Source organism: Flavobacterium sp. M31R6 (assembly GCF_013284035.1).
Lineage (GTDB): Bacteria > Bacteroidota > Bacteroidia > Flavobacteriales > Flavobacteriaceae > Flavobacterium.
Window position 1 is genome coordinate 1,672,473 of sequence record NZ_CP054141.1, and the last position, 115,343, is coordinate 1,787,815.

The following is a 115,343-nucleotide window of genomic DNA, read 5'->3' on the forward strand; positions in this document are numbered from 1 at the left end:
GGTTTCTTCGCCTTTCTTGCGAGGGTATTGTTGATATCGCTTGATTTCTTCCAGTAATTCTTTTTTAAACTTTTCAAGGTCATCTCTTGTAATAAGATCTACATTCATAATACTCAGTTTTACATTATTATGTCATCACCATAATAGTATTGGCTTCAGATCGAAACAAAATAAAACTATAGTAGCATTAGAAAGCACAAATGTGTTCTGTTTGGCAGGCATTTGCTCTTTTTTTCTGCTAAAAAAAATCATGACCAAATCAAATTAGATTAAACCAATAAAAAAGGCAGTCATTAATTTTAAACTGCCTTTGTCAAAATATCCATGCTTTCAATCGTCTAATAAATGAGTAAACATCCGCTGTTCAAGTTTGCGCATATCCTCACTGAGTTTTTGTTCAACCACCTTAGCATAGATTTGAGTGGTGCGAATGCTTGTATGTCCCAGCATTTTAGATACACTCTCAATAGGTACGCCGTTACTCAGAGTAACGGTCGTTGCAAAAGTATGGCGAGCGATATGAAAGGTTAGTGTTTTAGTTATACCACTAATGTCAGCGATCTCTTTAAGGTATCCGTTCATTCGCTGGTTTGAAATTACGGGAAATACCGTGCCGTTATTCAGTGCCCTGGGATCATCACGGTATTTTTCCATTAAATCTGTCGCCTGAGGAAGTAAAGGCACACGTACTCCTGTGTCTGTCTTTGCCCTGCTTGTAGATATCCATAGACCACCGTCTATACCTGTAACAATCTTGTTTGGAGTTAGTTCAGCGAGTTCAATATACGAAAGACCCGTATAACAGCTGAACAGAAACATATCCCGAACATTTCTCAACCTTTCGATAGTAAATTCTTTATCTACCAGCGATGCAAGTTCTTTACCGTTCAATGAATGCCGTTCTACTTTGTCAAAATGTTTTTTGAAGCTGGCAAAAGGATCTTTAGCAAGCCAATCCAGCTTGACAGCCATATTTATCATTTTTCGCAGCCTTTCGATATGCTTCATGATGCCGTTGTTATTAAGCGGCTTCTGGTGATCCTTGGGAACATAATTAAATAGATAGCGTTCAAAATCCAGAATAAATTTGTATTTAAGCTGCGAAAGGACAATATCATTTCTGTAGAGTTTCTCCCTCAGGAATGTTTTTACATACCGTTGCGTGGTATGGTAATTCTTCATGGTTCCCGGAGCAAGTTTATTCATCTGCTGTTCATTATGATATTCAATCAGTGCCATTAGTGTTGGAGTTGTGTTGTCCGTGCCCATTACCCGGTCGCGTATCGCAGGGCCGTCTATAGCAGCATCATTCAGTAGCATCTGCTGATAGGTATTTATGATTTTTGCCTTGAATTGGTTAAGAAAAATGTTGAGTTCAGTAATTTCTTTGCGGTTTCCCTTAGCCATGCCTTTTCTTTCATCCCATTCGGCTGCCTTAACGGAACGCTTGACAGAAATCTCAGTCCGTTTTCCATTTACGGTTACTCGGGCACAGATAGGAGCCGAACCTTGGATCGTGGTTTTTTGGGTCTTTAGGTAAAAGAGGACCCCGAATGTAATTCCTGCTGTTTTCATATCTCAAAAATTTAATGTTACAGATCAATTGCACATTAAATGGGTCCCAAGAAAGCTGAATTTTCTTTTGAAAAACTGCATAATTTGAGAAGCATCAAATGTCAAAATTTGAGTACAACTGACTGATTTTTAAAATATTAAAATGATTTTTGGGGCCTAAAGGTAAAAAAAGAAAATGGGTAGCCGAATAGGTCCCATTTTCTTTGATATAACTTGAATATTTTGGAGTTGAATAAAAAGAAAAACCCCTTAAATCATACGATTTAAGGGGTTTTGACTGCCTTTGAAAGGCTCTTTAGTCGGGGTGGCAGGATTCGAACCTGCGGCCTCCTGCTCCCAAAGCAGGCGCGATAACCGAGCTACGCTACACCCCGTAATTCGAGTGCAAATATAAGGTTTATTTCTGCTTTTCAAAGTGATTTTGTAAAATAATTAAAATTTATTTCGGCATCAGTTTTTTGAATTTATTTGAGTGTGTATTTTTTAGAATAAAGATTACATTTGCAATTCAAAAATCAAAAATATGTCGGATACAATAGAAAAAATTAAATGCCTTATTATAGGTTCTGGGCCAGCAGGTTATACTGCAGCGATATATGCAGCAAGAGCCAACATGAATCCTGTGTTATACCAAGGAATGCAACCAGGAGGTCAATTGACCACGACTAATGAAGTAGAAAACTTTCCTGGGTATGTTGATGGTGTTACAGGCCCAGAAATGATGGTCCAGTTGCAAAGTCAAGCACAACGTTTTGGTGCTGATATCCGTGATGGTTGGGCCACCAAAGTAGATTTCTCTGGAGATATCCACAAAGTTTGGATCAATGATAAAATTGAATTGCATTGTGAAACTGTGATTATTTCTACAGGAGCTTCTGCTAAATATTTGAATATTGCATCAGAGCAACATTACTTGAAAATGGGTGGTGGAGTTTCGGCTTGTGCAGTATGTGACGGATTCTTTTATAGAAATCAAGAAGTTGTGATTGTTGGAGCAGGAGATTCAGCTTGCGAAGAGGCTCATTATTTGTCTAAATTATGTTCTAAAGTAACAATGTTAGTTCGTAGCGAAAAGTTTAGAGCTTCTAAAATTATGGAAGCACGTGTTCGTAAAACGGAAAATATTACCATCTTAATGAATCACGATACAGTAGATGTATTGGGAGACGAACAAGTGGTAACTGCTGTGAAAGCAAGAAACAAAACTACTGGAGAAGTGTTTGATATTCCAGCTACAGGTTTCTTCGTAGCGATTGGACACCAACCGAATACTGAAATCTTCAAAGACTATTTAACTTTAGATGAGACTGGTTATATTGTAAATACACCAGGAACTTCAAAAACTAATGTAAATGGTGTATTTGTAGCGGGAGATGCAGCAGATCATGTGTACCGTCAAGCAATAACAGCTGCAGGTACTGGTTGTATGGCGGCTCTTGATGCTGAAAGATATTTGGCTTCTAAAGATTAAATTTTTTCTTTATAAAATGAAAAGTCCCAATTTTTTAAGTTGGGACTTTTTTTATGGACTGAAAACTGTGACTAAAACCCAACTTTGGGATTACTTCGCTTTTTTTATCAATTGAGCTTCGCCCAGAAACTTTCTTACCTCTATTTTTGGAGTGCCAAGCAAGTAGATTTTGGATGTATGATTTGCGTCAATTATTAGTGAAGTATCGGCCATTAGATTGCATATGGCACTGCCTTCGGTAGTAACATCAGTATTTTTTACAGTGAAGTTGAAACCAGTAAATACAGTATTATTATCTTGTCGAATAACTGCGTTGGTGGCTTCTCCTTCTATTGTTGCTGTGGCTTTTTGGTACAAATCAAATGCAATATCCGTAGTGGTAGCCAGAGCTTTGATTTGTGCATTTTTACTTAGTTGAATTTTAGCTTTTTCAGCTTTTAAATTCAATTCTATCTTAGATTTATCATCGGATATTAACGTAAAATTTTTCGAATTGACATTCAAGTATAATTTTGCAAAATCCAATGAGCTAAAGGTAATGTCATCTAGTATTACGGCTTCAAGTGCATTTACAATAGTCGCGTTTTTGGCAACGACCGATTTTAAATCATTGGTGTATGTAATTTTTACGACCAATCTTTTGAAACTAGTGATTTCTTTAGAAGTGTAAATACGAAGTGTTTTTTCTTTAATGTCAAAAGAAATATTATCGTGAAGATTGTCGTCAGCATCAATTTTAATTTCATTTTTTGCTCCTTTTTCCAAGAAAACTGTTAGGTTGTCTTCAATTTCCAATGCGGTAAAATCTCCAATTTCTTTTGGTTTTTCGACAACGATTTTGGAACCTTTTATTTTTTCTTTATTCTGACCAATGGTCATTGTTGTTGTAAGTAAGAAAAATACAATTAAGCAGGAATATTTCATTTTATACAATTTGGGTTTGGTACAAATATAAAAAAATCACTCACTTTTTGGTGAATGATTTTTTGAATTTTAATATAATTCTAACAGGTTATATAAGTATTGGCAATGTTAGATTCATAAACAATCCTGTTTTTAACTTTTTGTGATATAAAAGCAGAATTTACATGAGTAACACTAGATATTTTGATTAGATTACACTGTTGAACTTAGTTTTATGCCTTTGTAAATAAGAAATTTTGACTTTCTATTTTTAATGTAAATTCATTTTTAGCTTCGTTAAATTGAATTTCAATACCACCTTCTCTTTCAGAGCCAAATTTATCTTTACCAATACTTTCAAAAGAAATGGCTGAACCCTGACCTTCTTCAGGTGTTCCTGTAAGAGTTCCGTTTTCTTCAGTGAAACTTAGCTTTACAGGAAGTTGTTTACTTGTGTAGTTACCTAAATAACTATCTAAAATTACTGCTTTCTCTAACTCACTTTTGTCAGCACTCCAAACATTATTTGCTGTATTTATATCAGGAAAAACGTGATCAGGGTCTATGGTAATGGTATCAATTTCTTCGGTAGAGGCGTTCTTAAATGCCCATGTTGTATTGCGTTGCCAAATTTCTACAGGAAGTTGTACGCGACTAATGGCACCACTTTTGGTTTTAATTTCCAAAACAACTGGCATAGCCATTTTTTCTAAATTTTCGATTGAAATAATTGCGCCTAACTTAGGATCGTTTTTAAAATATTTGATTTTTGTAATTCCTTGATCCAATTGCCAATTATTTACGAACCAAGATCTCCAAAACCAATTAAGATCTTCTCCGGAAACGTTCTCCATTGTTCGAAAAAAGTCATCTGGTGTTGGGTGTTTAAAGGCCCAACGCTCTGTGTAAGTTCTAAAAGCCTTGTCGAAACGGTCTTCCCCTAATACCTGTTCGCGTAAGACAGTTAATCCCGAAGCCGGTTTTTCGTATGCCAATATTCCCATATTTCCTTCCTTCATTCCGTCTGGTGCAGTCATAATAGGCTCTAATTCGGGTTTGAATAGTACTTTAGCCTTTTTTTGCAAGTTCCTCGGACGGGATTTGTATTCTCCGTTATTGAAATCATCAGAGCTTAGTGTGTTGATAAAGGTGTTGAATCCTTCGTCCATCCAGGCAAATAAACGTTCGTTAGAACCTACAATCATAGGGAACCAGCCATGACCAAATTCATGATCGGTTACGCTCCATAAATCTTCACCTTTTGATTTCCAATCGCAAAAAATGATTCCGGGATATTCCATTCCAGCCTCGTTGCCGGCTACATTAACAGCTGTAGGGTAAGGATATTCAAACCAGCGTTTAGAGTAATTTTCTATTGATGATTTTGTGTATTCAGTGGCACGACTCCAAGCTTCCTGTCCTGAGCTTTCAATGGGGTATGCAGAAATGGCTAATGATTTTTTACCGCTTGGCAAATTGATTTTTGCAGCATCAATAATAAATGCCGATGAAGAGGCCCATGAAACATCACGTGCGTTTTTAATTTTAAAATGCCAGTTCAATGTAGATTTTCCGGTAGGTCTTGAAGTTGTATTGGAAACTTCTTCTGTCGAACGGATGATTACTGTTTTGTCACTTTGTGATGCAGTAGCCCAACGTTTTTGTTGTTCAGGGGTATATACTTCGGAAGGGTTTGTCAATTCACCAGAGCAAACAACGATGTGATTTGAGGGAGCTGTAATTGTAACATCAAAATCGCCATACTCAAGATAAAATTCACCAGAACCAAGATAGGGTAAGCTGTTCCATCCCTTAACATCATCATAAACGCACATTCTCGGATACCATTGCGCCATAGTGAAGATTTTTCCGTTTTTTGTTTCCAACACACCCATTCTGTTTGAGCCAAAATCTGGAGAAATAAATGAAAACTCCATTTTAAGTTTTATAGTTCCTCCATTTGGATTTAGATCCTGTGGAAGAAAAACCTGCATTCGGGTATCGATTATCTCAAATTGTACTACTTTCTCAACGGTTTTGCCATTTTGAAGCGTAACTACTTTTATTGATTTTATTTTATGTCCCCCGTCAAATATTTGTCCTTTGTCTCCATTACGGTTACCAATTACAGGAATTACTGCTTTTCCTCGTGAGTTGTTTTTATACAAATTTTGATCAACGTTCATCCATAAAAAAGAAATTTTGTCAGGACTATTGTTAGTATAGGTTAAAATTTCCGTGGCAATAATTTCGTTATTTTTCTCATTCAAGGTAGCAGTTAATTGATAATCGGCTTTATTTTGCCAATATTTTGCTCCAGGCTGTCCGCTGGCTGAATGTGTGTCAGTACCATTTTTAGTGTAAAAGTTGGGAGCAAAAGCATCGTGATAGTTATACTTTGATGTTGGCTTAACACTCGCTCCCGCTGTGGTGGACTGTTCCTGTGCCTGAAGACACATGCCTCCTAAAACTAAAGCTAAAAAACTAGCTTTGAATTGATTTTTTCTCATGATGTGATTGATTTGATTGATGATTTTATGTGTGAACGTCTGTATTATTAGTAGTAAATTAATGGTTAATAATTATGATTTTTAATTAAAAAAAAACATTCGTTGTTAGTGAATGTTTTTAAGATTGAGTTACTTATTCTTGACGGATACTTCCTCCTGAATTCTCTTCTTTTTGAATCGATTTTGGTGTTCCGTTATAGGTAATGTTTCCACCGCTGGAAGCCTCAGCTTTTAGGTTTACAATAGGATGAGCCGTTATCGATCCACCACTGGATGAATTGGCGACCACTTCGTTTGCCATTAAATCAGTTGTGTTGATTACACTTGCGCTCGAAGCTGATACTTCAATATGTAATGCCTTTCCTTTGATGGTTTGATTACTTGCACTACTACCTGTCAATTGAACACTTTCATATTCGGCTGTGAGGTTAATATTGGCAGCACTTGATGACTCCAAAGTAAGGTTGCTTCCTTTTAGTATAGTATTAGAATTAACAGATGAGGCAGATGAGGCTTCAATTCCTTCAATAACAGGCATTTTTACTGTGATTTTTTTAGAAGAAACATTGATGTAGTTACCAAATTTACAAGAAATAACCAGTACTCCATTTTCTACTTTTGTGGTGATTTCTTTCTGTAAATTATCATCAGCTTCGACAATGATTTCTGTTTTGTCTGATTGTTCTATAACAAGGTCTAAAGCATTGCTTACTTCTACGTTTTTAAAATCGCCAGTAACTGTTCTTTTTTCTGTAGTTACATGACCGCTTCCTGTAATGGCATTTATTTCTCCAAGTTGATTGCATGACCCAAAAAGCAAAGCTGTTAATGCAACAATAATAAATTGGGTGATTAATGTGATGACTTTTATCATGGCTATTGATTTTATTTTGATTGAATAATATCACCGGTTGTAATGGTGTGTGTTGTTGCCTCTTTTTTGTTTGAACCAAGAATTAAATAATAATTTTTAAAATAGGATGGAAGTCCTTCCGCCTGATGATTGATAGAATTTCGAACTTCAAAATGCAGATGAGGAAAGAATGAACTACCAGAAGTTCCAATAGAAGCAATTTTCTGTCCTTTCTTTATTTTATTCCCCACTTTCATTCCGATTGCACTTTGACTTTTTAGATGTCCGTATATACTGTACAAATTATCATTGTGTTTTATAACAATATAATTTCCATATAAAGTTAATGGATTATCTTTTAATGATGGAATGTCAAAAGTTTTATCGTCTTTTTTATTCGTTTCGATAGCTGCAATTTCACCATCGGCAACAGCCAAAACATCAGTTCCAAAACCAAACCAGTCTGTGTCGTTTTCTCCCTTTGAAAGAAACTTTTTTCCTTCAGAATCAACTACTACAAAATCATAAGCGTATCTCATGAAGTTTCCAGTAAAACCTAATTGTTTAATAGGAGCAAATTCGTAGTCAAAACGCCTGTGATGCGAATAAAAATCATGCCCGTCATACACAAGTATTTTGTTTTTTAGAGGCAGATTAAAATCCGACTTTTGTTCATAATCTGTAGGAATAACTACTTTTTTAATCTCAATACTATCATTGAAAACAAATGTATATTCCAGTTTATTAGTCATACTATTTAAATCTGGAAAAGGATTAAAAAGCATTTTTCTTGAAACACTATTCCATTCAATGTTTGGAATAGTGTTTATACTTGGGGCTGTACCATTATTATCCAAAAATTTTTGTTGGATAAGCTTGTTTTGTTTGTCAAAAACAGATATCTCTAGCCTGGTTAATTTAAGGCTATCCGTTGATTGGTTTTCTATAACAAAATCAAAATTCAAACTGTATTGTTGTTCATTGATTTTCTCTTTCAGCGGATGCTGCGGTTTACATTCAATTGTAAGTTTGTTTTGAGCATTAACAGCCAAGGCAGATAATCCAAAAATAAGTACTGCAAAAGATTGAATGGTTTTCATTTTTACTTATTCAGTTTTAATGATTATACCGTCTTTGTTGATTTTCAATTCTTTAAATTCTTTTTTTGTTTTAACAACAGAATCACTTTCAATAGTAACACCGTTTTTAGTGATGGTTACATTAGTTTCATTGTCATTGTCATTATCATCGCTATCATCATTGTCATCTTCAGGACAATTGATACATTTTATTTTGTTGTCCTCTACTCTGAAAATTTCATTAGTTGAATCAGCATGCCACAAAAAGGAATCACCATCTGTACGGTCATAATTTGACATAGATTCGTCAGGTTTCAATAAGGTGCCTTTTGGTAGAAACACAGTGATTTCGATTTCCTGATCGCGAAATTTGTTTTTCAAATCGGTGATTAAATAGTTGTCAAATATCAATTGATTACCCACAATTTTATAGCTGTATCTAATAGCATCAGCTCTTTTCTTAGCTTCAGACAATGATTTTCCTTTGGCTTCTTTTTCGATTTGAAGATAAGCATACTTTTCATCCGATTTTTCAATTCTGATACTCACTTGATTTGAGTAAATAATATCATTATTCGATGAATCTTTTGTAATCATAAAATCATTTCGATCATTTACATTCTTTGCAAAATAATCATTGTGTTTGAATTTAATTAGAAGTGTATCTGTTGGTTTTAGATTAAGTGTCTCTTTTTGAACCGATCTACCGTTTACGGCAAATGCAGTGGCTTGTTTTATTCCTATTGAAATTGCAATTGAAACAGCGATTAACCAAAGGGCTAATAGTGTGTATTTTGCAATATTTCCAATAGAATTCATATTAGGGGCCAATAATTTAAAGCCTAATAAAGTCATGAAAAAGAAAGGAATACCAACAGCAAGGAACATTAATAGACCAAAAGACCAGATTGGATAATCGGTAAAATTACCAGCTTCCACAAAACTTTGCCAAGGAAAATTCATAGAGACGCTAGTCCCCAATGTGAAAACCCCAATGAAAAGCATAACTAATACGGCTAAACCAGACATTATTAAAATCACTCCTAAGAATTTGGCAAAAATTTTAAAAACTGTCATGATGAAATCTCCTAGACCGCTTCCTATTTTTTCAGCTCCTGACTTAACTTGATTTCCAAATTTATCGTAATCAGCATTTTTTATTTTCCCTGAAACATTTTCGAACTCCTCACGAACCTTCTTTTCAATATTTGAAATTGTAACAGGCTCTCCTGTCATTTCTAGTTTTTCAGATGTTGTTATCGCTTCTGGAGTTACGATCCAAAGGATAATGTATGCTAAAATTCCAGTTCCAAATCCAGCAAAAACAAATATTAAGAACATGATTTTTAACCAAACGGCATCAATTCCAAAATAATGTCCTAAACCTGTGGCAACACCACCAATCATTCCGTTTTCTTTGTCACGGTATAATTTTTTAGTATGTCTAGGAGCTGAAAAGTCTCTGTTGTCATTTGAAGTTGGACCATCTTCTTCGATAATGTAATCCTCAGGTTGTCCCATAACGGAAATAACTTCGTCTACTTCTCTAATTGTAACTACGTGTTTTTCTGTTTTTTGTTTTTCTGTCAATAATTCCGAAACTCTCATTTCGATATCTTTGATGATTTCTTCCTGTCCAGATGATTTTGACAACGATCGTTTTATGGCGTCAAAATAACGGGTTAATTTTTGGTATGCATCTTCATCAATATGGAAGAACATTCCGCCTAGATTTATATTTACAGTTTTGTTCATGACTATTATTTTTGGTTGGTTATTAGGTTTACGGCATCGGACAATTCCGTCCATGTGCCATCTAGTTCTCTTAAAAAGGTTTGTCCAATTTCTGTCAAACCATAATATTTTCTAGGTGGTCCCGATGTGGATTCTTCCCAACGATAGTTGAGCAATCCGTCATTTTTTAATCGAGTTAAGAGCGGATAAATGGTTCCCTCCACGACCAACAATTTAGCGTTTTTCAAAGTGTCTAATATTTCTGAGGTATAAGCGTCTTTCTCTTTTAATACGGATAAGATACAAAACTCAAGAACACCTTTACGCATCTGGGCTTTTGTGTTTTCAATGTTCATAATTTTTTAATTTGAGTTGATTAGATTTGTTGATGAAACTGTTCATTTTTGATTGATGATTGAATGATTAATTTATTTTGTGATATTATGTTTCTATATTTAATTCAATGCTGATTTGAGCATGATGCTTTATTATTTAAGGAAAGATATTGTCAAAGGATAGCTATATTCCTCTCCATTAGATGCTTTGATTGAAGCATAAATGACTAAAAAGAATTCGGCTATTTTCATACAGGCAAATACAAAAAGTGCTAAAACACCCACTGTCAAAATTCCGATGCTGTTACCATAATCAAAATTTTCAAAAATAATATCGTTGTTGTTTACCAAATCATTGAATGAAATGTTTTTCAAAACGGTATATAAAAATACCGGAATGGCAATCATGGCTAATACCAAAGAGTAAATTAAAATACTCAATTGAAAATTCAAAGCTTGTTTACCATTGTGGTCAACAAATTCCGATTGCTCTTTTTTGGATGTCCAAAGGATAATTGGAAATATATAATTTCCAAACGGAATAATATATTGGCTAAAAGTGCTCAAGTGTGTAAATGCGGCAATGTTTCTTTCGGTTGAAGTTTCCATTTTTTTTGATTTTTTGATTACGTTTTTTGATTTTTTCCGCTACGCTCCAAACAATTCGGCTACGCCTCGGGTGATGATTGATGACAGAAATTGATTAAATGACTTACCTAGTAATTTCTTATACAAATATATGTCCAAAAGAGAGTATCTTGTATCGCATAGTAGTGTATATTAACATAGTATTAACAAAAAATGATTATTTTGAAAGAAAATTACATCATTTAAGAGTGATTTATTGACTTGGGTTACTCTATGACGTTGATAGCAGTGAGCGTGAAGGATAAGAGCTAGCTACCGAAGTAGCGCGGATAGCCTGACAGCGCTAGAGAAAGGGGCTCTATATGTGTTCCTATTGTTTAGCCCCTTTTTCTAGTGGTGGCACGCCCAAAGATTTGAGAAAGTAATAATTTAATTGAAAGTAGAATTATTTTGGATTGGATGAAAAGAGGTAGAATAAACTAATTGTGGTTTTTTATATGTACGCATAGTATTTTTTGTATTTTAGCAAAAAAATGTATCCCATGGAATTAACAGTATCTAAATTAAATCGATTCATATTTTTCAAATTGCCTTCTGCTTTTATTTGCGGGGTTAGAGTTAAATCTATAGATAAAGATAAATGTGTGGTAACCGTAAAGCACAGATGGATTAATCAAAATCCTTTTAATTCTATGTATTTTGCCGTACAAGCGATGGCTGCCGAGTTGACAACAGGAGCAATGGTAATTGATAAAATTCAGCAAAGCGGAAAGAAAATATCGATGCTTGTGGCTAATAATAAATCTAATTTTTCCAAGAAAGCGACGGGCCGAATCACTTTTGAGTGCCAAGATGGCCATTTAATAGAAGAAGCAATTCAAAAGGCAATTGCCACTGGTGAAGGTCAAACGTTTTGGATGAAATCTATTGGAACTAATGAAGAAGGTGTTCAGGTTTCCGAAATGGATTTTGAATGGAGTATTCGATTAAAATAAGGTTGTCTTTTTAAAATAAAAAAAAGCTTCGTTAACTAGAAACGAAGCTTTTTTTGATATAAGGCAATAGTGAATTAATAATTATATAGAAAACAACCTTACTTTCAATATTTGAGAGTTGTATCCTTGGGGGAGTGAATAAAAATCTGTTCCAAAATTAAACAAAACTATAACGTAATAGTCTTAAAATTATATTAAAGTTTTGTCTAAGATTAGATGATATTTTCTTTGGAAAAATTTTATTCTTAAAAAAAGATGACAATTTGACATTTTATAAGTTTTGGCAGTACTTTTGCAATCGAATCTAATGAATAAAACTATGTTTAAGAATTTTTTTAAAAATAAAAGTAATATGACTACAGAAAATACAGAATTCGATCAAGAAATAGATGATGTGACATTAGAGAATAATGCAAATGGTGAGCAACTTATTATTGAAGAATTAAGTGTTGAAGAGCAATTAGCACAAGACTTAGCCAAAGAAAAAGATAAGTTTTTGAGATTATTTGCTGAATTTGAAAATTACAAAAGACGTACTACAAAAGAAAGAATTGAGCTGTTTAAAACAGCTAATCAAGAAGTTTTGCTTGCTATGTTACCTGTACTGGATGATTTTGACAGAGCAATGGTTGAAATCAACAAATCGGAAGATGAATTGTTAGCCAAAGGCGTAGAATTGATTCATGAAAAACTGAAAGGAACGTTGGTGGCCAAAGGATTAGAGCAAGTTGATGTTAAAGCGGGTGATGCATTTGATGCTGATTTTGCTGAAGCAATTACTCAAATTCCAGCGGCATCAGACAAAATGAAAGGGAAAATTGTGGATGTTCTTGAAAAAGGATACAAACTAGGCGATAAAATTATTCGTTTCCCAAAAGTGGTAATTGGTAACTAAAAAATCAAATTGCAAATCCTAAATTCTAATGTGTTGAACGGTTGGAATTTGATCCTGAAACCTTCGGGATTAAAATTTGGAATTTACTTTAAATTATTATGAAAAAAGATTTTTACGAAATATTAGGCATTTCAAAAGGTGCAGATGCTGCTGAAATTAAAAAGGCATACAGAAAAAGTGCATTGAAATACCATCCTGACAAGAATCCTGGCGACAAAGAGGCAGAGGAAAAGTTCAAATTAGCTGCCGAAGCTTATGAAGTATTGAGTGATCCTGCCAAAAAAGCAAAATACGATCAATATGGTCATCAAGCATTTGACGGTTCCGGAGGATTTGGCGGAGGTCATGGCGGAATGAATATGGATGATATCTTTAGTCAATTTGGAGATATTTTCGGTGGTGGATTTGGTGGATTTGGCGGAGGCGGAGGCGGAGGTCCTCGTCGCGTAAAAGGAAGTAATTTGCGTATTAAAGTAAAATTAACTCTGGAAGAAATCGCCAATGGTGTTGAGAAAAAAGTAAAAGTTAAACGTAAAGTTCAAGCTCAGGGTGTAAGCTATAAAACGTGTTCAACGTGCAATGGTCAAGGTCAGGTAATGAGAGTTACCAACACGATTTTGGGTAGAATGCAATCGGCTTCAACTTGTCCTACTTGTGGTGGTTCTGGTCAAATTTTGGACAAAAAACCAAGCAATGCCGATTCTCAAGGAATGGTTGTAGAAGACGAAACCGTTTCTATAAAAATTCCAGCAGGTGTTGTGGACGGAATGCAATTAAAAGTTTCCGGTAAAGGAAATGATGCTCCAGGAAACAGTGTTCCGGGAGATTTGATTGTTGTTATTGAAGAAATTGAGCATGAATTCTTGAAACGTGAAGGTGAAAACCTGCACTACGATTTATATATTAGTTTCGCAGAAGCCGTTCTTGGAATTTCAAAAGATATTGATGCCGTAAACGGAAAAGTAAGAATCAAACTGGAAGAAGGAATTCAATCTGGAAAAATCTTGAGATTAAAAGGAAAAGGTATTCCAAGTATCAATGGTTACGGAAGTGGAGATTTACTTGTACATGTAAATGTTTGGACTCCAAAAACTTTAAACAAAGAGCAAAAACAGTTTTTTGAAAAAGCGCTAACAGATGATAACTTTACTCCAAACCCGGAGAAATCGGAAAAATCATTTTTCGAAAAAGTGAAAGATATGTTTTCATAACTTTTAGAAACAATAAAATACAAACCCATCCTTTATTCGTTAAGGATGGGTTTTTTAATGTATAATTAAGAGAATTTAGGCTCGAAATTATTTACTTTTACGCCAATTAAAAAAACAGCATGAGTAATATACTTGAAGTAAATAAAGTCGTAAAGCAATATGGTGATTATGTAGCGCTTAACGAAGTTTCATTGACCGTTCCTAAAGGAAGTATATATGGGCTTTTAGGCCCAAATGGAGCAGGAAAAACTTCACTAATTCGAATTATCAACCAAATTACGATGCCAGACAGTGGCGAAATCATCCTTGATGGTGAAAAGCTTCAACCCAAACACATACAACACATTGGATATCTTCCTGAAGAAAGAGGTTTGTACAGCACTATGAAAGTAGGCGAGCAATGTTTGTATTTGGCACAAATGAAAGGATTGTCCAAAGCCGAAGCCAAAAAACAACTCGAATATTGGTTTGATCGCTTGGGGATTCAAGGGTGGTGGAATAAAAAAATTCAAGAATTGTCGAAAGGAATGGCGCAAAAAATCCAGTTTGTGGTTTGTGTTTTGCACAAACCAAAATTATTGATTTTTGACGAGCCTTTTTCCGGATTCGATCCTGTAAATGCCAATGTTATCAAAGACGAAATTTTGGCATTGAGAGATGAAGGTGCCACGATTATTTTTTCTACCCATAGAATGGAAAGTGTGGAAGAGCTGTGTGACCATATTGCACTCATCCACAAATCGAATAAGCTAATAGAAGGCAAGCTGATTGATGTAAAAAGAAAATTCAAGACCAATAGTTTTGAAGTTGGTATCCTGTCTGACAATGTAGAAGGCTTGATGTTTGACATTACCCAAAAATTTAAAGTAGGCCAAGCCAATTTTAAATCCTTGAATGATGAAATAAAATTGGAAATCCAACTTGGGAATGCCACACCAAACGAATTGCTGAATGTCTTGTCTCAACGCGGTCAGGTTATGCATTTTGTCGAAAAAATTCCAAGCGTGAATGATATTTTTATTCAAACAGTAACAGGATAGATTAATTGGATTTTTATACTTTTCGATTAAAAATCAACAATCCAACAATCCATCTATCGAATGATCAAATAATCTAAAAATCGAATAATCTATATAAATGAGCATTATTTCATTAATCATAAAAAGAGAGTTTATTGCCAAAGTTCGCAATAAGTCATTTGTTGTCATGACTTTTTTAAGTCCGTTGCTGTTTGTTGCGATTGCTGGTTTTGTTGCGTATTTAAGCTCTATGAAAGCCGAAACAAAACGTATTGCAATTCATGATGAATCGGGTTTGTTTGTCAACGAGTTTGTAGCTCAGAATAATAAAGACAGTGAATACAGATACTTGGATTTGTCGGCAATTGATGTTCAGGCTCTTAAAGACAGTATTGCTAAAGAAGATTTTGAAGCCTTACTTTATATTCCAAAGACGACAAGTAACAAAGATTTGGAAAATAAAATTCAATTGATTTCCAATAATAGTCCTAGTATTATTTTTATCGAGAAAGCCCAAGGAATTATTGCCGATAAGTTGACCAAAAATAATCTCGAAATGGCGCATTTGGACACTTTGGCAATAAAAGGAGCCAAGGCCGAAGTGGTTTTAAATCTTTCTAAAGCATCTGGTGAAGAAAGTATCAAGGGGCTTAACGAAATAAAAATTGCAATAGGTGGTGCTTTTGGTTATCTTATCATGATGTTCATAATCATTTATGGGAATATGGTAATGCGCTCTGTAATCGAAGAAAAAACGAATCGTATTGTAGAAATTATCATTTCCTCGGTGAAACCCTTTCAACTTATGATGGGAAAAATTATCGGAACTTCATTGGCAGGTTTACTGCAATTTTTAATTTGGACTGTTATCGGTTTGTCATTGATGTTTGCTGCCTCTGCATTTTTTGGTGTCAATATCGGTCCAACGTCTAGAGTTTCTCCAGAAATGATGCATGTTGCTCAGCAAGAATTTTCAGGAACTGCCCAAATGTATATCAAAGAATTATGGAATCTGCCTATCGCCAGTATTTTGATCAGTTTTGTGGTTTATTTTATTGGAGGATATTTTCTCTATAGCTCTTTTTATGCCGCAATTGGGGCTGCTGTAGACAATCAAACTGATTCGCAACAATTTCTTTTGCCTATTATAATGCCATTGATGCTTAGTGTTTATATTGGTTTTTTTACGGTTATTAACGATCCCCATGGAACTATAGCAGTAGTTTTTTCAATGATACCATTAACATCACCAATAGTAATGTTAATGCGTATTCCTTTTGGAGTACCGTGGTGGCAAATTGCAATTTCCGTATCTTTGTTGTTCGCCACGTTTTTTGGTGTAGTTTGGTTTGCTGCCAAAATTTACCGTGTTGGAATTTTGATGTATGGAAAAAAGCCGAGTTGGAAAGAGTTGTATAAATGGTTAAAATATTAAAGGTTATTTGAATAGTTAAGTTATAAAGCCAAAATAAAAAAGTTATTTATGTCGAAAATTCTAATTATCGAAGACGAAGAAGCCATCAGGAGAGTATTAGCCAAAATACTTTGCGAAGAAAATGAGTCTTATGAAGTTGATGTAGCCGAAGATGGTGTTATAGGACTTGAAAAAATAAAAGAAAACGACTATGATTTGGTTTTATGTGACATAAAAATGCCAAAAATGGATGGCGTTGAATTGCTTGAAGCCGTAAAAAAGATCGATACCGAAATTCCCATCGTAATGATATCAGGGCATGGTGATATGGAAACGGCAATCAATACCATGCGTCTTGGGGCTTTTGATTATATTTCAAAACCACCTGATTTAAACCGATTGCTAAATACTGTCCGAAATGCATTGGACAAGAAAAAACTGGTTGTTGAGAATAAAATTCTGAAGAAGAAAGTCAGTAAAAAATATGAAATAGTTGGAGATAGCGAACCAATCAATCTGGTGAAAGTCATGATTGATAAAGTAGCTAAAACCGATGCAAGAGTTTTGATTACCGGACCAAATGGAACCGGAAAAGAATTGGTTGCCCATCAGTTGCATGACAAAAGCGATCGTTCCAGCGCTCCAATGGTAGAAGTGAATTGTGCCGCAATACCAAGTGAATTGATAGAGAGTGAATTGTTTGGCCATACAAAAGGCGCTTTTACATCGGCGGTAAAAGATCGCGCAGGAAAATTTGAAGCAGCCAATAAAGGGACAATTTTTCTGGATGAAATTGGGGATATGAGTTTGTCAGCCCAAGCCAAAGTTTTGAGAGCTTTACAAGAAGGAATCATAACAAGAGTAGGAGCAGACAGTGATATAAAAATTGATGTGCGTGTTATAGCTGCCACCAATAAAGATTTAAAAACTGAAATTGCAGAAGGCCGTTTTAGAGAAGATTTATACCATCGTTTGGCTGTAATTCTCATAAAAGTTCCTTCCTTAAATGATAGGAGGGAAGATATTCCTTCTTTGATTGAGCATTTTACAAATAAAATTGCAATCGAACAAGGTAATGCGGTAAAGCATTTTTCAGTAGAAGCCATTCGTTTATTGCAAGAATACGATTGGACGGGTAATATTCGTGAATTAAGAAACGTGGTAGAACGCTTAATTATCCTTGGTGGAAACGAAATTTCCGAAAGTGATGTTAAAGCTTTTGCCAGTAAATAAAGTAGAATAAAAAAACAAGAATATTTTATGTAATAATTCATTAGCTTTTGGCTTATGTCTTATGCCTAATTACTAAAAAAAAATGAAACTAAAGAAAATAAATCAAGTATTGCAAGAAGCCTTAATTGATAGCGGGTTGACTGAAGCTAATGAGATGCAAAAAGAAACTTTTTCGACTATAAAAAGTGGTGCAGATGCAATTATTGTTTCGCCAAAAGGTTCGGGAAAATCAACAACTATTGTGATGAATGTAATTCAGCAATTGGTTTGTGAAGGAGAAGAATCACCTCGTGCCTTAATTATCGTCGAAGACAAAACTAAGGTTCTTGAAATGGAAGAACTTTTTGAGAAGTTTGGAAAATTTACCAATTTGAGAGTATATGGTGTTCATGATAAAGGCGATATGGAATATGATAAGAACTATATTTCGACAGGTATTGATGTTCTTATAGGTACTCCAAATAAATTGAGTGATATGTTTACCACAGCGGGATATAATGTAAATCGATTGAGAATGTTCATTCTTGATGATGCAGACCCGATTTTGAAATTGCGTCATGAAACAAAAATCATGCGAATCTCAAATAGTATTGCCAAAACGCAACGTATTATTTTTACTGACCAATTGACCGAACGAATTGAAATCTTGGCCGATAAAATGTTGTTGGAGCCTTATGTTTTTGATTTTGAGGAAGAGTATGACGAAGACGAGGAGGATTTGGAAGAAGAAGAATCAGTAAATCCAGACGTAGATGATTTTGAAGAAGAAGACGAAGAAATTGATGATGACGAGGAGGAGTAAAAAATTAACAATAAATCAGAAGGCAGGAAGCAGAACTCCGAACGGACAGGTTTTAAGGTGCTTTTAGTTTAATGATTTGATATAATAATAATTTAAAAAAATAAAAGCATCATGGGATTAATGAAAGTATTTTCGGGAAGTGAAATTTTGGCATTGGCTTTACAAGAAAAAATTGAAGCCGTTGGAGTGGAAACTACAGTTAAAAATAATGTTCAATCGGCTAGAATGTCAGGTTTTCCAAACTTAGACGCAGCTGTTGAGGTTTTTATCCAAGAAACTGATTTTGCAAAAGCAAATCCGGTTATCGAAGAATTTAGGTTGAATATCTAATTGAATAGAATGATTTTTTTTAAACCTTGAGACTTATTAGTGTCAGGGTTTTTTAATGGCATAATAATTGTAATTTATTAATTTATAATTTATTAGCCGAAAATTTATATAATGAAAGAAGTGAAATACAAAATGCTTGTTTTGGATATGGATGACACGTTGTTGACCGACGACCATACCATATCAGATGAGAATAAAGAAATGATTTTTAAAGCCCAGGAATTGGGAGTATATGTGGTTTTGGCATCAGGAAGGCCCACTTCTGCGATGACAGCTTATGCTAAAGAATTGAAAATGGACTATTATAATTCATTTATGCTATCCTACAATGGAGCTGTAATTACAGATCTGAAAGAAGATAAAGTTCTTTTTGAGCAAACCTTGACCAAGGAACAAATCCATGAATTGTATGACTATAGTTTAAAAAGCAAAACACATATCATTACTTATGTAAATGATGAAATTGTCAGTGAAACCGATTCGGAATATATAGATATTGAAAAACATATTACAGGTTTGGCACATAATAAAGTAGTGAGCTTTAAGGGCGCTGTACAATCGAATGCTGTGAAATGTATTCTGCTTGAAGAACCATCCTATCTAAAAACGGTTGAAGATGATTTGAAACTGGCCATGCCACATTTAAGTGTGTCGATGTCAAAGCCTTTCTTTCTTGAAGTCGCCCAACAGGGAATAGATAAAGCCTACAGTCTGAAAAAATTGGCTGAGAAATTAGATATTCATCAAAGTGAAATTATTGCTGTTGGAAATGCAGGAAATGATTTGACAATGGTTGAATATGCTGGTTTAGGTGTTTGGGTGGACAATGTGACTCCAGAATTAAGAGATAAAGCCGATTTAATTGTCGCTTCCAATAATGATCATGGAGTTGCGGAGGTAATCAAACGTTATATTTTAAATTTAAATTAATGAAATCCTATATAGAAACCGAAAGGTTGATATTAAGGGAAATGATTGCTTCAGATGATGAAGGAATGTTCGAATTGGATTCGAATCCTGAAGTGCATCGTTTTTTAGGAAATAAGCCTGTAAAGCATATTGATGAAAGTAGGCTAATGATCGAAAATATAAGAAAGCAATATGTAGATAACGGTATTGGTCGTTGGGCTGTAATCCTTAAGAAAACCAATGAATTTATTGGCTGGTCCGGTATAAAATTGATTAAAGAGACTATCAATAATCATCAAAATTTTTATGAGATAGGGTATCGTTTTATACAAAAGCATTGGGGGAAAGGGTATGCTACCGAAGCTGGATTGGCTTTTGTTGATTTTGCCTTTAATGAAATGAAAGTGGAAGTTCTTTATGCTTACGCAGATGCAGGAAATAAAGGTTCAAGACATATACTGGGAAAACTGGGAATGCATTATGTCAATTCCTTTGAATACGATGGAGAAGAAGAAGTTTGGTATGAAATCACCATGATTCCAAATCGTAAATTTGAATGAAGAATGGCGATACCATATTCCAATAAAAAACAAATATTAACTTCATATGAAATGAAAAATCCAAATTTATAAAAAAACCTTTTTTACAAAATTAAAAATCCGTCTCGTTGTTGAATGAGACGGATTTTTTATGGGTTTTTTGTAGTTGTATGGAAACGTACCTACCACATTGTTTTTTTATTTTTTAGCAACCGAAATAAAATAATTATTTCCGTCACCCATCGTAAGTTTTACCCTTTCGTCACATACATCGATGTTGAATTTACCATTGTCATAACAAGTACAAGTTGTTTTCTTGTCTTTTGACATTTCGTTGTCACATTTTCCTGTTTTATAACCTGTCAATTGTGGAGTGTAAAAAGAAACTAAATCGGTAGAAGCGGTAACCAATGAAATTATGCTTGCTGAGTTATCGTTAGCGATTCTGTAAACGATTCTGTCCGTATAGTTGATGTTGTCCACCGAAACTTTCCTGATATAAGTATAGGCAGTTGATGCCGTTTCAACTGATTTTTCTTCAAATTTAAAACCAAGACTTCTGATGTCAAGATTGAATTTTTCTTGTGAATTATAACTAGCCCATGCAGTCAAAGTACTGATTGTTGGGAAAGGGTTTTTAGTTGCTATTGATGGGGCATTTTGAGCTTGTGAGCAAAGTGTAATGAATAGTAGGGAGATTGTGAGGCAGAACGATTTCATTTTGTTTTTGTTTATTTAATATTGACCTACTCTTTATGGTTTTCGGCGATCCCATTTATTGTTGTTAATAGTATGTTTTTTGTTTCTTAAGTATGATTCCTCTAAAGATTAAGGTAAATTCAATTACAAGAAATGTAATGTCACTAATAATTTAATCCATGTTTTAAACAGATAAAATCATATATTATTACTTTCCTACTAAATTATTTTTTTTAAATAATTAGTTTTTGAAATTTCGAATAACGGAACACAGGAGCTTTATTTGGTATAAGATAAAGTTAGTGCCGTTGAATTGTTTTTGGAATTGTGAAATTAGTATTTAATTAAATAAGAACAAAACCTTGAAGAGAAAAATAAAGCTTTTTTAAAGTGCATAACATCATTAGTTTAAATGACAATATCATGTTATTGTGCCTAACGGTTGGAAATGATATGAATATAAATAATCATCGGCTTTACAGTGTAAATTTTTGTTCGTAAATTTGCGCACTTAAATTTTTTGACAACGATTTCATTAATTTAAGGTTAATTATGGAGAATAGAAAAAAAGTTGCTTTTTACACGCTTGGTTGCAAACTGAATTTTTCGGAAACATCAACCATTGCACGTAATTTGGAAGATGAAGGTTTTGATCGAGTTGATTTTGAGGAAGTGGCTGATATGTATGTAATCAATACTTGTTCGGTTACAGAAAATGCCGATAAGCAATTCAAACAAGTGGTGCGCAAGGCAATGAAGTTGAACGATAAGGCTTTTGTCGCTGCGGTAGGTTGTTATGCACAGTTGAAACCAGAAGAATTGGCCAATGTTGATGGAGTTGATTTGGTTCTTGGAGCGACTGAAAAATTCAAACTAGCAGATTATATCAATGATTTGTCAAAGAATGATTTTGGTGAAGTGCATTCGTGTGAGATAGCCGAAGCCGATTTTTATGTAGGCAGTTATTCGATTGGGGACAGAACACGTGCTTTTTTAAAAGTTCAGGATGGTTGTGATTATAAATGTACCTATTGCACAATTCCTTTGGCGCGTGGAATTTCGAGAAGTGATGAATTGGAGAATGTATTGAAGAATGCTTTCGAAATTTCGAAGCAAAATATCAAAGAAATTGTCCTGACAGGTGTCAATATTGGGGATTATGGAAAAGGGGAATTCGGTAATAAAAAACACGAACATACTTTTCTGGAATTAGTTAAGGCATTAGACGAAGTTGAAGGGATTGAAAGATTGCGTATTTCTTCGATTGAGCCTAATCTCTTGAAAAATGAGACGATTGAATTTGTTTCTAAAAGCAGAACTTTTGTACCTCATTTTCACATTCCGCTGCAATCGGGAAGCAATGATATTTTGAAGTTAATGAAACGCCGTTATTTGCGTGAAGTCTATACCGAAAGAGTGAACAAAATTAGGGAAGTGATGCCACATGCTTGTATAGGTGTGGATGTGATTGTTGGATTTCCGGGAGAAACTGACGAGCATTTCTTGGAAACCTATCATTTTCTGAATGAAATGGATATTTCGTATTTGCATGTTTTTACTTATTCGGAGCGTGATAATACAGAAGCTGCCGAAATGGAAGGAGTTGTTCCTGGAAACGTTCGTGCCAAACGAAGCAAAATGCTAAGAGGTTTATCAGTTAAAAAACGTCGTGCTTTTTATGAAAGCCAGTTGGGAACCAATAGAACTGTTCTTTTTGAAAGTGAAAATAAAGAAGGTTATATTCATGGTTTTACCGAGAACTACGTAAAAGTGAAAACGCCTTGGAACCCGGAATTGGTTAACACTTTGCACGAAATCAATTTGACAAAAATTGATGAAGACGGAAGCGTTCGAATGGAATTTTTGAATGTTGAGGTTTAAAATTTAAGATAAAAACGATTTTTGAACATAAAAAAAAGCATCATTATACTTTTATAATGGTGCTTTTTTATTTGGTAAACTTTATACCTGCCCTAATTTAGCTACTTGTTGTTTTACTATTATTAATTCATTCCAACAAAAGTTTTTGTATTCAAGTTGTTTTGCAAAAACGTGTTTTTATTAATTTCTTTAAAGTTCAAAGGACTAACTTCATCAGAGACAGAACTTTCAATAATCATTTCAAGTTGCGTTATTTCAGATTCAATAGTGTTTTCAATAGAAAGTGGATAAGCTTCATTTGAAACTGTATTCTCAATTATTAAGTCAGATTGAGCTATAATATCTTTCATGGAATCTTCGAAAACTATAAATTCTATTTCATCCGAAGTTGTGTTTTCTGTTAGTTTATCGTTTTCAGAAATAATTTCGTTAACCGTTTTAGAATTGGACCCAATTACAGTTTCTGGATTAAAAGTTTCAGAATCCATAATTACTTCGGGTTTTACTATTGCTGTTTTTTCATTTGATGTTATTGTGTCATTTTCGCTCAAAGAAACTATTGCTTGATACGTAGCAACTTGACTGTTTATTGTGTTTGAAGCTTTACAAATATTAGATAGAGATACTAATGTGATTCCTAAGATTAAAATTGAATTTTTCATGATACTTGATTTTTGATTGTTTTTTTTTTTGATGGTTGTTTTTTGTAGATATTAAAATCATATAATAATATCCTATGCAAATATATATCTTAAAAAAGGTATTGTGTATCGCATAGTACTTAAAATTAACTTTATTTTAACATTTACATCAAATTTGTTATTGTCATTGAGTTAATATGAAATCCATTTCTCAATCAATTTATACAAGCATTCTAATTAAGTTTAAAAAAAATGCAAGTATTAGGAGTTATGCAAAAGATTGTACAACACATCAAATTATACAATAATGCAGTAATTATATTTAAAAAAATGAGCCCGATACAATATCGAGCTCATCATTGTCAAAATAAATTAAATACTTGTCTATATTTTTAGAAGTAATCTGTTTTTTATTGTTTTTTTAGATTTATAAATATTTGATATCTATACATTTATTTATTACTGAATATTTCCCCCATAGCTATTATCTCAAAATTCTATACCATTTACTTTGTAAACTAATGCATTTTGGCAAATTTAAAAGAAGCAGTTTTTAGTTGACGTTTTTTAGTTTACGTTGTTATTGGCTAAGGATTTGTTGACCAAATACTGCTGTTTTTAATAAATACGCGTCGGTTTAATTTTAGCTGGGCAATGATTAATTCAGCCATATCTTCAGATTGCATTACTTTTTCAGGATTTCCATCAGTAAGGTTTAATTCCTTTGCCATATCGGTTGCAACAGTACTTGGCGTTAAAGCGGTAACGCGAATGTTGTGTTTACGTACTTCTTGCATCAAAGAGTCTGTCAATCCCAAAACAGCAAACTTAGAAGCACTATACGCACTAGTTAATGCATTTCCGTTTAATCCTGCTGTTGAGGAAATATTGATAATATCTCCTGTTTTTCTTTCAATCATGTTGGGCAAAATAGCACGGGTTACATAATACGTTCCCATTAAATTAACCTGAATAATGCGTTCCCAATCGGCTGGCTCTAATTCTAAAAAATTACCAAAAGCAGCAATTCCGGCGTTATTGATTAAAATGTCAATGGTTTTAAATTCAGCTAAGGCTTTTTCTACAGCTGAATTTACGGAGTTGATATTGGCAACATCGGCGGTTATGGCTAATGATTTTACGCCGAACGTGCTTGATTCTTTTGCTACTTCATCAATTTCTGATTGTGTTCGAGCCAATAAAATTACGTTTACACCTTCTTTTGCCAAAGCAAGGGCAACTGCCTTACCAATTCCTTTTCCAGCACCCGTAATTAGGGCATTTTTATTTTTTAAGTCGTTCATTATTTTACTTTTAATGTTTTTTGTTTAATGTTAATTTATAAATATTGGCTTCCAATACTTCGGTGTCATTATCTTCACAAAGTAGAAACTCAATTGCGTCTGGAGAATTTTTATAAACCGTTAGTCCTTCAAATTTATGGGTGTCACTGATTTTTTTGGTGAAATCGATTTTCATGGTTTTGATGTCGATGCACCCAATAAAACTACCTAATATTTCTCCATCATGGTATGTGGAATCAGTGTCTTCGGCAGTTGATAAAAAGTAAATTTTATTGTCGATCGTAGCGGCATCGGTAAAACTGCTTCGCACTCCTTTTATTTTGGGTAATTTATAATTGTTGGAAAGGATGTTGAATTCATTAATCAAATTTTTTCCTTGGATGGTAAACAATACATTTTTGGCTGATTTTCCGTTGCCTCGGTTGAATAAGTACCATTCTTCTCCTGTATAAACAGCGCCCTCTATATTGAAATCTTCGGGTTTTATTTCGCCAAAACTTTGCATTACCGAATATAAATCAGTGAGGTCATTAGTGCTTATTTCTTTTTCAAGCGTGTTGATTTGGATCATTTTATTCCTTTTTGCAGTTGACCCAGAACCAAAAACATAGAGATTGTCTCCATAATGGGTGATGGCCTCAAAATCGGGTTTTTCACTTTTGGCAATATTTTCGGTGGCGTTTTCTATGATTTCGTGGCGTTGCAGATTTTTGGATTCTATGCTGTATTCGTATAGAAATCCGCTGTTGTCGCCTATGATGAATAAATTGTTGTCTTTGTAAATGAGTCCCGATGCTGAACCAATTCCGATAATGTGAAAAAGGATTTCAAGTGTGAATTTTTCCATGAAAAGTTGTTTTGAAAATGAATGCCCTAGCCCAGATGGAAGTGGAAATCCTTTTGAAAAGAACAGCTATTTTTTTCTTGTACTGGCAAAGCGACCGGAGGAAGCTGTTGCAAGGACTTAGAAAAAAAGCAGTTCTTGAAAAAGATTATAGCGAACAGCTGGATTAGCTCCCCAAAAGTAGTCTTTTTTGTTGGGAGAGGGAAATTGAACCTTTGTTTTGAAAGGGATTACGGAGAAAATAGGTGGTTTTTTGAATCTTTGTTTTCTTTGATGTTTTGCAGGTTTGTGTAAAATAATTGATATTTTACTTGTTTTAGTTAGATTTTGTTGAAGTTTTGTTAATATTCAGTTCATTTTCAGTTAAAAATATGGAGGTTTCTTTGTGTCGAATTTAAACAAACAACCAAATGAAAAAAATTATTCTATCGATGCTTGCAGTTGCATCATTAGTATCATGTAACGATGATAAAAATGCAGAAGAGAATCCAATTAACAGCACTGTTTTGGCAGCCAATCAATCAGTAACACCAGTTTTATTGAAAAAACAAGCTGGTTTTGAGAAACTGGAATTGTTTTCTGTTATTAGTTCTGACGATGTTTTGGCGGGAAGTCCAAATTATGTTTTTGGAGGCTCTGCAGATGGTTCCGGATTATTGAAAAATGAAGATGGGACTTTTACATTTTTAGTAAATCAGGAAGATAACTTTTCGGTATCCAGAATAACATTGGACAAAACATTTAAGCCGGTAAAAGGAGAGTATTTATTGAATTCAAAAGGAGGTACTTGGAGATTATGCGGTGCTACAATGGCTACTCCTGCAGAACATGGTTTTGGACCAACTTACCTAACTTGTGGTGAATCTGGAGAAGAGTCTCGTACACATGCCTTGAATCCTTATGGGGATGTAGGATCGGCAAGTGTTTCTAAAGAGTTGCCTGGTTTTGGACGCCTAAGCGCCGAAAATGCTTTGCCTTTAAGAAAAACTGCTTTTGCAGGTAAAACGGTGGTAGTCATTGGTGATGATGATTCTGGAACTTATGGAGGTCAATTGTTTATGTATGTGGCGAATACAGTTGGGGATCTTACAAACGGTTCATTGTACATGATGAAAAGAACGGATGGTAACCAAAGAGAGAAAGATATGGTTACGGGGAAAGATTATCCAGTTTCTTTTGTGAAAATTGAAAATCATACTACTTTGACTGGGGCACAAATCAATGCTGCGGTAAATACATTATCTGCCATCAAATTTGGTAGAGTGGAAGACCTTGATTATAGAAAAGGTGGCGATGCTGCCGATCGTGAAATTTACTTTAATGTTACGGGTCAAGATTACGTTAAAACAAATGCTGATGCGTCCAGAACCAAATATGGTAGAGTTTATAAATTGAACTTGGATGCCGCAAATCCATTGTCAGGAACTTTGCAGGTGTTACTTGACGGAGACGATCGTACTGGGATTGCCGGAAAATTTCAAAATCCAGATAATATTTGTGTAACTAAAAACTATGTTTATGTAGAAGAAGATGCAAATGGTTATGGTGATGAAACACATGACGCCTATATTTATCAGTACAATATTGCGACAAAACAACTAAAAGTGGTAGTTGAATTAGATCACCGTCGTACAGCAACAGATGCAGCCAAATATAATGTTGGTGGAACTTCTAAGTTTGGAGATTGGGAATATGGTGCTTTAATCGATGTATCTGAGCAATTGGGAATAGATGATACTTTTTTATTAAGTGTTCAACCGCATACTTGGACTGGAGATAAGTATAAAAATATTGATGGAGGAAATGGCCGTCCAAATGAAAATCAAGCAAGCCAAATTGTATTGATTAAAGGGTTAGCTAGATAATTTACTTTTTTTATTTTTTTCAGAAGTCCACGATTTTGTCTTGAAATCGTGGTTTCTGTTTTTTACATTTTTAATCATTTATATGAAAAATATTGTTTTCCTTTTTATCTCTTTTTTACTGTTTTCTTGTTCCGAATCTAAGCCCAAAGCCGAGCAAATTAATGATTTGTACAAATCGGATTTGGTTTTTTTGCAAAAAAATGTTGTTCAACTACAACATTTAGTCGAAAATGGAGCAACTCAAAAGCAATTGCAAAACCAATTTTTAAAAGCACATCAGAGTTATAAAAGAGTTGAATCTATTAGTGAATATTTTTTTCCGTCAGTTTCCAAAGCGATAAACGGTCCAGCTCTTGATGAATATGAAGATGACGAAGGGATTACAGTTCCTCCAGCAGGACTTCAGGTTATTGAGGAATTTTTTTTTCCGGTATATGATAAGAATGCCAAAAATGAAATTCTAAAAGAAATAGGTATTCTCACCGCTAATGTGTACCGTTTGGAAATGATTTCGAAAACCAATGAGTTAACAGATGCTTCTGTTTTTGATGCGATGCGTTTGGAGGTTTTTAGAATAATTACATTGGGGATAACGGGATTTGATTCTCCGATTGCCCTGAATTCTTTACCAGAAGCGATAACTTCATTGGAATGTATCGAAAAACAGTTAGCTATTTATGATGAGAATGGACAAAATTCGACGACTTTAAAAATATTAAAAGAAGGAAAAGATTATTTGAATAAAAATTTGAAGTTTAATGAATTTGACCGCGCCTATTTTATTAAAAATTATTTGAATCCTTTGAGTAAAGCAATTTATGAATTGCAATCGGATTTGAAAATTCCTTTTTTTAAGGAAAGTCGAGGATTGAAAGTTGGAGCTCAGACATTATTCGATAAAAATGCTTTTGATGCAGAAGCTTTTTCAGGATTTCCGGATTATAAAACGACAAAGGAGAAAATAGAATTGGGTAAATTGTTGTTTAATGATCCTGTTTTATCAGGCAACAATACTCGTTCTTGTGCTTCTTGTCATTATGCTGACAAAGCTTTTACCGATGGTATGGAAAAAGCAGTTACATTGGATGGAAAACAAATGGTAAAAAGGAATACGCCAACGCTCTCCAATATTGCTTTTCAGCGTAGCTTTTTTTATGATTCGAGAGTGAATTATCTAGAAGATCAGGCAATTGCCGTGATTACAAATGAGAACGAAATGCACGGGTCTTTGGAGAAATCAGCTTTGGATTTAAAAAAGAGTGAAAAATATGCTGCCAATTTTGAGAAAGCATTTCCAAACAAAGAAATTACTGCTTTTGCAATCAAAAATGCATTGGCATCATACATTCGGTCTTTAAGTAATTATGATTCAAGATTTGATGGTTATATGAGAGGGGAAGAAAAATTTAATCTTGATGAAATAGCTGGTTTTAATCTTTTTGCAGGTAAAGCCAAATGTGCAACCTGCCATTTTATCCCTTTGACAAATGGGACTGTTCCCCCTAATTTTGATAGGTCTGAGAGTGAAGTTCTAGGTGTTCCTGGAAAAGACAAAAAGATAGATGAAGATTTGGGTAAATTTGATTTGACAAAAGCAGAAGTGAATCGCTATTCGTTTAAAACACCAACGATTCGAAATATTGCATTAACTGCTCCTTATATGCACAATGGTGTTTTCAAAACGTTGGAAGAAGTAATTGATTTCTATGATGGAGGCGGTGGAAATGGTTTGGGTTTTAATTTATCCAATCAAACGTTGCCAATCGATAAATTAAATTTAACGCCATTAGAAAAGAAACAGCTAATTGCTTTTATGAAGACCCTGACGGATAAGAAGCTAGAATATAAATAAATAAAATGCCCCCAAATAGTTTCTAACTTTTCGGGGGCATTGCAATTATTAGGCCTTTTTTTGGCGAATTATTTTTTTACAAATCAAATCCGTATGCTACACGTAATGCAATTTGATCAGTATCATAATCTGTATAAGCTTCATAACGTAAACTTAAATCAATATTTTTAGTAGCATATCCAACTCCAGGTGACCAGATATAAGTGTTTTGGTCATAACCGTTGGTTACTGCAAAACCACCACCTACTTCTCCTAAAAGATAAAATTGATTTCCACCGATGAAAGCTTTAAAACCAGCTTTTACTGGAATGAAGCCTAAATCTTTTACATTTGGGTCAACGAATAAATTAGTAAAACCTGTTGTAAGTGTTAGAGATGCTCTTGGTGCTAAATCATATTGAAGGCGAACATCTCCACCCAAAGACCAGTCGTAATCATCATTGTCTGTTGGTATTCCTCCGTTAAGACCAATTCCTAAACGGAATCCCTGATTGAAGCTTTTTGTATCTTGAGCTTGTGAATTGTTTGCAAAGAATAGTGCGATTGCGAATGTAAATAATGCTTTAATTTTTACTGTAGTTTTCATAATTGAAATTTTGGGTATTTTTTTAATTGGTTCTGTTTATTTGTATCAGAACTACCCTGCAAATGTAAGGTTAGGATTTGCCTGGAATGTTATAGAATTATTGCTTACTGTTATAGAATTACTTGATTTACGCAAAAAATATCTAAAAAACGGATGTTATATTTTTAATACTGTTGATGCAATTGAAAGCTTCTATTTATCTTTGCTGACTTAATAAATTAAAATGAACGTTGAACAATACACTAAAGAATTCTCATATAATATAAAATTGGCTTATCCCGTGATTCTAGGAATGCTTGGGCATACTTTGATCGGAATTGTGGATAATTATATGGTTGGAAATTTAGGGTCAACTGAGTTGGCCGCAGTTTCTTTGGGGAATAGTTTTATCTTTTTGGCTTTGTCTATAGGGATAGGTTTCTCTACAGCTATAACACCATTAACTGCTGAAGCCGATGCTGAGAAAAACGATAAGAAAATCAGAACTACATTTCACCATGGTTTGTTGTTGTGCACGATTCTTGGTGTGTCGTTGTTTATATTGACTGTGTTGTCGAAGCACTTGATGTATTTTATGAATCAGCCTCCAGCTGTGGTTGCACTAGCGGCACCTTATATTGATTGGGTTGCTTTTTCTCTAATTCCGGTTGTGATGTATCAAGGATATAAGCAATTTGCCGATGGATTGTCTTTGACTAAATATTCGATGTATTCTATTATTTTGGCCAATGTGGTGCACGTGTTTTTTAACTACGTATTGATTTATGGTTTTTGGATTTTTCCAAAATTGGGAGTTGTAGGGGCTGCTTTAGGAACTGTGATTTCCAGAATTATGATGGTGGTTTTTATGCATTATCTAATGAAACACAATGCCATTATGAAACAGTATTTTAAAAATTTCACTTTTAAAGAAATAAAAAAATCAATTATTAAAAAAATTATTGGACTAGGTTTTCCTTCGGCTATGCAAATGTTATTTGAGGTGACTTTGTTTACGGCGGCAATTTGGCTTTCGGGCACATTGGGAAAAAATAGTCAGGCAGCAAATCAAATTGCTTTGATACTTGCTTCGTCAACATTTATGGTGGCAATGGGTTTGAGTGTTACGGCCATGATTCGGGTGAGTCATTCCAAAGGGTTGGCGGACTATAAAGGCCTGATTATCGTTGCGCGATCTATCTTTTTATTGGCGGTAATGATTGAAGCTTTTTTTGCTTGTATTTTTGTTGTTTTTCATAATTTCTTGCCGCATTTGTTTTTGAATATGAATGATCCTGCTCAGGTTTTGGATAATAAGGAAATCATTTTCATCACTTCGAAATTATTATTGATAGCTGCTATTTTTCAAATTTCTGATGGAATTCAAGTAGTTGTTTTGGGTGCTTTGAGAGGTTTGCAAGATGTGAAAGTTCCAATGTACATTACTTTTGTGGCCTATTGGATTGTAGGTTTCCCAATTTCTTTTTATTTGGGAAAATATACCGACTTAAAAGCGGTTGGTGTTTGGATTGGCCTTTTGGCAGGTTTGACTGCGGCGGCTCTGTTTTTGTATATTCGTTTTGCTCGTTTGACAAAAAAGCTGGTTCTTGAAAATTCAGGAAAATAAGTGTTTGTAAGAATGTAACTTATAATTGGTTTTAACGTATAATCAACGTACCAATTAAAAACTATAAAATGATACTATTTATTATTCTTGGAATAATTTTACTGATTGTTGGATTTGCATTAAGCCACAATGTTAATCCGTTTTCTAAATTTACTGGTCTATTAAGGATTATTGGATTTATCCTAATCGTTTTAGGAATTTTTTCTTCAATGTTTAAGCAAATTGACGCTGGGCAAGTAGGAGTGAAGTCTCTTTATGGAAGTGTGGATTCTGATGTATTGGAAAGCGGTTTACATGTTATCAATCCGCTTTTGGATATTACCACATTTGATATTCAAACACAAAATTACACGATGTCTGCTGTTCACGGCGAAGGTGCACAAGCAGGAGATGATGCCATTCGTGTTTTGTCTAACGACGGACTTGAAGTAGTTATTGATTTGACTGTTCTGTATCGTGTGGTTCCTACCGATGCACCAAAGATTTTTAAGACTATTGGTGTGGATTATACCGATAAAATAGTAAGACCAATCACTAGAACCAGAATACGTGACAACGCTGTTTTTTATGATGCTGTGGCATTGTATTCGACCAAAAGAAATGAGTTTCAGGCGCGAATTTTTAAGACTATTGAATCTGATTTTAAAAGCAGAGGTTTAGTTTTGGAACAATTGTTAATTCGAAATATTGATCTTCCAATTTCGGTTAAAAAATCGATAGAAAGTAAAATTAATGCCGAACAAGATGCTCAAAAAATGACTTTTGTACTTCAAAAAGAAAAACAAGAAGCCGAGCGAAAAAGAGTGGAAGCACAAGGTATCGCTGATTATCAAAGAATTATTTCTCTGGGATTAACCGATAAACAATTGCAATACGAACAAATTAAAGCACAAAAAGAGCTGGCAGCTTCACCAAATTCTAAAATTATTTTTATGAATGGAAAGGGAAGTGCACCGGTTATTTTGTCTGATAAATAAAATTTTTGGTTAATCGGTTATTTGTTTAACCGTTTAACCGAATAAACAAATAAACGATTAAACTTAAAAACATGGAATTACCAAAATTTTTACTGGGAGATAATACTGATTTTCCAGATGATATTTTTATCATTCACTTGGATTACCCAAGATTCATCATCAATTTGAAAGACGATGAGGTTGAATTTATGGAAGAAGCAGAAGACCTTGATGAAGCCGAATTAAACGCCGAAATGGAAGGACTGATTGTTCTTGCCAATGAATTTTATGATAGAGAAATGGAACGTTACGAAAAAGAATAATTATTTCTTCGTAACGATATAGTATATTCTAACCAATCTGTCATTGTGCTTTTTGGAGTCTTTCGGAACATGATTCAAATCGATATACGAAACTCTTTTTAGATTGTAATTCTGAAATTCTTTTTTGGAGGCAATACTGTCCGCTTGCAAAGCCAATAAACCAAATTTACTCTCTTTGGGTAAGTTTAGTTTATTGGTTTCATCATTTAGTAATATAGGTATGCTGAAGCCATAATCCCAAATAATTTCGGGTGTAAAAGAATTTAATTCATAGGTTCTAACACCCAAATTCTTTTCTTTCTCTCTGATTGCTTTTGCACTGGCGTAATCCGGATTTTTTAAAATTAGTTCCGTGAATGGTATTCCAAAAACAATAACGGCTATCTGAACGGCAATTACTGCGTAGAATACTTTTGCAAAGTTTTTGTTTCTAAGGTTTGTAACTAATACATAACCTATTGCTAATAAAGATAAGCTCAGGCCAATTAGCCAAATTTCGAATCCTGCTAAATCATTTTTTACTTTGATGAAAATTCCAACTGGAATAGCAATACAAATGATTCCGATAAGCCCAAAAGCAAAATAAACAATTCCTTTTTCCTTTTTTAGACTGATATTTTTGAAATTGTTAATCAAGTATTCAATATAAAATCCTGTGTTCAAAGCCATCGGAATTAAAACAGGCAATAAATATCTTGATTTTTTTTCGGGTACTATCGAAAGTAAAACCACAGAAGCCAACGTCCAGATTAATGTAAATTGATAAGCTTTTAAATTGCTGACTCTGCTTTTTAAATACGGATAAATTAAAGCAATAAATGCAGGGACTGTCCAAATACCGCTTTGGGTAAAAAAGCTCCAATAATAATAAAAAGGTCTGGTGTTGTAATTTCCCCATCGGCTGCTTTCTATTTTGGTCACTTTTAAATAGGTTGCAGGATCTGCCCATTTGACATACAATGGCCATGATAAACCGATGATTATACCCAATAGAAGAATAAGTATAAGGTACATTTTTTTGTCTTTCAAGTGAAACTTGTAAGTAAAACCATAAGCAATTAAAAAAGGCAATAATAAGGCATAAACTGAAATTGGTCCTTTGCTTAAAAAAGAAAATCCAAAAAATAATCCTGCCATGACAGCATTAAAAAGAGGTTTCTTTGAACCATTCAATAAATCCCAAATGAACAATATGCAAACCACCATGAAACTGTGGGTGTACATGTCCCATTGATTGTCTCTTCCGGCGAAATAAATGTAAAAAGAAGTAATCAAAATAAGTCCGTTGTGGAAACTTTGCTGTTTGGATAAACCTAATTTTTCAGAAAATTTATAAACTCCAAATACAAGTAATAATGTAATTAACGCAACAGGGATTCGCATTCCATAAATACTGTCAAATCCAAAAATAATTCCGGAAACAGCCGTTAGCCAGGTTGGTAATGGTGGTTTTTCATAACGTGGTAAATCATTGAGGGTTGTCAGTATCCAATGATTATGGGTTGCCATTTCTCTTGCAGTAATAAAGTTTCGAGCTTCCATGATGTTCACTTCGATAACATCTAAATGCGGGAAAAGCATCAAGCAGGCTACTACAAAAAGCCAAAAAGTGTAATTATGAATTAATTTTGACATCCTTCTTTATGATTATTATATTTCTAGTATAAATGACTAATCCTATGGCGTGACCTGCTAATAATACTGGATCTTTTCTGATTATGGCATAAATGAATATGATAAGGGATCCAGTCAAACTAATGATCCAAAAGCCTAATGGCAATACGGAATCTTTTTTCTTTTCAGAATAAAGCCATTGATAGACAAAACGCAATGTAAACAGTACTTGGCCTATGATCCCTGTCCAAAGCAACCATTTAGGAATTGCTTCATTTCTTAATAAATTGTCTAAATCATAGACATTATTGTTATAGGAATACCAAACTATAAAAGCGGGGAATAAAAGAATGAACCACCGGAGTGCCACATGTATTTTCTTCCAGTCATTTTGCAGTTGAATGTTTCTGATGTAAATGTAATAAGTGATTGTCTGTCCTAACATAATTGAGAAATCATGTCTAAAATAACCGTAAACAAACAATAAAAAAGAAGCAAATAAACTGATTTCCCAAAACAAAACAGGAGTCAATACCTTTTTGTTTTTTTCGGAAATAATCCATTGCAATATCATTCTGCTCGAAAATAAAATTTGAGCAATGAATCCTATGGAATAAATGATGATGTTGTTCATTATCCTTGTTTTGCTACACTATAATTGATGTATTTTTTCTTCATCCACAAATAAGCAAAACAATCTTGCAATGGTCCCAATAGTCGATTCCAAAGATTGAATTTTGAAACCCCTGCCACTCTAGGGAAATGTCTAACTGGAGTTTGCTTGATTTTACCATTTTGCAACAAAATCATGGCTGGTAAAAAACGGTGTAATCCATTGAACATTGGGATTCTTTTGGCCATATCCGTGCGGATTATTTTTAAGGGACAACCTGTGTCGTCCATGCCGTCATCCGTAAAAGCTCTTCGGATGCCGTTGGCTATGGTGGATGACATATTTTTGGTAAAGGAATCTTTTCTGTTGGAGCGTACCCCAGTTACAAGGTCATATTCTCCAGTATATTCCATTAGAATGTTAAAATCTTCTGGGGCTGTTTGTAAGTCGGCATCAATATAACCAACCCAAGGAGTGTCTGTATAATCAAAACCGGCTTTGATGGCGGCACTTAAACCAGCGTTTTTTTCGAAAGAAATAAAAGTGAATTCTTCGTTGTCTTTGCAGATTTTTTCAATTAATGCTTGACTGTTGTCTTTGGAGCCATCATTGACAAATAGGATTTTTGTCTTTTTCTTCGAAATGGACAGAAACTGTTTCATTTCTTGATGCACACGATCTAGGTTATCCTCTTCGTTATAAACAGGTATAATGATTGTTAATTCAAAATTCATATTTAGGATAGTTTTTACAAAAGTATTTAATTTTATGAAGATTCAGGTTGTTATTTCATTAAAAATACAATAGTTAACGTTTAGATTTAAAGTTTTTTATCTCTAATGGGCAACCTTTTTTTTGGCAATTCGCAAGTATATAAGTTTGACTGTGAAATTTATTTGGACAGTTCATGTAGTTTTTAAAGTATTGTAACTTAAAATTTGAATCAATTCCAAATTTTATTCTTCAAATAACTCTTTCGAGCGGTTTTTATTTTGATCAATAATTGAAATATTTGAAAGTGTTTCGTTTTTGTTAAGCTCGTTTACTAATGCAGTACAACATAGTAAGGCTGGTTTGTTTAGTGTAAGTAATAGTTGTTTAATTAGTTATGATAAAAAGCATTGTAGGAATGATTGTTTTTTGAATTTTCAAGGCTGTTTTACAGCTTTATTCCTCGCTATGATTTTAATAAATTTTGAACGAATTATTAGATAAACAAAGCTATATTTGCCCTCCAAAAATAAGGGGTTAAGACGTGTAGTTCAATACTTACTAGTCCTTCAAAATTCAACCGCTTTTTTATAATTTTATTAATCGTTTAAGATTCAATTGCTCTTAAATTTTAAATTTTTGTTAATGAGAAAATTCAATTTTCTAAAACCTATTTTGAATTTCATTTTATTTGGGTTACTCATAATGACGTTAAGTCGCTTGTTCTTGTTTTTTCTTTTTGAGGACAGAGTTGTAGAAACTCATAATTATTGGTATATTTTCCCTATTGGTTTACGAATGGATTTGATACTGTTGTGTTATATTTCGTTTCTTCCAGCGCTTTTAATTACTTTTTTGCCAAATAAATGGATCAGATTCACCAATAAATTTTTGGTTTGTTATAGTTTTTTATTTCTTTTTCTAATTCTTTTTATCGAATTGGCAACTCCAGATTTTGTTAAACAATATGATACAAGACCAAACAAAATATTTTTGGATTATCTGATTTATCCACGAGAAGTTGTTGGAATGCTTTTGAAAAGTTATTTGATTTCGATAATTGTTACTTTTTCAATTTTAGGAATTGCGTTGTATTTTGCTATCAAAAAAGGTAAAGAGTTTTTTTACACCAAGGATTCAGATTATAAAAGCAAATTGACAATATTTCCTTTGGTTGCTTTTTTATTGTTTTTTGGTGCACGTTCAAGCCTTGCTTCCAAGCGACCGATTAATGGAAGTAATGCTGTTTTTTCGACGGATCAGTTGACAAATTCTTTAGGCATAAATTCATTTTATACCGTTGCATTTGCTGCTTATTCTCTCAAAAACGAAGCAAATACGGAGATGTATGGCAAAATGGAGAAAGCAGAAGCTATTGCTCGTGTAAAAAAATATATGACGGTTGGCGAGAATGAATTTAGTACTCCCGAAATTCCTTTTCTTCACGTTCAGAACCCGAAAGTACTTTTGAAGAGGCCTTATAATTTAGTGGTTTTTTTACAAGAGAGTCTGGGTGCAGAATATGTGGGAAGTTTAGGGGGAAAACCTTTAACTCCAGAATTTGACCGTCTTTCAAAAGAAGGACTTCTTTTTACAAATTTATATTGTACAGGAACCCGCAGTGTTCGTGGAATTGAAGCAGTAATTACAGGATTTCTTCCATCACCATCAGAGAGCGTTGTGAAATTAGGAGGGTCTCAGCAAGGATTTTTTACTTTGGCAGATGCTTTTAAAAGAAAAGGTTACGAGACTAGTTTTATTTACGGAGGAATGTCAAATTTTGACAATATGGCTTCGTTTTTTAACGGTAATAGTTTTCAGGATATTGTAGATCAGGATGATTTTGATTCTGATGGGAATAAATATGCTTTCAAAGGTACTTGGGGGTATTCTGATGAGGATTTGGCAGTAAAGGCTAATAATTATTTCAAAAGTAAAGGAGATAAACCTTTCTTTTCTCTAATGTTTTCAACTTCAAACCATGAACCGTTTGAATATCCTGCTGGAAGAATCAAACCTTATGATAAAAAAGCGGCAACGGTTAACAATGCTATGAAATATGCTGATTTTTCAATTGGTAAATTCTTTGAAATGGCTAAAAAGGAGGCATATTTTAAAAACACTATTTTTATTGTTATTGCGGATCATAATACACGAACATACGGCAAGAATTTAGTTCCAATAAATAAATTCCATATTCCGGCATTGATATTGGGACCTGGTGTGCCAAAGGGTAAAGTGTACAGTCAATTGGCAAGTCAGATCGATATTCCACCTACTTTGTTAAGTTATGTTGGAGGTCAGTTTGAAACGCCTATGGTTGGTAGAAATCTAAACGGTAATCAGCCTGTAAAAAAAGGAAGAAGCCTAATGCAGTTTAATGATATCAACGCTTTCCGAGTTGAAAATAATGTGGTAATCATGCAACCCAATTTGAAGCCGCTACAATTTAAAATCAAAAATGATACTACTTTCATTCCGGTTAAATTGAATGAAGAATTTGCAAAAGATGCTTTGGCGCATGTGATAGTGGCGGGAGATTTGTATAAAGAGAAAGAATATAAGTCGAGGGATGTGAAAAAATAATTTTTCATTTCTGTTGAAAACAAAAAGTCACTAAAGAAGAAGTTTCGTCTTTAGTGACTTTTTGTTTTTAATTGTAATAAAGTATCCATTTGTTAAAATATTTTTTGTTTCTAAAAGGAGTAATTGCTGTTTTGATGTATTTGGGTAATGTTTCTTTTTTTCTCACCAAGAAAACTGTGTTTTGTGTTTTGAAATCGGTTTTGAATCGCTTGATTTCTTTGTTTTCCTCCAAGTTGTAATAGGTTTTTCTATAGTTTAAATTTTGTTCGAATTGGATTTCTCTTTTGCAAGTGTAATTTCCATCATTAAGTGTTATTATGTTTTTATCGGTATAAAAAGACATGGACGGAAGCAGATAATTATATACATACACTTTTTTTGTTTTCAATGCCGTCACAAAAGTAGCGATAGGTTTTACGGAGTTGATGAGCAATTCGTTTGACCTCATTAAACAAGTTGAGAAAATCAGTAAAGAGATCGTGTTTATTAGAAGTGTATATAGGTTTTTGTTGAACCAGTTATCATTCTTTATACCAAAAATGCTAACTAACATTCCGGATAGCAAGATCAAAACATAAGGAAGTTCAAGTTCGACTTTGTGAATTAGGATAGCTACAAAAATGGCACTAAACAATAGAGTAAAATAGCCGTATAGATAAATCGTGAATTTTTTCCAATGGATTTCATCTAATCGAACCAAATGAGTTGAAGCAAACATTATCAGAAAAGGCAGAGAGGGTAAAACATAGAAAATCAGTTTGGTTTTGAATAGTGAAAAAATTAAAATAATTATGAAAAAGGAAGTCAATAAAATTTTTCCTTTTACAACTGTGGTGCCTGCTTTTTTTACAGACAGAAAAATATATATAACCCAAGGGAACAGAGACAAAGGAAGAAAAACGATATAATACCAAAAGGGCTTTCCTCTATTGAAAGCATCGTTTGAAGCAATTCTTTGGTAAAGTTGATTGCTGGTAAAGTAATCCAAAACCATTGGGTTTTCTTTTATAACGGCCAAATACCACCAACCGCAGGAAATAAAAAACACTACGATTCCCCAAAAATCATATACTGAAAATTTGATTCTTTTTTTGTTGTAATAAAGCCAAGTTAATTGAAAGACAAAAACTGGAATAAGCACCAATGGACCTTTTGTGAAGAAACCCAGTGAAAGTGATAAATAAAATAGGAAAAAGAATTTTTTTTCATCTAAATAGCGAAGCCAAAAATAGACCGACATCATGACAAAGGTGTTCAGGTAGGCATCGGTGGTTAAATTACGGATAGATGCTAAAAACAAAGGAGTTGAAAAATATAAAACGACAGATAGTAAGGATGTTTTTTTGTCATTAAACAAAAGTTGAGAGGTTTTGTAAATCAGAATCAATTGGACCAAAAGCGCAATTGATAAAAAGAAGCGCGCACCAAATTCATTAATTCCAAAGATGGCGTAGCCTAAGGCGGTTATGTAATATGTAAGTGGCGGTTTGTGATAATGTGAAATTCCCATTTTTCTGGGATGAATATAGTCGCCAGATTCAAACATTTCTTTGGCGATTTCTGCATAACGGGCTTCACTTGTTTCAGTAAGCCCCCATGCTCCGAGCTGAAATAGAGTAACGAGAAAAATAGCTATCAGGATTAAATTGACGGGCTCTCTTGAAATTAAGATTAAAAATTTATTATTCATTATAAAATGAAATTTTGGGTTAATAAAAATTTAAGTGTTGAATCGTTTTTTTAGTATTGTTGATAATTTATTAAAGCGGTAGTGCTATTTGTTGGCTTTTTTTTAATGTTATTTTAAGAAATCTTATTGTCTCTGAATAAAATAACTAAATACATGATAATGACCAAGTTACGTATATTTTTTATTAATACGGATTGTTTTACAAATATTTTTTATCACGTACTATTGTATTTGTTTATCTTTGTTTTGATTGAATAACTGAAAAGTTTTTTGGTTGAAAATAGAATTGAGATTTAAATTATTTGCTACCAATATTAATCATTAAAGCTTAGTTTATGAGAATTTTAATTACTGGTGCTGCTGGATACATTGCTTCACACACAGCCGAGCGACTGCAATCTCTAGGTCATGAAGTAGTTGGTTTGGATAATTTTTCCGATTATTATGATGTGTCTTTGAAGCAGTTGAATGCTAGTGTATTGAATGCTAAAGGAATTGAAATTGAGGAGATAGATTTGAGGTTTGCAGAACAGCTTCAAGAATTGCCAACTGATTTTGATTATGTTTTTCATTTTGCTGCTCAACCTGGGATTTCTGCTACTTCCAGTTTTGAAGATTATTTGGGAAACAATGTAATTGGAACCAAAAACTTACTCGATTTTGCCTTAAAAAATAAAAACTTAGTTCTTTTTGTAAATATTGCCACATCTTCCATTTATGGAATTCATGCCACTTTTGATGAAACTGTAGCACCATCGCCTGCTTCTTTTTATGGGGTGACTAAACTGGCGGCTGAGCAATTGGTTTTGGCAAGCAGTAGACTTGGGCAATTGAAGGCATGTTCTTTGCGTCTGTATTCAGTTTATGGACCACGTGAAAGGCCAGAGAAGTTATATACAAAATTAATTGCGAATGCTTTCAATAACGTTCCGTTTCCTTTGTTTAAGGGGAGTGAGCATCATTTGCGAAGCTTTACTTATGTTCAGGATATTGTCGATGGCGTAGTGAGTGTAATTGGAAAGGAAGAGGTGGTCAATAATGAAATTATCAATTTAGGTACCGAGGAAGAAAATACAACTCAACAAGGAATTGAAATTGTTGAGCAAATATTAAATAAAAAAATTGATTTGCAAATTGTTGAAGCCAGGACAGGGGATCAATTGAGAACCAAAGCTGTAATAGACAAAGCCAGAAGATTATTGGACTATAATCCTAAAACCAGTTTGTACGATGGTTTGAAAGCACAAGTACAATGGTATCAGGATAATTTTTTATAGCATATCGTTTTATAAACAAAAAACTGCAAAAGCTTTCAATTAGCTTTTGCAGTTTTTTGTTTGATGAAATATAATTGATTACTATTTCTTAAAATAACTGTCCAATAAAATTTGAGCTGCTGCAAAAGGTGATATTTCATTATTTTGAACCGCTTTTTTAGTGGAATCCAATAACTGTATAATGGCTGGTTGAATATAAAAATGATTTTTTAATTGTTCGTCAATGGTTTCCATCATCCAAAATTGATTTTGTTCCTTGCGTTTTTCTACAAAATAATGATTAGAATTTACCAAGTCAAGATAATTTAAAATAGTTTGCCAAACGCCACTAATTCCTTCTTGGGTCAAAGCACTACAAGTTGCAGTAGTTGGGATCCATCCTGATTTTTTTGCCGGAAAAAGATGTAAGGCCCTGTTGAATTCTACTTTTGCCAATTGTGCCTTTTTAATATTATCACCATCGGCTTTGTTGATAATAATGGCGTCGGCCATTTCCATAATCCCCCTTTTGATTCCTTGAAGTTCATCTCCTGCTCCTGCAATTTTTAGCAATAAAAAGAAATCGACCATACTATGAACAGCCGTTTCGCTTTGGCCTACACCTACCGTTTCAATGAGAATAACGTCAAAACCGCAAGCTTCGCAAAGTGTTATAGTTTCTCTTGTTTTTCTTGCAACACCGCCTAAAGTTTCTCCGGATGCCGAAGGGCGAATGAATGCATTTTTGTCTTTTACCAATTCTTCCATTCGGGTTTTATCACCTAGTATGCTACCGTGAGAAATAGTGCTGCTTGGATCAACCGCAAGTACGGCTACTTTTTTGCCCAAACTCGTTAAGTATTTTCCAAAAGCTTCAATAAAAGTGCTTTTTCCAACTCCTGGTACTCCTGTGATTCCTATTCGAATTGATTTGTTGGCATGAGGCAAACATCCGTTTATTACTTTGCTTGCTTTCTCCAGATGCGCAATATTAGTACTTTCAATTAATGTGATAGCACGGCTGAGTGCCGTTATATTTCCTGCCAAAATCCCATCAATTAATTCTTTTGCGGAAGGTTGTTGCTTTCTGGATATTTTGATTTGGTGTATAGCACTGGAACTGATGATTTCTGGAGGCGAAATACCAGCTTTTTCATTTAAAGCGCTTGGATTATTTTTTTTGGTTGACAAAATAATTAATTTTGATAGTAAAAGTAATCAAAACAAAAACAGTTTCAAAAGACGAATCCTTGAAACTGTTTTATTGTTGAACTATTTGACTTCTTAATACGCTGCGGTAAAACGAACTTGATGGTGTTTTGGATTTTCTGCTTCATCAGCGATGACAACTGCTAAATCTTCTACTGAAAGTATGCTTCGTTGCTCTTCGTTAAAAACTGGATTTTCTAATCCCAATCGATATTTACCTGTTCTTCCTGTAGTTATTCCTTGGTGCATTTCGAAAGCAGGACTGAAAAAAGCCCAATCCAGCTCTTTTTCTTCTTTGAGAATATTTAAATAATCTCTGGCTGCGGTTGCTCCTGCATGATACTCTTTTGGGAAGTCAGGAGTGTCAACGGCTTGTAAATTTGGCGCAACAAATAAACTTCCGGCGCCACCAATAGTGATAAATCTTTTTACGCCAGATTTTTTTACAGCTTCTTGAATTGATTTGGATCCATTGATGAAATCATCATAGATGTTAGGGTTAGTCCAGCCAGGATTGTAAGCATTTATTATAACATCATTCCCTTTTAAAGTTTCTGCTAATGCGTCTGTGTTAAAGATATCTTCTGAAACCCAATTTGCTTCGGTATCTGTTTTTGGGTTTCTTGCAATAGCAGTAAGTTGATGGTTTCTGCTTGCTAATTCATCTAAAATTGCTGAGCCTACAAATCCTGTGGCTCCAATAATTGCGATCTTCATAGTTATATGTATTTAAAAGTAATAAAAAAAGTTACAGTTTAATTTAAAAAAATAGTATTAAAACTTATTGGCAAAATCTTCCAATGTAATTTCGTTCAATTGTATATTGATTGTCTTGTTAATATCGTCATATAAGTTTTCTAAATTTTTTTTGATTTGTTTCCCAACAGGGCAATCAGGATTTGGTTCATTTTTGGAAAAACCTAATGTAACGGTATCAAAAGTCATTTTGAATATGGCATTCAAACTAATTTTTGATGCTGATTTTAATAATCTTGTGCCACCATTTTTTCCTTCCTTACTTTCTACAATATGATTTTTTTTAAGGTTCGCTATCTCTTTTCTAACCAAAACAGGATGTACGTTCATACTGCCAGCTATAAAGTCTGATGATAAATATTCATCAGGGAATTTAGAAAGCAATGTTAGAATATGTATTGTGATGGCAAATTTACCTGAAATCATACTGTAATAAAATATATTGCAAATATATGATTTATATTTGATTTGGAGTTGTTTGATTTGTTAAATAAATTTTTAGGTTTATTTTCTTTTAATTTATTCCTTTTGGGTTTAGAATTTTTTAGTGGTATTTTTGTCTTCCATTTCATGCGATGAATAACTTTATACTCATTTTTGTTTTCTTATTTTTAGGCATTGTTTTACAGAGGATAAAGCAAATACCTAAAAATGCGCACAAGGTTCTAAATTGGATTGTCGTCTATATTTGTCTTCCCGCATTAGCATTATATTATATCCCGAAAATTAAATGGGACAATCAATTATTGTTTCCCATTGGGGTGGCTTGGATAGGATTTGTGATCTCGTATTTCTTTTTTAGTTACTTAGGAAAAAAAAGAGGTTGGCCAAGAAAACTCATCGGTTGTTTGATTATTTGTGCGGGACTTAGTAATACCTCTTTTTTAGGTTTTCCGATAATTGAGGCTTTGTATGGAGAAGAAGGCTTGAAAACTGCTATTATAGTGGATCAGCCAGGATCTTTTGTGGTACTTTCTACTTTGGGTGTTTTAGTTGCAACGGTCTATTCTAAAGGGAATTTGAGTAGTGTGCAAATTGCCAAAAAGATTGCTTTTTTCCCTCCCTTCGTTACTTTTTGTATAGCCTGTTTGATGAATGTCTTTCAATTCGATTTTCAGGAGTGGGGGCAGTTGTTGTTAAAATCGGTGGGGAGTGCTGTGACACCTTTGGCATTACTTTCGGTGGGATTGCAATTGCGTTTTGAAAAACGCAGTATGCATTGGGATTTCTTAGGATTGGGATTATTTTATAAACTAATTTTGACTCCCGCCATTATCTATTTTTTATATGTGATAATACTGCATCAACATTCTAAACAGATTGAAGTTGCGATATTGGAATCGGCAATGGCGCCGATGATAACTGGCTGTATTTTGGCTTCTACGTATGGTTTGAAACCTAGACTGAGTAGCATGATGATTGGTTTTGGTATCCCCATTTCATTTATAACCTTGATATTTTGGGTTATTATGATGCGTTTTATATAAGAATGCTTTGAAATATATTCTTTGTTGAAGTAGTTGTTTTTTTATTTAATTTTAAGGAACTAAATATATTAAAACTATAGAATTATGGCAACATTACGATTAGGAGATACAGCTCCAGATTTTACAGCAGAAACCTCAATGGGGACTATAAAATTTCATGAATGGTTAGGCGATTCGTGGGGAGTATTGTTTTCTCATCCTGCTGATTTTACACCTGTTTGCACAACTGAATTAGGTACGGTGGCGAATTATTATCCTGAATTTGTAAAGAGAAATGTAAAAGTCATCGCCTTAAGTGTTGATGGTTTAGAATCTCATAAGGAATGGATAAAAGATATAAATGAAACTCAAAATACAACAGTTAATTTTCCAATTATTGCTGATGAAAATAGGGAAGTGGCTATGCTTTATGATATGATTCATCCCAATGCAAGTGAAAAATTTACGGTACGTTCAGTTTTTATTATTGGATCTGACAAGAAAATAAAATTGACACTTACTTATCCAGCCTCTACAGGGCGAAATTTTGAAGAACTGCTTAGGGTTATTGACAGTTTACAATTGACGGCCAACTATAGTGTTGCTACTCCAGCTAACTGGAAAAACGGGGAAGATGTAGTTATCGTTCCTGCCATTCCAGACAGTGACATTGCAGCTAAGTTTCCCAAAGGACATACTCGCATAAAACCGTATTTGAGAATGACACCACAACCTAATTTATAAGTCTTGAATTAAAAACAAAAAGAGTACTATTTTAAAACATAGTACTCTTTTTTTGTGCTGTTTATTTCCTTTGTATTAAACCTAGAATCCGCAATAGAAAAAATGTCACGAAGATGCGCAATCCCGATAACTATCGGGACGCAAAGATGCGCAAAGGAAGAACGAATTCTTTGAATGGAGCTTAAAAAACTTTGCGAACCTTTGCGAATTCTTCGTGTGCCTCTGCGTAATAAAGTCTAATGCTGAATCTGGGTTAAACTAAATTATGAATTTTTGCATATTGCAATAGCATAATGGTTTTGGCATCTTTTATTTCGCCAGATTCTATCATAACGTAAGCTTGGACAAAAGGGATTTCGATAACTTCGATCTCTTCATGTTCGTGTTCTAAACCACCACCAGAACTTACTTTCATACTGGAATCGTATTCGCCTACAAAGTAATATAGAATTTCGGTTACTGCTCCAGGAGACATATAGGCTTCAAAAACTTTTTTAACGGAATGTAATCGATATCCTGTTTCTTCTTCGGTTTCACGGATAATACAGGCTTCTGGATTGTCTTCATCCAATAACCCGGCGCAGACTTCAATTAATAAACCACTTTTGTTTCCGTTTAAATAGCTTGGTAGTCTAAATTGTCGAGTTAAAATAACGGTTCCTTTAGATTTGTTGTACAATAAAATGGCGGCTCCATTACCTCTGTCATAGACTTCGCGAACTTGTGTGTCCCAAGAATTATCTTTTTTTTGGTAGTCTACTGTAACTCTATTAAGAATATACCAGTTATCCGACAGCAATTCTGTTTTCTGTATTTTGTATTTAGGATTGTTCATGAGTTTTTAATTTAAGTGCTAAAAAAAACGTCCCGATTTATCGGGACGTTAGTTTATTATTTAAGAATTGTTTGCTTTCTATCCGGTCCAACAGAAACAATTTTTATTGGAACTTCTACTTCCTTTTCTATAAATTCGATGTACTCTTTTAACTCAATAGGCAATTGATCGTAAGTGGTCATGCCTGTTAAGTCTTGGTGCCATCCTTTGAATTCTTTGAAGATAGGGGTTACATTTTCAGGTTCAATGTTGTAAGGGAAATGTGAAATAGTTTTTCCTTTGTAGTTGTACTCCGTACAAACTTTCAAAGTTTCAAAACCGGAAAGTACATCACCTTTCATCATCATTAATTGAGTTACTCCGTTGATTTGAACAGCATATTTTAACGCCACTAAATCCAACCATCCACAACGTCTTTGTCTTCCCGTAACCGATCCAAATTCGTTTCCTACTTTGGCCATTGTAGCACCATCTTCGTCAAAAAGTTCAGTTGGGAATGGGCCACTTCCTACACGTGTTACGTAAGCTTTGAAAATTCCGTAAACTTCTTTGATTTTGTTAGGGGCGATTCCTAAACCTGTACAAGCACCAGCAGCTGTAGTGTTTGATGAAGTTACAAATGGATAAGTTCCAAAATCAACGTCTAACAATGAACCTTGTGCACCTTCGCAAAGAATTGATTTTCCTGCTCTTTGGGCCTGATTTAAGTATTCTTCACTGTCAATAAAATCTAATGTTTTTAAAACTTCGATAGATTCGAAAAATTCTTTTTCCATTTCAGCCAAATTGTACTGAATGTTAACATCGTAGAATTTAATCATTTCTTCGTGTTTGTCAGCCAATGCTCTGTAACGTTCTTTGAAATCTTCTAATTCGGTATCTCCAACACGCAATCCATTTCTACCGGTTTTGTCCATGTAAGTTGGACCAATTCCTTTAAGCGTAGAACCAATTTTTGCTTTTCCTTTTGAAGCTTCAGAAGCTGCATCCAATAAGCGGTGTGTTGGTAAAATTAAATGTGCTTTTCTGGAAATGATTAATTTGCTTTTGATATCTAAATTAAATTTTTCAAGACCTTCAATTTCTTTTTGAAAAACTACTGGGTCAATTACCACTCCGTTTCCGATAATGTTTATTGCAGTTTTATGAAAAATTCCAGAAGGAATAGTTCTAAGAACGTGTTTTATTCCATCAAATTCTAAAGTGTGTCCGGCGTTTGGACCTCCTTGAAAACGAGCAATTATATCATAATTTGATGTAAGAACGTCAACAATTTTTCCTTTTCCTTCATCTCCCCATTGTAATCCTAATAATAAATCTACAGTCATTCTATGTTTTATTTGTAGTTAATTTTCTATTGTATTTTCTGCGTTTGTTTTTTTTCTGTTTCCGTATAAGTATAGGGAATGATTGGTGATTTCGATATCAAAAATTTCTTCAATTGTTTTTTTGATGGTTTGAATTCGTGGGTCACAAAATTCGATTACTTCACCAGTATCGGTCATAATGATATGATCGTGCTGTTTGTCGAAATAGGACTTCTCGTAGTGTGCCTGATTTTGTCCAAACTGATGTTTGCGAACCAATGCGCAGTCCAGTAATAATTCGATTGTATTGTAAAGGGTGGCTCTACTGACACGGTAGTTTTTGTTTTTCATTTTGAGGTATAGATTTTCTATATCAAAATGTTCCTCACTGTCGTATATTTCTTGAAGGATAGCATACCGTTCTGGGGTTTTGCGGTGTCCTTTGTTTTCGAGATACATTGTAAAAACATTTTTTACAATCTCCTGATTTTTGTTGTTATCTGTGGAAATGAGTGTCATATCTTGCAAAGATAAATTATTATTTTAAAAGTATAAAAATTTAGAGTTTTAATTCTAAATCCAGTGTTTTATTTTTTAGGCTTTAATAATGGATAGTAGAAAATGTTTTTTATGAAAACTAACAGATCTGGCTTAGTGCGTGAGGGATAGGAGCAAGCTACCGAAGTAGCGCGTATAGCCCGACAGCATTAGGAAAAGAGGCTATATCGACAGTTAGCTAAGTTGGCCTCTTTTCCTAATGGTGGCACGCCCAAATGATTTTTAAAACTATTTGTTTTTATCTTTTGGTTGCGATTATCACAATTTTGACTTTTAAAGTTTGTTTTTGTATTGGGTACTTTTGTTAGTTTTTATAGACTCGGGTCACTTTGTCGATTCCGTCGATTTTTTTGATGTTATCCATTAATTTTTTCAGAATGGTGATGTTGGGTACGATTACGGATACTTGACCCTTGAAAATACCGGCTTCACCGTTTAGAGAAATGCTCTGGATGTTGACATTCATGTTGTTTGAAATCACTTTTGTCAATTCATTTGTAAGTCCCAAAGTGTCCATTCCCATGATATTGATGGTTGCTTTGAAGTCTTGCTGGGTGGAGTCGATCCATTTGGCCTGCATGATTCGATATGCGTAATTAGACTGCAATGAAATAGCATTCGGACAGTCTTTTTTATGAATTTTGATACCGTCGTTTATGGTCACAAAACCAAAAACTTCATCTCCGGGTATGGGATTGCAACAGCTGGATAATTTGTAGTCGAGTTTGTCATGTGTTTTTCCAAAAACGAGCATATCATAATTGCTGCTGATGACTTGTTTGTGAATGTCTTCATCGGCAGTGCTGTGTGAACGCTTGATTTTGTTTTTGAAAAAGTTGATTAAAGTGTTGCTTTTTTGGGCAGCGTAATCTTTTAATTGTTGGTTGTCAATCGAGCCTACACCGACTCTGTAAAATAAATCCAAACTTGTTTTTAGCCTAAAAAAGTTAACTAATTCGTTGATAGTTTGCTCGTTTAGTGTGACTTTTAGGTGTTTTAATTTACGGGTAAGGAGTTCTTTTCCGTCTTCGGCAATTTTCTTAGTGTTCTCGTTAAGGACATTTCTAATTTTGTTTTTTGCTCTTGAAGTGGTTACGTAATCCAACCAGTTGATGGTTGGTTTTTGGTTTGGAGAGGTGATAATTTCTACCTGATCACCGCTTTTTAATTCGTAATTTAAAGGGACTAATTTTCCGTTGACTCTTGTTCCTCTTGTTTTTATTCCAATTTCGGAGTGGATGCTAAAAGCAAAATCAAGTGATGTGGCGCCTTTTGGCAGGGATTTGATTTCTCCTTTTGGGGTAAAAATATAAATCTCTTTAGAATACAGATTCATTTTGAAATCTTCAACAAAATCGACTGCACTTGTTTCGGAGTTCTCGAGAGCTTCTTTCAAAAGATTTAACCAAACATCAAGACCATTTTCTTCGGTGGCTCCGTTTTTGTATTTGTAATGTGCGGCATATCCTTTTTCGGCAATTTCATCCATACGTTCGCTTCGTACCTGCACTTCTACCCAACGGCCTTTTGGTCCCATTACGGTGATGTGTAATGCTTCGTAACCAGTTGATTTTGGTGAGGAAATCCAGTCACGCAGACGACTTGGGCTGGGTCTGTAATGATCTGTTACGATGGAGTAAATTTTCCAGGCTAGGAATTTTTCATCGTGTGGATTGGATTTATAAACAATACGCAAAGCAAATTTGTCATAGACTTCGTCAAAAGTCACATTTTGTGCCAACATTTTTCTGTTGATGGAATAAATGGATTTTGGTCGGCCCTTGATGATGTAATCTACATTTTCTTCATCTAATGCTTTTTGGAGTACTTCGGAAATGTCTTTGATATACAAATCTTGTTCTTCCTTGGTTTCTCGTATTTTGCTTACAATGGAGTTGTATCTTTCAGGTTCAGTGTATTTTAAGCCTAAATCTTCTAGTTTGTTTTTTATTTTATAGAGTCCTAATCGATGTGCTAATGGAGCGTAAATGTATAAGGTTTCGGACGCTAATTTGACTTGTTTGTGATCTTCCATCGAGTCCATAGTCAGCATATTATGCAATCTATCGGCTATTTTTATGAGGATTACCCGAACATCGTCATTAAGGGTCAGTAACATTTTACGGAAATTCTCTGCTTGCATCGATACGTTTAAATCTTTTTGTACCAATGATATTTTGGTTAATCCTTCAACCAGTTGGGCGATTTTGGGATTAAACATTTTTTCAATGTCTTTGACGGTGATTGGCGTGTCTTCAACAACATCATGCATTAAGGCTGCGGCAATGGAAGTTGCTCCCAAACCAATATCGGAAGCTACAATTTTGGCGACCGCAATAGGATGGAAAATATAGGCTTCTCCTGATTTACGGCGTTGGTCTTTATGGGCATCAACAGCCACGTCAAATGCCTTGCGTATCAGTTTTTTATCCTCAGCGGTCAAGGTTTGGTAACTGATACGTAATAACTCTTTATATTCTTGAGCAATTGCTTTGTTTTCTTTTTCTATATCGATTTCTATCATAACGGCATGGTTCAATTCTTAAAAATAAGAAATTTTTAGAGAATATACAAGGGAGGGAGGAGGGATTTTTGGAATTTAAATTGCAGATTTTAGATTTAAGAAGGCAGAATTTAGTAATCTGAATTCTGCCTTCTGCCTTGCAGTCTAAAATACTTTTTTAAAGTCCAAATCTTGAAAATCATAACTGAAATCTGTAAGCTCGGAAATCGGTTTCATTTTGATTCCAACTGCTTTTCCAGATGAATCAAATTCAAAAAACAAATGCGCATCTGCATGGAAATAAGCATTGTTCCATTTTACAACCAAGTTTTTGTCTTTGTAAAGAAATAGCTCCCCTGAAAGCTGTGGAGATCGTTTTGATGCAAAATATAATTTTCCTTTCTTTTCACTAATTACAATTTCGCCCAACCAATTGTCTTTGTATGTGCCAACGTAATTATTGAGGTTAATTTTGTTATTTTCTTTTTTGTTTTTGGCAACCAATGCCCAAACTTCGTCAGTTACTTTATCAGCCGATTCTTCGGTGGCTTTTACTCTATTACTGTAAATAGTGACATAATCATCCGATTTGATTTCCAAATAACTGTCTTTTATGGTATTGGTTATCGCATTAAAAGCAGCGCCTGATTGCTGATTGGTCAATACTATAATTCCTAAATTCAGTTCAGGAATTAAAGTAACCTGAGTCACGATTCCTTCTAAGCCTCCCGTGTGAGTTACTTGCTTGTATCCTTTGACATCACTCAAAAACCAACCCAATCCATATGAGCTAAAATGAGTGTTGTAAGGTGGTTTTGTCACCGCATGAATTATAGTTTGTGGAGTCCACATTTCGGTATGTTCTTTTTCGGAGAATAATTGTTTGTTTTCAGTACCGTATTTTCCATTGTTCAATTGCATGATTACCCATTTGCTCATATCGTTTACACTAGAATAAATTCCAGCAGCAGAATCAAATAATTGATTTTTATATCTTGAAATCACTTTTAGTTTTCCGTCAATAGGTACGTGGGGTGCGATAACATTAGTGGTGTCTTTCAGGCGAACAAATGAAGCAGCACTTTTATTCATTTCCAATGGCTTCATGATTCGGCTTTCAATAAAATCACACCAATTCATACCACTTATTTTGTGAACTACTTCTCCTGCAACGATATATAATAAATTGTCATAATCGTATTGCGTTCTAAAGGCAGAAACCGGTTTCAAATACTGTAAATTTTGAGTGATATCCTGCGCCGTAAAATTGCTTCCATCAGGCCAAATCATCAAATCACCTGCGCCAAGTCCTAGTCCGCTTCTGTGAGTCAGCAAGTCCCGAATCGTAAATTCATTGGTTACATAATCATTGTACATTTTGAAATTCGGCAGGTAAGTAATGACTTTATCATCCCATTTTAGTTTTCCTTCGTCTATTAACATTGCCAAAGCTGCACTTGTAAAAGCTTTGCTGTTGGAAGCAATTCCAAAAAGTGAATTTGCATCTACCTTTTCATTTGTTTGGATTGATTTTACACCGTAGCCTTTTGCCAATAAGACTTTTCCATCTTTTACAATCGCTACTGCAATTCCAGGGACATTAAAGGCAGTTAAAGTTCGATTGACTACATTGTCCACTTCTTGTTCGGTAATTTGAGCGAAAGAATTGATGCTAAAGGCAAGAAGGGCTAAAAAGGAAATGCTAATTTTTTTCATATTTTTCTATGTAATTATAGGTTGTGAATCAAAAAAATAAATTCCAAAACTGGAATTTTTCAAAAGAGTTATCTAGTTATATATTTAAAAAACATATTTATTTATAATTTTTTTAACCGCAAAGTTCGCAAAGTGAAAGCGCTATGAACGCAAAGCTTTGCGAACTTTGCGGTATTCTTTGTGTGCTTTGCGGTTAATTTATAGAATTGTTTTTTTCTAAAATCCGCAATCTGCAATCTAAAATTTAAAACCCTCTCTGTCTCTTGGCCTCAAATATCAAAATCGCTGCAGCAACCGAAACATTCATACTGTCAATTTCGCCTTGCATTGGGATAATGATATTTTGAGTCGCGTCGTCACGCCATTCCTGTGTCAGTCCCGTGGCTTCTGTTCCAACAACCAAAGCTGTCGGCGAAGTGTAATCTTGGGTATGATAGGAAGTAGAATTTTGCAGCGTGGCACAATAAAAATTGATATTTCGTTCTTTCAAAAAAGCAATAATCTCAGTAGTGGTACCCGTTGCAATTTGATTGGTAAACAAACAACCAACACTTGACCGAACCACGTTTGGATTGTATAAATCACTTTTTGGGTTGGCGATAATCACAGCATCAAGATTTGCGGCATCGGCGGTGCGCAATAAAGCGCCAATGTTTCCTGGTTTTTCTGGGGCTTCGGCAATAATAATTAATGGGTTTTCGGATAATTGTAAATCGGATAACTGCATCGATTTGGCTTTGGCTATAGCCAAAATCCCTTCGGTAGTGTCTCGATACGCCAGTTTTTGATAGACATCTTTATTAATTTCTATCAATTCGGCGTTATTCGATAATTTGCGGGTTTCCGTTTCCGAACAAACTTCGGGTAAAAACAAAATCGTTTCTATTTCATATCCTCCTTTTAAGGCAAGTGAAATTTCGCGTTTTCCTTCAATCAAGAACGTTCCCGACTGTTTGCGAGCTTTTGCTTTTTCCTGCAATAGTACCAAGGATTTAATAAAAGGATTTTGGATGGAAGTGATTTGTTTCAAAGGTAAAATTGCTAAGTTACTATGGTGCTAAGGTACTACCATTTTTTAAATTCTTAAAATAATCAATAGTAAGTCCTTTTTTATTTAATTTTGAAATCTTAAGCATAATCTGCTCCCGATAGTTATCGGGAGTAAAATCTGCAATCTGCGATCTAAAATTTAACTATGTTTCACCTACTTGACATCATCGGAACCATGGCATTTGCCATGTCAGGTGCTTTAACGGCGATGAGCAAAAAACTAGACCCGTTTGGCGTTTTCATCATTGCATTTGTGACCGCAGTCGGAGGGGGAACTTTGCGAGATGTTATGATAGGACGCATGCCTGTTGGTTGGATGCAGGATTTGACCTATGTGTATGTAATTACGTTAGGTTTTATTTTGACAATATTGTTCCGAAAAAGATTAGATAAGCTCCGCACTTCATTAGCCTTATTCGATACCATTGGATTGGGTGTTTTTACCCTAATCGGAATTCAAAAAGGAATAGAATACCAACTTCATCCAACTATTTGTATCGCATTAGGAACCATGACGGCCTGTTTTGGAGGCGTTATTCGGGATATTTTATGTAACGAGATTCCGGTTATTTTTCGAGAGGAAGTTTATGCAACTATCTGTATTTTGGGTGGAATCGTATTTTTTATACTCCGAAAAATGAATTTGGAGAATGAAATTTTATACCTCATTACCTCATTGGTTATTATTGTCGTTCGTTTACTGGCCGTAAAATATAAGTGGCATTTTTCTCCTATAGATCATAAAAAATAAAGTTAATTTGTTTATTCAAGTCACTATGGTTCTGGTGCGAAATCGATGTTTGCTTTTTTATTGTTGATTATTCACGTTTTTTTGCAATTCGTATTTAGAATATTACCCTAATTGTGTACTTTTCCACTCCTTAATGCTCAATTGTGAAAAATTACACTGTAAAACGATATCAAGAAAATGATTATAACCATTGGAATGCTTTTATAAGCCATGCCAAAAATGCGACTTTCCTATTTCATCGTGATTTTATGGATTACCACAAAGACCGATTCGAGGATTTTTCTTTAATGGTATTTAAAAACGAAAAGTTAGTTGCTGTATTACCCGCCAATAGAGTTGAAAATGTAGTTTATTCCCATCAAGGATTAACATATGGAGGTTTAGTTTATGGGGAGAAATTAAAATTAGCCTCGGTAATTCTTATTTTCAAAGCCATTTTGTTTTATTTAAATGAAAATAAAATTTTCAAAATCCAAATCAAAACGCTGCCGTCCATCTATCATAACAAACCAGCCGAAGAATTAAATTATGCCCTTTTTTTGGCGGAAGCCCAATTAATTAGAAGGGAAACACTTTCTGTAATTGATTTATCTAAACCAAATTTAATCGCAAACGGAAGGAAAGAAGGGGTGAAAAAAGGAATGGTAAATAGTTTGGAAATTAAAGAAGTGAATGATTTTGATGATTTTTGGAATGATATATTAACTCCAAATTTAGAAAAAAAGCATCAAGCAAAGCCGGTTCATAGTTTAGAAGAAATTACAGATTTAAAAAGAAAGTTTTCTAAAAGCATTCGTCAATTTAATGTGTATTACAAAGACGAAATTGTAGCAGGCGCGACCTTATTTGAAAGCGAAAATGTAATTCATTCGCAATATATTTCGGCGGATAAGAAAAAAAATGAAACTGGGAGTTTAGATTTTTTATATCATCACTTAATAACTGAAGTTTTTAGCAATAAGAAATTTTTTGATTTTGGAACTTCCAATAAAAATCAAGGCAGAATACTCAATAAAGGATTGTCTTTTTGGAAAGAAAGTTTTGGCGCAAGCACTATTGTACAGGATTTTTATGAAGTAGCGACTATCAATTTTTCGAAACTTGAAAATGTCATAAAATGATAAAATTCTTAGACTTAAAAAAAATAAACGAACCTTATGAAACCGCTTTTCAAGAAAAGTTGAAATCGGTTTTGGCTGGTGGTTGGTATATTTTGGGCAAGGAAGTTCAGAAGTTTGAAATCAATTTTGCCCAGTATTGTGGTGCTAAATATTGCGTAGGAGTAGGGAATGGATTGGATGCCTTAACCTTGATTTTTAAAGGATATATTCAACTAGGAAAATTGCAAAAAGGAGACGAAGTTATTGTACCCGCCAATACGTATATAGCCAGTATACTCGCTATTCTTCAAGCCGATTTAGTGCCTGTTTTGGTCGAGCCAAAGTTGGAAACCTATAACATCAATCCGAGTTTAATTCAAGACAAAATAGCAACTAAAACTAAAGCAATTCTGATAGTTCATCTTTACGGTCAATTGGCCGAAATGGATGAAATAAATAAAATTGCCATTAAAAATAATTTACTGATTATTGAGGATGCAGCTCAATGCTCAGGTTCAATCAGCAATCAAAAATCAGCAATCAAAAATCAACAATCAAGCGCAGCGTACAGTTTTTATCCGGCAAAAAACCTTGGAGCATTAGGTGATGGAGGAGCTGTAGTAACGAATGATACCGAGCTCGCGAAAACTATTCAATCACTTAGGAATTATGGCTCGGAAACCAAATATAAAAACGATTTTATAGGAGTCAATTCAAGGTTGGATGAATTGCAGGCCGCTTTTTTGAACCTAAAATTGCCCAATTTAAATACCGATAATGAAAAACGAAGAGCTATCGCTAGACGTTATTTATCCGAAATAAAAAATGACAAAATCATTTTGCCAACCGTGTCATTGCGAGGGACGAAGCAATCTCATGTTTTTCATCTGTTTATTATTCGAACCCAAAAAAGAGAGGATTTACAGAATTATTTAGCAGAAAATAATATAGAAACGGTAATTCATTATCCGATTCCACCACATAAGCAAAAGGCTTTCGAATCCTGGAATAATTTATCTTTCCCAATAACCGAAAAAATACACAATGAGGTATTGAGTTTGCCAATAAGTCCAGTTATGACAATGGATGAGGTGAGTTTTGTTGTTGAGATTTTAAATAAATATTGAAATAGTGACCGAAAGCAAATCTTCATATCTGCAAATTATAAAAGCAACATCTATTTTTGGTGGAGTTCAATTTTTTAATATTGGTATTTCAATTGTCAGAACAAAACTGATTGCAATATTTATTGGCCCAGCAGGAATGGGAATTATTTCGTTGTTGAATTCGGCACTGAATATGATTAGTGGTATTACAGGTTTAGGGATTGAAACCAGTGCCATAAAGCACATTTCAGAACAGTATAAAGAGGAGGATCTAAATACGGTTACTCCAATAATTACAATAGTTAAAAAAATAGCATTTGTAACGGGGATTTTTGGAACGCTGGTTGTTGCCTTATTTTCAAGTTGGTTGAGTGAACTTACTTTTGGGAATTCGAATTATACTTATCTATTTATTTATCTGTCAATAACCTTGTTGTTTAAACAATTGTCTGTAGGGCAAATGGTAGTTTTTCAAGGATTGCGCAAGTTAAAAATATTGGCCAAAGCTAATTTTTATGGGAATTTGATCGGACTATTGTTCTCCATCCCTTTGTATTATTTTTATAGAATTGATGCCATTGTACCAACGATTCTGGTAATCTCGGTTTCTTGTTTGTTGGTGTCTTTTTATTATTCGAGAAAAATAAAAATTGAAAAAAGTACTGTTTCTAATGCTCAATTATTCATTGAAGGGAAAAGTATAATCAAACTTGGAGTAATGCTTACATTAAGCGGATTGTTGACATTGTTGGCGTCATACATAATTCAGATTTATGTTGGAAATAATGGAGGATTAAAAGAAGTGGGATTTTATAATGCTGGGTTTACATTACTGAATTCTTATGTTGGAATTGTTTTTACGGTAATGAGTACCGACTATTTTCCGAAATTATCCTCAATTTGCAACGATAATAAGAAAATCAGAGTAAGTGTGATGGAGCAATCCTATATGTCTATATTTATCATTACTCCAATAATAATTCTATTTTTAACGTTTGTTCCGCTTATCATAAAGGTTTTATACACTTCAGAATTTATTTCGATTATTCCAATGGTTTGTTTTGGAATACTGGCGATGTTATTTCGGGCTGTTTCATGGTCAATGGGCTTTATATTGATAGCCAAAGGAGATTCGCAACTATTTATCAAAACTGCTTTTGGATTTAATTTTTTGTCTGTTATTTTAAATATTCTAGGATATTATTTTTATGGTTTAGAAGGGCTTGGCTTTAGTTTCTTGATTTATTATTTAATACATTTATTTGCTGTAAAAATCATTACAAAGATGCGTTATGATTTCTATTTTGATGCTGAATTTTATCGCGCTTATTTGATTTGCGTTGTTATGTGCGTTGCCACTTTTTTTATGAGATACCTACCAAATTCAATTTTAAAATACGGCTTGATGGGAATAATGATAGCTTTGTCTTTAGGATTTGTTTTGCATCATTTGAATCAAAAAATAGGGTTGAAATTTTTATTTAATTCAATAATTAAAAGAAAAAATGATTAAAGAGTTGGTGAAAAAAATGTACCGAAAACTACGATCGGTATATCATAAATTAAAATTTTATTATTCTGTAAATTGGACAAAAACGCTTTATTTTAATTTTAAAAAATTTCCTTTTCAAACCGCAAAAAAGCTTCCTGTCTTTTTTTATGGGAAAGTTTATTTTCAAAGTATTCAAGGTGAAATCATAATAAACGGACCAATTAAAACAGCGATGATTGGATTTGGACAACAATTTGAAATTGAAATTAAGTCTAAAGGAATTGCGCAACTTTCACTTTATGGAAAGCTAACATTCAACGGATACGCGCATATAGGGAAAGATGTTATTTTGTATGTCGGTCAAAATGCAGACTGTGAGTTTGGGTATATGTCTTGTTTGGGGTCTAGTGTTAAGGTGATTTGTACTCATAAACTTTTTATTGGGGATTGGTCAAGGATAGGGCATGAATCACAAATTATGGACACCAATTTTCACCCTATGATAAACACACTGACTGGTGAACAATATCCGCTAAAAGGACCAATCTACATTGGTAGTTATAATGCATTTTCCAACAGAATTTCGATAATGCCAAATACAAGAACTCCTGATTTTTGTGTTGTTGCCTCAAATTCTTTGTGCAATAAAGATTATACAAATTTTGGAAGTAATGTTTTATTAGGCGGAATTCCGGTCAAGCTCTTGAAAAATAATTACAGTCGTGACTGGGAAAATGAAAAAGAGCCTTTGATGAAGTATTTAATTGTTCAGTTATAGAATTCAAACAATAATCAATGTTTAAAAGACTTTCTCTTAATCAACAAAATCCGTAATCCGATAAACTTCAAAAACAAACCAAAATCATTAATTTTTAATGTATGGATAATTTCATGATTTATTCTTTTCTGAATAGCCAAATCTTCGGCTCTGGTTTGGTTTATGGTGATTGCTTTTTTTAGAATTAAGTAAGTGGAATGATTTATTTTCTTGGCTCGACTATCCTTTTTTTTGAAGAAGTCACTTCCTAATGAATTTGCAACTATTCTTTTTTGAGCAAGAGGTTCATCGATAAAATCGAATTCATAAAGACGAGAAGCCCGAATCCAAAAATCCAAATCTTCATAAGCCAATGTTTCATCATAACCTTGTAAATGGTCGAATACCGTTTTCTTAATCATGGCCGATACCGAACAAATACTATTACCGCCAGAAAGAACAGATTGATAGATATCTCCTGTAATTCTGTTTTCGATTACCTTTTTTTGCTCATTTACCGGAAAATAATATGAGTCGAATGTGCCATTTTCAGAAATTAATTCAACATTCCCATAAACCACACCAAGGTTTTTATAATGGCTGTTTTTGAAGCCTTCAAGTTGTAATGTCACGCAATTAGGTAATAAAATATCATCTGCAGCCAAGTCGATTATATATTCTCCTTTGGCGATTTTTAGTGCTTTGTTGAAGGATTTGGTATTTCCTAAATTAGTTTCATTGACTATAAACTGAATTTGAGGATTTTTTTCTAACCAAGTTCTAATAATCGTCTTCGAAGAATCGGTGCTGCAATCATCAACTATAATGAGTTCAATAGGAGAATACGATTGATTAATAACAGAATTCAAACTCTCAACTACGTAGGCTTCGTGGTTGTAGCACAAACAAATAATAGTAACGAGCGGATTGTTCTGCATTATTTTTTAAAATAGTTATATTTGAGACGAAAATAACAAAACGAAAATGATATTGCCTCACAAAAAATATAAAATCGCATTAATTGGTTATCGATTAAGTGGTGGCGGCAGTGATAAAGTGATGGCCAATTTGTCTATTTTCTTTACGAAAAATAATATTGATGTTCATATTATTATTGTTTTGGATGAGGTCTCTTATCCTTATTCTGGGAAACTTGTTAATTTGGGTTTATTGAAGAATAAAACTAACGGAATATTCAATAAAATAAAACGACTGATTTCCCTGAGAAAGTATCTGAATGAAAATGATTTTGATTTTATTATAGATTTTCGTTTCCGAACCAAAGTCATTCAAGAATTAATTTTAGCTAGATTTATTTATAACACTAAAACGATATTTACAGTTCATAGTTTTTTGATTGATCATTATATGCCAAATAATTCTTGGTTGACACGATTGATGTACAACCACTGTTATGCCAATGTGGCAATCACCAATCAGATGAAAGAATTGATTGTAGAAAAGCATCAATTGAGTAATGCAATTACAATCTCAAATCCAGTTAATTTGGAGGAGATTTATGAAAAGTGTGATGAACCAATTGCTATTGATTTTGAATACATAATTGCAATCGGGCAATATGAAAATAATATAAAACAGTTTAATAAATTGATTTTGAGTTATGCCAATTCTGTTTTAATGGATAAACTAATTCATCTTGTAATAGTGGGAGAAGGAGATAGCAAAGAATTGAAAAAAGTTGCAAAAGAGTCTAATGCAACTGATTTTGTTCATTTTTTAGGGTATCAAAATAATCCTTTTAAATATTTAAAAAATGCTAGATTTTTAGTTTTGAGCAGTAAAAATGAAGGATTGCCAAATGTAATTTTAGAGGCATTGGCTTGTGGAACTCCAGTTGTTTCATTTGATTGTCCTTCTGGTCCAGGAGAAATTATCAGTAATTTAAAAAATGGAATTCTGGTCGAAGATCAAAATATAGAAAAACTTACTGAAGCAATGAATGTAATGGTTGAGGATGAAAAATTATATCAATATTGCAAGCAAAATGCAAAAGAAAGTGTCACTCCATTTTTGCTAGATACAATAGGAAAACAATGGTTGGATTTAATGCAAATTAATACGATTTAAAAATGGGAACACTAAATGCGATTCAATTATTGAAAATACCTGTCGTTGAAGATGTAAGGGGGAATCTAGGGATTATTCAAAGTGATTTTTTGCCTTTTGAATTCAAGCGTGTTTATTATCTTTTTGATGTTCCAAGCAGCGCATTTAGAGGTGGACATTCGCATATAAATCAGCAAGAAGTGCTCATTGCCTTGAGTGGGAGTTTTGAAGTAACCGTAAATGACGGAACTGAAAAGAAACGTTATTTGTTAAACAAACCGAATGTTGGGTTGCTTATCCCCACAGGTATTTGGCGTGAATTGGAGAATTTTTCTTCGGGTGCAGTTTGTTTGGTTTTGGCTTCTGATGATTTTTTGGAAGAAGATTATATAAGAGATTTTGATGAATTCTTGAGCACCAAAAAATGAGATTATTGTATATAGTTCCCAAACTAAATAATGAAGGTGGAGTCGCTAGAGTTTTATCTTTAAAGCTGAATTACCTTGTCGAGAAGTTTGGTTATGAAGTTCATATTCTTACTCAAAATCAAGGAAATTTTCCATTGTTCTATTCTTTCCATAAAAATATTGTTTTCTATGATATGATTCTGGAGGGAACAATTTTTAATTTTTTCAGTTCTTTTCGTAAGTCTTTAAAAAGTAAGATAGAAAGCATTCAGCCAGATGTCATTATTGTTTGTGATAATGGTTTGAAAGCTTATACAATTCCTTTTATTCTGTCTGATGGAATTCCAATTATTTTTGAATGCCACGGTTCAAAATTTATTGAAGAAAAACAATTGAAATCGGATTTTATTTCAAAATTCAAAAGCTCACTTAAATATAGATTCAAAGATTTTGGAGCAAATAAGTTCTCGAGATTAGTGGCTTTGTCCAATGAAAGTTTGAAAGAATGGAATGTTGAAAACGGTTTGGTAATTCCAAATCCATCTTGGATTTCAAATGATACCCTAGCTGACTTAAAATCCAAAAAAGTAATCGCTGTTGCTCGAAATTCCTATGAAAAAGGTTTGGATCGATTAATGGTTATTTGGCAGAAAGTGGCGGTAAAACATCCAGATTGGATTTTAGATATTTACGGAGAATCGGTGGCAAATTTGAAACAAACGGTTCTTGAGATGGGAATGGAATCCAATGTAAATTTAAACGAGCCCGTCAAAAATATTGCAGAAAAATACTTGTCTTCGTCTATTTTTGTTATAACCTCACGTTCCGAAGGTTTTCCAATGGCACTGCTTGAAGCAATGGCTTCTGGTCTGCCTTGTGTTGCCTATGATTGCCTGACAGGACCAAGAGCAATTATAAATGATGGAGAAAGTGGTTTTTTGATTGAAGACGGAAATGTGGATTCATTTGTTCAAAAACTAGAATTGCTTATTGAAGATGAAAATTTGAGAATAAGAATGGGTATAAATGCTCAAGAGAGTGTGAAGAAATATGATTTAGAAAGCATAATGCAACAATGGAAATCACTTTTTGAAAGTTTGGTAAACAAATAATTAATTGGATTGAATTTTACAATAATAACCCAATTTGTAAAGATCAAAAAGGAAAAGTGAAGGCTTTTCGGAAAGTAAATTAGAAATTATCTTTGATTCTGTTTTGTTGAAAATGTAAGCCGCTATTGCAACGAGTCTTAACTTTTTTAAAATAATATAAACCGAATTGATTTTGCTCTCAATATTTGGGAATCTACCTGAGTTGATAATGTAAACGAGGTTTTCAATAGCTGTTCTTGTTTTGTCTAAAAAAACAACTGAAGTCTCTAAATTCAAGTGATAGGTCGGATTATCAATATGAGAAACTTTAATGTGTTTGGTTTTTAATACGGATAAAAAACATAAATCTTCATATCCATATTTTGTAATTGTTGTGTCAAAAGGATATTGCGAGATGATTTCCTTTTTAATTACTAAATTGGAAGTCAATGCATTGTTGTTAGGTTTTTTATTTCTGTTTTCAAGCGAAAGAGCTTCTCTTTTATTTCCATAAAACCAACGTAAAAGTTGTTCTTTGCTAGGTGTTTTTTTTTCGTATTGAATCCCTCCAAAAACGGCAGATACTGTTGGAATTACTTCACAATATTTTTGAATAAAATTACTCTGAGTTGGAAAAGTATCACAATCCATTAAGAGTAAAAACCCATATTTTGATTTTTCTACTAATGAATTGATGTTGTTCCCTCTTCCGAGGTTGGAATTATTAATAAAAAAGGAACAGTTATTTAAAGAGTTTATTTTTTGGTTTTCGGTATTCCAATTGGAGTCTGAAGCATCATCTTGACACAAAACCTCAAACTCAATTCCACAATTCAAACATTGCTTGTGTAATTCTGAAACTAGTGGAAATGTATTGTAATTGTATTCAGGGATAAGAATTGATAACATTACACCGTTCTTTGTACCACTTCAAAAATGGTCGCATCCTCACATTTTAAGGTTTTGCTTGGGAATTTCATCAACAAGGCATAATCGTGAGTTGCCATAAGGACTGTTTTGCCATTAGCATTGATTTTTCTCAAGACTTCAAGAACTTCAATACTAGTTTGAGGATCTAAATTTCCTGTAGGTTCATCGGCAAGAATAAATTCTGGATCATTCAATAATGCTCTTGCGATAGCTATTCGTTGTTGTTCTCCGCCAGAGAGTTGGTGCGGCATTTTGCTTGCAAAGTCTTTCATGTTTACTTTGTCAAGTACTTCATTTATTTTGGCATCCATTTCGTTTACATCCGTCCATCCAGTAGCTTTCAAAACAAATAGCATATTGTCTTTTACAGAACGGTCTGGCAGTAATTTAAAATCTTGAAAAACAATACCAAATTTTCTTCTCAAAAACGGGATATCATCTTCTTTTAAAGTGGCCAAATCAAATTCTACAATCTTACCTTCGCCTTCCAATAATGGCAAATCGGCATATAATGTTTTTAACAAACTACTCTTTCCAGAACCTGTTTTTCCAATGATGTAAATAAATTCGCCGTGATTGACCTCTAAATTAACATCAGATAAAATAATTTTTCCTTCTTGGTATATGTTTACGTTTTTTAAAGACAGTACAGATTGTGACATAATAGAATTTGTTTATTGGGTAAAAGTAAAAAGATAAAATCCAAATACAAAAGTAAAATGCAAAAATTAAATTTCAAATTCCAATTCAAGCTCCACTCTCCTTTGGAGTTAGGCAGAGTGTAGGGAATCTGTTTAAAAATAGTTTATAATAAAAGCCGTCAGCCTTTCGTTATAGAATCAGATTAAATATATTTGAACATTAAATAAAAACAACAATGCGTAAACTTCCCGGACTTTTTTTATTCCTTTTTACTGTTCAAATAACGTCCCTTTATTCACAAGAATCGACCATTTACACTTACCCATTAAAAGATTTCGATAAAGCACTTTCTTTATATGAGGATAAACAATATGCTTCAGCTCAAATCATTTTTAAGAATGTTCAGGATGTTGCCACAACCGAAGGTTTGCGATCAGATTGTGCCTATTATATTGCCAATTGCGCCATTCGCACCGATCAGGATAATGCGGAGGAATTGATTAACCGTTTCGTAGAAGAATATCCTGCAAGCCGTAAACAAAATCAAGCCTTTATTGATGTTGCGTATTATTATTTCGATCACAGGGATTATAAAGAAGCTTTGCTATGGTTTAACAGGGTTGATGAAAGTGTTCTAAAAGATAGTGAACGCAACAAGTATAATTTCCAAAAAGGATATGCTTATTTTGATTCCAAAAAAACAAAAGAAGCTCAAAAATATTTTAGTAAAGTCGCTAATACCGATGAATACGGAACGCAGAGCAAATATTACATGGGATTTATGGCTTATGAATCGGATGATTATGTAGAGGCCAATAAACAATTTGACCAAGTTTCCGGTAATGAAAAATACTCCGAGAAATTATCCTACTACAAATCGGATATGAGTTTCAAATCGGGAGATTTTCAAAAAGCCATCGATTTAGGTATTAAAGCAATGCCGAATTCCACTCCCGAAGAAAAATCAGAATTGAATAAAATTATTGGCGAAAGCTATTTTAATCTAAAACAATATGACAAAGCAATTCCTTATTTGGTGGGATATAAAGGAAAAAAAGGGAAATGGAATAATACCGATTTCTATCAATTAGGATATGCCTATTATGTACAAAAGGATTATGAAAATGCCATTTCGCAATTCAATAAAATTATTGACGGAAATGATTTCATAGCCCAGAATGCTTATTATCATTTGGGAGAAAGTTATTTGGAATCTGGCAAAAAGCAACAGGCTTTGAATGCTTTCAAGAATGCTTCCGAAATGAATTTTAATTTGAAACTTCAAGAAGATGCTAGTTTCAATTACGCCAAATTGAGTTATGAAATTGGGAATTCGTATCAAAGTGTTCCCGAAGTTTTATTGGGATTTATCAATAAATATCCAACGAATCCAAATAATGATGTTATTGAAAAATTGTTGATCGATTCTTATATTTCATCCAAAAACTACAAAGAAGCATTGGTTTTATTGGAGAAAAATAAAACTCCAGAAAATAGAATTGCCTATCAAAAAGTAGTTTTCTATAGAGGATTGGAATTGTATAATGAGGGGAATTACACAGAATCCTTGTCGATGTTTGAAAAAGCAATTAAGGAACAAAAAGATCCTACGATTACTGCTCGTGCTTCTTTTTGGAAAGCGGAATCCGAATATAATTTGGAAGACTACAAAGAAGCCTTGTTGAGTTATCAGCAATTCTCGGATTTGGCAAAAGCCAAAGAAACTGTTGAATTTAAAAATATCAATTACAATATCGCTTACGCTAATTTCAAATTGAAAGAATACGAAGCGGCCGGGAATTCTTTCCAAAGCCAAATCGACAATAATAAAGCGGATAAATTTCGTTTGAATGATTCTTATTTACGTCTTGCCGACTGTAGATTCGTAACGACGAAATACCAATCAGCATTGGATGCCTATATTAAGGTTATAGAATCCAAAAGTGTAGATGCTGATTATGCTTATTTTCAAAAAGCGCTTTGTTACGGATTTCTTTCGAAAAACAGTAAAAAGATAGAAGAACTCAATGCATTTTTGACATTGTATCCAAAATCAGATTACCAAGATGATGCTTTATTTGAATTAGGAAATACCTACGTGGCCGATAACAAACAGGATTTAGCTATAAAGACCTATGACAAATTAGCGACAACTTTCAAAAACAGTTCATATACATCAAGGGCAGTTTTACGAGAGGGTTTGGTTTATTATAATTCGGATCGTGATGATTTGGCTTTGGCTAAATTCAAAAAAGTAGCTACGGATTTTCCTAAAACACCAGAAGCTTACGAAGCGGTTGCTACTGCCAGATTAATTTATGTGGATAACGGAAAAGTAGATGAATATGCCACTTGGGTAAGAACATTAGATTTTGTGGCAGTTACCGATTTAGACTTGGATAATGATACTTTTGAGGCTGCCGAAAAACAATTTGAACAGGCAAATACCAAACAGGCTATTTCTGGATACGCTAGTTATGTTTCAAAATTCCCAAATGGAGTTCATATCCTGAAAGCTAATTTTCAATTGGCACAATTGCTTTACTCAGAAGGTTCAGAAAGTAAATCGGTTTCGAATTATGAGTATGTAATAAGCCAACCTCGTTGTGAATATACGGAGCAGTCTTTGGTTCGATTGGCGCAAATATTTTTGAAAGATAAAAATTGTGACAAAGGAATTCCGGTTTTGGTTCGCATAGAAAATGAAGCCGATTTTCCACAGAATAAGACTTTTGCGCAAGCGAATTTGATGAAATGTTATTACGAAACCAAAGATTATTCAAATTCTGTGATTTATGCCGATAAAGTTTTGGCTAATCCGAAAGCGGAGGAAAATGTAAAAAGTGACGCCCAAATTATTGTTGCCCGTTCTGCTATGCAATCGGGTGACGAAGCCAAAGCCAAAGTCGCTTACGCAAAATTGCTAAGTGTAAGTAAAGGTGAACTCGCAGCAGAAGCTTTGTATTATGATGCTTATTTTAAAAATAAAGACGGAAAATTTGAAATTTCAAATATTGCCATCCAAAAATTAGCCAAAAATTATTCGAGTTACCGCTATTTTGGAGCTAAAGGTTTGGTTCTAATGGCGAAGAACTATTATGGTTTAAAAGACAGTTACCAAGCGACTTATGTTCTAGACAATGTAATCGAAAACTTCACTGATTATTCGGATGTGGTTGAAGAAGCCAAAACGGAACTGAACAGAATAAAAACGGAGGAAGCCAAAACAAATTCATCAATTACTAAATAAAATAGCAGAATGAAATTACCTTTTTATATAGTAGATGTTTTTGCAGAGGAAAAATATGCCGGAAATCAACTGGCAGTTTTTTTAGATGCTGATGGACTGAATACAGAACAGATGCAAAAAATTGCACGTGAAATTAATTTTGCCGAAAGTACTTTTATTACTGCGATTCACCCTGAAAATAACAGTGCCGAAATTCGAATTTTTACAGTAGAACATGAAATGCGTTTTGCAGGTCATCCAATTATAGGGACATCTTGGGTTTTGATGAATAAAATTATCGAAAGTCAACCTCGAAATTTTAAATTGTCGGTTCCAGTTGGTGAAATTCCAATTCAGCAATCGGGAGATTTAGTTTGGTTGCAGGCGGCTCAACCTCAATTTTGGGATGTTTTTTCAAAGGAAGATTTTTTGTCTTTTAGTAATTTAAGTGCTGCTGATTTTGATGATAAATTTCCGATTCAGGAAGTGACTACGGGTAGCGCATTTGTAATTGTTCCGCTTAAAAGCAAAAAAGCTTTGGAAAATATAAGCCTCGAATTGAATAAAATGAAGGAATGGCTTTTGGTTCATTGCGAAACAAATCATAGAGCATTGTATTTCTATTGTTTTGATGATGGAAAACTTTACAGCAGAATGTTATGCATTGAACACAATCAGATTATTGAAGATGCGGCCACAGGAAGTGCCAGTACTTGTCTGCAGGCTTTTCTTCTGAAATATCATTTGCCAGAAATTAAAATGGTCAATCATCAGGGAGACTTTATAAATAGGCCTTCTAAAATTTATTTTGAAGGGGAATTGGCCAGAGATAATTTTGACATAAAAATTGGAGGGAAAACGCAATTTATTGCAAAAGGCGAATGGGAAGTGTAAGGCGTAATTAAGATTGCAGAATTAAGATTAGAGATTGCAGAATTAGAAAACAGAAGATAGAAAAAACAAAAGATGAAAATTATAAACATAAAAACATTTAAAAATAAGCAATCAACGTTCTCGGCTCCATCCCATTCGGGGAAGGTTGGGATAGGGATTTTCTTTCTGTTACTTTCTCAATTATCTTTTTCGCAAGACAAAAAAGATAAAAATGACAATATTGGAACTGAGGTGGTAAATGTGGTTAAACCATATACCCCAACAATCTCAGATGCTTTCAAAGTAAAAGAAGTTCCGGTGATTACAAATGATGAAAATGCAAAAAAAGAAAGCGTGAAATATTCTATTTTACCTTTTCCTGTGGCTTCTACTTTTTCTCCTTCCAAAGGAAATGCGCAAGGAGTTGAGAAAGCAAAGCAAGAACGTTTGTTTAAAAATTATGCAACTTTCGGAATTGGAAACTATGGCGCTTTGAATGCTGAATTGTATGTGAATGAGGATCTTAATAATAATGAATATATTGGTGGAATGTTTCGCCATAATTCTTCACAGGGAGGGATAAAAGATATCACACTGGACGACTTCTATTATGACACCAAAATTGATTTGATTTATGGATCAAACGAGCAGGAAATGGCTTGGAATATAAAATTGGGATACCAGAATCAAATTTATAATTGGTATGGTTTGCCTGCCGATTTTGGAAATACATTAACACTTCCAGAAAGTATGGCTTTGGTTAATGGAATCAATCCGCAACAATCTTACAATACAATTACGGCTGGAGGCTCACTGGCTATTGAAGAAGCTTTTGTAAAAGATGTTAAACTTGAGTTGACTCACTTTTCGGATGCATACAGTTCGGCGGAGAATAGATTTTTATTAGCGCCAACTTTTAAGTTTGATGTGATGGATGAAGCAATAAAAACCAAAGTTTTTGTCGATTATATTGACGGTAGTTTTAAGAAAGATTATTCAGGAATCAATACTGCAGACATTAAATACGGCTTTACAAATTTGGGAATAGTACCGAGTTTTGTAATGAAAAGAGACGATTGGACGATCGATATTGGAGCTGGTTTGGTTTATAGTATGGGAAAGAATAACACGAGCAACAAGTTTTATGTTTATCCATCGGTTTCTGCTTCGTATAATGTTGTGGGTGATTTGATGATATTTTATGCAAGTGCTATTGGTAACTTGAAGCAAAATACCTATAAAGATTTTGTTGATGGAAATCCATTTGTTTCACCGACATTAAATATTAAACCAACCAATGAATTGTATGATGTTAATGCAGGTTTAAAAGGGAAATTGGCCAGTACGGTGAGTTATGATATCAAAGCTTCGTATATATATGATGAAAACAAAGCATTATTCAAAAGCAATGACTACAATGAAAAAGATACTAATGCCAATTACGCTTTCGGGAATTCATTTCAGGTAATTTATGATGATATGAAAACCTTACGTCTTTACGGAGAAATTAAAGCAGATTTAGCCAAAGGTGTCACAGTAGAAGCTGATGCAACTTTTAATAGTTATTCTAATAAAATACAAGGAGAAGCTTGGAATTTGCCAGAACTTCAATTGAATTCCAAAGTTGATTTTATGATTACCGAGAAATGGTTTGCAGGTATAAATTTGTTTTATGTAGGCGAACGTAAAGATCAACAGTTGAATACCGATATTGTTTATGTTATTGCTCCAGGACCAATCACATTGGATGGTTATTTTGATTTGAATGCTAATATTCGATTCAAATACAGTGAAAGGTTTACTACCTTTTTAAAAGCGAACAACATTATGAATAATGGATATCAAAAATGGTTGAATTATCCAGTTCAAGGTTTTCAAGTGATGTTGGGAGCGAATTATAAATTTGATTTTTAAGACTAAGTTTCTGAGTTACTAAGATGCTAAGCTTCTAAGTTTTTTTTAAGGATTATAATATTAATAGTTTTAATAACTTAGCATCTTCGTAATTCAGAGTCTTAGCAACTTAGTGTCTTAGGAACTCAGCAACTTTCTCCACAATGACTTTCAAACAAAAAATATACCACCAATACCATCAATTAGTTCAAGACAGAATTGACGCTTTTAGGGATATGATCGCGGCTTTGACCGAAGATTCTAAAAACGATGCCAAAGGTTCGGCAGGAGATAAGCACGAAACAGCTTTGTCTATGATGCATATCGAACAGGAAAAATTTAATACGAAACTCAAAGAAGTATTGGCTCAAAAAGCAGTTTTAGATAAGTTGGATTCTTCTGTTGTGGCAGAAACTATCATTTTGGGTAGTTTGGTAAAAGCGAATGGGATTTATTTGTACCTAAGTCTTGCCCTTCCAAAAATCAATGTAGAAGGTATTAATATTATTGCTTTATCTCCACAATCTCCGCTTGGAAATAAATTGATGGGAAACAAAGTAGGATTTACTTTTGAGATTAATACCACCAAATACACAATAGAAGAAATTTTTTAGTCTATATCTTTTAAGCAATTCATTTTATAATTTACGGTTTATTGGAGCTCTTTTTTTTATATTAGCTCCATTAACTAAACTGTTTATTATGAAGAAAATTTCTTTTCTGCTTTCATTGATTGTATTGGTTTCCTGTAATCAAAAAGAAAAAATTACTGTAGACACCATTATTACAGATGCCAATATTTATACCGTAAACAAAGATTTTGGTAAAGCGTCTGCTATGGCGATTCAATCTGGTAAAATTGTGGCTATTGGTTCCAATGATGAAATAGCAAATTCGTATGATTCCAAAAACACTATTGATGCAAAAGGGAAATTTATTTACCCAGGTTTGTATGATGCCCATTGTCATTTTTATAGTTATGGACTGAGTTTGCAAGAAGTCGATTTGCGAGGAACCAAAAGCATGGCGGAAGTAATTGACAGAATCAAGAAATATCAAGAAGAAAGAAAAACAACTTTTATCGTTGGAAATGGATGGGATCAAAACGATTGGGATATAAAGAAGTTTCCAACGAAAGAAGATTTAGATGCAGCTTTTCCAAATATTCCGGTAGTTTTAAATCGTATAGATGGTCACGCAATTGTTGTGAATAGTTTGGCTTTGAAATTGGCAGGAATCACAAAATCAACAAAAGTATCTGGTGGTGAAATTGTTTTGGAAAATGGTGAACCTAATGGAATTTTGATTGACAATCCAATGGAGTTGGTTTTTAAAATAATACCTAAACCCAATCGTAAAAAACAAATCGCTGGATTATTAGATGCCGAAAAAGTTATGTTTCAATATGGGTTGACAACTGTCAATGATGCAGGTTTAGACCCGGATGTAATTAATTTGATGGATAGTTTGCAAAAAGCAAAAGCGATGAAAATTAATGTGTATGCGATGATTACGGCAAATCAAAAGAATATTGATTTATACTTGAAAAAAGGAATTTACAAAACAGATAATCTAAATGTATGCTCTTTTAAAATGTATGGAGATGGCGCATTGGGTTCACGTGGCGCCTGTTTGCATAAACCTTATTCAGATAGTCCAAAACAATATGGAGCATTGCTTTCATCTGTTGAAGAATTAAAAAATGTAGCCAATCAAATAGCCAATTCTCCTTTTCAGTTGAATTCGCATGCTATTGGAGATTCGGCCAATACTGTTTTGTTGAAAATATACAAAGATGCATTAACCGGTAAGAAAGACAGAAGATGGAAAATCGAACATGCACAAGTGATTCAAGAGGCCGATTTTGATTATTTTGCAACTGGAATAATTCCATCTGTACAGCCTACACATGCTACATCTGATATGTATTGGGCAGGTGAAAGATTAGGTAAAGAACGATTGAAAAATGCCTATGCCTATAAAAAATTACTTCAAAAAGCTGGAATAGTTGCTTTGGGGACGGATTTTCCAGTAGAAGAAGTAAATCCAATGCTTACTTTTCATGCTGCTGTAGCCAGAAAGGATATTAAAAATTATCCAAAGGGAGGTTTTCAAATGGAAAATGCATTGACAAGAGAGGAGACTTTAAAAGGAATGACTATTTGGGCAGCCTATTCTAATTTTGAAGAAAAAGAAAAAGGAAGTCTTGAAGTAGGTAAATGGGCAGATTTTGTAATTTTTGATCAGGATTTGATGAAAGTTGAAGAAAATCAAATGGTTAAATTAATTCCAACTCAGGTGTTTTTAAAGGGAGCAAAAGTGAAATAATTTTTTTGTAATTTGAGCTAAATTCTACATTCAACTCGCAATGCTCAATAGAAAAATTATTTCACGAAGATTCGCAAAATAGCTCTAAGATTCGCAAAGATTACTGTCTTTTTTTTGGTTATTGCAAAAACCTTTGAGGTTCTTTGCGTACCCTTTGCGTACCCTTTGCGAATCTTTGCGAATCTTTGCGAAAAAACTTTCTAATGCAGATTTCGGATTCTACCTAAACTATTTCAAAATAGTGTTATATGTTATAATTAAATTTAACATAATGTTAAAATGTTGTTCTTTTATGTTGAGAACAGTCGAAATCATTAAAATAAACGTGATTCCCTAATAAAACTTTTGTAAATTCGCCACCTTAAAAGTTTGACTTTAAAACGAAATGAAATTATGAGCAAAACAATGACAGTCGACATATTGTCGAGTATTAAAGGAGCACAGCCCTCAGAGTCCGTGAACAAATTATTTGATGTAATTAAAAATGCAGTTCCGTCAAATAATAATTCTTTTAATAATGTCAATCGAAATTGTGTGTCTGTAAATAATTTAAGAGAAGATGTTGTGATAGAGAGTTCGGCTATTGAGAAACAAATAATTTTGGAAAACTTCCCGAACAAGAAAAATGGTTTTTTAGTTGTTGCTAAAGTTATAGAAGGATAAAAAATGGATTCTCAAATAAAAAAAATACACCAGCAATTGGTGTCAAAAGAAATAACTTGTACAGCTTTGGTACAAGAAAAATTAGACTTACTTAAACAAAACACTTATAATTCAGTAAATTCTTTATTAGATACTTTGGCTTTAGAATTAGCTGCTAAGGTGGATGCTAAAATTGAAAAAGGGGAAACAATAGGTTTGTTGGAAGGAATTCCTTTTGGAATTAAAGATGTATATATGGTACAGGGAACTTACACTACTGCAAGTTCTGATTTATTAAAAAACTATAAATCGCCTTATACTGCTACTGCAATTCAAAAATTATTGGATGCAGGTGCTATTCCGTTGGTAAAAGAAAACTGTGATAGTTTTGGTCACGGGTCTTCTAGTGAAAACACCATCTTTGGAGCTGTGAAAAACGCTATTGATCCAACATTAGTTGCCGGTGGTTCAAGTGGTGGATCTGCAGTTAACGTTGCAAAAGAATATACTGTTTTTTCTATTGGTGGAGATACGGGAGGTTCTGTTCGTCAGCCTGCGGGTTACAACCATATTTACGGTTTAAAACCAACTTACGGAAGAATTTCAAGATATGGTCTTATGGCTTATGCATCCTCTACGGATTGTGTTGGTCCATTGGCTAGATCGGTTGAAGATATCCGAATTGTCTTGAATGTAATGAGTGGGAAAGATCCAAAAGATCAAACTTCAATTACTTCAAATGAAATTAGTGAAGAGGCAATTGCAACATCAGCTGTAAAAACAATTGGGTATTTTAAAAACTTTATTGAAAGTGACGCTATTGATGCTCAAATAAAAGCTGATTTTTTAGCAAGTATCGAGAAAATAAAAGCCAAAGGAATTGACGTAAAAGAATTGGATTTTTTCAAATCGGACATTTTGGTTTCGACATACTATACTTTAGCAATGGCTGAAACAGCTTCGAATTTGTCTCGTTTGGACGGAACAAATTACGGTAACCGTATTGAAGCTGAAAATTTAATTGAAACTTATGCAGTGACGCGTTCAGAAAACTTTTCAGAAGAAACAAAACGCAGAATTGTTGGTGGAAACCAAGTGTTGTCTCAAGGTTTTTCGGACGAAATATATTTAAAAGGATTGGCTTTAAGAGATCAGATTTCTGAAAACTTCAGTAAGGATTTTAATGAAGTTGATATCATTTTGTCACCAGTTACACCAAGTACTCCTCCTAAAATTGGAGACAGTTTAAAAGATCCGTTAGCGATGTATTTGTCAGATGCTTATACGGTTGGTTTTAGTTTGGGACAATTGCCAACTTTAACAGTGCCACAAGGAACAAGTACTGGACTGCAAATTACGGCAGCAAAAAATAATGATGAATTAGTGTTGAAGTTCGCAAACTTCTTAAAAGATACAATATAATGGAATTGGAGCAATTAACTGCGGCTATAAAAGCCCACGATTTAGAATTGGTAATTGGACTGGAAACTCACGTTCGATTGAATACCAAAACCAAGTTGTTTTGTTCTTGTCCAAATCAAGAAATAGAAACACCAAACGAAAATATATGTTCCGTTTGTACAGGACAAATGGGCGTTTTGCCTGCCTTAAATAAAGAAGCAATCACAAAAGCTATTTATTTTGGAAAAGCGGTGGATTCGTCGTTTAGCAATGAAGTGATATCTTGGGATAGAAAGCATTATGAATATCCAGATAATCCGAAAAATATTCAAATTACACAATATCACAATCCAATAATTCCTGACGGACACGTGTCTTGTTATCGAAATGACGGTTCTCAATTTACTGTGAATTTAACTCAGGTTCATATAGAAGAGGATGCTGCAAAATTGATGCACGAAAAGAAAATTTCGTTAGTAGATTTTAACAAAGCAGGTGTGCCGTTGATTGAAATTGTTACGGAACCTTGTATCAGGAATATTGAAGATGCTTCGACCTATGCGCAATACATTCAACGTATTGTTCAAAATTTAGGAATCTCTGAAGCGAATTTGGAGAAAGGGGAATTTAAATCGGATGTTTCAGTGTCTTTGCGCAAAAAACATTCTTATGATTTAAACCCAAGAACGGAAATCAAAAACTTGAACTCGTTTAAGTTTATGGTGGAAGCTTTAAAAGAAGAAGTTGAAAAACAATTCAATTATTTTATTGAGCACAAAGAGTTCAGACCTGATCAAACAACTGTGTTATGGGATGCTGATTTAAAGCAAACCAAAATAATGCGTAAAAAAGAATTTGAAGCGGATTATCGTTTTATTTCTGAGCCGGATTTGCCTTTTGTAAATATTAAGGCAGAAATTGAAGCGATTAAAGTCGATACAAGCGCTTTGCCTTATGCTGTAGAATCTATTTTGATTAACGGTGGTGTTTTGCCTCAAGATGCTAAATTTTTTACAGCAGATAAGTTGCGTTCGCAAACATTTGTTGAGATAAATAACGAAATCAAAGATCCTTCATTTGTTGCTAAAACTTTGGCAAACAATATTAAGGCCGAAGATTATACTGAAATACATAGTATTGCTCATTTAACTGAGATTTTCAAATTGTTTAAATCTGAAAAAATCACGGCAGTTTTAGTTCAAAATGCGATTACGGGTTATTTAAAAGACAGAACTTTTGATTACAATAAGTATTTTGAAGAAAATACGATTTCTGAAGATACAATTGAGGAAGTTATTGCCAAAGTACTTTCAGAAAATGAGGCTGTTGCCAATGATATTAAAGCTGGAGATCAAGGGAAAGCAGGTATTTTAGTTGGTAAAGTTTTAGGTGTTATTGGAAAAGGAGCTAATGGTAAAGTAATTCGTCAGATTATTTTAGATAAATTAGGAGCTGCTGCTATTTTAGAAAAGAATGAAGCATCTGAGAAAGTTTCTGTAGTAACAGTTGCAGAGAATAAAGAAAGTCAAGAAGAATCGCTTCCTGAAATTCCGATTATTATAAAAGATACTTATAGAACACATAAAATTTCACAGTTGTCAGAAGAAAGTATCAATGAAGAAGTGATATTGTCTGGCTGGGTTGCAAGTGTTCGTGATCACGGTGAGTTGATGTTTATTGATTTACGTGATTCCAGTTGTGAGATTTTTCAAGTGCGAATCAGCAGGGAATCATTTCCTAATATAGATGAATTAGTGAAATTAAAACCGGAATCGGTAATTTCTGTTACTGGTAAAATTGTTGGTCGTAATGAAGATGATTATAATGCAGGATTGCGTACTGGTAAAATTGAATTGGAAACTTCGGTATTGGAGATTTTAAACTTATCGAAAACATTGCCTTTTGAGATTAAAAGAGCGGCTAAAACAAATGAAGCGATTCGTTTTCAATACAAGTTCTTGGATCACAGAAATGAAGAGGTAAGAAGAGCAATTGTAAACCGTCATAAAGTAATTAAATTATTGCGTGACATTTTAGATGAAGAAGAGTTTTTAGAAATTGAAACCCCGATTTTAAGTGCGGGAACTGATGAAGGCGCACGTGAATTTATTGTCCCTACACGTAAGGGTTCTGGTATGTTTTATACGTTGCCACAAGCTCCACAACAGTTCAAGCAAATGCTGATGGTGAGCGGTTATGAAAAATATTTCCAAATTGCACGTTGTTTTAGAGATGAAGATTCTCGTGGAGATCGTCAGCCTGAATTTACGCAATTGGATATGGAAATGGCTTATGCAAGTATGCAGCAAATTATAGATTTAAACACCAAAATGTTTAATGAAGTAGTTAAGAAAATATATGGCAACAAGTGGATTTTACGTCCGTTTGAAGTGATTACATACAAAGACGCAATGGATTTTTATGGTTGTGACCGACCAGATTTGCGTTACGGATTGAAAATGCAGGACATTACCAATATTGTAAAAGATACCACTTTCCAAGTATTCAGTAAGCCTATTGAAGATGGTGGAATTGTAAAATGTATCAAGGTTTCGGCTAAAGAACAAGGGAATAAACGTATGTCTAAAGGTCAAATCGAAAACCTTACGGCTATCGCTCAACAGCACGGCTTAGGTGGTTTGGCTTATATTATTGTAAATGAAGATGAATTGCAATCGCCAATTATTAAATTCTTGGGTGAAGAAATTGCAGCAGGAATCATAAAAGCTACCAATGCACAAGTGGGAGATATTGTATTCTTTTCAGCGGCAGATTATGCTACGGCTAACAAAGCTTTGGATGCTGTTCGTCAAGAAATGGGTAAAATGCTTCACTTGATTAATCCGAAGGAATTATGTCCAGCTTGGGTGGTTGATTTTCCAATGTTTGAAAGAACAGATGAAGGAAGATGGACTTTTACTCATAATCCGTTCTCAATGCCTGCGATTTACGATTTAGAAAAGCATATGAAAGGGGATGATGAAGAAATCGGAACTATCATCGCACAGCAATACGATATAATTTTAAACGGTTATGAAATTGGAGGAGGATCAGTTCGTGCACATAAATCTGAAATTCTGGAAGCGACTTATAGAAATATGGGGTACAACAAAGAAGAAATGATGAAAAGTGTAGGAACGATGCATAAAGCTTTCCAATACGGCGCACCGCCACACGGAGGAATTGCATGGGGAATTGATCGATTGATGATGATTTTGGAGAAAAAAGCATCCATTAGAGAAGTAATGGCTTTCCCAAAGACAGGAACCAGCGAAGATTTATTATTTGGCGCACCATCTCTTTTGTCTGATAAAAAGGTAGAAGAAATGAATGTTCGAATTATTAAATAGCAATTTCAATATCAATGGCAATTTCAATGTCAATGAAAAAATAAAAAAGTTTAAATTTTTCAAATTTCCAAAATGGCATTTTAAAATGTTTGTTTTGGAAATTTGTGCTTTTAAGGTCATTGGTATTGAAATTGATTTTTGCAATTGCCATTGAAATTTTAAATTTTTGTTTTGGAAATTTTTGTTTTTATAATGGTTTTAATTTTAATTGCCTTTTCTTTTTTAATTGCAATTGATTTTTGCCATTGAAATTGCCATCGGAATTATTGCTTCCGGATACTCCTAATTTTGACTTTTTAGCCCCGACAGAAGGGATAAACCTTGTGAGCCGGTGTTCGGCTCGCAAGTTTAGGAATGATGGCGGGAACGATGTTGATTAAAAGGCCTAATCTTTCGCTTTAAATCCTTTTGAATGCAATTTATTGGGTATTCAGTACTATTTGCACTTTTCTTTTTTTACTTGTTGTTACAATTGATTTTTCGCCATTGTTATTGATATTGAAACTAAATTTTTGATTATTGCATTGAAACTGATTTATATCATTGAAATTGACATCTTTTGTTAATAACTTAGCCTCTTAAAATTGGAATAAAACACTTATATAGGTTACATTTTTATATATTTGCTTGTTAGACGAAAAACACATTTTTTTAGATTAAATTATATGAGCGAAGAAATCAAGAAGGACAATTATTCAGCAGACAGTATCCAAGCTTTAGAAGGAATGGAGCACGTGAGAATGCGTCCATCGATGTACATTGGAGATGTAGGTGTAAGAGGGTTACATCATTTAGTTTATGAAGTAGTAGATAACTCTATCGATGAGGCAATGGGAGGCCATTGTGATACGATACGAGTTGATATCAATGAAGATGGTTCCATTTCTGTTGAAGACAACGGACGTGGAATTCCAGTTGGTATTCACAAAAAAGAAGGTGTCTCTGCATTAGAGGTTGTAATGACCAAAATTGGTGCAGGAGGTAAATTTGATAAAGATTCTTATAAAGTTTCTGGAGGTCTTCACGGTGTTGGGGTGTCAGTTGTAAATGCATTGTCAAATCATTTACGCGCAACGGTTCATAGCAGTGACGGAAAAGTATACGAACAGGAATACGAAAAAGGAAAAGCGCTTTATCCGGTAAAACAAATTGGAGAAACTACCAAAAGAGGTACAATCGTTACTTTTTACCCAGATCCTTCCATTTTTACCCAAACAATCGAGTATTCATATGATACTTTGTCTGCTCGTATGCGTGAGTTGTCCTTTTTGAATAAAGGAATCACTATTACATTCACAGATAAAAGGGAAAAAGATAAAGACGGAAATTTTGTTTCAGAAATTTTTCATTCTTCTGAAGGATTAAAAGAATATATTCGATATTTAGATGGAAATCGTGAGCCGATTATTGCACACGTAATTTCTATGGATAATGAAAAAGGAGAAATTCCTGTTGAAGTAGCTTTGATTTATAACACAAGTTACTCTGAGAATATTTTTTCTTATGTAAATAATATCAATACACACGAAGGAGGAACACACTTGCAAGGTTTTAGAACTGGTCTTACAAGATCATTGAAGAAATATGCGGATGCTTCCGGAATGTTGGATAAATTGAAGTTTGATATCGCTGGAGATGATTTCCGTGAAGGTCTTACTGCTATTATTTCGGTAAAAGTGGCTGAGCCTCAGTTTGAGGGTCAAACCAAAACTAAGCTTGGAAATCGCGAAGTAGTTTCTCCGGTAAGTCAGGCGGTGAGCGAAATGATTGAAAATTATTTGGAAGAAAATCCAAATGATGCTCGAATTATTGTTCAAAAAGTTATACTTGCAGCCCAAGCACGTCACGCAGCCAAAAAAGCGCGTGAAATGGTACAACGTAAAACCGTTATGGGTGGCGGTGGATTGCCAGGAAAATTATCAGATTGTTCTGAGCAAGATCCAGCAAAATGTGAAGTGTATCTTGTCGAGGGAGATTCGGCAGGGGGAACGGCAAAACAAGGCCGCGACCGTGCTTTCCAGGCGATTTTACCTTTGAGAGGTAAGATTCTGAATGTGGAAAAAGCAATGCACCACAAAGTGTTTGAAAATGAAGAGATTCGAAATATTTTTACGGCACTTGGGGTAACTGTTGGTACCGAAGAGGATAGTAAAGCTTTGAATATTTCGAAATTGCGTTACCACAAAGTAATCATCATGTGTGATGCCGATGTGGATGGTAGTCATATCGCTACTTTAATTTTGACATTCTTTTTCCGTTTCATGAAAGAACTAATTGAAGAAGGGCACGTTTATATTGCGGCACCTCCTTTGTATTTGGTTAAAAAAGGAAATAAAAAAGAATATGCTTGGACAGATGTTCAACGTGATCAAGCGAATGAAAGAATGGGTGGAAGTGCAGCTATTCAACGATATAAAGGTCTTGGAGAGATGAACGCGGAGCAGTTGTGGGAAACTACGATGGATCCAGGTTTTAGAACATTAAGACAGGTTACAATAGACAGTTTGGTAGAAGCAGATAGAGTTTTTTCAATGTTAATGGGAGATGAAGTGCCACCAAGAAGAGAGTTTATCGAGAAAAATGCAGTTTACGCAAATATCGATGCGTAGTTTTTAGAGTAACTGTATTTTTATTTTTTGGTTTGAAATTAATAAAAAACAAATAAAAAATGAAAGTTACCATTGTAGGAGCAGGGAATGTGGGAGCATCCTGTGCAGATTCAATTTCTTATAGAGGAATTGCAAGTGAAGTAGTATTATTGGATATTAAAGAAGGTTTTGCCGAGGGTAAAGCTATGGATATCATGCAATGTGCTACAAATACTGGTTTTAACACCAATGTTTCAGGGGTTACTAATGATTATTCTAAAACAGCAAACAGCGATGTTGTTGTGATTACTTCAGGAATTCCTAGAAAACCAGGAATGACTAGAGAAGAGTTGATTGGAATCAATGCTGGAATTGTTAAAACTGTTGCAGAGAATGTATTGGCACATTCACCAAATTGTATTGTAGTAGTAGTGTCTAATCCAATGGATACAATGACTTATTTGGCATTGAAAGCTACTGGATTGCCAAAAAATAGAATTATCGGAATGGGTGGAGCTTTGGATAGCTCTCGTTTTAGATATTATTTGGCTAAAGCATTGGATAAACCATCTAATGATATTTCGGCTATGGTTATTGGTGGGCATGGTGATACTACTATGATTCCTTTGACAAGATTGGCTGCTTATAATGGTATTCCGGTTTCTGAATTCTTATCTCAAGAAGAGTTAGAAAAAGTTGCTGCTGCCACTATGGTAGGTGGTGCTACACTAACAGGTTTGTTGGGGACTTCAGCTTGGTATGCTCCTGGAGCTTCTGTTGCTTATTTGGTAGATAGTATTTTGAATGACCAAAAGAAAATGATTGCTTGTTCAGTTATGTTGGATGGTGAATACGGACAAAGTGATATTTGTATCGGTGTACCTTGTATTATAGGAAAAAATGGAATTGAGCAAATAGTTGATATTAAATTAAATGATGCTGAAAAAGCTGCTTTCGCAAAAAGTGCAGAGGCTGTAAGAAGCATGAATGCTGATTTGAAAACTGTTTTGGCATAATAATTTACGTATAAAAAAAGAAGGCTGCAATTTCTGCAGTCTTTTTTTTGATTTTAATTAATAAATAAATTGGTTAATCTTTCCGTTAATTATATATTTGCTCGGTTTAAAAAAAATGATATAAATCGTGCAGTTCTTTTTTGTTTTTCAAAAATGACGTAATGGCTTATTTTATAGGGTTTAAAACAAAAATAATAAATAAAAAATAATTAATTTTTAGTAATAATGCAGAATAAAGGACTTATTAAATTTTTCGCAATTCTATTTGCATTGGTAAGTATTTACCAACTTTCTTTCACTTTTGTTTCAAGCAAAGTTAAAAGTGATGCAAAATCTTTTGCTGGCGGAAACCCAGAGAAAGAAGTAAAATATTTGGATTCAATTGGTAAAGAAAAAGTGTTTAGCTTAGGTTTTACTGATTTTACATTCAATGAAGTAAAAGATAAACAAATCAACAAAGGACTTGACTTAGAAGGAGGAATCAATGTGACTCTTCAAATCTCTGTTAAAGACATTTTGAAAGGATTATCAAATAATTCGAAAAATCCAGTTTTTAATAAATCTTTGGCGGATGCCACTGCAAATAAAAAAGGAAATCAAGCTTATATTGATGCATTTTTTGAAGCTTTTGAAGCTAATTCTAAAGGATCAGTGAAATTGGCGTCACCTGATATTTTTGCGAACAGAAGTTTGCAAGGTGAAGGTGGAGTAACTTTTCAAATGACAGATGCTCAAGTTCAGAAAGTAATCAAAAGAAAAGTTGATGAATCTGTTGAAAGTGCTTTTGGTGTATTGAGAAAACGTATCGATAAATTCGGTGTAACACAGCCTAATATTCAAAAACTAGGTGAGTCTGGACAAATTCTTGTAGAGCTTCCAGGGGCTAAAGATATTGATAGAATCAAAAAATTATTGCAAAGTACTGCTCAATTAGAGTTTTGGGAAACTTATAAAGTTGAAGAAATTGGTAATTTCATCATGGCTGCTAACGAGGCTTTGAAAAAAACTGAAATTGCTAAAGTTGAAACTAAAACTGTTGCAAAAGATTCATTAAGTGCTTTATTGACTGATGGAAAAGATTCTACTGCAACTAAAAAAGGAAATAACCCTATCATTGATAAAATTGTAGCTCAAGGTGGTGGACCAGTTTTAGGTCTTTTCTCTCCAAAAGATACTGCTACAATCAATTCTTACTTCAAAAGAGCTGATATCAGAGTTTTACTGGCAGGCGAACAACGTTATGCGAAATTTGTATGGGGAAAACCAACTACAATTAAGGATGCAAAAGAAAAAGAGGTTGAAGTTGTTGAGTTGTATGCTTTAAAAGGTAACAGAGATAATGTTGCTTCAATGGGTGGTGGTGTTGTAACTGACGCTAGTGATACTTTTGATCAATTAGGAAAGCCTGCTGTTTCTATGCAAATGAATAACGTAGGAGCCAAAGAGTGGGAAGAATTAACAGGAAGAGCTTATACTCAAAAAAGTAATATTGCTATCGTCCTTGATGATATTGTATATTCTGCACCAGGTGTTTCAAGTGGACCGATTGCAGGTGGTAGATCTGAGATTTCAGGACAGTTTGATGTTACGGAAACTAAAGATTTAGCGAATGTATTAAGAGCAGGTAAATTACCGGCTGCTGCTGAAATAATTCAGTCTGAAGTTGTAGGACCATCCTTAGGTCAGGAAGCTATTGATAATGGTACTAATTCTGCAGTAATTGGATTGCTTTTGGTATCTCTTTGGATGATGATCTATTATGGTAAAGCAGGTTGGTATGCAAATATTGCTTTAGCAGTCAACTTATTGTTTATGTTTGGTATTTTGGCAAGCTTAGGTGCTGTACTTACACTGCCAGGTATTGCAGGTATCGTTTTAACGATGGGTACTGCGGTTGATGCGAATATCATTATTTATGAAAGAGCGAAAGAGGAATTAAGGTCCGGTAAAACTTTGGATGAGGCTGTTAAAGCTTCTTATAGTTGGACAGGTGCAATGCGTTCTATCGTTGATGCAAACGTAACGCACATCTTGACTGGTGCTGTATTGTTTATTTTTGGATCTGGACCAATCAAAGGATTTGCTACTACTTTATTAATCGGTATTATTACCTCTTTGTTTACTTCTATCTTTATTGCTAGAATTTTTATAGACAGAAATATTGCTGGTAAAAATGATTTATCTTTTGTGACTAAATTTTCTAAAAATTTCTTTACTAACTTCCATTTTGATTTCCTTGGAATAAAAAAATGGACTTACCTTTTCTCTATTGTTGTAACTATTGTAAGTATTGCATCTATTGCAACTCACGGTTTTGATCAAGGTGTCGATTTTGTTGGAGGAAGAACTTTCCAAGTTCGTTTCGATAAATCAATGAAACCTGAGGAGGTTAAAGATGAGTTGACTACTGTATTTGGTAGTGCCGAGGTTAAGATTTTTGGTGAAGACAATCAGTTAAAAATCACAACTAAGTATAAGATACAGGAGACTGGTAGTGCTGCGGACGAAGATGTAAATAAAAAATTATTTGCAAGTTTGAAAAAGCATTATGGTGCAGATATGACTTACGATAAATTTATAAATGCTTATGAAGGTAAAAGATTAGGTGTTGTACAAGCATCTAAAGTTGGACCAACAGTAGCTGAAGATATTAAAACAAATGCTTACTGGGCCGTATTAGGAGCAATGCTAATTGTAGGTTTATATCTAGTAATCAGTTTCAGAAAATGGCAATATAGTTTAGGTGCTATTGCAGCGGTAGCGCATGACGTTATCTTCGTATTAGGAGTGTATTCATTGCTTTGGAAATATATGCCTTTTGGTATGGAGATTGATCAGCACTTTATTGCGGCTATCTTGACGGTTATTGGTTACTCTATGAATGATACCGTAATTGTATACGACAGGGTACGTGAGTTCTTGGATGGTAAAACAAAAGGTTCATTCTCTGAAATTGTAAACAAATCTATTAACTCTACAATGTCAAGAACAATCAATACTTCGTTGACAATGATCTTTGTATTGTTAATCATGTTTATTTTTGGAGGAGAATCTATTAGAGGATTTATCTTTGCAATGCTTATTGGTATTATAATTGGTACTTATTCTTCATTGTTTATTGCAACTCCAGTATTGGTTGATACCATTTCTAAAGATGAGAAACATAATGTTGAGGTTAAACACCAAGAAAGCTAGTAATTAGCAACATATATTTATAAAAAAGATTCAACGTAAGTTGAATCTTTTTTTTTGGATTAGTGTGTAAATATTTGTGTTTAAAAATTGCTACATTATTTTCATGAAAGTGTCTTTTATTAATTGTATTTCATCTGTGTAAATTGTTTTCTTTTTGTTAGCAAAATAGAGAGTATTCTCTAAAGGAGTTTTTCCTTCCCACAAAAGCTTTATTTTGCCGCTTTCCAGTTCTGTTTTGCACAAGAAATCCGGAATTACTGCCAATCCACTACTGTTGCTTAAACAACGTACTATAGAGTTTAAATTTGGAACAATATAGTTTGGTCTGAAATCTGCATGTTTATTGAAATTAAGTTGCCAAAAGCGTCTTAAATGTTCCATGTCTCCAGTAGTTCCATACCATTTTTGTTGTTTTAGCCAAAATTCTATTGCTTCTAGGTCATTTTGCTTTTTCAAAGAGTTAAAGGCATCGGAATCTGTTTCATTGCCACCAATTAGAACAATTGTTTCTGAAGAAAAGCCTTGATATTCGATAGTGTTCTTAACAATCATTTGCGGAGTAATGATTAAATCTAAAATTCCTTTATCCAGGTTTTCAATCATTTCTGGATATTCTCCAAATTGAATAATCACATTAAACGGAAAAGTTGCCAAATAGGGTTCTAAAGTAATCTGAAAGGTTTCAAAACACATTCCGATACTAATGGTTGGTGTATTTTTTTCTGTGCTTCGCTGGAAATTTTTCTCTGCCTCTTCTAATTTAGATAATGCATCTGTTATAAAATTATAGAGCACTTTCCCTTTTTCGGTAGGAATCATTTTTCTACTGGTTCTGTCGAATAATTTATAACCAACATAACTTTCGAGTGAGCTTAAATGTAAACTAACACCAGGTTGTGAAATAAACAATGCGTCGGCGGCACCTGTTAAGGTTCCGGTTTTGTAAATATATTTGAAAGTTCTATACCATTCTAGATTTACCATTTCGTCAAGTATTATAATTATGATACAAAGGTATGAATTATGTTATTTTAATAATAATGATAAGGGTTGTAAATTTGCACTATCAAATTAATATAAAACAATATGAAATGAGCGTGACCGTAAATTGGTCGTAAACACCAATGAAGATATGCGAATTACATATGATCAATAAAAAAACAATAAACAAATACATATGAAAAAGATATTCATAATAAATGGGGGACAAAAGTTCGGACATTCAGGTGGAAAGTTTAATCAAACAATAGCAAATGCAACCGCTGATTTTTTTATAAATCACAAAGATTTTGAAGTAAAAAGTACTGATGTAAACGATGAGTATGATCCGGCTCAAGAAGTGGATAAATTTGTTTGGGCCGATGTAATTATTTATCATACGCCGATTTGGTGGTTCCAATTACCACACGCTTTCAAAAAATATATAGACGTAGTATTTACCGAAGGACATAATAATGGCATTTATAAAAGTGACGGGAGGTCTTCTAAAAATCCGGCTATAAATTACGGAACGGGTGGGATGTTACATGGAAAGAAATATATGGTGACCAGTTCATGGAATGCACCGAAAGAGGCTTTTACATTACCAGGTGAATTCTTTGGGGAAACAAGTGTAGACAACGGACCTTTATTTGGATTTCATAGAATGAATGCTTTTACTGGGATGAAACCTTTAGAAAGCTTACATTTTCATGATGTTATGAAAGGGGCTAATGTTGATAGTGATTTAGAAATGTATAGAAATCATTTGACTCAATTATTTTTGAACTAATTATGAAATGAGCATGACTTAAGGTTTGTCTTAAACGCAAATGAAGATATGCGAATTACATATTCCAACATAAACAGTATTAGTTGCATATGAAAATAAATTTGACAGTAATTATCAAAAGTAAATCAGAGTATAGAGAAGAATTGAAGGCAATCTTGGTGGATTTAACGAAGAATTCTAAAAAAGAAGCTACCTGTCTTCAATCTGATTTGCATCAAAATATAGAAGATCCGAATGTCTTTATTCTTCACGAAGTTTGGAAAAATAAAGAAGGACTGGATTTACATAATAAGCAATCATATTTGTTGAAATTTATTCAGACTTCTGAACTTTTTTTAGAAGAAAAAATAACAGTTTTTACAACTTCAAGAATTGGATAATCAAAAAAATAGCCACTGAAAATTGAGTGGCTATTTTTAAATTAAATAAAATTCAATTTATATTTCATTTGTTTTTTTTGCTGTAATTACAAAATACAATCCCACTATTATAAACGGAATACTTAACCATTGTCCAGTTGATAATATGTTTCCTAAATCACTTTCGAAACCTCCTTGGCTTTCTTTTACTGATTCGACTATGATACGAACCGTGAATAAAAGTACTAGAAACAAACCAAATAAAAAGCCTGATTTTTTTCTGGCATCCGTTTTCCAATAAAGGAAAAACAATGCCGCAAATACAAATATGTAGCAAAAAGCTTCGTATAATTGGGCTGGATGTTTGGCGGGAACTTGTTCTAATAAGTTGGCGTATTGAGGATTGGTGGCAATTGCATTGTAAGCTTCTTTTGGCGTAGGAAGTTGAGTCGCATTGACAGCTTCTCTTGGAGTAAATTGATCTCTCACAAAGCGAATCCCAAAAGAAGAAGTTGTTTCTTTACCGACAATTTCCGAATTGAAAAAATTCCCCAATCTCACAAAAATTGCTCCACTGGCAACTGGAATAACTACTCTGTCTAATATCCATAGTAATGGTTTTTGAAGGACTTTTTTACTAAAGAAATACATCGCAATGATGATAGAAATTGCTGCTCCATGACTGGCTAATCCTTGGTATCCTGTAAATTGAAATTTAGGGCTAAATCGGAAGGGTAAAATGATTTCAGCTAAATTGTTTCTGTAGTATTCCCAATCATAAAAGAAAACGTGTCCCAAACGTGCACCAACTAATGTTGCTAGTACGGTCCAAACAAATAAAGAGTCTAACTTGTCTATGGCAATATTTTCTCTTTTGAAAATATGTTTCATGATGTACCAGCCCAGTCCAAAAGCGATTACAAACATCAAACTGTAAAAGCGAATAATGAAAAAACCTAAATCAATACCTTCGGAAGGATTCCATACAATGTTTAAAGTGTGTGTCATTTATTTTTTATTTTTTGTGAAAATACTATTTTGATTTGATTGATTGTGTTAATTAAAAGGTAAGAAATGAGCTAGAGTATAAATTGGTCGCAAATACTAATGCGGATTTGCGACCCGAGCGATAGCGAATTGGCGAAGCAATTACATATTCCAACATAAACAATATTAGCTACATATGAATTTTTCTTTTTTAGTGAGTGTGACTGCATTTTTTCTCTGGAACAGGGTCATAACCTCTTCTGCCCCAAGGATGACAGCTCAAAATTCTTTTTATTCCTAAATATCCTCCATAAAACAATCCGTGAATTTGTAAAGCCTGAATCATATATGTGGAACAAGTCGGTTCAAATCGGCAAGCAGCGGGAGTAAAAGGGGAGATGGCTCCCTGATAAAACCGTACGAGTAAAATGAATGGAGCTGTTAGGAATTTCATGGAGTTTGATTTAAGATTAACGATTTAAGATTAACGATTTAAGATTAACGATTTGAGATTAGCTGTGAAATCTGAAGTCAAAAATCGTTATTCAACAATCTAAAATCAATTTATACTAAAACTAGTGCCTTCTTTCCCGTCTTTCAATTGAATACCCAAAGCGATTAATTGATCACGAATTTGATCTGACAATGCAAAATCTTTATTGTCTCTAGCCTGTTTGCGCATACCAATAAGCATATTTACGACACCTTCTAATTTATCAGTATTACCATTAGCTTTTTCTTCTTCCAATCCCAAAACATCAAATACAAAAGCTTGCATAGTTGTAGTGAATAATTTTAAATCGGCAGTGTTTAAAGTTTCTTTTTCGTCTTTTAATAAATTAATAAAACGAACTCCTTCAAATAATTGTGCAATAAGAATTGGTGAATTGAAATCGTCATTCATAGCATCATAACACAATTGTTTCCAACTTGCGATATCAATTGAGCTACTTGCGCTTGCAGAAATACTTTTTAAAGATTCCATCGCTTCCATCAATCTTTTATATCCTTTTTCGGCTGCAATAATTGCTTCGTCAGAGAAATCAAGAATGCTTCTGTAGTGAGCCTGTAACATAAAAAAACGTGCTACCGATGCTGAAAAAGCTTTGCTCAAAAAAGCATTATCTCCAGTTAAAATCTCTCCAGGTAAAATATTGTTTCCAGTAGATTTGGCCATTTTTTTGCCATTCAAAGTAAGCATATTAGCATGCATCCAGTAATTTACGGGAGTATGTCCAGTACAAGCTTCATTTTGTGCAATTTCACATTCATGGTGTGGGAATTTTAAATCCATTCCACCTCCGTGAATATCAAAATGGTTGCCCAAATATTTAGTACTCATCGCAGTACATTCTAGGTGCCAACCCGGAAAACCATCGCTCCAAGGCGAAGGCCAACGCATAATATGTTGGGGTTCGGCTTTTTTCCAAAGCGCAAAATCCTGTGGGTTTCTTTTATCTGATTGTCCGTCAAGATCACGGGTATTGGCCAGCATATCTTCGATGTTACGACCGCTTAATACTCCGTAATGATTGGTTTCATTGAATTTAACCACATCAAAATAAACCGATCCATTGGCTTCGTAACCAATTCCTTTATCAATAATGGTTTTGATGATTTCGATTTGCTCAATAATATGTCCCGTTGCCGTAGGTTCAATGCTAGGAGGCAAAAAGTTAAAAGCATTCAAAATATCATGAAAATCGACCGTGTAGCGTTGCACAACTTCCATTGGTTCGAGTTGTTCCAAACGTGCTTTTTTGGCAATTTTATCTTCACCTTCATCCACATCGTCCACAATATGTCCTACATCCGTAATGTTACGAACATAACGGACTTTATAGTCCAAATGCAATAAGTATCTAAAGATTACATCAAAAGACATAAAAGTTCTCACATTTCCTAGATGCACATTGCTGTAAACCGTCGGTCCACATACATACATCCCTACATTTCCTTCGTTGATTGGTGTAAATGTTTCTTTTTCTCCCGAAAGAGAATTGTATATTTTTAAGGTCTGACTTTTATATAAGGACATTTTGGTTTATTGTTTGTTGTTTATTGTTATGCTAAAATTGTTATTTGAATTTTAGGCCTTTGATTTCACAATTGTTTAAATAGTTCATCATAGAACCAATCTTGTTCTTTTCTAATTCAACCATTTCATTTAATTTCAAATGTTGTTCTTCAGAAATCAATTTTTTATCAAAAGCTCGATAAGATTATGATTTTACTTCTCCAGCAGAACCTTTTGCAATGCTTAAAAAGTGAATAAATTCTTTGTTGCCATTTCGTTCAAAGCCCTCAGCAATATTATCCATGATGGATCCTGAACTGCGGTCAATTAGATCTTTTAAAGAATAGTTTGTCTTTAGATTTGTGTTTTGTATTAGGTCATTCAATGTTTTGGCAGATTTCTCTAGCCAATCTCCATATTTCTAAATCTTCGAATTTTAGTATTTTCCCCATAACAACAAACGATAAACCAAAAACAATAAACTTTTTTAGAATTTAGTATCTAATTTGATATAGTCCAAAAACTCTCTTTTTGTTTGTGGGTCTTTGAATTTCCCGCCAAATTCAGAAGTTACCGTACTACTTTCGATATCTTTGATTCCTCTTGAATTCACGCAAAGATGTTTAGCGTCAATTACACAAGCTACATCTTCTGTACCAAGGGCTTGTTGAAGTTCTTGAACAATTTGCATCGTTAAGCGTTCTTGTACTTGAGGTCTTTTGGCGTAATGTTCTACAATACGATTCATTTTCGAAAGACCAATTACTCTTCCGCTCGAAATGTAAGCCACATGCGCTCTTCCGATGATAGGCAATAAATGGTGTTCACAAGTGGAGTAGAGTGTAATGTTTTTTTCAACTAACATTTCTCCGTATTTGTAATTGTTTTCAAAAGTGGAAGCTTTTGGTTTTTTGTCAGGATTTAATCCACCAAATATTTCTTTTACAAACATTTTGGCTACACGATTGGGTGTTCCTTTCATGCTGTCATCTGTCAAATCCATTCCCAATGTCAATAGAATGTTTTCAACATCTTTTTTTATTTTTTCAATCTTTTCTTCATCTGTAATGGCAAAGGCATCCTCTCTTACTGGATTTTTGGCATTGGTACTAATATGATTGTTTCCTATTTCGTCTTGAAATTCTTCGTTGTTTATCATTAAAAGGTACTATTATTATGAGTGTCTATTTTTAAGGGGTAAAGATAATTAATAAAAAGGAAACATTTTCTATCGTTTCGGGTTTTAATTATAGCAAAAATTGATGAAAAGATTGATTAATTCGATATTAAAGCAAAAAAGGCAATACCATTTGAATGCTATTGCCTTTTTGAAATTATAAGGTAATTTTTATTTTTTATTGTAAACCGTAATTGCTTCTTTCAAAATTCGAACTGCACTGATTAAATCTTCTTTTTTCAAAACATAAGCAATACGTACTTGGTTTAAACCTACACCCGGAGTCGAATAGAATCCTGCAGCGGGAGCTATCATTACTGTTTCACCATTAAATTCATATTTTTCTAAAAGCCATTGCGCAAAATCATCGGCATTATCAATAGGCAATTGAGCGATACAATAAAAAGCTGCTTTTGGAGTCTTTACGATTACGCCTTCAATTTTGTTCAATTCGCTAATTAAAATATCTCTTCGTTCTTTGTATTCAACTATTACTTCGTCAAAATAACTTTGAGGGGTGTCAATTGCAGCTTCGCAAGCAATTTGTTCGATTGTTGGAGGACATAAACGAGCTTGTGCAAATTTCATTGCGGCAGCAATAACTTCCCTATTTTTAGTTACCATACAACCGATACGAGCGCCACACATACTATATCTTTTAGAAACAGAATCAATCATGATCACATTTTGTTCGATTCCCTGTAGGTTCATTACCGAAAAGTGATGGTCTCTTTCGTCATATATGAATTCACGATATACTTCGTCAGCGATTAAAAACAAATCATGTTTTTTAACCAAATCTCCCAGTTGATTAATCTCAGATTCTGAGTATAAATATCCTGTTGGATTATTTGGATTGCAAATTAAGATAGCTTTTGTTTTTGGCGTAATTGCTTTTTCGAATTCTTCAATTGTTGGCAGTGTAAAACCACTTTCAATATTAGAAATTACAGGTACAACTTTTGCACTTGATTCTTCCGAAAAAGCACTATAATTAGCATAAAAAGGTTCAGGGATAATGACTTCATCTCCTGGATCCATGATGCTTCCAAGAGCAAACAAAAGTGCTTCAGAACCCCCAGTAGTTATCATTATATCTTCATAGTCTACTTTTACATCTTGTTTGGTGTAAAATTGGGCTAGTTTTTTTCGGTAACTTTCATATCCCGCAGAAGGCCCATATTCGATGATAGTTAAATCAATGTTTTTTATCGCTTTGATGGCAATTTCGGGGCTTTTTATATCGGGTTGTCCAATGTTTAAATGATAAACCTTACGCCCCTGTTTTTTAGCTATGTCTGCATAAGGAGCCAATTTTCGGATTGGCGATTCCGGCATTCTTCGACCTCTGATTGAAATTTCAGGCATGATTGTAAAATTTGAGGTGCAAATTTGCAATTTATTTTTCAAAATCACTGTAAACAATGTATCTATTTTGTTGTTTTTTGCCCATTATTATTGTATAATTGGGTAATAATATAGAAATATAACTAAATGAAAAAAAAATGTATATTTTTTCTTTTATTAATAGCAATAATGCCTGTTTTTGCCCAGGATGGTTTTGTATTTGACAAAGGAATTGAAAAAGTTACCGTGCCGTTGGTTTTAATCAATAATTTGGTTTTTATTCCGATAAAAGTAAATGGAGTAGAGTTGAATTTTCTTTTGGATACCGGTGTTGAGGAAACTATTCTTTTTAGTTTAGAAGATAATCCAGATGTCAATTTTTATAATTCCGAAAAAATAACCTTGAGAGGTTTGGGTAGCGAAGAGGCAATCGAAGGTTTGAAAACCACTAACAATATTTTGGAATTAAATGGTTTGACATCCCATCATCAGCTTATTTATGTTATTTTGGATCAGAGTTTCAATCTGTCTTCCCAAATTGGGATTCCTGTAAATGGTATTATTGGCTACCAATTCTTTAAAGATAATTTGGTTCGTTTAGATTACGCCAGTAAAAAGGTAATTATTTATAAAAATGACGATGAAAAAAGAAAAAAATTTGAAAAAAAATTTAGCACAATTCCAATTACAATTGAGAAATTCAAACCTTATTTGAAGGGTAATGTTGTTATGGATAAAGGTGGTGTGGATGTGAAATTATTAGTTGATATAGGAAACAGTGATTCGATCTGGCTTTTTCAAAATTTATCGGAACTAATTAAAGTGCCTACTAAGAATTTTGAAGATTTTTTAGGCAAAGGTTTTAGTGGTGATATAGAGGGGAAAAGAGCTCGAATTCCTGAGTTTTCATTTGAGAAATATGACTTTAAATCTCCGATTGTTGCATTTCCAGATTCCAGTTCCATAAAAAGTGTTCGCATGGTTCAAGATCGAGTTGGGTCTGTTGGTGGCGAAATTTTAAAGCGTTTTTCGGTGATTTTTGATTATAAAAATGAAAGACTGTATTTGAAGAAAAATTCCAATTTCAATGAGCCATTTACCTACAATAAGAGTGGTATTGAAATAAAACATAATGGTTTGCAATGGGTGCAAGAAACTGTAAAGTTGGAAACGGTTCCTCTGTCAGGAGGTGTTACGTTTGATAGTAGCGGAAAGAATATAACCAATGATTTTAAATATAAGTTTCAACTCAAACCAATTTATGAGATTGCCAATATTCGAAAAAAATCACCGGCAGCAAATTCTGGCTTGCAGGTAGGAGATGTTATTATTTCTGTTAATAAATCACCTGCGTATCGATATTCATTACAAAAACTGAACGAAATGTTTAAATCTGAAGAAGATAAATGGATTTATTTGGAAGTAGAACGAAACAATCAAATATTAAAATTTGCCTTCCAACTTCAGGATATTTTATAAAAAAAGCGCTTTTTTTAAAGCGCTTTTGATGAAATTATTTTAGTTCGTGAGTATTTCTCCTTTGATTTTTAATGGTACTCGACCTTCTTCGTAATTTACCGCATTGGTCTCTAAAGTAATGGTTTTGCGTATTGGACCAGGAACCATATTGTATTTTATATCAATTCGGTCTGATTTTCCTGGAGCAATTGCTTGGCCAGGTTTGTACAATATCGTACAGCTTGCTGTAGATTGAATTCCAGTTATGTTTAACGGTGCATCACCTGTATTGGTAAATGTAAAACTTCGAACACCATTGTCACTTGATTTGTACACTTTTTCATAGTCAACGGTATTTTCTGCCTGAAGAATGTTGATTTTTGGACCACTTTGTGCAAAACCAATGCTACTTAAAAATAGCAATACGATAAAAGCTGTAATATTTTTCATTTCCTTATGTTTTTTTAGTAGGTATAGTAAATATAGTATGTTTTAATTAATGCACAATTTTTTATTTCCCTTTTTATACTGTGCTTAATTATTTACTTTTGTGCTTTATATCAGTATCAAAAATCAAACCAAAGTAGAAAGGTTTACTCGTTTAACTGTTGAATCGTTTGTTTAATTCAGATAAACGAGCAACAAACAAATCAGCGAATAAACGATTAAACGAATAAACAATCCAACGAATCCACAATAAAATGACAATTTCCGCACAATTTGACGCTAAAACTATCGAGAATAAATGGTATGCGTATTGGATGAAAAATAATTATTTTCATTCGGAGCCAGACCATAGAACGCCTTATTCCATTGTAATTCCACCACCCAATGTAACTGGAGTGTTGCACATGGGGCACATGCTCAACAATACAATTCAGGATGTATTGATTCGAAGAGCACGTTTAAAAGGTTTCAACGCTTGTTGGGTTCCAGGAACGGATCATGCTTCTATTGCTACAGAAGCGAAGGTAGTTGCTAAATTGAAAGCGGAAGGAATTAATAAAAATGACTTAACCCGCGAAGAGTTCTTGAAACATGCTTGGGAGTGGACTGACAAATATGGTGGGGTTATTCTTGACCAGTTAAAACAATTAGGTTGTTCTTGTGATTGGGAACGCACCAAGTTTACTATGGATCCGGATATGTCTGCCTCTGTAATTAAATCTTTTGTTGATTTATACAATAAAGGTTTGATTTACCGTGGATATAGAATGGTGAATTGGGATCCTGAAGCCAAAACTACTTTGTCTGACGAAGAAGTTATTTATGAAGAACAACAAGGGGAACTATATTTCCTAAAATATAAAATTGAAGGAAGCGAAGATTTCTTGACAGTTGCAACTACACGTCCAGAAACTATTTTTGGGGATACAGCTATTTGTATCAATCCAAATGATGAACGTTTTACACATTTGAAAGGGAAAAAAGCAATTGTTCCTATTTGCGGTAGAGTGATTCCTATTATCGAAGATGAATATGTAGATGTTGAGTTTGGAACAGGTTGTTTGAAAGTGACTCCAGCTCACGATATGAATGATAAAACACTAGGGGAGAAACACAATTTGGAAATTATTGATATTTTCAATGATGATGCTTCGCTGAATAGTTTTGGATTGCACTATCAGGGCAAAGACCGTTTTGTGGTTCGTACCGAGATTGTAAAAGAATTAGAATCAAATGGTGCTTTGGCAAAAACCGAAACACATCTTAATAAAGTTGGAACTTCGGAAAGAACCAAAGCGGTGATTGAACCTCGTTTGTCTGATCAATGGTTCTTGAAAATGGAAGATTTGGTAAAACCTGCAATACAATCAGTTTTGGTTGATGGGGACATTAAATTGCATCCAAAACGTTTTGATAACACGTATGCACATTGGTTAAACAATATTCGCGATTGGAATATTTCCCGTCAATTGTGGTGGGGGCAACAAATTCCAGCTTATTATTACGGAGACGGAAAAGAAGATTTTGTAGTTGCCGAAACTATCGAAGAGGCTTTGAAATTGGCGCAAGCAACCACGAACAATAAACAATTAACCATAAACGATTTAAAACAAGATGTTGATGCACTGGATACTTGGTTTTCTTCATGGTTGTGGCCAATGTCGGTTTTTGGTGGAATTATGGATCCGGAAAGTGAGGATTTCAAATACTATTATCCAACCAATGATTTAGTAACTGGTCCAGATATTTTGTTTTTCTGGGTTGCGAGAATGATTATTGCCGGTTATGAATATACAGGAAAAAAACCTTTTACGAATGTGTATTTAACCGGATTGGTTCGTGATAAACAACGTCGTAAAATGTCTAAATCTTTGGGTAATTCACCTGAACCTTTAGAATTAATTGAAAAATTTGGTGCCGATGGAGTTCGTGTAGGATTGCTTTTGAGTGCTTCTGCGGGTAACGATATTATGTTTGACGAAGAATTATGCAATCAAGGAAAAGCATTTTCTAATAAAATATGGAATGCTTTCAAATTGATAAAAGGTTGGGAAGTATCTGACGCGATTCCACAACCGGAATCTTCTAAAGTTGCAATTGAATGGTATGAAGCTAAGTTGCAACAAACACTTTTGGAAATCGAGGATAACTTTGGGAAATACAGAATTTCAGATGCTTTGATGGGAATTTACAAATTGGTTTGGGACGATTTCTGTTCTTGGTTCTTAGAAATGATCAAACCAGCCTACCAACAGCCGATTGACAGCGTAACTTTTGCGAAAGCGATAGAAATGTTAGAAAATAACATGAAATTATTGCATCCATTTATGCCTTTCTTGACAGAGGAAATTTGGCAAATATTGGCAGAAAGAACAGCTGAGGAAGCATTAATTGTTTCGACTTGGCCAGAAATGAAACCTTTTAATGCGCAATTAATTACTGATTTTGAAAACACTATCGATGTGATTTCCGGAATTAGAACAATTCGTAAGGACAAGAATATTCCATTTAAAGATACTATCGAATTGAAAGTGGTAAACAATGATAAAGCTTCAACTTATTTTGATTCGGTTGTGACCAAATTGGGGAACATCACTTCATTAGAATATGTTTCGGATAAAGTAGATGGAGCGTTGTCATTTAGAGTGAAATCGAATGAATATTTTATTCCAATCACTGGAAATATAAATGTTGAGGAAGAAATCGCGAAACTTACTGCTGAGTTAGTATATACGCAAGGATTCTTGAAATCAGTTCAAAGTAAACTTTCGAATGAGAAATTTGTGAACGGTGCTCCAGAAAAAGTTTTAGCAAATGAACGACAAAAAGAGGCTGATGCACTTTCTAAAATTGCTACGATTGAGCAGAGTTTATTGAGTTTGAAATAATAACTGCTTTTTTTAAAAATATAAAATCCCAATACTGAAATTTTCAGGATTGGGATTTTTTAGTTTTGCTATTTATTCTTTTTATTTCTGTGATCTAGCACTAAAAATAACGGATAGGAAATTAACGTAATAGTTAAAATGATAATAAAGTTTTTGGTGTCACTATAAATGAAACCAATCAATAGCCCGGAAGTTGCGATAATTGCAATTAGCGTTGACCAAGGATACCAGCGTGAGCGATAGGGTCTGAGTAAACTGGGTTCTTTAGATCTTAATTTTATTAGGGAGCAATAAGCTAATCCCCAAACAATAACGGACATGAAGGTTCCAAATGAAAATAATACCTCAAATGAACCGATGCTAATCAACAGTAAACTAAATAATGAAGAAATTAAGAGTGTTACTATTGGAGTACCGCCTTTGTTGATAGTTGTTCCTTTTTGAAAGAAAAAACCATCTCTGCTCAAACCATACAGTATTCTTGCAGGGATCATCATGTAGGCATTAAGAATGCTAATTAAAGATAATATGGCGATTACGGTTACTATAATGGCTCCATTATTTCCAAAAACTACTTTGGATACATCAGCCGCCGCCAAATGGGAATTTGCCAATGAAGCAACGGGTAAGACGTGGAAAAAAGCAATGTTGATTAATACATAAATTAATATCACGAGTATGGCTCCAGTATATAATGATTTGGGAATGTTTTTGCTTGGGTTTTTATCTTCTTCGGCAAAAAAACAAACAGAATACCAACCGTCATAAGTACCAATGATGAGTTGTAGTGATTTGAAAAAGCCAAACAAAATCCCTATTTCAAAAAAAGAACTGTTTTTTTCGATGGGATTTAATTTTACTCCCGAATACATAAAGCAAGCTACTATTAATGCCACAAAACAAATGACTTTAATTAAACTGGTTATTTGCTGAATCAGACTACCGTTTTTTACTCCGCTGATATGTATTAACACAAATCCAATTAAAAAGGCAATAGCAATGACTGTTGAGTAACTTTCCAAATTTGGAAATAAAATAACAATATATTCGCTAATAACGATGCAGTAAAAAGCAGGTGGAACCACATTGGTTATATAATCAAACCATCCTGATATAAAACCTGCATACTCTCCAAAAGCTCTTTTGATGTAGTTGTAGGAACCACCAGCTTTTGGTAACATTGTTGCTAATTCGGCATAGGAATTGGCGCCAATTAGAATATATAATCCTCCAAAAATCCAACAGATAATTATAAGCCAATAATCATTCAACATTCCTGCAATAGCGCCAGGAGTACGAAGAATGCCAACACCAATTGTACCTCCAATTAAAACAGCAATATTAAAACTTAACCCTAGACTTTTTTTTAATTGGTTCTTCTTGGTTTCTGTCATGCTTTTATCTTTAAGTTTAGGAATCGATTAGTTATAATTAATTTTGGGAATACTATCAAATATAGTTAAAATACACTTCCTTTTACAAAACAAAAAACCTCGTTTATTGCTAAACGAGGTTTGTAAGTTTGTTGTAAATGGAATTTTTTATCCAAACAAAATCAGGAATAGCAAAGGGAACACAACTCCCGCAACAGCAAGTTTCCATCCTCTATTTTTCCAACTGAATTTCCCTGCCTTAATCATAATAGTTCCTGTTAAGGCGATGGTGATTAAACTCAAAGCAAAAATATCAGAATAGTAAATCCAAAAATTGGAAGTATTTTTGTGTAATTTCATTGCTTGACTGATGATTGGGGTTTTGATAAAAGAAACAATTTCACCTTTGCCCGTTTCCATATCAATCTCTACATCGTGATTCTCAAATGACATTTTGAAGGTTCCTTTTTTGGTCATTTGACGTCTGAATTTGTCGTCGATTCCTAGTTTTTTACCTAGATCTTCGGCAAAGTCGTCGTTGATTTCGCTTTCAGCTGGGAGTTTTACTTCAATGGCTTTTGTTTCGGTACTGTATTTTTCTGGATGCCAAGATTCTCGGTGGTTCATCATTAAACCTGAAAAGGCGAAGGATACAATAAGACCAATATAAAAGTAGCCTAAATCACGGTGTAAGTTTCTGAAATTAATTTTCTTCATAAGAATTCAAAATTTGTTTTTAAATGGAATATACAAATTAAAGCTGTATTTGTAAAAGTTAGACGCTTTCTATATCAAAAGGTTTAATTTTTAAAAGGCGTAATTTAAAGTTATAGCATAATTTGTTGGAGCAATCGGGTTTACGCTATTATCATCGTGAACATTGTAGCTCAAAGCATTAAAGATGTTACTCAATTTAGCTCTAATAGTGATTTGTTTGAATTGGTATCCAACTGTCGCATCCGATTGGAAATATTCTGGTAATTTTACCGGTTTTCTTGGATCTGTTGGCGTAGTAATATTTGTAGAACGTCCTGCATATCGAACACCAACGTAAGAATTGATCAATCCTAAATTTAATCCTTTTAGTTTTCCGTCTTCAAAATGATAGTTGAAATTCAAGTTGGCCGTATTTTTAGGCATGTATAAAATTTGACTTCCCACGATATAAATATTACTATCGGTGTATTTTATTTCGTTAAAACTATAACCACCTAGTATAGATAATCCTTTTGCAGGATTCGCAACCAAATCAATTTCTACTCCTTGACTTTTTGTACCACCAGCCAATTCTTTGTAAGTAGCATCAATCAATGACGTTTGGGCTAAGTTGTTATTCTCAATTTGATATGCAGTTACATTTGCAAATAATCGACCATCCCAAAACTCATTTTTTACACCAACTTCATATTGTTTAATTGTTGATGGAGCCAAAGCTTCTTTGGTGAAATAATCCAGCCCTGCATTTGGTACAAATGAAGTGGAATAGCTGGCAAAAATAGAATGGTTCTTATTAGGTTGTAAAATTAAGCCTAAACGTGGAGAAAAGGCATCATCAATTTGTTTAGAGATTACTCTTTTTTCGGCAACTGGTTTTGGGTTTACTACTGGGTAAGTGTAAACATCACTTGTTGTTTCCTGATAACTGTATCGTAATCCTGCCAGTGCTTTGACATATTTGTTGATACTAATTAAATCTTGGGCAAATACACCGATTCGCTGTACTGGAGCTTTGGTCAATGTAACTTTATCCATTGTTGGAATGTCATTTCTTGCTGTCGATAGATCGGTAGTGAAAATGTTTATGGTATCGTATTCATTTTTATATGATTTCAAAGGATTTTTATACGTTGAAGCCAAGGTTTCTGTTTTGTATTTGTCTTGGTCTGCACCAAAAAGGACTTGGTGATCGATGTTCCAAGTTTGGAATTTTCCTTTTGCATTCAGTTCTTGCAACCAGTAGTTGTCTTTTGCCTCCGAGCGCTGCAAGCCCATTGTCCAATCTCCGTTAGCTTTCATTGAAGTAATCGGGGAGTTTGGTCTTGTATTGGCAAACAAATCGGTTTCGTAAAATCTATTGGAATTAATAAATGATAAGTCCCAATTTTCAGACAATTGATGCCTCAAAGTAGCGGTCAAAGAAGCTTGTTCTGATTGGATTTTACCCCATAAAACTCCAACAAATCGGCTTCTTGGCAGATCAACCAATTCATAATTGATAATTCCTGCTCCAAAATCGGGAGTTCTAATGTCTTTTATATAGTCTGCTTCTACCAAAAGAGAAGTTTTATCATTGAAATTTACCAAAAATGACGGATTAACATATTTAGTTTCTGAACTTACCCCAATTCTAAAGCTATTGGCTTGGGTGTTGGCACCATTCATACGGAATGCTACTTTTTTACTATTTCCTATTGGCCCAAAAACGTCAAAAGTGGTTTTATATAAGTCAAAACTTCCGATTCCTACAGATGCATCAGCACCAAAATCGAATTTAGGTTTTTTGGTAACCAAATTCAAAACCCCACCAGCAGTAACGTTTCCAAATAATATGGCGGCACTTCCTTTTAAGAATTCTGCTTTTTCAATTCCACTCATTTCGGTCGGCATTCCATTAAAATAGCGAACACCATTTTTGAACGTATTTGAACTCCCCATTGCATATCCACGAGAAGCAATTTCTTCTTGATAACCACCAGAATTTCCCATGATATAAACTCCGTTGGTGTTTTTTAACAAATCAGACATGGTTGTGATTTGTTGGTTTTCTAATGTTTTCTGAGTGATTACTTGTACGCTTTGAGGTAAATCCATTGGTTTGATTCCAGATTTTCCAACACTAACAGGATTTTTTCTTTGATTAGCTGTTACAATAACTTCTTTCAGCACTTGCCCTTTTCTGTTTTTAACAGTATCGGTGGTAGATTTTATAGAATCCGAAGAGAAATAATATAAATCGTTATTATCTGTATTGCTCGCGACTTCTTGGGCTTGACTGTTGAAACAGAATAATATAAAAGTGAAAGGGAGTAAAATATATTTCATGATGTTTATTTGGAATAATTAAAAATAACGACGCAAATATAAATACACATTTTGGATTCGACAAACTTATTTAGACTAAATATGAATAATATTTTAAAATAATTTTAACAATCCTGAATGTCAGTATTTTGAATAAAATAATCTTGCTTTTTAGGGCACGATTTTGAGTTTGAAATGATTTTTTTTGTTTTTAAAAGCTTCTTAATGAATAGTGGATTCCCATTTTGCTTTCTTATTTCGTCCCCACCAAATATAAAATCCTGAAATAGGAAGCGTGGCAATAAGCAAGCTGATTAAAAAAGCGAATATCTTTCCGGCAAGTCCAAATACTGCTCCTGTGTGAAGGTCGTAGTTCATGCGCATCAATTTATCGGGTGCGTCAGCATTATTATATTTGCCGTAAATGTGTTTTACCTCTTTTTCTTCCAAAGTATATTGGTCAAAATAGCGGTAATCGGTTTTCCAGAAGGTTCCTTCCTCAGGATTGGCGTTGGCGGCAATAGCGGTACTGTCATTTTCTGGCGGATGTACTTCAATGGATTTTGCCGTTGGATATTCTTTTTGCATTAATGCCCAAATTTTATCCAACGACTTGCTTGAAGCGGTTGTCTTTTTTGCTGAAACTGGGTCTTCGTAAATCAATGATTTTTCCCCTCCATATATTGTGTAATACGAGTAAGCAAACCACTGAAAACCCCAAACCAAACCAGTAATTGCAAAAATAAGCGCAATCAAAAGCACATAAAATCCAGTGACATTGTGCAAATCATAGTTTTTGCGTTTCCATTTTGTATCTTTTTTCCATTTGAACTTAAAGCGCTGTTTGGCCGCATTTTTGTTTCGGGGATACCAAAGATAAAGCCCAGAAAGCAGCAGTGTGAGAAATACTAGTGTGAATGAGGCAACAACTGGCTGTCCAATTTCAGGTGGTAGCCAAAGATAGAAATGTCCGTCGAGGATGAATCTGAAAAAACCTTCGTCCATATTGGCCGTTTCCAGTACTTTTCCCGAATAGGGATTTAGGTAAACAATATGATAATAAGTAGGTTCATAATGGAAAAATATAGCTTCTGCAGATTTCATGGGGCCATTGTATTTAATGGCATGCAAAGCTTTACCCGGGAGTTCTTTTTTTGCAATTTCTTCCAATTGCGAAGGAAGGAGAAAAGGTTTATTCTTTTTTTCGACAAAACGGTATTCCTCGGTACTATTTTGTATTTCTTCCTGAAAAGCATACAAACAGCCCGTAATGGCAATTATAAATACAATTATGCCCGAAGATAATCCGAGCCATAAATGTAGTTGCCCAATCAGTTTTTTTAAGCTATTATTTTTCATTAAAAAAGGATAAAACTCCCCACCTTAATGAGGAGTTTAGTTAAACAAAACAAAAACAATCTTAGAATTTATAACTTACGGTTACTCTTGCATTAGTACCTGCTTCCGCTTGCCAGTAGTACATATCGGTATAGCTGTAATACCCTCCAGAATACAGATATTTGTTGAGTATGTTGTTAACAATAAGGTTTATATATATTTTCTTGATTTGATAAGATACACCTCCATCCAAACGGAAATAATCAGGTAGTGAAGTAGTGTTATCAGGCGAAATATACCATGGAGCTCTTCCTACCTGATATTGGTATCCTAATGAAAGACCCAATCCGTTAAATAAGCCGTTATCTATTTTGTAATTTAGCCAGGTATTTTGAATATGTTTTGTACTTCCAGGAATTTGATTTCCTACCATATTTGGGTCGGTATCTTTTGTAGTTTTTCCTTCTGTGAAAGCATAGTTTACAACAACATCTAAGTTTTTAAAGATTTCTCCTCTAATGTCCGCTTCAAAACCTTTAACTTTTTGCTGACCATTTTCTTTGCTAAACTGCTTAGCTGGAGTAGAATGTTCAGCATCTAATGTAAGAACATTATCTGTGGTAATTTGATAAGCTGCAAAAGTAGAATTCCATTTTCCGTTCAACCAGTCTCTTTTGAAACCTAATTCTAAATTTGTTCCGGTTTGAGGATTAAAACTTTTTCCTTGCCAATCGCTTCCATAATTTTCTGTAAAAGACTCATCTCTTACAAAATAGGCAGATGTATTTTTGTCAATAGAATAACTCAATCCAATACGCGGCGTAAATTTTTCGTTTTTTGAACTACCAGAATATACATCACCAGCTTTTAGTATAGTATATCTTCCAGCCAATGTTAAGCGAAGTGAATTATCTAAGAATCCTAATTCATCCTGTGCGTAAAAACCTTTATAGTTATTATAATATTTTACGCCTCTGTCTTTTATGTCCTTACTTCTGTCAAATTTTGGTGATTCTGCAATACCATGTACAGGATTGTAAATGTCTAAGTCAGGTAAAGTGAAATATTGTGACCAATCATGATAATAGGTTTTATCACTCATATCCAGACCTCCTAATATTTTGTGTGAAACAGATCCAGTTTGTGCCTGACCATTTACATAAGCTTGTCCAGTATATATTTTTCCTAAAATATCCCAGTTTCCACCAGCTCTTTTAAGAATGGCATCATTGTTAGGATCAAAACCGGCTGGCCATAAAGACATTCCTTCTTGTTCGTAATTTAAGTACGAACCTTGAGCAGTAATTTTCCATTTGTCGTTTATGCTATGTTCAAAAATACCCAAAAGGCTTCTTTCCAGCATTTGTGTAGGATCTAATTCTTTCTCTGATGTAGTAAAGCTTCTTGGTAATTCTTCGTAACCATTTTTGGCATATACATAGTTGCTACCAATTGCATTTACTTTAGAGAATTGCTGCGTATATTCAAGCGTTGCAGAAGTTTTGTCTGTAAATAAATATTTTAATACGGGTGCAAAAGTATAGCGGTCATTAAAATCAAAATCGCGGTAACTGTCTTTCTTTTCTCCCATAGCATTGAAACGGTACAAAAGTTTTCCGTCTTTAGTCAATTTACCGTCTAAATCCAATGTTCCTCTGTACATGCCATAGCTTCCCAAAGACAAACTTGCCTCACCTTTGTTTCTTCCGCTTGGTTTTTTGGTTACCACATTATAAAAACCACTTGGATTTCCGTTTGATAACATAAATCCTGCGGGACCTTTTACAAATTCAATACGTTCTACCATACTCATGTCTTCCGTCAGCGGACCCCAAGTTGTACTCACGTTCATACCATTTCTAAAAGCAGCAACTTGGCTACCTCTCATCGTAATATTGGCGTAATTATCCCAATGCTCTACACGTGTGGCTCCACTCACGTTGCGGGTTACGCCTTCAAGCATATTATTGATTTGTTGGTCTTGAATTAGTTTTCCTGTTACAACCTGAATATTTTGTGGGATTTCGATAATTGGGGACTGCAAACGAAGTGAAGATGAAACACGATTGGTTTTAAAAGCACTTTTATTGCTTAAAACAACCACTTGGCTCAATTCGTTATTGGATAAAGAAAGATTGATGTCTATAGTTGCAGTTTCTCCAGCTACTATTGTTATGCTTTGTTGGACATCATTGTTACCGACTAATGTCACTATTAAAGTGTAATTATCTGCCGGTATGTTTTTGAGGGTATAAACACCGTTGTTATCGGCGATTGTTGTTCTGTTTAATTCTTTTATTGTAACCGAAACTCCTTCTGCGGGTTTATTGTCACTGGTTTGAACAGTTCCTTTTAGGCTTCCAATGCTTTGCGCAAAAGAGCTGGCTGTGGAAATGATAAATAGACATAAGAACAATTTTAATAGGGGTAATTGTTGATTCAAATATTTCATAGATTAAGGTATAAAGTTTTTTAATGGTTTATTATTATTTAGAATAAATAAAAATAATGCAAATGTAAAAATTATACTTAATTTAACTATATTTATTTAGATTAATTATAAATAAAAAATTTAAGTCAATGATTTATGGGGTTTTAGAGCATAAAAAAACCTTGCTATAAAATAGCAAGGTTAGTATTTAGTAAGATAAAAGTTGTTATTTAGCTATTGAATCTTTTTTCATTCCGAATTTTTCCGAGCTTGGTTTCCCGAGTTGAACTCCAGAAATGGATGTGACAAGGCTGTCTTTGTTAATTAGTGTATAGGTTATCTTTTGTGGATAGTCATGTTTTGGATTTTCAAAAACCAATTGTTTTTGGGTTTTGGTCGTGAGTTTAAATGCAACAGCTTTGTTCTCATTTTGTCCTTTTACTGTGGCGTTATAGAATAAGTCTTCTCCTTTTTGCTGTAATATTATGGATTCAAAATGCAAAGTGTCTTTGCCTTTTATGAAAAAGGATTCGGCTTGAAAAGTACTGTCGTTTAGTTGCTTCCAATTCTCGGAAAGATCACCATCAGCTGTTTTGGTGCTCCATTTTCCAAGTAACCAGTTGGCCGTTTTTATTTGGTCTTTCTCGGTTGCTTCAGAGTTTTTACAGGAAACTATGGCTAATAAAAGCAGTAAAAGAGTTATTTTTTGAAACATTTGCGTGAATATTTGGTGTTATTTTGAATGAGCTAATTTATGAAAAAATAGAATAGAAAGATTTTAGATTTTTGATTAACGATTTTTGATTTTAGATATTTTGACTTCTTAAATCAAAAAACGTTAATCAAAAAACAGCAATCATTTTACGCTTTCATTCAAAATAGAATAAACCAGTTCTTTAGTAGGTTTTTGATCTTTCAGTTTTTCTCTAACCACATCAAAAGTTACTTTAAAATCACAACCCAATTTATAATCACCACAACCATAAGCGGTTTTTCCTTTCAAGACTGTTCCTTTTTTGCATTTTGGACAGGCTAATTTATCTTGTGATGTTTTCTCAGCTTTCTCCGTTGTTTTCTTTGGTTCTAATATCAGTTTGAAATTTTCATCAAAGCGGAGCAAACCTTCCACAATTCCGGCATCGGTTTTAAAGTCTTTCAAATTTACGGTAGATCCTTTTTGAAGCAATCGCAAGTATTGGTTCTCGGATATTTTTTTCTCCGCAAAAGTATAAGGCAATACAAAAGCGCAACCCACTTTATAATCGCCACATCCATAAGCGGACTTTCCTTTTATAAGCGTGTTTTTTTTACATTTCGGACAGATTTCTGCCAAAATTCCTGCCGCTTTCTTTTTCTCAACTTTGATGGCTTCTTTCTGAACACTTCCTTCGTGTGAAATATTGGCGCGTCTGGTTTCACTTCGCACTTCATAGACCAAAGCTTCTACCATCTGTTTCATGTTTTTGATAAACGCACCAGCGGTAAATTCTCCTTTTTCAATGTCTTTCAATTGCTTTTCCCAAGAACCCGTCAATTCTGCTGATTTTATTAATTCATTCTGGATAGTGTCAATCAGTTGAATTCCAGTTGGTGTTGGCAAAACCTGTTTTTTGTTTCGAACGATGTATTGGCGTTTGAAAAGCGTTTCGATAATATTGGCTCGTGTTGATGGACGACCAATACCATTTTCTTTCATCAATTCGCGTAAATCTTCATCGTCGACTTGCTTGCCCGCGGTTTCCATGGCGCGCAATAAAGTCGCTTCCGTAAACTGATTGGGCGGTTTGGTTTCTTTTTCCAAAAAGGAAGGTACGTGTGGGCCTTTTTCACCCACGACAAAACTTGGCAATATATCGGCTTCTTTTTCTTTGGCGTTTGGGTCTTCAAAAACTACGCGAAATCCTTTTTTCAAGATTTCTTTTCCAGTTGTTTTGAATAGTACATCGGCAGCTTTTCCAATTACTGTAGTGTTGGCAACCAAACAATCGTCATAAAATACGGCAATAAACCGTTTCACAATAATATCATATACTTGTTGCTGGTTGTATTGCAAATTGGATTGTACGCCTGTTGGAATAATAGCGTGGTGATCGGTTACTTTTTTATCGTTGAAAACCTTAGGTGATTTTTTAATCTTTTTTTCTAAAAGTGGTTGGGTTAATTCACTATAATTCGTCAATTTTTGCAGAATACCCGGCACTTTCGGATAGATATCGTTTGGTAAAAATGTGGTATCTACTCTGGGATAAGTGACTACTTTTTGTTCGTATAAGGTCTGAACAATTTTAAGCGTTTCATCAGCTGAAAAACCAAATTTTTGATTACAATAAACTTGTAAACCTGTTAAATCAAAGAGTTTAGGAGCATATTCATTACCATTCTTTTTTTCGACAGAAACAATTTCGAACTCACTTTCCTTGACTTTGTTGGCTAAAACTTCACCGTCTTCCTTTTTCAGAAAACGTCCTTCTTCATAACTGAAAAGTGTCTCTCTATATAATGTTTGCAATTCCCAATACGGTTGAGGTTTGAAATTCTCAATTTCTTTAAATCGGTCAACGACCATTGCCAAGGTTGGCGTTTGTACTCTTCCAATGGACAAAACTTGTTTGTATCCGCCATGTTTTACAGTATATAAACGAGTAGCGTTCATACCGAGTAACCAGTCGCCAATGGCTCTGGAAAACCCTGCGTAATATAAATTATCGTAGTTGGCTGATGGTTTTAGGTTTTCAAAACCCTCTTTGATAGCTTCAGTGGTTAGGGACGAAATCCATAGGCGCTGTACTTCACCTTTATAATTGGCTTCATTCATCACCCAACGCTGAATCAGTTCTCCTTCTTGACCGGCATCCCCGCAGTTGATGACCAATTCGGCTTTGTCAAATAAACCTTTTACGATTCTGAATTGCTTTTGAATCCCTGAATTCTGAACCACTTTGGTCTCAAATTTCTCGGGAAGCATGGGCAGGTTGTTCAAGTCCCAACTTTTCCAATTGGGTTTGTAATCGTTGGGTTCTTTTAAGGTGCATAAATGTCCAAAGGTGTAAGTGACCTGATAGCCATTGCCTTCAAAATACCCATCGTGTTTGGTATTGGCTCCCAAAACGGATGCGATTTCGCGTGCTACACTTGGTTTTTCGGCAATACAGACCTTCATTTTCTCCTACTGATTTGAAGGCGCAAATTAGGAATTTAGAATTTGGTATTAAAGAGAAATTTTACGGAGTTATAAACGGCTACGACTAAGTCATTGCGAAGAACGAAGCACATGAGAGAAGCGAACGGAGCGATAGTTAATCATATTTGGTATTTTCGTTCCGATAATTTGTTGGGTTTTGCTATTGATCGTTAGATTGCTTCGTTCCTGACATGGACTTTGATTTCAGGTTTGTATTAGGTCCGCAACATGTGGGGCGAAGTCGGGAGACTTCGCAGAGCAAAGCCGCATGCCCATATTAATTTTTTGGCATTGGTGGAGGTGGAGGAGAATCTTTTGAAATAGTGCCTTGCCAGCTTGTGTACATCCATTTCCCTTTTTCTCTGACAAATATAGCGGTGTATAAAAATTCGACAACATATTTTCCATCGAAAAAGACTTGACCTCTCCCATTAATAATCCCAACATTTCCATAAACCCTTATTTTTTTGTCAAAGAATTTAGTTGTTCCCATTTCAAACATCTTGAGGCGTTCAGTATCCGCAAGGCTCTGTTCTTTGTTAGCAACAACTCCGTCGGCGTTAATGGTAAAAAAATCATCAGAAACGTCAGTTTTGAAATAACTGTTAGCGTGTGTAAAATTTACATTCTGAAACATTTTTGTTTCAGCATCCTCCAGTTCTTTTTTTAAGGATTCAGAAACATTTTTTTGAGCATAACTAATAGGTGAAAATAGTATAACACACAAAATTAAGAGAAGTTTAAAACCATTCATCGTCTGCGTTTTTAAAGTTAGTTAGTATTAAATCTAAAAGTAAAAACTAAAACTGTATAAAATGAAAAATAGTAATAGTATAAGTGTCTAGTTTTTAACTGATTAAACAAAATTAATGGATTTGATTTAGAAAATGTATTTTTTGAAAAAAAAATAAACATATTAGGTTGATATTTAGTATTATACGGTGAATTTACTTTGTCTGCTTGCTGTAGCCCAGATGTGAGACATGTACATAAAGATTAATTTTTTGCAAATAAAAAAAGCTACAAATAATGTTTAGTTGTAGGTTTTTTGGGTTGTGTATTAGCTTTGTTGCTAATCGTTGCGGGCAGGGATTATAAATCCGCGCAATCTTGGTGTACAATTGGAATGGGAAGGTATTAGTGTGATTTAGTTTTGGCTATTCCGAGAATCTGCTCGTGATAGAGGGTGAATTTGCAAAAATGTAAATTAACTTGTTGTCTTGAGTTTGAAAAAGTAATACCATTCTTGGGTTGTAGAAATTGCTAAAAAGAACAATAAAAATTGAATACTTTTTTTTGTACTTTTGCAAACCGAAAGGAATGAATGTTTTTTAGAAGATAGAAAATATAAATTACAACAGTTCATTTAGCCTTTTGGCAAAAATAAATAGACAAGAAATAAAGAAATATACAGATGTTAGATAGACTTCAATATGTAAAACAGCGTTTTGACGAGATTTCGGATTTGATTATTCAACCGGATGTTATCGCTGATCAAAAACGGTATGTGCTGCTTAACCAAGAGTACAAAAGTATTAAGAACTTGGTTGAAAAGCGTGAAGAATATATTTTGGTATTGGCCAACATAGAGGAAGCCAACGAAATTATTGCTGACGGAAGTGATGCCGATATGGTGGAAATGGCCAAAATGCAGCTTGACGAAGCCAAAGAAAGATTACCGCAACTGGAAGATGAGATTAAATTTATGTTGATCCCTAAAGATCCAGAAGATGCGAAAAACGTAATGGTGGAGATTCGTGCCGGTACAGGTGGGGACGAAGCCAGTATTTTTGCAGGTGATTTGTTCCGTATGTACACTAAATACTGTGAAGGACAAGGATGGAGAACATCGGTTGTGGATATGAACGAAGGTACTTCGGGAGGTTTCAAAGAGGTGATTTTTGAGGTTACAGGTGAAGATGTTTATGGTACTTTGAAGTTCGAAGCAGGTGTTCATCGTGTGCAGCGTGTTCCGCAAACGGAAACTCAAGGTCGTGTGCATACATCGGCAGCGACGGTTATGGTACTTCCGGAAGCGGAGGAATTTGACGTACAAATCGATATGAACGATGTTCGTGTGGATTTCTTCTGTTCATCAGGACCTGGAGGACAATCGGTAAATACTACGAAATCGGCAGTTCGTTTGACGCACATTCCAACTGGATTGGTGGCGCAATGTCAAGATCAAAAATCGCAACACAAGAATAAAGATAAAGCTTTGACGGTTTTGCGTTCTCGTTTATACGAAATGGAATTAGCCAAAAAACAAGCTGAGGATGCTACCAAACGTACATCTCAAGTAAGTTCTGGTGACCGTTCGGCTAAGATTCGTACTTACAACTATGCTCAAGGACGTGTTACTGATCACCGTGTTGGGTTGACATTATATGATTTGGGTAACATCATGAATGGTGACATCCAGAAAATTGTTGATGAGTTAGCATTAGTTAACAACATGGAAAAATTAAAAGAAGCAAGCGAAGTTTTCTAAAGCTTGCCCAGTTTATTTTACAAACACTTAATTGGATACAACCAATTAAGTGTTTTTTTTGTGGTTTATCCATATTAAATGAATTAAAATCTTATTAAAACAATCATAATACTATATTAACCTTAAATCAATTTGATGAAAAAATCTTTACTATTTTTAATTGTTCTATTTTCAATTGCACAGGCAAATGCCCAATCTTATATGGGTTATATTCCTGATAATTATGCAGGAGTGCAGGGAGTACTTTTTAATCCGGCTTCTATTGTTGACTCTCGTTTTAAAACAGACATTAATATATTTTCGACTAGTAGCTCTTTAAACAATGACTACTATGGTCTAAGTTTATTTGATTTGTCGAAAAGTTCTTATGATGTCAATAAGGAAGGGAAAAGAACACCAACTAAAAATAATGGAGGGATTGTTTATTCTGATGTGATGGGACCCTCATTTATGTTTAATATAGCTCCAAAACATGCGATCGCTATTTATACAAGAGCCAGAGCTATCATAAATGCCAATGATATAAATGGAACATTATATGATCAATTAAAAGATGGTCTGGATGATGCATCCAGTTTTAATATTAATGTTGGAAATCCAAATGTCGTGGGACATACTTGGGGGGAAGTAGGAGCATCTTACGCTGCTGTTTTATGGCAAAGTAAACAACATTTTCTAAAAGGTGGTTTTACTGCCAAATATTTAATTGGAGGCGCAAATTCTTATATTAATGGAGAAAATGCCACAGCTGCTTTTATTCAGACCAACGATCCTGCAACAAGTAGCTTGATAACTACAGGAAGCCTTACCATCGGAAGTAATCCGGATTTTATTACTGGAGATGAGGATTTTAAATTTGACCCTAATTCAAGAGGGTATGGTGCTGATTTTGGTTTGATTTATGAGTGGAGACCTGATTATGAGTCTTATAATTTGGACAATGCCAAAGCTGTTGACAATAATTTTAGAGACTTGAACAAATATAAATTGCGTTTTGGTTTATCGATAACTGACATAGGTTCTATTAAATACAATAATTTAAAAGAAGATTTTTATAATATTAACGGGGTGGTTACTCAACAGGATATTGATGATGCTGATAATTTAGGAGATTTTTTGGAAACTCATTATGGAACTCCTACGACAAGATATTTTACAAAAAAAGCCAATTTACCTACGGTAATGCATGTTGATGCCGATTGGAATATGTATAAGAAATTCTATTTGAACTTAAATGGAAATCTTAGTTTAGTAGATAAATCTGCTCTGGGTAAAACGAGTTCTGCAAATACTTGGATTTTGACGCCACGTTATGAAACAAGATGGTTTACATTCTCTTTACCTATAAATTATATGGAATATAGCGGAATACAAGTTGGTACTGGATTGCGTTTTGGACCTTTGTTTGTTGGTTCTAGTTCTTTAATTACTAATGTGTTTTCTAAAGAATCAAAAGCGGCTGATGTTTATTTTGGTTTCAAAATTCCGGTATATGAAAAGAAATTTAAAGATACTGATGAGGATGGAATCTTAGACAAAAATGATTCTTGTCCAACTGTTGCAGGTCCTGTTGAAAACAAAGGTTGTCCATGGCCAGACAGTGATGCAGATACGGTTGTCGATAAAGATGATACATGTCCAACCGTTGCAGGTCCAGTTGAGAATAAAGGATGTCCATGGGGTGATGCTGATAAAGATACTGTTTTGGATAATATTGACTCTTGTCCAACTGTTGCGGGGCCTGTTGAAAATAAAGGTTGTCCATGGCCAGATACTGATGGAGATTCAGTGTTGGATAAAGACGATAAATGTCCAAACGAAAAAGGATTGGTTGCCAATGCAGGTTGTCCTGAGCTAGATGCAGATAAAGATGGTGTTGTTGATAAAGAGGATGAATGTCCTACTGTTCCTGGACCAGCAAGCAATAAAGGTTGTCCTGAAGTAACCAAAGAAACGCTAAAAGAACTTAAAGTTCAGGCAAGAGCCGTATTTTTTGTAACTGGAAAAGCGGTTTTACAAACAGCTGATAAAGGACAAACAGACGGAAGATTGGATGCGATTAAAGAAATTATCAAAAACTATCCAAATGCAAAATTCTCTATCGAAGGACATACGGATAGTGTAGGTAATGCTAAAGCGAATCAAAAACTTTCTGAGGCTAGAGCCAAAGTGGTTATGGATGCGTTAATTGCAAAAGGTGTTAATCCAGAAAATCTAACGTATAAAGGATTTGGAGCTTCCAAACCTGTTGCCAGCAATAAAACGGCAAAAGGAAGAGCTGAAAATAGAAGAACCGAAGTAATACATGTTGGGACAATATACGAAGGAAAATTATAATTTTTTAATTCTAAAAAAAGCCGTTCTTAATTGAATGGCTTTTTTTATTTTTGCATGCCGCTAAGAATAAAATTATTTCCCATAAATAAATAGTGATTTAAAAATAAATAGAGATGACAACACAAGAATTAATCCAACAAATTAAAATTAAAAAATCATTTCTATGCGTAGGTTTAGATGTGGATTTAAATAAAATTCCAAAGCATTTATTGGAATTGGAAGATCCTATTTTTGAATTTAACAAAGCTATTATTGATGCTACCCATGATTTGGCTGTGGCGTATAAACCCAATATTGCATTCTTTGAAGCATACGGAATAAAAGGATGGATGTCATTGCAAAAGACTATTAATTATATCAATGAAAAGCATCCTGAAATTTTTACGATTGCCGATGCCAAAAGAGGCGATATCGGTAATACTTCATCGATGTATGCCAAAGCTTTTTTTGAAGATTTAAATTTTGACAGTGTAACAGTTGCTCCTTATATGGGGAAAGATTCAGTTGAGCCTTTTCTAGCTTTTGAAAACAAACATACCATTATGTTGGCGTTGACATCAAATGAAGGTGCTTTTGATTTTCAAACCTTAATTGTTAATGGAACCCGAGGCGAAGCCGAACGGAGCGAAGCTAAAGAATTGTACAAACATGTATTGGAAACATCCAAAACTTGGAAGAATTCTGAAAATCTAATGTACGTAGTTGGCGCTACTAAAGCTGAATATTTTACCGAAGTTCGTAAAATTGTCCCTGACAGTTTCTTGCTTGTTCCTGGTGTTGGTGCACAAGGCGGAAGTCTTTCTGAAGTATGCAAATACGGAATGAATGACAATGTTGGATTGCTAATCAATTCTTCACGCGCCATTATTTATGCTTCGAATGGAACTGATTTTGCAGATGTAGCCAGAAACGAAGCCTTGAAAATGCAACAAGAGATGGAGGAAATTTTAAAGGGTTTAAATGTTTAAGAGTTTAATTCGTTTAAAAGTATAAAACTATTTAAACTTTAAACAAAATTAAACAATTCTTAAAATGAAACAATTAACGGACCAACTCGGTATTACCCACACTTTTGATTCTTCTCCCAAGCGAATCGTTTCTCTTGTGCCTTCCCAAACCGAATTGTTATATGATTTGGGTTTGGAAGACAGAATAGTGGGAATTACCAAGTTTTGTGTGCATCCCTATCATTTTAAATCTACAAAAAAAATCGTAGGCGGAACAAAGAAAGTGCATTATGATAAAATCCGTTCGTTGGAACCGGACATTATCATTTGCAACAAAGAGGAGAATACCCATGAAATGGTCGAAGAGTTGCGTAAAATTTGCCCAGTTTGGGTAACCAATATTGTTACTATCGAAGATAACTTTCAAATGATAACCGACTTTGGTCAGATATTTGATAAGAGAACAGAAGCTAGGAAATGGAATGATAAATTGGCTTTTGCCTTGAGCGATTTTAAAAATTTCATCAATGATATTCCGATTAAGAAAGTGGCTTATTTTATTTGGAAAGACCCTTACATGGTAGTGGGTTCGGGAACTTTTATAGATGAATTATTAAAGTTGAATCATTTTCAAAATCATTTTGCTTCAAAAGAACGATATCCTGAAATTGAACTTGAAAAAATGGAAACGGAAGGTGATTTGGATTTGATTTTGCTCTCATCAGAGCCGTTTCCTTTTAAAGCGGCGGACGGTTATGAAATTGCCAAATCTACCCATAATGCCCAAGCCGTTTTGGTGGACGGAGAAATGTTTTCCTGGTACGGAAGCCGATTGCTTAAGGCCTTTGATTATTTTAAATATTTGCATAAGAGCATTTAATTTTAACCGTATAAGAAATATAAGTTCATTTAAGTAGGATGTAAAAACGATAACTTATATTTCTTATATGGTAAACTTTTTGTGCTTTTCTAATGTTTCGGGATATTTTGTTTTTTTAGATGATAGTAAAAAAAGCAAAATGTTTCCCTTTAGCCCCGGGTGAAGTGGAAATCCTCCCGATTTTTATTCGGGAGATTGTAACGGAAAACGGGACGATGTTTCTAAAAATGCCTAATCTTTCTGCTCCAAATCAATAATCGAATTCAGATAAAAATGTCTTGAAAGTCGCTTGAGAACACCCAGAAATCTAAATTAAGTCTGAAAAAGAACTATATTTGCCAAATAAAAAAAAAGCTAAGTGATTAACTATACAGTATATAAGAACGAGAACAGCGATCAATGGGTCACTTTTGTGCATGGCGCTGGAGGAAGTTCATCCATTTGGTTTAAACAAATCAGGGATTTCAAA

The 115,343-nt window shown here is 34.1% G+C and carries 95 protein-coding genes, 1 tRNA gene and 1 pseudogene (2 of these 97 cut by a window edge); 49 read left to right on the plus strand and 48 right to left on the minus strand.

Going from position 1 to position 115,343, the window contains the following annotated elements:
- The 3 genes from HQN62_RS06810 to HQN62_RS06820 all read right to left on the minus strand — a co-directional run.
- Positions 1–108 carry the beginning of a helix-turn-helix domain-containing protein gene (locus HQN62_RS06810; RefSeq protein WP_173503794.1) on the minus strand. Its footprint begins 171 nt before the window's first position, so the window shows 108 of its 279 coding nt (coding positions 1–108); the start codon lies at positions 106–108; its stop codon lies beyond the left edge, outside the window.
- Positions 109–330: 222 nt separating this feature from the next.
- Complete coding sequence (locus tag HQN62_RS06815; protein ID WP_173503795.1) at positions 331–1,575, minus strand: site-specific integrase; 1,245 nt, start codon at positions 1,573–1,575, stop codon at positions 331–333.
- Between the two features lie 299 nt (positions 1,576–1,874).
- Positions 1,875–1,949: transfer RNA gene (locus HQN62_RS06820), tRNA-Pro, on the minus strand.
- A gap of 149 nt (positions 1,950–2,098) precedes the next feature.
- Between HQN62_RS06820 and trxB the strand changes: the two genes are divergently transcribed.
- The gene (gene trxB / locus HQN62_RS06825; RefSeq protein ID WP_116795889.1) at positions 2,099–3,046 is read left to right on the plus strand and encodes a thioredoxin-disulfide reductase; all 948 of its coding nucleotides are present in this window, start codon (positions 2,099–2,101) and stop codon (positions 3,044–3,046) included.
- Between the two features lie 90 nt (positions 3,047–3,136).
- Here trxB and HQN62_RS06830 read toward each other — a convergent pair whose 3' ends face one another.
- The 7 genes from HQN62_RS06830 to HQN62_RS06860 all read right to left on the minus strand — a co-directional run bounded on the left by HQN62_RS06830 (position 3,137) and on the right by HQN62_RS06860 (position 11,069).
- Positions 3,137–3,970 (minus strand): GIN domain-containing protein, encoded by an 834-nt coding sequence (locus HQN62_RS06830; RefSeq protein WP_173503796.1) that lies wholly within the window; start codon positions 3,968–3,970, stop codon positions 3,137–3,139.
- Between the two features lie 212 nt (positions 3,971–4,182).
- Positions 4,183–6,459, minus strand: a complete 2,277-nt coding sequence (locus HQN62_RS06835; RefSeq protein WP_173503797.1) for a M1 family metallopeptidase — start codon at positions 6,457–6,459, stop codon at positions 4,183–4,185.
- 133 nt (positions 6,460–6,592) lie between these two features.
- On the minus strand, positions 6,593–7,333 hold the full coding sequence (locus HQN62_RS06840; RefSeq protein ID WP_173503798.1) for a head GIN domain-containing protein: 741 nt from the start codon (positions 7,331–7,333) through the stop codon (positions 6,593–6,595).
- Between the two features lie 11 nt (positions 7,334–7,344).
- The gene (locus HQN62_RS06845; RefSeq protein WP_173503799.1) at positions 7,345–8,412 is read right to left on the minus strand and encodes a M23 family metallopeptidase; all 1,068 of its coding nucleotides are present in this window, start codon (positions 8,410–8,412) and stop codon (positions 7,345–7,347) included.
- Positions 8,413–8,418: 6 nt separating this feature from the next.
- Complete coding sequence (locus HQN62_RS06850) at positions 8,419–10,146, minus strand: PspC domain-containing protein (RefSeq protein WP_173503800.1); 1,728 nt, start codon at positions 10,144–10,146, stop codon at positions 8,419–8,421.
- 5 nt (positions 10,147–10,151) lie between these two features.
- Positions 10,152–10,481: a PadR family transcriptional regulator gene (locus tag HQN62_RS06855; RefSeq protein WP_111409468.1), complete on the minus strand. Its 330-nt coding sequence runs from the start codon at positions 10,479–10,481 to the stop codon at positions 10,152–10,154.
- Between the two features lie 132 nt (positions 10,482–10,613).
- The gene (locus HQN62_RS06860; RefSeq protein ID WP_116795883.1) at positions 10,614–11,069 is read right to left on the minus strand and encodes a DUF4870 domain-containing protein; all 456 of its coding nucleotides are present in this window, start codon (positions 11,067–11,069) and stop codon (positions 10,614–10,616) included.
- A 521-nt stretch (positions 11,070–11,590) separates the two neighbouring features.
- Between HQN62_RS06860 and HQN62_RS06865 the strand changes: the two genes are divergently transcribed.
- From HQN62_RS06865 to HQN62_RS06910, 10 genes are all read left to right on the plus strand, one after another.
- A complete protein-coding gene (locus tag HQN62_RS06865; RefSeq protein ID WP_116795882.1) occupies positions 11,591–12,043 on the plus strand; it encodes a DUF4442 domain-containing protein in 453 nt (150 codons plus the stop codon).
- Positions 12,044–12,362: 319 nt separating this feature from the next.
- Positions 12,363–12,938, plus strand: coding sequence for a nucleotide exchange factor GrpE (locus HQN62_RS06870; protein WP_116798358.1), 576 nt, complete (start codon positions 12,363–12,365; stop codon positions 12,936–12,938).
- A 98-nt stretch (positions 12,939–13,036) separates the two neighbouring features.
- Positions 13,037–14,149 (plus strand): molecular chaperone DnaJ, encoded by a 1,113-nt coding sequence (gene dnaJ, locus HQN62_RS06875; RefSeq protein ID WP_173503801.1) that lies wholly within the window; start codon positions 13,037–13,039, stop codon positions 14,147–14,149.
- Positions 14,150–14,268: 119 nt separating this feature from the next.
- Positions 14,269–15,189, plus strand: a complete 921-nt coding sequence (locus tag HQN62_RS06880) for an ABC transporter ATP-binding protein (RefSeq protein WP_173503802.1) — start codon at positions 14,269–14,271, stop codon at positions 15,187–15,189.
- A gap of 97 nt (positions 15,190–15,286) precedes the next feature.
- Positions 15,287–16,603 carry an ABC transporter permease gene (locus HQN62_RS06885; protein WP_173503803.1) on the plus strand — a complete coding sequence of 439 codons (1,317 nt, stop codon included), beginning with the start codon at positions 15,287–15,289 and terminating at the stop codon, positions 16,601–16,603.
- A 48-nt stretch (positions 16,604–16,651) separates the two neighbouring features.
- On the plus strand, positions 16,652–17,815 hold the full coding sequence (locus HQN62_RS06890) for a sigma-54-dependent transcriptional regulator (RefSeq protein WP_116795878.1): 1,164 nt from the start codon (positions 16,652–16,654) through the stop codon (positions 17,813–17,815).
- Between the two features lie 82 nt (positions 17,816–17,897).
- A complete protein-coding gene (locus HQN62_RS06895) occupies positions 17,898–18,617 on the plus strand; it encodes a DEAD/DEAH box helicase (RefSeq protein ID WP_116795877.1) in 720 nt (239 codons plus the stop codon).
- Positions 18,618–18,728: 111 nt separating this feature from the next.
- Complete coding sequence (locus tag HQN62_RS06900) at positions 18,729–18,947, plus strand: putative signal transducing protein (protein ID WP_111409502.1); 219 nt, start codon at positions 18,729–18,731, stop codon at positions 18,945–18,947.
- Between the two features lie 111 nt (positions 18,948–19,058).
- The gene (locus tag HQN62_RS06905; RefSeq protein ID WP_254454492.1) at positions 19,059–19,877 is read left to right on the plus strand and encodes a Cof-type HAD-IIB family hydrolase; all 819 of its coding nucleotides are present in this window, start codon (positions 19,059–19,061) and stop codon (positions 19,875–19,877) included.
- A complete protein-coding gene (locus HQN62_RS06910; protein ID WP_173503804.1) occupies positions 19,877–20,416 on the plus strand; it encodes a GNAT family N-acetyltransferase in 540 nt (179 codons plus the stop codon). Before HQN62_RS06905 ends, HQN62_RS06910 begins: the two co-directional genes overlap by 1 nt.
- Positions 20,417–20,593: 177 nt before the next feature.
- On the opposite strand, the gene HQN62_RS06915 is transcribed toward HQN62_RS06910, so the two are convergent.
- Positions 20,594–21,115: a hypothetical protein gene (locus HQN62_RS06915; protein WP_116795874.1), complete on the minus strand. Its 522-nt coding sequence runs from the start codon at positions 21,113–21,115 to the stop codon at positions 20,594–20,596.
- 531 nt (positions 21,116–21,646) lie between these two features.
- On the opposite strand from HQN62_RS06915, the gene mtaB reads away from it, so the two are divergent.
- Positions 21,647–22,975: a tRNA (N(6)-L-threonylcarbamoyladenosine(37)-C(2))-methylthiotransferase MtaB gene (gene mtaB / locus HQN62_RS06920; protein WP_173503805.1), complete on the plus strand. Its 1,329-nt coding sequence runs from the start codon at positions 21,647–21,649 to the stop codon at positions 22,973–22,975.
- 122 nt (positions 22,976–23,097) lie between these two features.
- On the opposite strand, the gene HQN62_RS06925 is transcribed toward mtaB, so the two are convergent.
- The 3 genes from HQN62_RS06925 to HQN62_RS06935 form a co-directional block, all read right to left on the minus strand.
- Positions 23,098–23,637, minus strand: coding sequence for a hypothetical protein (locus tag HQN62_RS06925; RefSeq protein ID WP_173503806.1), 540 nt, complete (start codon positions 23,635–23,637; stop codon positions 23,098–23,100).
- A gap of 566 nt (positions 23,638–24,203) precedes the next feature.
- Positions 24,204–24,920 carry a 3-ketoacyl-ACP reductase gene (locus HQN62_RS06930; RefSeq protein ID WP_173503807.1) on the minus strand — a complete coding sequence of 239 codons (717 nt, stop codon included), beginning with the start codon at positions 24,918–24,920 and terminating at the stop codon, positions 24,204–24,206.
- A gap of 10 nt (positions 24,921–24,930) precedes the next feature.
- Positions 24,931–25,767 carry a DUF6929 family protein gene (locus HQN62_RS06935; RefSeq protein WP_173503808.1) on the minus strand — a complete coding sequence of 279 codons (837 nt, stop codon included), beginning with the start codon at positions 25,765–25,767 and terminating at the stop codon, positions 24,931–24,933.
- A gap of 407 nt (positions 25,768–26,174) precedes the next feature.
- On the opposite strand from HQN62_RS06935, the gene HQN62_RS06940 reads away from it, so the two are divergent.
- Together HQN62_RS06940 and HQN62_RS06945 are read left to right on the plus strand one after the other, a co-directional pair.
- Positions 26,175–27,629: a PhoX family protein gene (locus HQN62_RS06940; protein WP_173503809.1), complete on the plus strand. Its 1,455-nt coding sequence runs from the start codon at positions 26,175–26,177 to the stop codon at positions 27,627–27,629.
- Between the two features lie 82 nt (positions 27,630–27,711).
- Positions 27,712–29,481, plus strand: coding sequence for a cytochrome-c peroxidase (locus HQN62_RS06945; protein ID WP_173503810.1), 1,770 nt, complete (start codon positions 27,712–27,714; stop codon positions 29,479–29,481).
- 76 nt (positions 29,482–29,557) lie between these two features.
- Here HQN62_RS06945 and HQN62_RS06950 read toward each other — a convergent pair whose 3' ends face one another.
- Complete coding sequence (locus HQN62_RS06950; protein WP_116795866.1) at positions 29,558–30,067, minus strand: hypothetical protein; 510 nt, start codon at positions 30,065–30,067, stop codon at positions 29,558–29,560.
- Positions 30,068–30,290: 223 nt separating this feature from the next.
- On the opposite strand from HQN62_RS06950, the gene HQN62_RS06955 reads away from it, so the two are divergent.
- The 3 genes from HQN62_RS06955 (at position 30,291) to HQN62_RS06965 (ending at position 32,952) form a co-directional block, all read left to right on the plus strand.
- Entirely contained in the window at positions 30,291–31,673 is a 1,383-nt protein-coding gene (locus tag HQN62_RS06955; RefSeq protein WP_173503811.1) for an MATE family efflux transporter, read from the plus strand.
- A gap of 68 nt (positions 31,674–31,741) precedes the next feature.
- Positions 31,742–32,650: a prohibitin family protein gene (locus HQN62_RS06960; RefSeq protein ID WP_116795863.1), complete on the plus strand. Its 909-nt coding sequence runs from the start codon at positions 31,742–31,744 to the stop codon at positions 32,648–32,650.
- 71 nt (positions 32,651–32,721) lie between these two features.
- Entirely contained in the window at positions 32,722–32,952 is a 231-nt protein-coding gene (locus tag HQN62_RS06965) for a hypothetical protein (protein WP_116795862.1), read from the plus strand.
- Here HQN62_RS06965 and HQN62_RS06970 read toward each other — a convergent pair whose 3' ends face one another.
- The 3 genes from HQN62_RS06970 to HQN62_RS06980 are packed head-to-tail and all read right to left on the minus strand — an operon-like array spanning position 32,953 to position 35,913.
- Complete coding sequence (locus HQN62_RS06970) at positions 32,953–34,587, minus strand: ArnT family glycosyltransferase (RefSeq protein WP_254454493.1); 1,635 nt, start codon at positions 34,585–34,587, stop codon at positions 32,953–32,955.
- Complete coding sequence (locus HQN62_RS06975; protein ID WP_173503812.1) at positions 34,568–35,200, minus strand: lipid-A-disaccharide synthase N-terminal domain-containing protein; 633 nt, start codon at positions 35,198–35,200, stop codon at positions 34,568–34,570. Before HQN62_RS06975 ends, HQN62_RS06970 begins: the two co-directional genes overlap by 20 nt.
- The gene (locus HQN62_RS06980) at positions 35,200–35,913 is read right to left on the minus strand and encodes a glycosyltransferase family 2 protein (RefSeq protein ID WP_173503813.1); all 714 of its coding nucleotides are present in this window, start codon (positions 35,911–35,913) and stop codon (positions 35,200–35,202) included. Before HQN62_RS06980 ends, HQN62_RS06975 begins: the two co-directional genes overlap by 1 nt.
- Before the next feature lie 622 nt (positions 35,914–36,535).
- On the opposite strand from HQN62_RS06980, the gene HQN62_RS06985 reads away from it, so the two are divergent.
- Entirely contained in the window at positions 36,536–38,476 is a 1,941-nt protein-coding gene (locus tag HQN62_RS06985; protein ID WP_173503814.1) for an LTA synthase family protein, read from the plus strand.
- A 67-nt stretch (positions 38,477–38,543) separates the two neighbouring features.
- On the opposite strand, the gene HQN62_RS06990 is transcribed toward HQN62_RS06985, so the two are convergent.
- The gene (locus HQN62_RS06990; protein ID WP_173503815.1) at positions 38,544–40,166 is read right to left on the minus strand and encodes an ArnT family glycosyltransferase; all 1,623 of its coding nucleotides are present in this window, start codon (positions 40,164–40,166) and stop codon (positions 38,544–38,546) included.
- A 335-nt stretch (positions 40,167–40,501) separates the two neighbouring features.
- Here HQN62_RS06990 and HQN62_RS06995 point away from each other — a divergent pair, with 335 nt between their 5' ends.
- Positions 40,502–41,443, plus strand: a complete 942-nt coding sequence (locus tag HQN62_RS06995; protein WP_173503816.1) for an NAD-dependent epimerase/dehydratase family protein — start codon at positions 40,502–40,504, stop codon at positions 41,441–41,443.
- A gap of 81 nt (positions 41,444–41,524) precedes the next feature.
- On the opposite strand, the gene meaB is transcribed toward HQN62_RS06995, so the two are convergent.
- The 3 genes from meaB to HQN62_RS07010 all read right to left on the minus strand — a co-directional run bounded on the left by meaB (position 41,525) and on the right by HQN62_RS07010 (position 43,813).
- Positions 41,525–42,613, minus strand: coding sequence for a methylmalonyl Co-A mutase-associated GTPase MeaB (gene meaB / locus HQN62_RS07000; protein WP_173503817.1), 1,089 nt, complete (start codon positions 42,611–42,613; stop codon positions 41,525–41,527).
- Positions 42,614–42,706: 93 nt separating this feature from the next.
- Positions 42,707–43,348, minus strand: a complete 642-nt coding sequence (locus HQN62_RS07005; protein WP_116795855.1) for an NAD(P)-dependent oxidoreductase — start codon at positions 43,346–43,348, stop codon at positions 42,707–42,709.
- A gap of 57 nt (positions 43,349–43,405) precedes the next feature.
- On the minus strand, positions 43,406–43,813 hold the full coding sequence (locus HQN62_RS07010) for an RrF2 family transcriptional regulator (protein WP_173503818.1): 408 nt from the start codon (positions 43,811–43,813) through the stop codon (positions 43,406–43,408).
- A 149-nt stretch (positions 43,814–43,962) separates the two neighbouring features.
- Here HQN62_RS07010 and HQN62_RS07015 point away from each other — a divergent pair, with 149 nt between their 5' ends.
- Together HQN62_RS07015 and HQN62_RS07020 are read left to right on the plus strand one after the other, a co-directional pair.
- Positions 43,963–44,874: an AEC family transporter gene (locus HQN62_RS07015; protein ID WP_173503819.1), complete on the plus strand. Its 912-nt coding sequence runs from the start codon at positions 43,963–43,965 to the stop codon at positions 44,872–44,874.
- An 84-nt stretch (positions 44,875–44,958) separates the two neighbouring features.
- Entirely contained in the window at positions 44,959–45,597 is a 639-nt protein-coding gene (locus HQN62_RS07020) for a peroxiredoxin (RefSeq protein WP_173503820.1), read from the plus strand.
- A 253-nt stretch (positions 45,598–45,850) separates the two neighbouring features.
- Here the strand turns inward: HQN62_RS07020 and nudK are convergent, their stop codons facing one another.
- The 6 genes from nudK to HQN62_RS07050 form a co-directional block, all read right to left on the minus strand.
- Positions 45,851–46,432 carry a GDP-mannose pyrophosphatase NudK gene (nudK, locus tag HQN62_RS07025; RefSeq protein ID WP_173503821.1) on the minus strand — a complete coding sequence of 194 codons (582 nt, stop codon included), beginning with the start codon at positions 46,430–46,432 and terminating at the stop codon, positions 45,851–45,853.
- A gap of 56 nt (positions 46,433–46,488) precedes the next feature.
- Positions 46,489–47,760 (minus strand): adenylosuccinate synthase, encoded by a 1,272-nt coding sequence (locus tag HQN62_RS07030; protein ID WP_173503822.1) that lies wholly within the window; start codon positions 47,758–47,760, stop codon positions 46,489–46,491.
- 18 nt (positions 47,761–47,778) lie between these two features.
- The gene (locus HQN62_RS07035) at positions 47,779–48,258 is read right to left on the minus strand and encodes a Fur family transcriptional regulator (RefSeq protein ID WP_111409435.1); all 480 of its coding nucleotides are present in this window, start codon (positions 48,256–48,258) and stop codon (positions 47,779–47,781) included.
- Positions 48,259–48,601: 343 nt separating this feature from the next.
- Positions 48,602–50,821, minus strand: a complete 2,220-nt coding sequence (locus tag HQN62_RS07040) for a RelA/SpoT family protein (RefSeq protein WP_173503823.1) — start codon at positions 50,819–50,821, stop codon at positions 48,602–48,604.
- Positions 50,822–50,965: 144 nt separating this feature from the next.
- On the minus strand, positions 50,966–52,516 hold the full coding sequence (locus tag HQN62_RS07045) for a serine hydrolase (RefSeq protein WP_173503824.1): 1,551 nt from the start codon (positions 52,514–52,516) through the stop codon (positions 50,966–50,968).
- A 244-nt stretch (positions 52,517–52,760) separates the two neighbouring features.
- Entirely contained in the window at positions 52,761–53,546 is a 786-nt protein-coding gene (locus HQN62_RS07050; protein WP_173503825.1) for a TrmH family RNA methyltransferase, read from the minus strand.
- Between the two features lie 165 nt (positions 53,547–53,711).
- On the opposite strand from HQN62_RS07050, the gene HQN62_RS07055 reads away from it, so the two are divergent.
- The 5 genes from HQN62_RS07055 (at position 53,712) to HQN62_RS07075 (ending at position 58,793) form a co-directional block, all read left to right on the plus strand.
- Positions 53,712–54,317 (plus strand): trimeric intracellular cation channel family protein, encoded by a 606-nt coding sequence (locus tag HQN62_RS07055; protein WP_173503826.1) that lies wholly within the window; start codon positions 53,712–53,714, stop codon positions 54,315–54,317.
- 143 nt (positions 54,318–54,460) lie between these two features.
- Positions 54,461–55,438, plus strand: a complete 978-nt coding sequence (locus HQN62_RS07060; RefSeq protein WP_173503827.1) for a GNAT family N-acetyltransferase — start codon at positions 54,461–54,463, stop codon at positions 55,436–55,438.
- Entirely contained in the window at positions 55,435–56,544 is a 1,110-nt protein-coding gene (locus HQN62_RS07065; protein WP_173503828.1) for a DegT/DnrJ/EryC1/StrS family aminotransferase, read from the plus strand. Before HQN62_RS07060 ends, HQN62_RS07065 begins: the two co-directional genes overlap by 4 nt.
- Positions 56,545–56,548: 4 nt before the next feature.
- Positions 56,549–58,036, plus strand: a complete 1,488-nt coding sequence (locus tag HQN62_RS07070) for an O-antigen translocase (RefSeq protein WP_173503829.1) — start codon at positions 56,549–56,551, stop codon at positions 58,034–58,036.
- Positions 58,037–58,052: 16 nt separating this feature from the next.
- Positions 58,053–58,793 carry an acyltransferase gene (locus tag HQN62_RS07075; protein WP_173505533.1) on the plus strand — a complete coding sequence of 247 codons (741 nt, stop codon included), beginning with the start codon at positions 58,053–58,055 and terminating at the stop codon, positions 58,791–58,793.
- A gap of 14 nt (positions 58,794–58,807) precedes the next feature.
- Here the strand turns inward: HQN62_RS07075 and HQN62_RS07080 are convergent, their stop codons facing one another.
- Positions 58,808–59,710 carry a glycosyltransferase gene (locus HQN62_RS07080; RefSeq protein WP_173503830.1) on the minus strand — a complete coding sequence of 301 codons (903 nt, stop codon included), beginning with the start codon at positions 59,708–59,710 and terminating at the stop codon, positions 58,808–58,810.
- 52 nt (positions 59,711–59,762) lie between these two features.
- On the opposite strand from HQN62_RS07080, the gene HQN62_RS07085 reads away from it, so the two are divergent.
- The 3 genes from HQN62_RS07085 to HQN62_RS07095 are packed head-to-tail and all read left to right on the plus strand — an operon-like array spanning position 59,763 to position 62,358.
- On the plus strand, positions 59,763–60,860 hold the full coding sequence (locus HQN62_RS07085) for a glycosyltransferase (RefSeq protein ID WP_173503831.1): 1,098 nt from the start codon (positions 59,763–59,765) through the stop codon (positions 60,858–60,860).
- Between the two features lie 2 nt (positions 60,861–60,862).
- The gene (locus HQN62_RS07090; protein ID WP_173503832.1) at positions 60,863–61,267 is read left to right on the plus strand and encodes a sugar 3,4-ketoisomerase; all 405 of its coding nucleotides are present in this window, start codon (positions 60,863–60,865) and stop codon (positions 61,265–61,267) included.
- The gene (locus HQN62_RS07095) at positions 61,264–62,358 is read left to right on the plus strand and encodes a glycosyltransferase family 4 protein (protein WP_173503833.1); all 1,095 of its coding nucleotides are present in this window, start codon (positions 61,264–61,266) and stop codon (positions 62,356–62,358) included. The genes HQN62_RS07090 and HQN62_RS07095 overlap by 4 nt, the downstream gene beginning before the upstream one ends.
- Here the strand turns inward: HQN62_RS07095 and HQN62_RS07100 are convergent, their stop codons facing one another.
- Both HQN62_RS07100 and HQN62_RS07105 read right to left on the minus strand, forming a co-directional pair.
- A complete protein-coding gene (locus HQN62_RS07100) occupies positions 62,359–63,246 on the minus strand; it encodes a glycosyltransferase (protein WP_173503834.1) in 888 nt (295 codons plus the stop codon).
- Positions 63,246–63,929 (minus strand): cell division ATP-binding protein FtsE, encoded by a 684-nt coding sequence (locus HQN62_RS07105; RefSeq protein WP_116795837.1) that lies wholly within the window; start codon positions 63,927–63,929, stop codon positions 63,246–63,248. The genes HQN62_RS07100 and HQN62_RS07105 overlap by 1 nt, the downstream gene beginning before the upstream one ends.
- 215 nt (positions 63,930–64,144) lie before the next feature.
- Between HQN62_RS07105 and HQN62_RS07110 the strand changes: the two genes are divergently transcribed.
- The 8 genes from HQN62_RS07110 to gatB/aspS all read left to right on the plus strand — a co-directional run bounded on the left by HQN62_RS07110 (position 64,145) and on the right by gatB/aspS (position 77,625).
- The gene (locus HQN62_RS07110; protein ID WP_173503835.1) at positions 64,145–67,159 is read left to right on the plus strand and encodes a tetratricopeptide repeat protein; all 3,015 of its coding nucleotides are present in this window, start codon (positions 64,145–64,147) and stop codon (positions 67,157–67,159) included.
- A gap of 9 nt (positions 67,160–67,168) precedes the next feature.
- Positions 67,169–68,032, plus strand: a complete 864-nt coding sequence (locus HQN62_RS07115; protein WP_173503836.1) for a PhzF family phenazine biosynthesis protein — start codon at positions 67,169–67,171, stop codon at positions 68,030–68,032.
- 72 nt (positions 68,033–68,104) lie between these two features.
- Positions 68,105–69,925, plus strand: a complete 1,821-nt coding sequence (locus HQN62_RS07120; RefSeq protein WP_254454494.1) for a TonB-dependent receptor — start codon at positions 68,105–68,107, stop codon at positions 69,923–69,925.
- A 143-nt stretch (positions 69,926–70,068) separates the two neighbouring features.
- Complete coding sequence (locus tag HQN62_RS07125; RefSeq protein ID WP_173503837.1) at positions 70,069–70,518, plus strand: hypothetical protein; 450 nt, start codon at positions 70,069–70,071, stop codon at positions 70,516–70,518.
- 88 nt (positions 70,519–70,606) lie between these two features.
- The gene (locus HQN62_RS07130) at positions 70,607–72,232 is read left to right on the plus strand and encodes an amidohydrolase (RefSeq protein WP_173503838.1); all 1,626 of its coding nucleotides are present in this window, start codon (positions 70,607–70,609) and stop codon (positions 72,230–72,232) included.
- Between the two features lie 393 nt (positions 72,233–72,625).
- Entirely contained in the window at positions 72,626–72,895 is a 270-nt protein-coding gene (locus HQN62_RS07135) for an Asp-tRNA(Asn)/Glu-tRNA(Gln) amidotransferase subunit GatC (protein ID WP_173503839.1), read from the plus strand.
- Between the two features lie 3 nt (positions 72,896–72,898).
- Positions 72,899–74,296 (plus strand): amidase, encoded by a 1,398-nt coding sequence (locus HQN62_RS07140; RefSeq protein WP_173503840.1) that lies wholly within the window; start codon positions 72,899–72,901, stop codon positions 74,294–74,296.
- Positions 74,296–77,625, plus strand: coding sequence for a bifunctional amidotransferase subunit GatB/aspartate--tRNA ligase AspS (gene gatB/aspS, locus HQN62_RS07145; protein ID WP_173503841.1), 3,330 nt, complete (start codon positions 74,296–74,298; stop codon positions 77,623–77,625). Before HQN62_RS07140 ends, gatB/aspS begins: the two co-directional genes overlap by 1 nt.
- Here the strand turns inward: gatB/aspS and HQN62_RS07150 are convergent.
- Positions 77,618–77,776, minus strand: coding sequence for a hypothetical protein (locus HQN62_RS07150; RefSeq protein WP_173503842.1), 159 nt, complete (start codon positions 77,774–77,776; stop codon positions 77,618–77,620). The genes gatB/aspS and HQN62_RS07150 overlap by 8 nt on opposite strands.
- Before the next feature lie 514 nt (positions 77,777–78,290).
- On the opposite strand from HQN62_RS07150, the gene gyrB reads away from it, so the two are divergent.
- The 3 genes from gyrB (at position 78,291) to secDF (ending at position 84,424) form a co-directional block, all read left to right on the plus strand.
- Complete coding sequence (gene gyrB, locus HQN62_RS07155; RefSeq protein WP_116795830.1) at positions 78,291–80,234, plus strand: DNA topoisomerase (ATP-hydrolyzing) subunit B; 1,944 nt, start codon at positions 78,291–78,293, stop codon at positions 80,232–80,234.
- A gap of 59 nt (positions 80,235–80,293) precedes the next feature.
- Positions 80,294–81,229 carry a malate dehydrogenase gene (locus tag HQN62_RS07160; RefSeq protein ID WP_173503843.1) on the plus strand — a complete coding sequence of 312 codons (936 nt, stop codon included), beginning with the start codon at positions 80,294–80,296 and terminating at the stop codon, positions 81,227–81,229.
- A 225-nt stretch (positions 81,230–81,454) separates the two neighbouring features.
- Positions 81,455–84,424, plus strand: a complete 2,970-nt coding sequence (secDF, locus tag HQN62_RS07165) for a protein translocase subunit SecDF (RefSeq protein WP_173503844.1) — start codon at positions 81,455–81,457, stop codon at positions 84,422–84,424.
- 90 nt (positions 84,425–84,514) lie between these two features.
- Here secDF and HQN62_RS07170 read toward each other — a convergent pair whose 3' ends face one another.
- Positions 84,515–85,408, minus strand: a complete 894-nt coding sequence (locus HQN62_RS07170) for a LysR family transcriptional regulator (RefSeq protein WP_173503845.1) — start codon at positions 85,406–85,408, stop codon at positions 84,515–84,517.
- A gap of 193 nt (positions 85,409–85,601) precedes the next feature.
- On the opposite strand from HQN62_RS07170, the gene HQN62_RS07175 reads away from it, so the two are divergent.
- Both HQN62_RS07175 and HQN62_RS07180 read left to right on the plus strand, forming a co-directional pair.
- Positions 85,602–86,195: an NAD(P)H-dependent oxidoreductase gene (locus HQN62_RS07175; protein WP_116795826.1), complete on the plus strand. Its 594-nt coding sequence runs from the start codon at positions 85,602–85,604 to the stop codon at positions 86,193–86,195.
- A gap of 101 nt (positions 86,196–86,296) precedes the next feature.
- On the plus strand, positions 86,297–86,575 hold the full coding sequence (locus HQN62_RS07180; protein WP_217362508.1) for a putative quinol monooxygenase: 279 nt from the start codon (positions 86,297–86,299) through the stop codon (positions 86,573–86,575).
- A gap of 57 nt (positions 86,576–86,632) precedes the next feature.
- Here HQN62_RS07180 and lgt read toward each other — a convergent pair whose 3' ends face one another.
- The 6 genes and pseudogenes from lgt to HQN62_RS07210 form a co-directional block, all read right to left on the minus strand.
- Positions 86,633–87,562, minus strand: coding sequence for a prolipoprotein diacylglyceryl transferase (gene lgt / locus HQN62_RS07185; RefSeq protein WP_173503847.1), 930 nt, complete (start codon positions 87,560–87,562; stop codon positions 86,633–86,635).
- A gap of 190 nt (positions 87,563–87,752) precedes the next feature.
- On the minus strand, positions 87,753–87,995 hold the full coding sequence (yidD, locus tag HQN62_RS07190; RefSeq protein ID WP_173503848.1) for a membrane protein insertion efficiency factor YidD: 243 nt from the start codon (positions 87,993–87,995) through the stop codon (positions 87,753–87,755).
- Positions 87,996–88,100: 105 nt separating this feature from the next.
- Entirely contained in the window at positions 88,101–89,579 is a 1,479-nt protein-coding gene (gene cysS / locus HQN62_RS07195) for a cysteine--tRNA ligase (protein WP_173503849.1), read from the minus strand.
- A gap of 40 nt (positions 89,580–89,619) precedes the next feature.
- Positions 89,620–90,010, minus strand: a pseudogene (locus tag HQN62_RS07200) (four helix bundle protein).
- 35 nt (positions 90,011–90,045) lie between these two features.
- The gene (gene folE, locus HQN62_RS07205; RefSeq protein ID WP_116795821.1) at positions 90,046–90,717 is read right to left on the minus strand and encodes a GTP cyclohydrolase I FolE; all 672 of its coding nucleotides are present in this window, start codon (positions 90,715–90,717) and stop codon (positions 90,046–90,048) included.
- A 189-nt stretch (positions 90,718–90,906) separates the two neighbouring features.
- Positions 90,907–92,103: a pyridoxal phosphate-dependent aminotransferase gene (locus HQN62_RS07210; RefSeq protein WP_173503850.1), complete on the minus strand. Its 1,197-nt coding sequence runs from the start codon at positions 92,101–92,103 to the stop codon at positions 90,907–90,909.
- Positions 92,104–92,229: 126 nt separating this feature from the next.
- Between HQN62_RS07210 and HQN62_RS07215 the strand changes: the two genes are divergently transcribed.
- A complete protein-coding gene (locus tag HQN62_RS07215) occupies positions 92,230–93,561 on the plus strand; it encodes a PDZ domain-containing protein (RefSeq protein WP_173503851.1) in 1,332 nt (443 codons plus the stop codon).
- Between the two features lie 39 nt (positions 93,562–93,600).
- Here the strand turns inward: HQN62_RS07215 and HQN62_RS07220 are convergent, their stop codons facing one another.
- The gene (locus HQN62_RS07220; RefSeq protein ID WP_173503852.1) at positions 93,601–93,990 is read right to left on the minus strand and encodes a DUF1573 domain-containing protein; all 390 of its coding nucleotides are present in this window, start codon (positions 93,988–93,990) and stop codon (positions 93,601–93,603) included.
- A gap of 251 nt (positions 93,991–94,241) precedes the next feature.
- Here HQN62_RS07220 and HQN62_RS07225 point away from each other — a divergent pair, with 251 nt between their 5' ends.
- On the plus strand, positions 94,242–96,875 hold the full coding sequence (locus tag HQN62_RS07225) for a valine--tRNA ligase (protein ID WP_173503853.1): 2,634 nt from the start codon (positions 94,242–94,244) through the stop codon (positions 96,873–96,875).
- 68 nt (positions 96,876–96,943) lie between these two features.
- Here HQN62_RS07225 and HQN62_RS07230 read toward each other — a convergent pair whose 3' ends face one another.
- The 8 genes from HQN62_RS07230 to HQN62_RS07265 form a co-directional block, all read right to left on the minus strand.
- Positions 96,944–98,269 (minus strand): APC family permease, encoded by a 1,326-nt coding sequence (locus HQN62_RS07230; RefSeq protein WP_173503854.1) that lies wholly within the window; start codon positions 98,267–98,269, stop codon positions 96,944–96,946.
- Between the two features lie 147 nt (positions 98,270–98,416).
- Positions 98,417–98,965, minus strand: coding sequence for a PepSY-associated TM helix domain-containing protein (locus HQN62_RS07235; protein WP_173503855.1), 549 nt, complete (start codon positions 98,963–98,965; stop codon positions 98,417–98,419).
- A 90-nt stretch (positions 98,966–99,055) separates the two neighbouring features.
- Positions 99,056–101,290: a TonB-dependent siderophore receptor gene (locus tag HQN62_RS07240; protein ID WP_173503856.1), complete on the minus strand. Its 2,235-nt coding sequence runs from the start codon at positions 101,288–101,290 to the stop codon at positions 99,056–99,058.
- Positions 101,291–101,491: 201 nt separating this feature from the next.
- A complete protein-coding gene (locus HQN62_RS07245) occupies positions 101,492–102,628 on the minus strand; it encodes a PepSY-associated TM helix domain-containing protein (protein ID WP_173503857.1) in 1,137 nt (378 codons plus the stop codon).
- A 61-nt stretch (positions 102,629–102,689) separates the two neighbouring features.
- Positions 102,690–105,059 carry a TonB-dependent siderophore receptor gene (locus tag HQN62_RS07250; RefSeq protein WP_173503858.1) on the minus strand — a complete coding sequence of 790 codons (2,370 nt, stop codon included), beginning with the start codon at positions 105,057–105,059 and terminating at the stop codon, positions 102,690–102,692.
- A gap of 205 nt (positions 105,060–105,264) precedes the next feature.
- On the minus strand, positions 105,265–105,753 hold the full coding sequence (locus HQN62_RS07255; RefSeq protein WP_173503859.1) for a DUF6265 family protein: 489 nt from the start codon (positions 105,751–105,753) through the stop codon (positions 105,265–105,267).
- A gap of 141 nt (positions 105,754–105,894) precedes the next feature.
- The gene (locus HQN62_RS07260; protein WP_173503860.1) at positions 105,895–108,198 is read right to left on the minus strand and encodes a DNA topoisomerase 3; all 2,304 of its coding nucleotides are present in this window, start codon (positions 108,196–108,198) and stop codon (positions 105,895–105,897) included.
- A 298-nt stretch (positions 108,199–108,496) separates the two neighbouring features.
- Positions 108,497–108,973 (minus strand): nuclear transport factor 2 family protein, encoded by a 477-nt coding sequence (locus HQN62_RS07265; protein ID WP_173503861.1) that lies wholly within the window; start codon positions 108,971–108,973, stop codon positions 108,497–108,499.
- Positions 108,974–109,633: 660 nt separating this feature from the next.
- Between HQN62_RS07265 and prfA the strand changes: the two genes are divergently transcribed.
- The 5 genes from prfA to HQN62_RS07290 form a co-directional block, all read left to right on the plus strand.
- The gene (prfA, locus tag HQN62_RS07270) at positions 109,634–110,710 is read left to right on the plus strand and encodes a peptide chain release factor 1 (RefSeq protein ID WP_116795805.1); all 1,077 of its coding nucleotides are present in this window, start codon (positions 109,634–109,636) and stop codon (positions 110,708–110,710) included.
- Positions 110,711–110,845: 135 nt separating this feature from the next.
- Complete coding sequence (locus tag HQN62_RS07275; protein ID WP_173503862.1) at positions 110,846–113,047, plus strand: DUF5723 family protein; 2,202 nt, start codon at positions 110,846–110,848, stop codon at positions 113,045–113,047.
- A gap of 113 nt (positions 113,048–113,160) precedes the next feature.
- Positions 113,161–114,015 (plus strand): orotidine-5'-phosphate decarboxylase, encoded by an 855-nt coding sequence (gene pyrF / locus HQN62_RS07280; RefSeq protein WP_173503863.1) that lies wholly within the window; start codon positions 113,161–113,163, stop codon positions 114,013–114,015.
- Between the two features lie 64 nt (positions 114,016–114,079).
- Positions 114,080–114,874 (plus strand): ABC transporter substrate-binding protein, encoded by a 795-nt coding sequence (locus HQN62_RS07285; RefSeq protein ID WP_173503864.1) that lies wholly within the window; start codon positions 114,080–114,082, stop codon positions 114,872–114,874.
- 358 nt (positions 114,875–115,232) lie between these two features.
- A protein-coding gene (locus HQN62_RS07290) for an alpha/beta fold hydrolase (RefSeq protein WP_173503865.1) crosses the window boundary here: on the plus strand, positions 115,233–115,343 show its 5' portion. Its footprint extends 675 nt past the window's final position; the window shows 111 of its 786 coding nt (coding positions 1–111); it begins with the start codon at positions 115,233–115,235; the stop codon falls past the right edge of the window.

Excerpts from the sequence above, each read along its gene's own strand:
- HQN62_RS06815 (WP_173503795.1), bottom strand. The coding sequence starts at position 1,575 with ATGAAAACAGCAGGAATTACATTCGGGGTCCTCTTTTACCTAAAGACC.
- trxB (WP_116795889.1), top strand. The coding sequence starts at position 2,099 with ATGTCGGATACAATAGAAAAAATTAAATGCCTTATTATAGGTTCTGGG.
- HQN62_RS06830 (WP_173503796.1), bottom strand. The coding sequence starts at position 3,970 with ATGAAATATTCCTGCTTAATTGTATTTTTCTTACTTACAACAACAATG.
- HQN62_RS06835 (WP_173503797.1), bottom strand. The coding sequence starts at position 6,459 with ATGAGAAAAAATCAATTCAAAGCTAGTTTTTTAGCTTTAGTTTTAGGA.
- HQN62_RS06840 (WP_173503798.1), bottom strand. The coding sequence starts at position 7,333 with ATGATAAAAGTCATCACATTAATCACCCAATTTATTATTGTTGCATTA.
- HQN62_RS06845 (WP_173503799.1), bottom strand. The coding sequence starts at position 8,412 with ATGAAAACCATTCAATCTTTTGCAGTACTTATTTTTGGATTATCTGCC.
- HQN62_RS06850 (WP_173503800.1), bottom strand. The coding sequence starts at position 10,146 with ATGAACAAAACTGTAAATATAAATCTAGGCGGAATGTTCTTCCATATT.
- HQN62_RS06855 (WP_111409468.1), bottom strand. The coding sequence starts at position 10,481 with ATGAACATTGAAAACACAAAAGCCCAGATGCGTAAAGGTGTTCTTGAG.
- HQN62_RS06860 (WP_116795883.1), bottom strand. The coding sequence starts at position 11,069 with ATGGAAACTTCAACCGAAAGAAACATTGCCGCATTTACACACTTGAGC.
- HQN62_RS06865 (WP_116795882.1), top strand. The coding sequence starts at position 11,591 with ATGGAATTAACAGTATCTAAATTAAATCGATTCATATTTTTCAAATTG.
- HQN62_RS06870 (WP_116798358.1), top strand. The coding sequence starts at position 12,363 with ATGTTTAAGAATTTTTTTAAAAATAAAAGTAATATGACTACAGAAAAT.
- dnaJ (WP_173503801.1), top strand. The coding sequence starts at position 13,037 with ATGAAAAAAGATTTTTACGAAATATTAGGCATTTCAAAAGGTGCAGAT.
- HQN62_RS06880 (WP_173503802.1), top strand. The coding sequence starts at position 14,269 with ATGAGTAATATACTTGAAGTAAATAAAGTCGTAAAGCAATATGGTGAT.
- HQN62_RS06885 (WP_173503803.1), top strand. The coding sequence starts at position 15,287 with ATGAGCATTATTTCATTAATCATAAAAAGAGAGTTTATTGCCAAAGTT.
- HQN62_RS06890 (WP_116795878.1), top strand. The coding sequence starts at position 16,652 with ATGTCGAAAATTCTAATTATCGAAGACGAAGAAGCCATCAGGAGAGTA.
- HQN62_RS06895 (WP_116795877.1), top strand. The coding sequence starts at position 17,898 with ATGAAACTAAAGAAAATAAATCAAGTATTGCAAGAAGCCTTAATTGAT.
- HQN62_RS06900 (WP_111409502.1), top strand. The coding sequence starts at position 18,729 with ATGGGATTAATGAAAGTATTTTCGGGAAGTGAAATTTTGGCATTGGCT.
- HQN62_RS06905 (WP_254454492.1), top strand. The coding sequence starts at position 19,059 with ATGAAAGAAGTGAAATACAAAATGCTTGTTTTGGATATGGATGACACG.
- HQN62_RS06910 (WP_173503804.1), top strand. The coding sequence starts at position 19,877 with ATGAAATCCTATATAGAAACCGAAAGGTTGATATTAAGGGAAATGATT.
- HQN62_RS06915 (WP_116795874.1), bottom strand. The coding sequence starts at position 21,115 with ATGAAATCGTTCTGCCTCACAATCTCCCTACTATTCATTACACTTTGC.
- mtaB (WP_173503805.1), top strand. The coding sequence starts at position 21,647 with ATGGAGAATAGAAAAAAAGTTGCTTTTTACACGCTTGGTTGCAAACTG.
- HQN62_RS06925 (WP_173503806.1), bottom strand. The coding sequence starts at position 23,637 with ATGAAAAATTCAATTTTAATCTTAGGAATCACATTAGTATCTCTATCT.
- HQN62_RS06930 (WP_173503807.1), bottom strand. The coding sequence starts at position 24,920 with ATGAACGACTTAAAAAATAAAAATGCCCTAATTACGGGTGCTGGAAAA.
- HQN62_RS06935 (WP_173503808.1), bottom strand. The coding sequence starts at position 25,767 with ATGGAAAAATTCACACTTGAAATCCTTTTTCACATTATCGGAATTGGT.
- HQN62_RS06940 (WP_173503809.1), top strand. The coding sequence starts at position 26,175 with ATGAAAAAAATTATTCTATCGATGCTTGCAGTTGCATCATTAGTATCA.
- HQN62_RS06945 (WP_173503810.1), top strand. The coding sequence starts at position 27,712 with ATGAAAAATATTGTTTTCCTTTTTATCTCTTTTTTACTGTTTTCTTGT.
- HQN62_RS06950 (WP_116795866.1), bottom strand. The coding sequence starts at position 30,067 with ATGAAAACTACAGTAAAAATTAAAGCATTATTTACATTCGCAATCGCA.
- HQN62_RS06955 (WP_173503811.1), top strand. The coding sequence starts at position 30,291 with ATGAACGTTGAACAATACACTAAAGAATTCTCATATAATATAAAATTG.
- HQN62_RS06960 (WP_116795863.1), top strand. The coding sequence starts at position 31,742 with ATGATACTATTTATTATTCTTGGAATAATTTTACTGATTGTTGGATTT.
- HQN62_RS06965 (WP_116795862.1), top strand. The coding sequence starts at position 32,722 with ATGGAATTACCAAAATTTTTACTGGGAGATAATACTGATTTTCCAGAT.
- HQN62_RS06970 (WP_254454493.1), bottom strand. The coding sequence starts at position 34,587 with ATGTCAAAATTAATTCATAATTACACTTTTTGGCTTTTTGTAGTAGCC.
- HQN62_RS06975 (WP_173503812.1), bottom strand. The coding sequence starts at position 35,200 with ATGAACAACATCATCATTTATTCCATAGGATTCATTGCTCAAATTTTA.
- HQN62_RS06980 (WP_173503813.1), bottom strand. The coding sequence starts at position 35,913 with ATGAATTTTGAATTAACAATCATTATACCTGTTTATAACGAAGAGGAT.
- HQN62_RS06985 (WP_173503814.1), top strand. The coding sequence starts at position 36,536 with ATGAGAAAATTCAATTTTCTAAAACCTATTTTGAATTTCATTTTATTT.
- HQN62_RS06990 (WP_173503815.1), bottom strand. The coding sequence starts at position 40,166 with ATGAATAATAAATTTTTAATCTTAATTTCAAGAGAGCCCGTCAATTTA.
- HQN62_RS06995 (WP_173503816.1), top strand. The coding sequence starts at position 40,502 with ATGAGAATTTTAATTACTGGTGCTGCTGGATACATTGCTTCACACACA.
- HQN62_RS07005 (WP_116795855.1), bottom strand. The coding sequence starts at position 43,348 with ATGAAGATCGCAATTATTGGAGCCACAGGATTTGTAGGCTCAGCAATT.
- HQN62_RS07010 (WP_173503818.1), bottom strand. The coding sequence starts at position 43,813 with ATGATTTCAGGTAAATTTGCCATCACAATACATATTCTAACATTGCTT.
- HQN62_RS07015 (WP_173503819.1), top strand. The coding sequence starts at position 43,963 with ATGAATAACTTTATACTCATTTTTGTTTTCTTATTTTTAGGCATTGTT.
- HQN62_RS07020 (WP_173503820.1), top strand. The coding sequence starts at position 44,959 with ATGGCAACATTACGATTAGGAGATACAGCTCCAGATTTTACAGCAGAA.
- nudK (WP_173503821.1), bottom strand. The coding sequence starts at position 46,432 with ATGAACAATCCTAAATACAAAATACAGAAAACAGAATTGCTGTCGGAT.
- HQN62_RS07030 (WP_173503822.1), bottom strand. The coding sequence starts at position 47,760 with ATGACTGTAGATTTATTATTAGGATTACAATGGGGAGATGAAGGAAAA.
- HQN62_RS07035 (WP_111409435.1), bottom strand. The coding sequence starts at position 48,258 with ATGACACTCATTTCCACAGATAACAACAAAAATCAGGAGATTGTAAAA.
- HQN62_RS07040 (WP_173503823.1), bottom strand. The coding sequence starts at position 50,821 with ATGATAGAAATCGATATAGAAAAAGAAAACAAAGCAATTGCTCAAGAA.
- HQN62_RS07045 (WP_173503824.1), bottom strand. The coding sequence starts at position 52,516 with ATGAAAAAAATTAGCATTTCCTTTTTAGCCCTTCTTGCCTTTAGCATC.
- HQN62_RS07055 (WP_173503826.1), top strand. The coding sequence starts at position 53,712 with ATGTTTCACCTACTTGACATCATCGGAACCATGGCATTTGCCATGTCA.
- HQN62_RS07065 (WP_173503828.1), top strand. The coding sequence starts at position 55,435 with ATGATAAAATTCTTAGACTTAAAAAAAATAAACGAACCTTATGAAACC.
- HQN62_RS07075 (WP_173505533.1), top strand. The coding sequence starts at position 58,053 with ATGTACCGAAAACTACGATCGGTATATCATAAATTAAAATTTTATTAT.
- HQN62_RS07080 (WP_173503830.1), bottom strand. The coding sequence starts at position 59,710 with ATGCAGAACAATCCGCTCGTTACTATTATTTGTTTGTGCTACAACCAC.
- HQN62_RS07090 (WP_173503832.1), top strand. The coding sequence starts at position 60,863 with ATGGGAACACTAAATGCGATTCAATTATTGAAAATACCTGTCGTTGAA.
- HQN62_RS07095 (WP_173503833.1), top strand. The coding sequence starts at position 61,264 with ATGAGATTATTGTATATAGTTCCCAAACTAAATAATGAAGGTGGAGTC.
- HQN62_RS07100 (WP_173503834.1), bottom strand. The coding sequence starts at position 63,246 with ATGTTATCAATTCTTATCCCTGAATACAATTACAATACATTTCCACTA.
- HQN62_RS07105 (WP_116795837.1), bottom strand. The coding sequence starts at position 63,929 with ATGTCACAATCTGTACTGTCTTTAAAAAACGTAAACATATACCAAGAA.
- HQN62_RS07110 (WP_173503835.1), top strand. The coding sequence starts at position 64,145 with ATGCGTAAACTTCCCGGACTTTTTTTATTCCTTTTTACTGTTCAAATA.
- HQN62_RS07115 (WP_173503836.1), top strand. The coding sequence starts at position 67,169 with ATGAAATTACCTTTTTATATAGTAGATGTTTTTGCAGAGGAAAAATAT.
- HQN62_RS07120 (WP_254454494.1), top strand. The coding sequence starts at position 68,105 with ATGAAAATTATAAACATAAAAACATTTAAAAATAAGCAATCAACGTTC.
- HQN62_RS07125 (WP_173503837.1), top strand. The coding sequence starts at position 70,069 with ATGACTTTCAAACAAAAAATATACCACCAATACCATCAATTAGTTCAA.
- HQN62_RS07130 (WP_173503838.1), top strand. The coding sequence starts at position 70,607 with ATGAAGAAAATTTCTTTTCTGCTTTCATTGATTGTATTGGTTTCCTGT.
- HQN62_RS07135 (WP_173503839.1), top strand. The coding sequence starts at position 72,626 with ATGAGCAAAACAATGACAGTCGACATATTGTCGAGTATTAAAGGAGCA.
- HQN62_RS07140 (WP_173503840.1), top strand. The coding sequence starts at position 72,899 with ATGGATTCTCAAATAAAAAAAATACACCAGCAATTGGTGTCAAAAGAA.
- gatB/aspS (WP_173503841.1), top strand. The coding sequence starts at position 74,296 with ATGGAATTGGAGCAATTAACTGCGGCTATAAAAGCCCACGATTTAGAA.
- HQN62_RS07150 (WP_173503842.1), bottom strand. The coding sequence starts at position 77,776 with ATGGCAATTGCAAAAATCAATTTCAATACCAATGACCTTAAAAGCACA.
- gyrB (WP_116795830.1), top strand. The coding sequence starts at position 78,291 with ATGAGCGAAGAAATCAAGAAGGACAATTATTCAGCAGACAGTATCCAA.
- HQN62_RS07160 (WP_173503843.1), top strand. The coding sequence starts at position 80,294 with ATGAAAGTTACCATTGTAGGAGCAGGGAATGTGGGAGCATCCTGTGCA.
- secDF (WP_173503844.1), top strand. The coding sequence starts at position 81,455 with ATGCAGAATAAAGGACTTATTAAATTTTTCGCAATTCTATTTGCATTG.
- HQN62_RS07170 (WP_173503845.1), bottom strand. The coding sequence starts at position 85,408 with ATGGTAAATCTAGAATGGTATAGAACTTTCAAATATATTTACAAAACC.
- HQN62_RS07175 (WP_116795826.1), top strand. The coding sequence starts at position 85,602 with ATGAAAAAGATATTCATAATAAATGGGGGACAAAAGTTCGGACATTCA.
- lgt (WP_173503847.1), bottom strand. The coding sequence starts at position 87,562 with ATGACACACACTTTAAACATTGTATGGAATCCTTCCGAAGGTATTGAT.
- yidD (WP_173503848.1), bottom strand. The coding sequence starts at position 87,995 with ATGAAATTCCTAACAGCTCCATTCATTTTACTCGTACGGTTTTATCAG.
- cysS (WP_173503849.1), bottom strand. The coding sequence starts at position 89,579 with ATGTCCTTATATAAAAGTCAGACCTTAAAAATATACAATTCTCTTTCG.
- folE (WP_116795821.1), bottom strand. The coding sequence starts at position 90,717 with ATGATAAACAACGAAGAATTTCAAGACGAAATAGGAAACAATCATATT.
- HQN62_RS07210 (WP_173503850.1), bottom strand. The coding sequence starts at position 92,103 with ATGCCTGAAATTTCAATCAGAGGTCGAAGAATGCCGGAATCGCCAATC.
- HQN62_RS07215 (WP_173503851.1), top strand. The coding sequence starts at position 92,230 with ATGAAAAAAAAATGTATATTTTTTCTTTTATTAATAGCAATAATGCCT.
- HQN62_RS07220 (WP_173503852.1), bottom strand. The coding sequence starts at position 93,990 with ATGAAAAATATTACAGCTTTTATCGTATTGCTATTTTTAAGTAGCATT.
- HQN62_RS07225 (WP_173503853.1), top strand. The coding sequence starts at position 94,242 with ATGACAATTTCCGCACAATTTGACGCTAAAACTATCGAGAATAAATGG.
- HQN62_RS07230 (WP_173503854.1), bottom strand. The coding sequence starts at position 98,269 with ATGACAGAAACCAAGAAGAACCAATTAAAAAAAAGTCTAGGGTTAAGT.
- HQN62_RS07235 (WP_173503855.1), bottom strand. The coding sequence starts at position 98,965 with ATGAAGAAAATTAATTTCAGAAACTTACACCGTGATTTAGGCTACTTT.
- HQN62_RS07240 (WP_173503856.1), bottom strand. The coding sequence starts at position 101,290 with ATGAAATATATTTTACTCCCTTTCACTTTTATATTATTCTGTTTCAAC.
- HQN62_RS07245 (WP_173503857.1), bottom strand. The coding sequence starts at position 102,628 with ATGAAAAATAATAGCTTAAAAAAACTGATTGGGCAACTACATTTATGG.
- HQN62_RS07250 (WP_173503858.1), bottom strand. The coding sequence starts at position 105,059 with ATGAAATATTTGAATCAACAATTACCCCTATTAAAATTGTTCTTATGT.
- HQN62_RS07255 (WP_173503859.1), bottom strand. The coding sequence starts at position 105,753 with ATGTTTCAAAAAATAACTCTTTTACTGCTTTTATTAGCCATAGTTTCC.
- HQN62_RS07260 (WP_173503860.1), bottom strand. The coding sequence starts at position 108,198 with ATGAAGGTCTGTATTGCCGAAAAACCAAGTGTAGCACGCGAAATCGCA.
- HQN62_RS07265 (WP_173503861.1), bottom strand. The coding sequence starts at position 108,973 with ATGAATGGTTTTAAACTTCTCTTAATTTTGTGTGTTATACTATTTTCA.
- prfA (WP_116795805.1), top strand. The coding sequence starts at position 109,634 with ATGTTAGATAGACTTCAATATGTAAAACAGCGTTTTGACGAGATTTCG.
- HQN62_RS07275 (WP_173503862.1), top strand. The coding sequence starts at position 110,846 with ATGAAAAAATCTTTACTATTTTTAATTGTTCTATTTTCAATTGCACAG.
- pyrF (WP_173503863.1), top strand. The coding sequence starts at position 113,161 with ATGACAACACAAGAATTAATCCAACAAATTAAAATTAAAAAATCATTT.
- HQN62_RS07285 (WP_173503864.1), top strand. The coding sequence starts at position 114,080 with ATGAAACAATTAACGGACCAACTCGGTATTACCCACACTTTTGATTCT.